Annotated in this window: 104 protein-coding genes and 3 tRNA genes; 31 read left to right on the top strand and 76 right to left on the bottom strand. The window is 70.8% G+C overall.

The genetic code is table 11. The annotated features are described in order from the left end of the window. Nucleotides 1-38 precede the first annotated feature (38 nt). Nucleotides 39-1,472: a calcium-binding protein gene (locus OXG55_11115; GenBank protein MCY4103790.1), complete on the bottom strand. Its 1,434-nt coding sequence runs from the start codon at nucleotides 1,470-1,472 to the stop codon at nucleotides 39-41. A gap of 1 nt (nucleotide 1,473) precedes the next feature. On the opposite strand from OXG55_11115, the gene OXG55_11110 reads away from it, so the two are divergent. Then, nucleotides 1,474-2,751, top strand: coding sequence for a glutamate-5-semialdehyde dehydrogenase (locus OXG55_11110; protein ID MCY4103789.1), 1,278 nt, complete (start codon nucleotides 1,474-1,476; stop codon nucleotides 2,749-2,751). Nucleotides 2,752-2,781: 30 nt separating this feature from the next. Here OXG55_11110 and OXG55_11105 read toward each other — a convergent pair whose 3' ends face one another. The 5 genes from OXG55_11105 to rimO form a co-directional block, all read right to left on the bottom strand. Beyond that, nucleotides 2,782-3,498 carry a Uma2 family endonuclease gene (locus OXG55_11105; GenBank protein ID MCY4103788.1) on the bottom strand — a complete coding sequence of 239 codons (717 nt, stop codon included), beginning with the start codon at nucleotides 3,496-3,498 and terminating at the stop codon, nucleotides 2,782-2,784. A 132-nt stretch (nucleotides 3,499-3,630) separates the two neighbouring features. Then, nucleotides 3,631-5,211: a Ppx/GppA phosphatase family protein gene (locus tag OXG55_11100; GenBank protein ID MCY4103787.1), complete on the bottom strand. Its 1,581-nt coding sequence runs from the start codon at nucleotides 5,209-5,211 to the stop codon at nucleotides 3,631-3,633. A 23-nt stretch (nucleotides 5,212-5,234) separates the two neighbouring features. Further along, on the bottom strand, nucleotides 5,235-6,488 hold the full coding sequence (locus OXG55_11095) for a CinA family nicotinamide mononucleotide deamidase-related protein (GenBank protein ID MCY4103786.1): 1,254 nt from the start codon (nucleotides 6,486-6,488) through the stop codon (nucleotides 5,235-5,237). Continuing rightward, nucleotides 6,485-7,096: a CDP-alcohol phosphatidyltransferase family protein gene (locus tag OXG55_11090; GenBank protein MCY4103785.1), complete on the bottom strand. Its 612-nt coding sequence runs from the start codon at nucleotides 7,094-7,096 to the stop codon at nucleotides 6,485-6,487. The genes OXG55_11095 and OXG55_11090 overlap by 4 nt, the downstream gene beginning before the upstream one ends. Further along, complete coding sequence (gene rimO / locus OXG55_11085; protein ID MCY4103784.1) at nucleotides 7,093-8,397, bottom strand: 30S ribosomal protein S12 methylthiotransferase RimO; 1,305 nt, start codon at nucleotides 8,395-8,397, stop codon at nucleotides 7,093-7,095. The genes OXG55_11090 and rimO overlap by 4 nt, the downstream gene beginning before the upstream one ends. Before the next feature lie 190 nt (nucleotides 8,398-8,587). On the opposite strand from rimO, the gene OXG55_11080 reads away from it, so the two are divergent. Together OXG55_11080 and OXG55_11075 are read left to right on the top strand one after the other, a co-directional pair. Next, a complete protein-coding gene (locus OXG55_11080; GenBank protein MCY4103783.1) occupies nucleotides 8,588-9,145 on the top strand; it encodes a hypothetical protein in 558 nt (185 codons plus the stop codon). A 56-nt stretch (nucleotides 9,146-9,201) separates the two neighbouring features. Next, nucleotides 9,202-10,623 carry an SPFH domain-containing protein gene (locus OXG55_11075; GenBank protein MCY4103782.1) on the top strand — a complete coding sequence of 474 codons (1,422 nt, stop codon included), beginning with the start codon at nucleotides 9,202-9,204 and terminating at the stop codon, nucleotides 10,621-10,623. 63 nt (nucleotides 10,624-10,686) lie between these two features. Here the strand turns inward: OXG55_11075 and OXG55_11070 are convergent, their stop codons facing one another. From OXG55_11070 to lgt, 19 genes are all read right to left on the bottom strand, one after another. Next, the gene (locus tag OXG55_11070) at nucleotides 10,687-11,706 is read right to left on the bottom strand and encodes a sodium:calcium antiporter (protein MCY4103781.1); all 1,020 of its coding nucleotides are present in this window, start codon (nucleotides 11,704-11,706) and stop codon (nucleotides 10,687-10,689) included. Nucleotides 11,707-11,766: 60 nt separating this feature from the next. Further along, nucleotides 11,767-12,855, bottom strand: coding sequence for a glutamate 5-kinase (gene proB / locus OXG55_11065; GenBank protein MCY4103780.1), 1,089 nt, complete (start codon nucleotides 12,853-12,855; stop codon nucleotides 11,767-11,769). Next, on the bottom strand, nucleotides 12,852-14,159 hold the full coding sequence (gene obgE, locus OXG55_11060; protein ID MCY4103779.1) for a GTPase ObgE: 1,308 nt from the start codon (nucleotides 14,157-14,159) through the stop codon (nucleotides 12,852-12,854). Before obgE ends, proB begins: the two co-directional genes overlap by 4 nt. A 54-nt stretch (nucleotides 14,160-14,213) precedes the next feature. Continuing rightward, nucleotides 14,214-14,465: a 50S ribosomal protein L27 gene (rpmA, locus tag OXG55_11055; protein ID MCY4103778.1), complete on the bottom strand. Its 252-nt coding sequence runs from the start codon at nucleotides 14,463-14,465 to the stop codon at nucleotides 14,214-14,216. A 2-nt stretch (nucleotides 14,466-14,467) separates the two neighbouring features. Beyond that, the gene (rplU, locus tag OXG55_11050) at nucleotides 14,468-14,776 is read right to left on the bottom strand and encodes a 50S ribosomal protein L21 (GenBank protein MCY4103777.1); all 309 of its coding nucleotides are present in this window, start codon (nucleotides 14,774-14,776) and stop codon (nucleotides 14,468-14,470) included. 5 nt (nucleotides 14,777-14,781) lie between these two features. Further along, on the bottom strand, nucleotides 14,782-16,494 hold the full coding sequence (locus tag OXG55_11045) for an Rne/Rng family ribonuclease (GenBank protein MCY4103776.1): 1,713 nt from the start codon (nucleotides 16,492-16,494) through the stop codon (nucleotides 14,782-14,784). Between the two features lie 18 nt (nucleotides 16,495-16,512). After that, the gene (locus tag OXG55_11040) at nucleotides 16,513-17,277 is read right to left on the bottom strand and encodes a TIGR03936 family radical SAM-associated protein (GenBank protein MCY4103775.1); all 765 of its coding nucleotides are present in this window, start codon (nucleotides 17,275-17,277) and stop codon (nucleotides 16,513-16,515) included. Further along, nucleotides 17,274-19,229, bottom strand: a complete 1,956-nt coding sequence (locus OXG55_11035; protein MCY4103774.1) for a TIGR03960 family B12-binding radical SAM protein — start codon at nucleotides 19,227-19,229, stop codon at nucleotides 17,274-17,276. Before OXG55_11035 ends, OXG55_11040 begins: the two co-directional genes overlap by 4 nt. Nucleotides 19,230-19,272: 43 nt before the next feature. Next, entirely contained in the window at nucleotides 19,273-20,433 is a 1,161-nt protein-coding gene (locus OXG55_11030; GenBank protein MCY4103773.1) for an FtsW/RodA/SpoVE family cell cycle protein, read from the bottom strand. After that, nucleotides 20,430-22,544 (bottom strand): penicillin-binding protein 2, encoded by a 2,115-nt coding sequence (gene mrdA / locus OXG55_11025; GenBank protein MCY4103772.1) that lies wholly within the window; start codon nucleotides 22,542-22,544, stop codon nucleotides 20,430-20,432. The genes OXG55_11030 and mrdA overlap by 4 nt, the downstream gene beginning before the upstream one ends. Further along, nucleotides 22,541-23,101: a hypothetical protein gene (locus OXG55_11020; GenBank protein MCY4103771.1), complete on the bottom strand. Its 561-nt coding sequence runs from the start codon at nucleotides 23,099-23,101 to the stop codon at nucleotides 22,541-22,543. The genes mrdA and OXG55_11020 overlap by 4 nt, the downstream gene beginning before the upstream one ends. Before the next feature lie 15 nt (nucleotides 23,102-23,116). Further along, nucleotides 23,117-23,941, bottom strand: coding sequence for a rod shape-determining protein MreC (locus tag OXG55_11015; protein MCY4103770.1), 825 nt, complete (start codon nucleotides 23,939-23,941; stop codon nucleotides 23,117-23,119). A 35-nt stretch (nucleotides 23,942-23,976) separates the two neighbouring features. Further along, nucleotides 23,977-25,020, bottom strand: coding sequence for a rod shape-determining protein (locus tag OXG55_11010; GenBank protein ID MCY4103769.1), 1,044 nt, complete (start codon nucleotides 25,018-25,020; stop codon nucleotides 23,977-23,979). Between the two features lie 123 nt (nucleotides 25,021-25,143). Next, a tRNA-Val gene (locus OXG55_11005) sits at nucleotides 25,144-25,217 on the bottom strand. Nucleotides 25,218-25,275: 58 nt separating this feature from the next. Next, nucleotides 25,276-25,350 (bottom strand) — tRNA-Cys (locus OXG55_11000). A 42-nt stretch (nucleotides 25,351-25,392) separates the two neighbouring features. Then, nucleotides 25,393-25,465 (bottom strand) — tRNA-Gly (locus tag OXG55_10995). Between the two features lie 34 nt (nucleotides 25,466-25,499). Further along, nucleotides 25,500-26,711: a homoserine O-acetyltransferase gene (locus tag OXG55_10990; protein ID MCY4103768.1), complete on the bottom strand. Its 1,212-nt coding sequence runs from the start codon at nucleotides 26,709-26,711 to the stop codon at nucleotides 25,500-25,502. Then, nucleotides 26,704-27,252: an adenylate/guanylate cyclase domain-containing protein gene (locus OXG55_10985; protein ID MCY4103767.1), complete on the bottom strand. Its 549-nt coding sequence runs from the start codon at nucleotides 27,250-27,252 to the stop codon at nucleotides 26,704-26,706. The genes OXG55_10990 and OXG55_10985 overlap by 8 nt, the downstream gene beginning before the upstream one ends. Before the next feature lie 4 nt (nucleotides 27,253-27,256). Continuing rightward, nucleotides 27,257-28,228 carry a prolipoprotein diacylglyceryl transferase gene (gene lgt / locus OXG55_10980; protein MCY4103766.1) on the bottom strand — a complete coding sequence of 324 codons (972 nt, stop codon included), beginning with the start codon at nucleotides 28,226-28,228 and terminating at the stop codon, nucleotides 27,257-27,259. A gap of 118 nt (nucleotides 28,229-28,346) precedes the next feature. Here lgt and OXG55_10975 point away from each other — a divergent pair, with 118 nt between their 5' ends. After that, nucleotides 28,347-29,228 (top strand): glucosyl-3-phosphoglycerate synthase, encoded by an 882-nt coding sequence (locus tag OXG55_10975; GenBank protein ID MCY4103765.1) that lies wholly within the window; start codon nucleotides 28,347-28,349, stop codon nucleotides 29,226-29,228. Between the two features lie 15 nt (nucleotides 29,229-29,243). Here the strand turns inward: OXG55_10975 and OXG55_10970 are convergent, their stop codons facing one another. Together OXG55_10970 and OXG55_10965 are read right to left on the bottom strand one after the other, a co-directional pair. Further along, the gene (locus tag OXG55_10970) at nucleotides 29,244-30,335 is read right to left on the bottom strand and encodes a Zn-dependent alcohol dehydrogenase (protein ID MCY4103764.1); all 1,092 of its coding nucleotides are present in this window, start codon (nucleotides 30,333-30,335) and stop codon (nucleotides 29,244-29,246) included. Between the two features lie 79 nt (nucleotides 30,336-30,414). After that, nucleotides 30,415-33,186: a vitamin B12-dependent ribonucleotide reductase gene (locus OXG55_10965; protein MCY4103763.1), complete on the bottom strand. Its 2,772-nt coding sequence runs from the start codon at nucleotides 33,184-33,186 to the stop codon at nucleotides 30,415-30,417. 350 nt (nucleotides 33,187-33,536) lie between these two features. Between OXG55_10965 and OXG55_10960 the strand changes: the two genes are divergently transcribed. Next, entirely contained in the window at nucleotides 33,537-34,301 is a 765-nt protein-coding gene (locus OXG55_10960) for a dihydrofolate reductase family protein (GenBank protein ID MCY4103762.1), read from the top strand. Here the strand turns inward: OXG55_10960 and OXG55_10955 are convergent. Beyond that, a complete protein-coding gene (locus OXG55_10955; protein MCY4103761.1) occupies nucleotides 34,286-34,546 on the bottom strand; it encodes a hypothetical protein in 261 nt (86 codons plus the stop codon). The genes OXG55_10960 and OXG55_10955 overlap by 16 nt on opposite strands. A 269-nt stretch (nucleotides 34,547-34,815) precedes the next feature. Between OXG55_10955 and lexA the strand changes: the two genes are divergently transcribed. Beyond that, on the top strand, nucleotides 34,816-35,499 hold the full coding sequence (gene lexA, locus OXG55_10950; GenBank protein ID MCY4103760.1) for a transcriptional repressor LexA: 684 nt from the start codon (nucleotides 34,816-34,818) through the stop codon (nucleotides 35,497-35,499). Here the strand turns inward: lexA and dapE are convergent. The 8 genes from dapE to recA form a co-directional block, all read right to left on the bottom strand. Further along, nucleotides 35,477-36,568 carry a succinyl-diaminopimelate desuccinylase gene (gene dapE, locus OXG55_10945; protein MCY4103759.1) on the bottom strand — a complete coding sequence of 364 codons (1,092 nt, stop codon included), beginning with the start codon at nucleotides 36,566-36,568 and terminating at the stop codon, nucleotides 35,477-35,479. The genes lexA and dapE overlap by 23 nt on opposite strands. Nucleotides 36,569-36,587: 19 nt before the next feature. Then, complete coding sequence (locus OXG55_10940; GenBank protein MCY4103758.1) at nucleotides 36,588-37,421, bottom strand: 2,3,4,5-tetrahydropyridine-2,6-dicarboxylate N-succinyltransferase; 834 nt, start codon at nucleotides 37,419-37,421, stop codon at nucleotides 36,588-36,590. Nucleotides 37,422-37,430: 9 nt separating this feature from the next. Beyond that, nucleotides 37,431-38,588: an aminotransferase class I/II-fold pyridoxal phosphate-dependent enzyme gene (locus OXG55_10935; GenBank protein MCY4103757.1), complete on the bottom strand. Its 1,158-nt coding sequence runs from the start codon at nucleotides 38,586-38,588 to the stop codon at nucleotides 37,431-37,433. A gap of 55 nt (nucleotides 38,589-38,643) precedes the next feature. Then, entirely contained in the window at nucleotides 38,644-40,017 is a 1,374-nt protein-coding gene (gene hflX, locus OXG55_10930) for a GTPase HflX (protein ID MCY4103756.1), read from the bottom strand. After that, nucleotides 40,014-40,937, bottom strand: coding sequence for a diaminopimelate epimerase (gene dapF, locus OXG55_10925; GenBank protein ID MCY4103755.1), 924 nt, complete (start codon nucleotides 40,935-40,937; stop codon nucleotides 40,014-40,016). The genes hflX and dapF overlap by 4 nt, the downstream gene beginning before the upstream one ends. A 57-nt stretch (nucleotides 40,938-40,994) precedes the next feature. Beyond that, nucleotides 40,995-41,933, bottom strand: coding sequence for a tRNA (adenosine(37)-N6)-dimethylallyltransferase MiaA (miaA, locus tag OXG55_10920; protein ID MCY4103754.1), 939 nt, complete (start codon nucleotides 41,931-41,933; stop codon nucleotides 40,995-40,997). A gap of 16 nt (nucleotides 41,934-41,949) precedes the next feature. Further along, nucleotides 41,950-43,386 carry a tRNA (N6-isopentenyl adenosine(37)-C2)-methylthiotransferase MiaB gene (miaB, locus tag OXG55_10915; GenBank protein MCY4103753.1) on the bottom strand — a complete coding sequence of 479 codons (1,437 nt, stop codon included), beginning with the start codon at nucleotides 43,384-43,386 and terminating at the stop codon, nucleotides 41,950-41,952. A gap of 195 nt (nucleotides 43,387-43,581) precedes the next feature. After that, nucleotides 43,582-44,628 carry a recombinase RecA gene (gene recA, locus OXG55_10910; protein ID MCY4103752.1) on the bottom strand — a complete coding sequence of 349 codons (1,047 nt, stop codon included), beginning with the start codon at nucleotides 44,626-44,628 and terminating at the stop codon, nucleotides 43,582-43,584. A 222-nt stretch (nucleotides 44,629-44,850) separates the two neighbouring features. Between recA and msrB the strand changes: the two genes are divergently transcribed. From msrB to OXG55_10895, 3 genes are all read left to right on the top strand, one after another. Further along, nucleotides 44,851-45,270, top strand: coding sequence for a peptide-methionine (R)-S-oxide reductase MsrB (gene msrB, locus OXG55_10905; protein MCY4103751.1), 420 nt, complete (start codon nucleotides 44,851-44,853; stop codon nucleotides 45,268-45,270). A gap of 39 nt (nucleotides 45,271-45,309) precedes the next feature. After that, nucleotides 45,310-46,380 (top strand): isopenicillin N synthase family oxygenase, encoded by a 1,071-nt coding sequence (locus tag OXG55_10900; GenBank protein MCY4103750.1) that lies wholly within the window; start codon nucleotides 45,310-45,312, stop codon nucleotides 46,378-46,380. A gap of 118 nt (nucleotides 46,381-46,498) precedes the next feature. Next, a complete protein-coding gene (locus OXG55_10895; GenBank protein MCY4103749.1) occupies nucleotides 46,499-47,815 on the top strand; it encodes an aspartate aminotransferase family protein in 1,317 nt (438 codons plus the stop codon). Nucleotides 47,816-47,819: 4 nt separating this feature from the next. Here OXG55_10895 and OXG55_10890 read toward each other — a convergent pair whose 3' ends face one another. The 3 genes from OXG55_10890 to OXG55_10880 are packed head-to-tail and all read right to left on the bottom strand — an operon-like array spanning nucleotide 47,820 to nucleotide 50,833. Beyond that, the gene (locus tag OXG55_10890) at nucleotides 47,820-48,887 is read right to left on the bottom strand and encodes an ABC transporter permease (protein MCY4103748.1); all 1,068 of its coding nucleotides are present in this window, start codon (nucleotides 48,885-48,887) and stop codon (nucleotides 47,820-47,822) included. A 1-nt stretch (nucleotide 48,888) separates the two neighbouring features. Further along, nucleotides 48,889-49,650: an ATP-binding cassette domain-containing protein gene (locus OXG55_10885; GenBank protein MCY4103747.1), complete on the bottom strand. Its 762-nt coding sequence runs from the start codon at nucleotides 49,648-49,650 to the stop codon at nucleotides 48,889-48,891. A gap of 43 nt (nucleotides 49,651-49,693) precedes the next feature. After that, nucleotides 49,694-50,833 carry a substrate-binding domain-containing protein gene (locus OXG55_10880; GenBank protein ID MCY4103746.1) on the bottom strand — a complete coding sequence of 380 codons (1,140 nt, stop codon included), beginning with the start codon at nucleotides 50,831-50,833 and terminating at the stop codon, nucleotides 49,694-49,696. Nucleotides 50,834-51,041: 208 nt separating this feature from the next. On the opposite strand from OXG55_10880, the gene OXG55_10875 reads away from it, so the two are divergent. Together OXG55_10875 and OXG55_10870 are read left to right on the top strand one after the other, a co-directional pair. Further along, entirely contained in the window at nucleotides 51,042-51,905 is an 864-nt protein-coding gene (locus OXG55_10875; GenBank protein MCY4103745.1) for a glucose 1-dehydrogenase, read from the top strand. A 27-nt stretch (nucleotides 51,906-51,932) separates the two neighbouring features. Further along, nucleotides 51,933-52,340 (top strand): nuclear transport factor 2 family protein, encoded by a 408-nt coding sequence (locus OXG55_10870; GenBank protein MCY4103744.1) that lies wholly within the window; start codon nucleotides 51,933-51,935, stop codon nucleotides 52,338-52,340. A 159-nt stretch (nucleotides 52,341-52,499) separates the two neighbouring features. On the opposite strand, the gene OXG55_10865 is transcribed toward OXG55_10870, so the two are convergent. Next, a complete protein-coding gene (locus tag OXG55_10865; GenBank protein MCY4103743.1) occupies nucleotides 52,500-53,345 on the bottom strand; it encodes a CoA ester lyase in 846 nt (281 codons plus the stop codon). Beyond that, complete coding sequence (locus OXG55_10860; protein ID MCY4103742.1) at nucleotides 53,342-55,390, bottom strand: acetoacetate--CoA ligase; 2,049 nt, start codon at nucleotides 55,388-55,390, stop codon at nucleotides 53,342-53,344. Before OXG55_10860 ends, OXG55_10865 begins: the two co-directional genes overlap by 4 nt. A gap of 286 nt (nucleotides 55,391-55,676) precedes the next feature. Here OXG55_10860 and OXG55_10855 point away from each other — a divergent pair, with 286 nt between their 5' ends. Continuing rightward, nucleotides 55,677-57,431 (top strand): hypothetical protein, encoded by a 1,755-nt coding sequence (locus OXG55_10855; protein MCY4103741.1) that lies wholly within the window; start codon nucleotides 55,677-55,679, stop codon nucleotides 57,429-57,431. A 51-nt stretch (nucleotides 57,432-57,482) separates the two neighbouring features. On the opposite strand, the gene OXG55_10850 is transcribed toward OXG55_10855, so the two are convergent. Next, the gene (locus tag OXG55_10850) at nucleotides 57,483-59,033 is read right to left on the bottom strand and encodes an AMP-binding protein (GenBank protein ID MCY4103740.1); all 1,551 of its coding nucleotides are present in this window, start codon (nucleotides 59,031-59,033) and stop codon (nucleotides 57,483-57,485) included. A gap of 158 nt (nucleotides 59,034-59,191) precedes the next feature. On the opposite strand from OXG55_10850, the gene OXG55_10845 reads away from it, so the two are divergent. After that, complete coding sequence (locus OXG55_10845; protein MCY4103739.1) at nucleotides 59,192-59,410, top strand: hypothetical protein; 219 nt, start codon at nucleotides 59,192-59,194, stop codon at nucleotides 59,408-59,410. A gap of 57 nt (nucleotides 59,411-59,467) precedes the next feature. Here the strand turns inward: OXG55_10845 and OXG55_10840 are convergent, their stop codons facing one another. Further along, entirely contained in the window at nucleotides 59,468-60,085 is a 618-nt protein-coding gene (locus OXG55_10840; GenBank protein MCY4103738.1) for a methylated-DNA--[protein]-cysteine S-methyltransferase, read from the bottom strand. Between the two features lie 76 nt (nucleotides 60,086-60,161). Next, a complete protein-coding gene (locus tag OXG55_10835; GenBank protein ID MCY4103737.1) occupies nucleotides 60,162-60,659 on the bottom strand; it encodes a hypothetical protein in 498 nt (165 codons plus the stop codon). A 93-nt stretch (nucleotides 60,660-60,752) separates the two neighbouring features. On the opposite strand from OXG55_10835, the gene OXG55_10830 reads away from it, so the two are divergent. Further along, the gene (locus tag OXG55_10830) at nucleotides 60,753-61,376 is read left to right on the top strand and encodes a histidine phosphatase family protein (protein ID MCY4103736.1); all 624 of its coding nucleotides are present in this window, start codon (nucleotides 60,753-60,755) and stop codon (nucleotides 61,374-61,376) included. Next, nucleotides 61,373-63,214 carry an FAD-binding protein gene (locus OXG55_10825; protein MCY4103735.1) on the top strand — a complete coding sequence of 614 codons (1,842 nt, stop codon included), beginning with the start codon at nucleotides 61,373-61,375 and terminating at the stop codon, nucleotides 63,212-63,214. The genes OXG55_10830 and OXG55_10825 overlap by 4 nt, the downstream gene beginning before the upstream one ends. A 24-nt stretch (nucleotides 63,215-63,238) precedes the next feature. Here the strand turns inward: OXG55_10825 and OXG55_10820 are convergent, their stop codons facing one another. From OXG55_10820 to OXG55_10805, 4 genes are all read right to left on the bottom strand, one after another. Continuing rightward, entirely contained in the window at nucleotides 63,239-63,517 is a 279-nt protein-coding gene (locus OXG55_10820; GenBank protein ID MCY4103734.1) for a DUF3467 domain-containing protein, read from the bottom strand. Between the two features lie 429 nt (nucleotides 63,518-63,946). Continuing rightward, nucleotides 63,947-64,453, bottom strand: a complete 507-nt coding sequence (locus OXG55_10815; protein ID MCY4103733.1) for an ATP-binding protein — start codon at nucleotides 64,451-64,453, stop codon at nucleotides 63,947-63,949. Further along, nucleotides 64,450-64,983 carry a hypothetical protein gene (locus OXG55_10810; protein MCY4103732.1) on the bottom strand — a complete coding sequence of 178 codons (534 nt, stop codon included), beginning with the start codon at nucleotides 64,981-64,983 and terminating at the stop codon, nucleotides 64,450-64,452. The genes OXG55_10815 and OXG55_10810 overlap by 4 nt, the downstream gene beginning before the upstream one ends. Nucleotides 64,984-65,195: 212 nt before the next feature. Further along, on the bottom strand, nucleotides 65,196-65,600 hold the full coding sequence (locus OXG55_10805) for a restriction endonuclease (protein ID MCY4103731.1): 405 nt from the start codon (nucleotides 65,598-65,600) through the stop codon (nucleotides 65,196-65,198). A gap of 15 nt (nucleotides 65,601-65,615) precedes the next feature. On the opposite strand from OXG55_10805, the gene OXG55_10800 reads away from it, so the two are divergent. Continuing rightward, entirely contained in the window at nucleotides 65,616-65,750 is a 135-nt protein-coding gene (locus OXG55_10800) for a hypothetical protein (GenBank protein MCY4103730.1), read from the top strand. A 7-nt stretch (nucleotides 65,751-65,757) separates the two neighbouring features. Here the strand turns inward: OXG55_10800 and OXG55_10795 are convergent, their stop codons facing one another. From OXG55_10795 to OXG55_10770, 6 genes are all read right to left on the bottom strand, one after another. Next, nucleotides 65,758-66,249, bottom strand: a complete 492-nt coding sequence (locus OXG55_10795; protein ID MCY4103729.1) for a hypothetical protein — start codon at nucleotides 66,247-66,249, stop codon at nucleotides 65,758-65,760. 160 nt (nucleotides 66,250-66,409) lie between these two features. Next, on the bottom strand, nucleotides 66,410-67,918 hold the full coding sequence (locus OXG55_10790) for a phospholipase D-like domain-containing protein (protein ID MCY4103728.1): 1,509 nt from the start codon (nucleotides 67,916-67,918) through the stop codon (nucleotides 66,410-66,412). Continuing rightward, nucleotides 67,915-68,325 (bottom strand): PIN domain-containing protein, encoded by a 411-nt coding sequence (locus OXG55_10785; protein ID MCY4103727.1) that lies wholly within the window; start codon nucleotides 68,323-68,325, stop codon nucleotides 67,915-67,917. The genes OXG55_10790 and OXG55_10785 overlap by 4 nt, the downstream gene beginning before the upstream one ends. Then, nucleotides 68,322-68,552, bottom strand: a complete 231-nt coding sequence (locus tag OXG55_10780; GenBank protein MCY4103726.1) for a ribbon-helix-helix protein, CopG family — start codon at nucleotides 68,550-68,552, stop codon at nucleotides 68,322-68,324. The genes OXG55_10785 and OXG55_10780 overlap by 4 nt, the downstream gene beginning before the upstream one ends. 75 nt (nucleotides 68,553-68,627) lie before the next feature. Next, the gene (locus tag OXG55_10775) at nucleotides 68,628-69,653 is read right to left on the bottom strand and encodes a hypothetical protein (GenBank protein ID MCY4103725.1); all 1,026 of its coding nucleotides are present in this window, start codon (nucleotides 69,651-69,653) and stop codon (nucleotides 68,628-68,630) included. A 248-nt stretch (nucleotides 69,654-69,901) separates the two neighbouring features. Then, nucleotides 69,902-71,164 carry an ATP-binding protein gene (locus OXG55_10770; protein ID MCY4103724.1) on the bottom strand — a complete coding sequence of 421 codons (1,263 nt, stop codon included), beginning with the start codon at nucleotides 71,162-71,164 and terminating at the stop codon, nucleotides 69,902-69,904. A gap of 138 nt (nucleotides 71,165-71,302) precedes the next feature. On the opposite strand from OXG55_10770, the gene OXG55_10765 reads away from it, so the two are divergent. After that, nucleotides 71,303-72,208: a restriction endonuclease gene (locus OXG55_10765; GenBank protein ID MCY4103723.1), complete on the top strand. Its 906-nt coding sequence runs from the start codon at nucleotides 71,303-71,305 to the stop codon at nucleotides 72,206-72,208. Between the two features lie 75 nt (nucleotides 72,209-72,283). On the opposite strand, the gene OXG55_10760 is transcribed toward OXG55_10765, so the two are convergent. The 14 genes from OXG55_10760 to OXG55_10695 all read right to left on the bottom strand — a co-directional run bounded on the left by OXG55_10760 (nucleotide 72,284) and on the right by OXG55_10695 (nucleotide 88,265). Continuing rightward, on the bottom strand, nucleotides 72,284-73,072 hold the full coding sequence (locus OXG55_10760) for an enoyl-CoA hydratase-related protein (protein MCY4103722.1): 789 nt from the start codon (nucleotides 73,070-73,072) through the stop codon (nucleotides 72,284-72,286). A gap of 105 nt (nucleotides 73,073-73,177) precedes the next feature. Next, nucleotides 73,178-74,551 (bottom strand): hypothetical protein, encoded by a 1,374-nt coding sequence (locus tag OXG55_10755; GenBank protein ID MCY4103721.1) that lies wholly within the window; start codon nucleotides 74,549-74,551, stop codon nucleotides 73,178-73,180. Next, complete coding sequence (locus tag OXG55_10750; protein ID MCY4103720.1) at nucleotides 74,551-76,224, bottom strand: AMP-binding protein; 1,674 nt, start codon at nucleotides 76,222-76,224, stop codon at nucleotides 74,551-74,553. The genes OXG55_10755 and OXG55_10750 overlap by 1 nt, the downstream gene beginning before the upstream one ends. Nucleotides 76,225-76,387: 163 nt before the next feature. Next, nucleotides 76,388-76,846 carry a (2Fe-2S)-binding protein gene (locus tag OXG55_10745; protein ID MCY4103719.1) on the bottom strand — a complete coding sequence of 153 codons (459 nt, stop codon included), beginning with the start codon at nucleotides 76,844-76,846 and terminating at the stop codon, nucleotides 76,388-76,390. A 157-nt stretch (nucleotides 76,847-77,003) separates the two neighbouring features. After that, on the bottom strand, nucleotides 77,004-77,903 hold the full coding sequence (locus tag OXG55_10740; GenBank protein MCY4103718.1) for an FAD binding domain-containing protein: 900 nt from the start codon (nucleotides 77,901-77,903) through the stop codon (nucleotides 77,004-77,006). A 121-nt stretch (nucleotides 77,904-78,024) separates the two neighbouring features. Then, nucleotides 78,025-80,466 carry a xanthine dehydrogenase family protein molybdopterin-binding subunit gene (locus tag OXG55_10735; GenBank protein ID MCY4103717.1) on the bottom strand — a complete coding sequence of 814 codons (2,442 nt, stop codon included), beginning with the start codon at nucleotides 80,464-80,466 and terminating at the stop codon, nucleotides 78,025-78,027. 10 nt (nucleotides 80,467-80,476) lie between these two features. Further along, nucleotides 80,477-81,658 carry a (Fe-S)-binding protein gene (locus tag OXG55_10730; protein MCY4103716.1) on the bottom strand — a complete coding sequence of 394 codons (1,182 nt, stop codon included), beginning with the start codon at nucleotides 81,656-81,658 and terminating at the stop codon, nucleotides 80,477-80,479. Further along, entirely contained in the window at nucleotides 81,658-82,617 is a 960-nt protein-coding gene (locus OXG55_10725) for an FAD-binding protein (GenBank protein ID MCY4103715.1), read from the bottom strand. Before OXG55_10725 ends, OXG55_10730 begins: the two co-directional genes overlap by 1 nt. Before the next feature lie 127 nt (nucleotides 82,618-82,744). Beyond that, the gene (locus tag OXG55_10720; GenBank protein ID MCY4103714.1) at nucleotides 82,745-84,250 is read right to left on the bottom strand and encodes an FAD-binding protein; all 1,506 of its coding nucleotides are present in this window, start codon (nucleotides 84,248-84,250) and stop codon (nucleotides 82,745-82,747) included. Beyond that, the gene (locus OXG55_10715) at nucleotides 84,250-84,570 is read right to left on the bottom strand and encodes a hypothetical protein (protein MCY4103713.1); all 321 of its coding nucleotides are present in this window, start codon (nucleotides 84,568-84,570) and stop codon (nucleotides 84,250-84,252) included. Before OXG55_10715 ends, OXG55_10720 begins: the two co-directional genes overlap by 1 nt. A 17-nt stretch (nucleotides 84,571-84,587) precedes the next feature. Then, on the bottom strand, nucleotides 84,588-86,003 hold the full coding sequence (locus OXG55_10710) for a lactate racemase domain-containing protein (GenBank protein MCY4103712.1): 1,416 nt from the start codon (nucleotides 86,001-86,003) through the stop codon (nucleotides 84,588-84,590). A gap of 109 nt (nucleotides 86,004-86,112) precedes the next feature. Further along, entirely contained in the window at nucleotides 86,113-87,072 is a 960-nt protein-coding gene (locus OXG55_10705) for an SDR family oxidoreductase (GenBank protein MCY4103711.1), read from the bottom strand. Nucleotides 87,073-87,141: 69 nt separating this feature from the next. After that, on the bottom strand, nucleotides 87,142-87,975 hold the full coding sequence (locus OXG55_10700; GenBank protein MCY4103710.1) for a fumarylacetoacetate hydrolase family protein: 834 nt from the start codon (nucleotides 87,973-87,975) through the stop codon (nucleotides 87,142-87,144). A 2-nt stretch (nucleotides 87,976-87,977) separates the two neighbouring features. Then, complete coding sequence (locus OXG55_10695; protein MCY4103709.1) at nucleotides 87,978-88,265, bottom strand: hypothetical protein; 288 nt, start codon at nucleotides 88,263-88,265, stop codon at nucleotides 87,978-87,980. Between the two features lie 202 nt (nucleotides 88,266-88,467). Here OXG55_10695 and OXG55_10690 point away from each other — a divergent pair, with 202 nt between their 5' ends. Continuing rightward, entirely contained in the window at nucleotides 88,468-88,704 is a 237-nt protein-coding gene (locus OXG55_10690) for a helix-turn-helix domain-containing protein (protein MCY4103708.1), read from the top strand. A gap of 106 nt (nucleotides 88,705-88,810) precedes the next feature. On the opposite strand, the gene gatB is transcribed toward OXG55_10690, so the two are convergent. The 4 genes from gatB to OXG55_10670 are packed head-to-tail and all read right to left on the bottom strand — an operon-like array spanning nucleotide 88,811 to nucleotide 93,834. Further along, nucleotides 88,811-90,301, bottom strand: a complete 1,491-nt coding sequence (gene gatB, locus OXG55_10685; protein ID MCY4103707.1) for an Asp-tRNA(Asn)/Glu-tRNA(Gln) amidotransferase subunit GatB — start codon at nucleotides 90,299-90,301, stop codon at nucleotides 88,811-88,813. Further along, nucleotides 90,298-91,788 carry an Asp-tRNA(Asn)/Glu-tRNA(Gln) amidotransferase subunit GatA gene (gene gatA, locus OXG55_10680; protein ID MCY4103706.1) on the bottom strand — a complete coding sequence of 497 codons (1,491 nt, stop codon included), beginning with the start codon at nucleotides 91,786-91,788 and terminating at the stop codon, nucleotides 90,298-90,300. Before gatA ends, gatB begins: the two co-directional genes overlap by 4 nt. Beyond that, complete coding sequence (gene gatC / locus OXG55_10675) at nucleotides 91,785-92,087, bottom strand: Asp-tRNA(Asn)/Glu-tRNA(Gln) amidotransferase subunit GatC (protein MCY4103705.1); 303 nt, start codon at nucleotides 92,085-92,087, stop codon at nucleotides 91,785-91,787. The genes gatA and gatC overlap by 4 nt, the downstream gene beginning before the upstream one ends. Before the next feature lie 10 nt (nucleotides 92,088-92,097). Further along, the gene (locus OXG55_10670) at nucleotides 92,098-93,834 is read right to left on the bottom strand and encodes a PASTA domain-containing protein (protein MCY4103704.1); all 1,737 of its coding nucleotides are present in this window, start codon (nucleotides 93,832-93,834) and stop codon (nucleotides 92,098-92,100) included. Nucleotides 93,835-93,889: 55 nt separating this feature from the next. Here OXG55_10670 and OXG55_10665 point away from each other — a divergent pair, with 55 nt between their 5' ends. From OXG55_10665 to OXG55_10650, 4 genes are all read left to right on the top strand, one after another. Beyond that, the gene (locus OXG55_10665) at nucleotides 93,890-94,312 is read left to right on the top strand and encodes a hypothetical protein (GenBank protein MCY4103703.1); all 423 of its coding nucleotides are present in this window, start codon (nucleotides 93,890-93,892) and stop codon (nucleotides 94,310-94,312) included. 52 nt (nucleotides 94,313-94,364) lie between these two features. After that, on the top strand, nucleotides 94,365-95,096 hold the full coding sequence (locus OXG55_10660) for a hypothetical protein (GenBank protein ID MCY4103702.1): 732 nt from the start codon (nucleotides 94,365-94,367) through the stop codon (nucleotides 95,094-95,096). After that, entirely contained in the window at nucleotides 95,093-95,788 is a 696-nt protein-coding gene (locus OXG55_10655) for a nucleotidyl transferase AbiEii/AbiGii toxin family protein (GenBank protein MCY4103701.1), read from the top strand. Before OXG55_10660 ends, OXG55_10655 begins: the two co-directional genes overlap by 4 nt. A gap of 149 nt (nucleotides 95,789-95,937) precedes the next feature. Then, complete coding sequence (locus OXG55_10650; protein MCY4103700.1) at nucleotides 95,938-97,746, top strand: DUF262 domain-containing protein; 1,809 nt, start codon at nucleotides 95,938-95,940, stop codon at nucleotides 97,744-97,746. A gap of 137 nt (nucleotides 97,747-97,883) precedes the next feature. Here OXG55_10650 and ligA read toward each other — a convergent pair whose 3' ends face one another. Beyond that, complete coding sequence (gene ligA / locus OXG55_10645; GenBank protein MCY4103699.1) at nucleotides 97,884-100,691, bottom strand: NAD-dependent DNA ligase LigA; 2,808 nt, start codon at nucleotides 100,689-100,691, stop codon at nucleotides 97,884-97,886. A 262-nt stretch (nucleotides 100,692-100,953) separates the two neighbouring features. On the opposite strand from ligA, the gene OXG55_10640 reads away from it, so the two are divergent. The 6 genes from OXG55_10640 (at nucleotide 100,954) to OXG55_10615 (ending at nucleotide 107,714) form a co-directional block, all read left to right on the top strand. Continuing rightward, a complete protein-coding gene (locus OXG55_10640; GenBank protein ID MCY4103698.1) occupies nucleotides 100,954-102,741 on the top strand; it encodes an ABC transporter substrate-binding protein in 1,788 nt (595 codons plus the stop codon). 111 nt (nucleotides 102,742-102,852) lie between these two features. After that, the gene (locus tag OXG55_10635; protein MCY4103697.1) at nucleotides 102,853-103,854 is read left to right on the top strand and encodes an ABC transporter permease; all 1,002 of its coding nucleotides are present in this window, start codon (nucleotides 102,853-102,855) and stop codon (nucleotides 103,852-103,854) included. Between the two features lie 79 nt (nucleotides 103,855-103,933). Continuing rightward, a complete protein-coding gene (locus tag OXG55_10630) occupies nucleotides 103,934-104,779 on the top strand; it encodes an ABC transporter permease (protein MCY4103696.1) in 846 nt (281 codons plus the stop codon). Then, the gene (locus OXG55_10625; GenBank protein MCY4103695.1) at nucleotides 104,776-105,816 is read left to right on the top strand and encodes an ABC transporter ATP-binding protein; all 1,041 of its coding nucleotides are present in this window, start codon (nucleotides 104,776-104,778) and stop codon (nucleotides 105,814-105,816) included. Before OXG55_10630 ends, OXG55_10625 begins: the two co-directional genes overlap by 4 nt. A 56-nt stretch (nucleotides 105,817-105,872) precedes the next feature. Then, a complete protein-coding gene (locus OXG55_10620) occupies nucleotides 105,873-106,832 on the top strand; it encodes an ATP-binding cassette domain-containing protein (protein MCY4103694.1) in 960 nt (319 codons plus the stop codon). Between the two features lie 12 nt (nucleotides 106,833-106,844). Then, nucleotides 106,845-107,714 carry a hypothetical protein gene (locus OXG55_10615; GenBank protein MCY4103693.1) on the top strand — a complete coding sequence of 290 codons (870 nt, stop codon included), beginning with the start codon at nucleotides 106,845-106,847 and terminating at the stop codon, nucleotides 107,712-107,714. 13 nt (nucleotides 107,715-107,727) lie between these two features. Here the strand turns inward: OXG55_10615 and mnmA are convergent, their stop codons facing one another. After that, nucleotides 107,728-108,750: a tRNA 2-thiouridine(34) synthase MnmA gene (gene mnmA / locus OXG55_10610; GenBank protein MCY4103692.1), complete on the bottom strand. Its 1,023-nt coding sequence runs from the start codon at nucleotides 108,748-108,750 to the stop codon at nucleotides 107,728-107,730. A gap of 27 nt (nucleotides 108,751-108,777) precedes the next feature. Next, a complete protein-coding gene (locus OXG55_10605) occupies nucleotides 108,778-109,947 on the bottom strand; it encodes a cysteine desulfurase family protein (GenBank protein ID MCY4103691.1) in 1,170 nt (389 codons plus the stop codon). 101 nt (nucleotides 109,948-110,048) lie between these two features. Here OXG55_10605 and OXG55_10600 point away from each other — a divergent pair, with 101 nt between their 5' ends. Both OXG55_10600 and OXG55_10595 read left to right on the top strand, forming a co-directional pair. Continuing rightward, nucleotides 110,049-110,834: a methyltransferase domain-containing protein gene (locus tag OXG55_10600; protein MCY4103690.1), complete on the top strand. Its 786-nt coding sequence runs from the start codon at nucleotides 110,049-110,051 to the stop codon at nucleotides 110,832-110,834. Between the two features lie 10 nt (nucleotides 110,835-110,844). After that, nucleotides 110,845-111,294 (top strand): SRPBCC family protein, encoded by a 450-nt coding sequence (locus tag OXG55_10595; protein MCY4103689.1) that lies wholly within the window; start codon nucleotides 110,845-110,847, stop codon nucleotides 111,292-111,294. Between the two features lie 15 nt (nucleotides 111,295-111,309). Here OXG55_10595 and OXG55_10590 read toward each other — a convergent pair whose 3' ends face one another. Next, entirely contained in the window at nucleotides 111,310-112,248 is a 939-nt protein-coding gene (locus OXG55_10590) for a rhomboid family intramembrane serine protease (GenBank protein ID MCY4103688.1), read from the bottom strand. A gap of 93 nt (nucleotides 112,249-112,341) precedes the next feature. Here OXG55_10590 and OXG55_10585 point away from each other — a divergent pair, with 93 nt between their 5' ends. Further along, nucleotides 112,342-112,521 (top strand): hypothetical protein, encoded by a 180-nt coding sequence (locus OXG55_10585; GenBank protein ID MCY4103687.1) that lies wholly within the window; start codon nucleotides 112,342-112,344, stop codon nucleotides 112,519-112,521. Nucleotides 112,522-112,555: the final 34 nt, after the last annotated feature.

Below are 112,555 nucleotides of genomic sequence, written 5' to 3'. Positions count from 1 at the left end.
GGTCGCGCCACCGTCGGCCGGCGGCTGCTCCGGTGACATCATTGCTCGCACCCGGCGACGGTCTCGCCCCTCTCGCAAGTGTCCGTGTCGAACCCGCCGTCGAGATAGTCGTCGTCGTTGTTGCCGTTGAGGATGTCATCGCCGAATCCGCCGCGGAGGATGTCGTCGCCCTGATCGCCGCGCAGCACGTCGTTGCCCGTCCACCCCTCGAGGATGTCCGCACCGGGACCGCCGTGGAGGGCGTCGTCGCCGTCTCCGCCGTCGAGCGTGTCGTCGCCGTCGTAACCTCTCAGCCTGTCGTCGCCGCCGTCGCCAAGAACCAGATCGGCACCCGACCTGCCGCCGACGAAGTCGTCGCCGGGGCCGCCCCTCAGCACGTCGGCACCGTCGCCGCCGTCGAACTCGTCGGCGCCCAGTCCCCCGTACATCGTGTCGTCGCCCGCATTGCCCAAAGCCTCATCGCCGCCTGCGCCGCCCCAGAGTACGTCGTCGCCGTCTCCGCCGCGCAGCATGTCCTTGCCGAGACCGCCGTACAGAACGTCTTTGCCGCGGCCGCCGGACAGGCCGTCGTCACCCGGGCCGCCGTACAGGACGTCTTTGCCGACACCACCCTGGATTCGGTCGTTGCCGGGCCCGCCGAAAATGATGTCGTCGCCGTCTCCGCCGTCGATGACGTCATCACCGGCCAGTGCGCAGATCACGTCATCGCCGCTGGTGCCCGTCAGTTCGTCCACCCCGTCGGTGCCGACGATCGAGCACCCGGCGACGCCGACGGTGACGCGCACCTCTGCGGTCGCGCAGCCACCTTCACGATCACACACCTCGTAGGCGAACGTCACCGAACCCTCGTCCGGACTGGCCGAGAACTCCATGTGAGGGCCATGCTCGTCGGACTCGACGAGCCGAGCAGAACCGGTGGCCGGCGACCGCGTGAGCGACAAGGTCGCAATGTCGAGGTCGCCGTCTGGGTCGTAATCGTTGCCCAGCACATCCACGAGCACCGAGCCGCCCGGCGCGACATACACGGCATCCGCGGACACCACCGGGTTGGATCGAGTATTGCGCCGCTGTGATTCCGGAATGAGTTCGAAGCCGTCTCGACCCTCCTTCTCGTCGTGCACCGTGTCGGTGAGATCGTCCGCGTAGATCACGTCGAAACCGTCGCCTCCGTAGATCACGTCGGTGCCCGCACCGCCGTCGATGGCGTCAGCGCCGTCGCGGCCGTAGAGGGGATCATCGCCCGCGCCTTCCTCGATCCAATCGGCACCCTCACCGCCCAGCACGACGTCGTTGCCGCCCTTGGCGACGGGCAGAAGACGTTCACCATTGGCGGAAGCACCCGAGGATGTGGGAGCGCCTTCAGTGATCTTACGATCATAGGCTGCAACGGTCTCGGAATAAATCCACCGGCGGTAGAATCCACACGCTACAAGGGCTCGATCAGCGCTGCTCAGAGCAATCGGGAGGCACACAGTGGCGGCATCCGCGCCCGGCGAGAAAACGACCAAGCGGCAGGCGATGGAGGCCCTGGGCCGGCGCGCCAAGGCGGTTGCGCCGGTGCTGGCCGCCGCGCCGACGGTCGTCAAGAACGAGGCATTGCGGACCGCGGCGGACGAGCTGCAGGCCAGCCTCAACGAGTTGCTGGAGGCCAACGAGAGCGACCTGGCGGCCGCCGAGGAGGCCGGCATCTCGCCGACGCTGCTGGACCGACTGCGCCTCACGCCCGCCCGCATCGAGGGCATGGTCGGCGGGCTGCGCCAAGTGGCGGAACTCCCCGACCCGGTGGGCACCGTCGTCGCCGGCGACGTGCGCCCCAACGGGCTGCGCATCCAGCAGGTGCGGGTGCCGCTCGGCGTCGTGGCGATCGTCTACGAGAGCCGGCCCAACGTCACCAGCGACGCGGCCGGCCTGTGCCTCAAGTCGGGCAACGTGGCCTTCCTGAGAGGTTCGTCCATGGCCATTCGCTCGAACCTGGCCGTCGCCGGGATCCTGCGCGAGGCGTACGTCACCGGCGGCCTGCCCGCGGACGCCCTGATCCTGGTCGAGGACACCAGCCGCGAGGCGGCGGTGGAGTTCATGCGGCTCAGCGGCTACGTGGACTGCCTGATCCCCCGCGGCGGGCCCGCGCTCATCCGCTCCATCATGGAGAACGCCACCGTGCCGTTCATCCTGGACGGCGACGGCAACTGCCATGTGTACGTGGACCGCGGCGCCGACCTGGACATGGCCACCTCGATCGTGGTGAACGGCAAGACCCAGCGCCCGTCGGTGTGCAACGCCACCGAGTCGCTCGTTGTGCACGCCACCGAGGCCGCAGACTTCCTCCCGCGACTGGTGCAGGCCATGCCCACGGTGGAGATGGTCGGCGACGAGACCTCCCGGGCCGTGGCACCGAGCATCGGGGCGGCCAGCGACGCCGACTACGCGACCGAGTTCCTGGATTACAAGCTGTCGGTGCGCGTCGTGGACTCACTCGACGAAGCGATCGATCACGTCAACCGCTACGGCACGGGGCACTCGGAAGTGATCGTGACCGCCGACGAGGCGGCCGCCGGGCGGTTCTGCGCCGAGGTGGACGCCGCCTGCGTGCTCGTCAACGCCTCGAGCCGCTTCGTGGACGGCGAGGAGATGGGCTACGGCGCCGAGATCGGCATCAGCACCCAGAAGCTGCACGTCCGCGGACCGATGGGCCTCGTCCACCTCACCGCGGTGAAGAACGTCATCCGGGGCAACGGCCAGATCCGCAGCTGAGGCGGCCCCCGCCTGTCGCTCGGCGCGCTCCTACCGCTGATCGTCCAGCCGGGCCCGCAGGGCGGCCAACTCTGCCTCGGCAGCGCGGCGGGCGGCGGTCTCGGTACCCAGTGCCCTCTCGGCGGCTTCGGCTCGATCCTCGGCGGCGTCGCGTTGACGGCGTGTCTCATCGGGGTCGGGCAGCCAGGGGCCCCCTCGGGGGTCTCTGAAGCGCAGGCGGTGGGTGTCGGCGCAGAGGTCGAGGCCGAGGACGCGGCTGCGGCCGCCGCCGTCGGGGTCCACGGCTATCGGCACCCACGAGTCGCCGGCGCGGCGGTCCCCCTGGAGGACAGGGGTGTAGAAGTCGCCGCCGGTGGGGTCGAAGCGCCAGTACTCGGTCACGCCCATCTCCAGATACTTCGCAGGCTTGTCCTCCAGGTCGTTCTGGTAGGTGCCCTCGGAGGCGATCTCGAGGACGAACGCCGGCGGCGCTCCCACCTCCCACAGCCGGTAGCTGGCCGCCAGCTCGATAGGGCCGGGGTCCACGCCGAAGCACACGAACACGTCGGGGGCGACGAACGCCGAGTCGGGCAACGGGCGGTAGTAGACGTTGCGGTCCTGGCCCACGTAGCAGCCCGGGCGCCCCGCGAAGTGCTCGCGCAGGGCACCGTAGGCGAGGAAGCGCACCAGCGAGTGCAGCCCGGAGTCAGGCACAGTCGGAGACCCCGGGTACGCCACATTGGGATCCAGGTCGGTCAGCACGCTCACGGTATCCGTCCCTCCCGCGGCACCAGCCTGGGCACCGCTTCAACCCCCAGCCTAACCCGACCGGCCTGCCGCTGCGGATAGCTTCTACCATTGAAATATATGATACTCATTGTAATCTAATATCCACCACTCCTAATGTAGAATAGTCAGAACCGGGCTCTCGGCGGAGACCTGCACGGCCAGCCCCGTGGCGGTGGCTAGCAACTCGCTGCGCTGGTTGGCCGTGTACAACTCCACCGTGGCGTCGGCACCCGGCGCGGTGCTGCAGTTGATCGCGAGGGCCTCGCCCACTCTCGCGGTCAGGCCGCGGACCGCACCGCTGCGGGTCCGGTCGAGGGCGATGGCGATCCGCAGGATCCCCGCCAGCAACTGCACCCGGGCACGGTCGGCCACGTTCAGAGCCGCGAACTCGGCGTGGCCGATCCGCGGCAGCGCCTTGCGCTGGTAGCGCGCCACGAGAGCGATCAGCTCCACCTCCCGCTCGGTGAAACCCAGCAGCCGGTCGCTGCTGCGGATCACGTAGTAGCTGTGCTTGTGGTGCGCCCCGCGGGAGATGAAGCGCCCCACGTTGTGCAGCATCCCGGCGGCCTCCAACAGGTCGCGCTCGTAGAGCCCGAAGCGGTGGAGTCCCTCCAGCCCGTCGAAGAGTTGCAGCGCAAGGTCGGTCACGTGCTGGACGTGCGGCCGTTCCTCCTCGTAGTCCTCGGCGATGCGCAGCACAGACTCCCGCCTGATGTCGCTGAGATGGTGGAAGGCGTCTCCGTTGCCGCCGGTGTGCACCCGGTCGAGCAGCACGCCCTCGCGCAGGGCGTAACCGGACACGGTGATCGACGAAACCTCGAAGCAGTCGAACACACCCTCCAGCAGCAGGACCCCCGCGGCGATCACGTCGCTGCGGCGCTCGTCCAGGCCACCGATGGCGCAGCGCGACTCGGGAGTCGGCGCCGCCAGCACGAGGGCGACGACCTCGTCCAGCTCGGCCCGGCTGAAGGAGACGTTGTTGAGCCAGCGGTTTCCGGCACCGTTGCGCAGGAACTCCGCCATCTGCGCGATCGTGGCGATCGTCCCCGAACTGCCGACGGCCAGCTCGTAGCCGAAGGGCAGCAGATCGTGACCCACGGGTGTCAGGAACGACCGCACGTAGGAACGGCAGTCCGCCACCGCGGTGGCATCGGCGACGCCGCCGGGGAAGAAGCGCTCCGTGAGGCGGACGTGCCCCAGCTTCACGCTGCGCGCCGCCAGAGGCCGCGGCCCCCGGCCGATGAGCAACTCGGTGCTGCCGCCGCCGATGTCGGTGACCAGGATCTGCCGGTCGAACACCGACAGCGCCTGCACCACCCCCAGATGGATCAGCCGGGCCTCCTCGGTGCCGGAGATGACCTCCACCTGGACCCCGGCCTCGACGGCTGCCCGATCCAGGAACTCGTGGCGGTTCTCAGCCTCGCGGACCGCACTCGTCGCCACCGCCCGCACGTCGGCCCCGTAGGAGGCGGCGGTCTTGACCAGCCCGCGCAGGGCTTCGATCCCCCGGTCTATGGCATCCGGCGTGAGGTGTCGCATGTCGCCCGAGCCGGATCCCAGGCGCACCACCTCCTTGTCGCGGAAGAGGATCTCGAGACCCCCGCTGGTGCTGACCCGGGCGACGACCAGGTGGAAGGAGTTGGTCCCGACGTCGATGGCGGCATGCACCTCGCCCGCCGCACCGTTCACCACGGGGTTCGAGCTACCGGTGGGCATCATCCAGCGGTGGCGGCGCGGTCAAGCAGGCGAAGGCGCAGTTCGTTCAGCACGCCGATGGTCGTGAACTGGCGGGTCCGCTCCCGATCGAACGGGAAGTGCTGGCGGCGCGCCACTACCTCGCCGTCGACCGAGGTGGCCATCCAGACCATCCCGGGCTCGGTGCCGTCGGCGGGGGCGGGACCGGCGACCCCGGTCACGGCCAGCGAGCAGTCGGCGCCCAGCTGCCCGCAGGCGCCGGCGGCCATCGCCCGCACAGCCGCCTCGGACACGACGGGACCGGCCGGGACACCCAGCAGGTTGCGCTTGGTCTCGGCGGCGTAGGTCACCAGCGAGCCCCGGAAGACATCGCTGGCGCCGGGGACGGCGCTCAGGCGCGCCGCGATCATTCCCCCCGTCAGCGACTCCGCCGTGGCCAGCGTGAGACCTGCCCTGCGGCACAGCTCGAGCACCGCCGTCTCCATGGTCTCCTCGTCGGTTCCGAACACCAGGTGGTCGTCGATGGCCGCCCGCACGGCCGCCTCCTCGGCGTCCAGCATCGCCGACGCCTCGGCGGCCGTGTCGGCCTTGGCGGTCAGACGCACCTTGAGGCCCTCGATTCCCGAGGCCAGGAAGGCCAGCGTCACCGTCCCCGAGGCGTCGAGCCGGTCGATAACGCCGCCCAGCCGCTCGGCCAGGCCGCCTTCGGACTCGCCCCAGGTGCGCAGCGTGCGGCTCTGGATCACCCCCGAGACGCCCGCCCGGCGTCGCATGTCGGCAGCAATCCACTCGGTCATCATCGTCCTCATCTCCCACGGCACGCCGGGGACCGCGTAGACCACGGTGTCGCCGACCGGGCAGACGAGGCCGGGCGCGGTGCCGGGAAAGACCGGGATGACCGCGGCGCCCTCAGGAACGTCGGCCTGTTGAAGGTTGTTGGCGGGCATTGAGCGGCCGCGCCGCCAGAACTTGGCCGAGATGCGCTCGACGAGTTCAGGGTCGCGGCGAAGCTCCACGCCCATGACCGCGGCCAGCGCGCCGCGGGTGATGTCATCGGGGGTCGGCCCCAGACCGCCGCAGACGACGACGAAGTCGTTGCGCGCCACAGCCGTGCGCAGCACGGCGCAGATCCGGTCGAGGTTGTCGCCGACCTTGGTCTGGTAGTACGAGTCGATCCCCAGCCCGGCCAGATGCTCGCCGATCCACGACGAGTTGGTGTCGACCACCTGCCCGAGCAGCAACTCGGTGCCGACGGCGACGACCTCGCATCTCATCCGGGACCTCCGCCAGCGCCTCCGCCCTCCCCGGCTGCCCTGCGGCCGTCGAGAAGGTAGAGCAGGCCGGTGACGGCGGTGGCCGCCACGGCCAGCCACCAGACGGCCAGCACGAACCCCTCGCGGACCGGGGAGTCCTCCGCAGCAAGGGGTGGGACGAGGGTGAGGATCACCGCCAGTCCCTGGAGGATGACCTTCCACTTGGCCGAGCGCCGGGCGGGCACGGAGACGCCGCGGCGGGCGCAGTGCACCCGGTACCCGCTCATCGCCGCCTCGCGGGCGGCGATGAGCGCGACCGGAACCCAGCTGACCCTGCCGATGGCGGCGAGCGAGGCCATCGAACCCAGGACCACGACCTTGTCCGCCAGTGGATCCAGGAACGCTCCTGTGCGCGTGACGGTGCCGGTGTTCCGCGCCAGATGGCCGTCCCAGGCGTCGGAGGCGGCGAACACCACGGCCACCGCCACGGCCAGCCACGAGGCCCCGCCGTCGTCGCGGGCGCGCAGGATCAGCCAGAACAACAGCGGCGAGGCGCCGATGCGCGCCAGCGTGATGAGGTTCGCGGGCGTGGCCAGGCCGAGACCGATGCCAGGCGCCGGCGCCGTCACCGCGCCCCTCCGGACCCGGCGGCGACCAGCGGCGCCGCCATCAGGTCGACGCCGGCGGCCCCGATGATCTCGACTTCCGCGAAGCTCCCCGGCGCCAGGCCGTCGGGCACCTCCACGAGGCCGTCGATCTCGGGGGCCTCCCGGTGGCTGCGCGCCCGTCCCGGCCGGTCCACCAGCACGGTGGTCGTGCTGCCCACAAGGCTGCGGCGGCGTCGCTCGGTGATCTCGTCGCAGAGTTCGCGCAGCTCCGCCATGCGCTCGGCGACCAGCGGCGCGGACACCCGGCCGCCCACAGAGGCGGAGTGGGTTCCCTCTTCCTCGGAGTAGGCGAACACCCCCACCCAGTCCAGTTCCGCCTCGCCGACGAAGGCCAGCAGGGCGTCGTGGTCCTCCTCGGTCTCGCCGGGGTAGCCCACGATGAAGTTGGAACGGAAGGCGGCGTGTGGCGCGGCGCGGCGGATCTCGGCGATGCGCGCCGCGAAACGCTCCCCGTCGCCCCAGCGGCGCATCCGGCGCAGCAGGGGGCGGGAGGCGTGCTGCAGCGACAGGTCGAAGTAGGCCACGCCGGTGGCCAGGATCGCCGCGATCAGCTCGTCGGTGAGATCGGAGGGGTAGAGGTAGAGCAGCCGCACCCACGGCGCCAGCTCTTGCGCCGCCTCCACCAGCGGCACCAGACGCCGCTCGCCGCGACCGCCGTCGCGGCCGTAGGAGGCCAGGTCCTGGGCCACCAGCACAACCTCGCGGGCGCCCAGGGCCTGGATCTCGGCCAGTATCGACTCGGGGCTGCGCGAGCGCTGCGGTCCCCGGAAGCTGGGAATGGCGCAGTAGCCGCAGCGGCGGTCGCAGCCCTCGGCGATCTTGACGTAGGCCCAGGGCGCCTGCGCCGGCGGTCGGGGCATGTTGAGCAGGTCCAAGCGGGGCACCGCACCGCCACCGGCGACCTGCAGCGCACGACGCCGCCCGCGGCGGGTGGGCCCAAGGGCGATCGGCTCGCCGAAGCCCGCCACGCGGTCGATCACGGGGTGCTCCTGGCGCAGCCGGGAGCCGATCCGCTCGGCAAGGCAGCCGGTCACGACCAACTGGGCGCCGGCGCGCCGCTGCGACGCCAGGCTCTCGACGGTCTCCAGCGACTCCCGCCTGGCCTCATCGATGAAGGCGCAGGTGTTTACCACCACGACATCCGCCTCGGCCACATCGGAGGCCGGCCGGTAGCCGTCGGCGGCGAGCCGCCCGGCGAGCTTGTCGGAGTCGACCTGGTTCTTAGGACAGCCCAGTGTCTCCAGCCAGTACCGCCTCGCCACGACATCTGAGCGTACCGCCGGCACCGGGACCGCCGATGACCCTGCGGCGCCGATGACCCGAGACGACAGCCGCCGCGATCCCCGGTCCTGCGGCTCGGCCTTGGCCGGGGTGCCGCCGTGCCGGTAGCCTGAGCGGTACCGGAGCCCCAGCGGCCGGCTCCGCGCTGAGTTGACGACCCGGGAGGTCCCTATGGGCGACTGGTGGAACGCCCTCACCGGCGACCTGCAGGTCTTCTACCTGATCGGCATCGTCTCCGGCGCCTTCCTGATGCTGCAGTTCCTGCTCATGGCGCTGGGGGTCGGCCTGGACTTCGACTTCGACCTCGAGGGCAGCGACGCCGACGTCGGCTTCCTGTCGCTGCGCAGCCTGACCGCCTTCTTCTTCGCCTTCGGCTGGACCGGCGTGCTCATGAAGGAGGCGGACAACTCGACCACCCTCTCGGTGGTGATCTCGACCATCGTCGGCCTGGCCGTGTTCTTCCTCGTGGCGCTGATCTGGCGGCGGTTCGCCCGCATGACCGAGAGCGGCTCCATCGACTACCGCAGCGCGGTCGGCGTCAACGGCACCGTCTACATCCCGGTGGGCGCCAACCGCGCCAAGCCCGGGAAGGTGGAGGTGATGGTCCAGGGGCGCATGCGCGTGATCGACGCCTACACCACGGCGCCCACCGAACTCCCGGCCAAGACGCGCGTCAAGGTGACCGACGTCGTGGACCCCACGACCGTCCTCGTCGAGCCGCTGCTGTAGCGGCGGCCTGACCGGGACCCGCAAGACACTCTCCAGACCCGCCGAAAGGAAACCACATGGCAGTCATCGGTCTAGTCGTAGGCCTCGTCGTCATCCTGCTGATCGCCATCCTGTGGGTGGCGTCGCGCTACAAGCGCTGCCCCTCGGACCGCATCCTGGTGATCTACGGCCGCGTGGGGGGCGTCGGCGAGTCGGCCCGCTGCCTGCACGGCGGCGGCGCCCTGGTGTGGCCCATCATCCAGGGCTACGCCTTCTTGGATCTCACCCCGATCCCCATCGAGATCAAGCTGCAGGGCGCGCTCTCGCAGCAGAACATCCGGGTGAACACCCCGGCCACGTTCACGGTGGGCGTCTCCACCGAGCCCGGTGTGATGCAGAACGCCGCCGAGCGTCTCCTGGGTCTCAGCCTCGCCGAAGTGGAGAACCTGTCGCGGGACATCATCTTCGGGCAGATGCGCGTGGTCATCGCCACCATGCCCATCGAGGAGATCAACGCCGACCGGGAGAAGTTGATCACCAACATCACCGAGTCGCTGGAGATCGAGTTGCGCAAGGTCGGCCTGCGGCTCATCAACGTCAACATCCAGGACATCACCGACGAGTCGGGCTACATCGACGCGCTGGGCCGCGAGGCGGCGGCGAGGGCCATCAACGAGGCCAAGATCAAGGTCGCCGAGCAGGAACGCGACGGCGACATCGGCGCCGCCGAGGCGAACCGGGAGCAGCGCATCAAAGTCGCTTCGGCCAACGCCACCGCCACCGAGGGCGAGAACGAGGCCAAGGTCACGGTCGCCCGCTCCGACAGCGAACGGCGGCAGAAGGAGGCCGAGGCCGAGCGGTTGGCCACCGCCGCCGAGCGCGTCACCCAGGCACGCGCCGAGGAGGAGTCCTTCGCTGCCGAGGCGGCCGCCGAGGTCGCCCGTGCCGCCCGGGAGAAGGCCTCCCAGCAGGCTGACATCGTCGTCCCCGCCGAGGTGGAGCGCGAGCGGGTGCGCACGCTGGCCGAGGCTGAGGCCGACCGCATCCGCTTCGTCAAGGGCGGAGAGGCCGACGGCCAGCGGCTGCTCATGGAGGCCGAGGCCATGGGTCTGCTGGCCCTGCTGACGCGCCGTGCCGAAGGTCTGGGCGAGCTCGTGGACCGCACCGGGGGCGAGGCACAACTGGCGGCGCTGATGCTCATCGCCGAGCAGCTCCCCGCGCTCGTGGCCGAGCAGGTCAAGGCCATCTCGAACCTGAAGATCGATCAGGTCACCGTGTGGGACTCCGGCGGCGGAAACGGGGGCAACGGCGGCAGCAGCACCGCCAACTTCCTCTCCAGCCTCATCGGGTCACTGCCCCCGCTGCAGGACCTGGCCGGCCAGGTGGGCGTGAAGCTCCCCGCCTACCTCGGCGAGATGGACGGCACCACGCCCGAGAACCTCCGCGACCTCGCCGACGCCATGGAGGCCGAGGACGCCGCCGACGGCGAGGCGGACTAACGCTCGACGGCACCGGACACAGACCGCCGTCCGGGGTCCGGGCCGGGGTCGCAGACCGGTCCGTCAGGACATGAGGATGAAGGGCAGGGCCACGGCGTAGGCCGCCAGCAGCGCGCCGCCCTCCCAGCGTTCGAGGCGCCGCCGCTGCCGGTTGGTCGCCAGGAACAGCACCGCCAGCAGAGTCAGGCCCATCATGGCCCCGGCGGCGACCCAGGGCGTGCCCTCGGCGCCGAGTCCGCCGGGCCGCACCAGCACCACGATCCCGCCGATGGCGAGGCTGTTGAAGATATTGCTGCCGAGCAGGTTGCCCAACGTCAACAGCGGCTGGCGACGGCGGATGCCGACCAGCGCCGTGGCCAACTCGGGCAGCGACGTGCCGATCGCCACGAGGCTCAGTCCCACCAGGCCCGTGGCAATGCCGAGGCGTGCGGCAATGCCGGTGAACCCGTCCACGGCCACCTGCGCTCCCAGAGCGATCGCCGCCACGCCCAGGATCAGCCGCCAGAGCTCGCCCCGGCTGCGCGGCGCCAGGCGAAGCACGCCCGCTTCGATCCAGCGGTCGAGCCCCGAGGAGGCCGACTCGGTGGCGCCCTCCGCCGCCGCTCCGGGGTCGCGTACGGGGGCGTCAGCCGGGGTGGCCGGGTCACGCAGCAGCCACCACGTCGCCACCACCATCGCCGCCAGGAGTACACCCCCCTCCCAGCGCTCGATGACGCCTCCCCCGCTCAGCAGCAGACCCCCGAACAGTCCCACCGCGACCGCCGCGGCAGGAACGCGCCACCACGCCGATCGATCGGCCGCGATCGGCGCGGCAAGGGCCGCCACACCCAGCACCAGGCCCATGTTGGCAGCGTTGGAACCCACGATGCCGCCCAGCCCCAGGGCGGCATCCCCCTGCGCCGCCGAGGTGATCCCCACGACCAGTTCGGGCAGGCTGGTGCCGAAGCCCAGGATCACCGCGCCCACCACGACCGGCGACATTCCCCGGCGTGCCGCCAGACGCGCCCCGCCGGCCACCAGCCAGTGGGACCCGGCGAGCAGCAGCGCCAGCCCCAGCAGCGCGAAGACGACGTCGCCGGCCATCCTCAGCCACTACTCCTCGCCGGATGGCGGGACCCTGCGTGGCTCGTCGACAAGGATCCGCTACGGCGCCAGCAGCACCATGTCGTCGCGGTGGATCAACTCCTCCGGCGTGCCGGCCTCGTGCTCGGTGCTGCGGCGCCCGATGACGGTGTCCAGGCGCGCCGAGGGCAGCCGCACCAGACCCTTGGCGAACACCTCGCCGTCGGGCCCGGCGACTTCCACCGCATCGCCCGCTACGAACTCGCCGCTCACCGAGCGCACACCCACTGCCAGCAGGGACTTGCCTCGCTCCACCAGGGCGCGGCGCGCCCCCTCGTCCACCCCCAGGGTGCCGACGGATCGGACGGCGAAGGCGATCCAGAGCTTGCGTGCGCCGAGGCGCTCGGCACGCGGTTGGGCGAGCGTGCCCACGTTCCCCCCCGCCACCGCGTCGCGCAGCACGCCGGGGCGCCGGGAGGAGGCGATCACCGTCGGCACCCCCGCCCAGCTGGCGATCTTGGCCGCCGACAGCTTCGACGCCATGCCCCCGCGGGCGTCGGCGTTGCCGACGCCGCCGGCCGCCGCCTCCAGTTCCCTGTCGATCTCGCGGATCTCCGCGATCAGCGACGCCTCCGACGAGATGCGAGGGTCGGCGGTGTGCAGTCCCTCGGTGTCGGTCAGTATCACCAGCAGATCGGCATGCACGAGTTGCGCCACCAGGGCGGCGATCCGGTCGTTGTCGCCGAACTGGATCTCGTCATCGGCGACGGCGTCGTTCTCGTTGATGACAGGGACCACGCCCAGGGACAGGAGACGCTGCAGGGTTTCGCGAACACGCAGGTAGCGGCTCCGCTCGAAGAAGTCCAGCGGGGTCAGCAGGACCTGCCCGGCCAATAGGCCCAGACCTCCGAAGGCCTCGTTGTAGACCGCCATGAGATGGCCCTGACCGACTGCGGAGGCGGCCTGCAGCACGACCGGGTCGGTCGGCCGCGTCTCGAACCCGAGCATCCAGCGACCGGCCGTGATGGCCGCCGACGTCACCAGCAGCACTTGGTGCCCGTCGGCGCGCAGCTCGGCCAGCAACCCGCAGAGACGCTGGATCTCGCCCGTGTCGACGTGCCCCGAGTCATCGGTCAGCGAGGACGTCCCGATCTTGACGACGACGATCATCGGCCGCTGCGCCCGGGACGTGAGGCGCTCGCGGCCGGAGCGATCGCCTCGTCGGGCTCGTAGTCGAAGGCCAGGGACCCGATGCGCACCTCGTCGCCGGCGTGCGCACCCGCACGGGCCAGCTCCCGGTCCACGCCGAGCGCTCGCAGTCGCTGCGCCACGTAGTCCTGGGCCTGCGGGTCGGTGAGGTCCGACAGGGCCACCGCCCGCTCCGCCGGACGTCCGAGGACGCGCCAAGCGTCGCCCTCTCGCCGGACACTGACGGCATCGGCAGCGCGGTCGGCGACAGGTCGGTGCACCACCGGCGCCACGTCGGCATCGGGCTGAGGCTCGTCCTGGCGGGCTTGGCGCACGAGGGTCGCCAGGCGGCCGGTCAGCTCGGCGACACCGGTGCCGGTCACGGCGGAGACCGCCATGTCGGCCTCCGGCAGGCTCCCGGTGGCCACGTCGGCCTTCGATCCGACCAGCAGGCGCCGGCGCTGCAGAAGATCGGGCCGGTAGGCGCCGAGTTCGGCCAGCAGGATGCGCAGCTGGGCGTCGGGAGCGATCTCGGCGCCGGGCCCGAGGTCGACCAGCAGCACCAGGGCGCGGGCGCGCTCGATATGGCGCAGGAAGCGATGCCCCAGTCCCCGCCCCTCGCTGGCGCCCTCGATGAGTCCGGGCACGTCGGCAACCACGAATTCCTCCTCCTCGTCGGTCACGACCACACCGAGGTTGGGCACGAGCGTGGTGAAGGGATAGTCGGCGATCTTGGGACGGGCGGCGGAGAGCCGGGAGATGAGCGTGCTCTTGCCCACGTTCGGAAACCCCACCAGCGCCACGTCGGCGAGCAACTTCAACTCGAGTCGCAACCAGCGCTCGGTGGGCTGCTCGCCCTGCTCGGCGAAGCGCGGCGCGCGGCGGCGGTTGCTGAGGAAGCGGGCATTGCCTCGCCCGCCGGAACCCCCCGGCGCGGCCGGCCATCGCTGACCGTGACTCGTCAGATCCGCGAGGCGCTCACCGTCGGCGGAGAGTACGACGGTGCCCTCCGGCACCTTCACCAGCAGGTCGGCCCCGGCGGCTCCGTGCCGTCCCCGCCCCGATCCGTGGCTCCCGGAGGCGGCCCGGCGGTGCGGATGATCACGGAATGCCAGCAGCGACGCCACATTGCGGTCGGCCTCCAACCAGACGTCGCCACCGCGGCCGCCGTCGCCCCCGTCGGGTCCGCCCCGGTCGACGTGCGCCTCCCGGCGGAAGGACACGCAGCCGGCACCGCCGTCACCACCGCGCACGCAGAGCGCGCACTCGTCGACGAAGTCGGACACGGTCCAAGAATACGGGCCGCCCCCGCCGAGGAGCGTCCGGAACGCCGACTGCCGTCAGTCGGTGAGAACGTCGACCAGCCGGCGCCGGCCGCGGTTGCCGAACGACACGCGGCCATCCGCTGTGGCGAACAGGGTGTCGTCGCCGCCGCGCCCCACGTTGTGGCCCGGATGGAACTTCGTGCCTCGCTGGCGCACGATGATGGAACCGGCCGTGACCCAGGTTCCGTCGTAGACCTTCACGCCGAGGCGCTTGGCCTGCGAATCTCTGCCGTTGCGGGTCGAGCCCCCGCCCTTGGTCTTGGACATGCCTACGCCATCCCGATCTCGGTTATCTCCACCAGCGAGTGCCGCTGGCGGTGGCCCCAGCGCCGCCGCTGGTTGCTCTTCGACTTGTAGGTGAAGCCCCTGATCTTGGGCCCCTTGGTCTCCTCGAGGATCCGGCCCTTCACCGCCACCGCCGCCAACTCAGTGGGCGTGGCGAGCACCACCTCGCCGTCCACGTAGAGAACCGGACGCAGGTCGACCTCCGCGCCCGCGGGGCCGAGCAACTCGGTGGTGATCAACTCGCCCTCGCTCACGCGGTACTGCTTCCCGCCGGTTGCCACGACTGCGTACATAGCCCCTACACGCTATCGCTGCCCCCGGAGCGGCCCAACAGCGTCTCGTCGAGTCGGATCCCCCAGCCGTCGCAGTCCTCGCAGGCCCGGGAGAGGGACTCCAGCAGCCCCTCGCCGATCCGCTTGCGGCTCATTTCCACGAGTCCCAGGTTGGAGATGTCACTCACCCGGGTGTGCGTCTTGCTCTGGGCCAGGGCGTCGCGCAGGGCGCTCATGACCTTCTGGCGGTTGGCCTTGCTCTCCATGTCCACGAAGTCGACCACGATGATCCCGCCGATGTCGCGCAGGCGCAGCTGGCGCGGGATCTCCGACGCCGCCTCGAGGTTGTTCTCGAGGATGGTCTGCTCGAGGCTCGTGGAGCCCACGTTGCGGCCGGTGTTGACGTCGATCACGGTCATCGCCTCGGTGTGCTCGATCACGAGTGAGCCGCCCGACGGCAGCCACACGGTGCGGTCCACGGCCTTGCGCAACTGGCCATACACGTGGTAGCGCTCGAACAGGTCCAGGTTCTCCGTCGAGGGGTCGTAGAACGAGACACGCTCGGTCAGCGCCGGGGCGACGCTCTCCACGTACTTGGCCACCGACCCGTAGAGATCGGAATCGTCGATCAGCACGCTGCGGTAGTCGGTCGTGAACTCCTCGCGGATGACCCGCAGCGCCACGTCGGGTTCGCGGTACAGCAGCGACGGTGCCTTCGAGCGATTGGCGAGCGCGTCGATCTGGTCCCACTGCGACACGAGCCGCGTGACGTCCTGGCGGATCTCCTCGGGCGTGACGCCCTCGGCGGCGGTCCGGACGATCACGCCGTGCTCGGCCGGCTTGACACCGTCCAGGATGCGGCGCAGCCGGCGGCGCTCCTTGTCCGGGAGCCGCTTGGAGATGCCGTAGGCATCGCTGTTGGGCACCAGCACCACGTAGCGGCCCGCCAGGGAGACCTGCTGGGTCAGCCGGGCGCCCTTGTGGGCGATGGGGTTCTTGGTGACCTGACAGAGGACCCGCTGGCCCACCTTCAGCGCCTGGCTGATCTGCGGCCGGCCGGAGCGCTCCAGATCCTCGGCGTCGAACTGCACGTCGCCCCGGTACATGATGGCGTTCTTGGGCGTACCGATGTCCACGAACGCCGCCTCCATGCCCGGCAGCACGTTCTGGACGCGGCCGAGGTAGATGTTGCCGTAGATCTCGGTGGTGTCGTTGGCCGGCCGGGAGACGTAGTACTCCACGAGTGCCCGCCCCTCCAGGACGGCCACGTGGGTGGCGTCGGCGGTCACGTGGATGGCCATGAGATAGCGCCCCACCGGGCGGCCCTTGCGGGCGCGGCCCCGCCGGCGGGCGAGCGTCTCGGCATCCAGTTCGACCGGATCGCCGCCGGTCAGCGCTTCGACCGGCTTGTGCTGCTGGCCGCCGCGCGACCCCGACCCGCGGCCGCCGCGCCGCCGGCGCCGGCCGCTGGACCGTGACCCTCCCCTGTTGCCTCCGCCGCCGCCGGACGGCTTGGATCCCTTGGGCGGCGTGGTGGCGGGTGCCGGCGCGGGCCGGCTGTCGCCGATGCGGGGCTTGCGTTGCTCGCCGGCGGCGGCGCCGGGCGCCCCGCCCCGGGTTTGGCCGCCGCCGTCGGAGCCGGCTACCTGGCCGTTGTCCTGGCCGGCGGGCTTGCCACGACTCTTCGAATCAGCGCGGCTCTTGGCGGATTCGGCGTCCGTTTGAGAGGACGAGGACATGGTGCAGTTCCCTTCTCATCACGCGCAGACCTCTTGCTGCGCAGCGGGAACGGCGTCGATCGAGGCCGCGGCGAGTAGGTCGCCGCCCGGCGCCGGCGCGCCGGCTTCGGGAGCAAGCGGCTCGTACCGTTCGCCGTCCCGCGTAATCCATTGGTGCAACCGCCGGACGCGTCCGGCGGCCAGCGGGGGGGCGATGAGGCGCAGGAATTCTGCGGGCCGCACCGCCCGGGGTTTCGTGCCGAGTTCGGCAACGAGGACGCTCCCGACCGAGGCGTCCAGAATGTGCAGGTCCCCGACGGCCGTGCGCACGTCGGAGGTGGTGGTTCGCCCCTTGCGCTCACGTTGCAGGGGGAGGCTCTCCGCCGACCGCACCTGGTCGGCCCAGGCGGCGGCGAGCGAGGTGTCGGTCTCGGTCAGTGCGAACTCCCAGGTGCAGCTCGTGACCGCCTCCTGCAACGACACCGCGCCGGGGCGCAGCGGGCAGGCGTCGCTCACGGCCATGCCGTCGGGCAGCACCGCACTGAGCTGCTCGGGCATACCGGCGGCCCACTCGTAGAGCTCCTCGGCGGACGCCCGCAGGTCCACGTCGAGGTACTCGGCGACCGATTCCTGCCCGGTTGCGAGGGCCAACCCGAAGGAGATCCTCGGCCGCGGGCTGAATCCTTGCGTATAGGCCACGGGCAGTCCCGCCCGTCGCACGGCGCGTTCCCAGATCCGGGCCGCGTCGCGATGCCCGCAGAAGCGGATCTTGCCCTGCTTGGACCAGCGAAGGCGCACCCTCACGACACACCTGCCAGCGGACGGGTCTCCAGCAGCCGCACGGGCACGGGCCCCGGCCCCAGGAGGTCCTGTCCGGTTCCCTGGCTCCCGCCGGCGGGAGGCGTCGCCGAGGCCACGACGTGCTCGATGCCGTAGCCGGTGCACGCCCCGCAGTCGTAGCAGGGCGTCCAGCGGCAGTCCTCCAAGCCGGACTCGGCCAGGGCGTCCTGCCAGTCCTGCCACAGGAAGTCCTTGTGCAGACCTGCCGAGAGGTGATCCCAGGGGAGCGCCTCGCTATCGCTGCGATGCCGGTAGGCGCAGTCCTCGACCGACAGGCCGTGGCGCTCCATGGCGTCGAGCCACAACCGGTAGTCGAAGTGTTCGGACCATTCCTGGAAGGTGCCGCCCGAACGCCAGACGTCCTCGATGACAGCCCCGAGCCGGCGATCTCCCCGGCTGGCCAGCCCTTCCACCAGCGTTGCCTCAGGATCGTGCCACTTCAGCTTGACGCTGCGGTCGGCACGCAGGTCGTCGGCGAGGAGGGCGATCTTGCGGCGCAACTCCTCGACGGTGTTCTGGCCGAACCACTGGAACGGCGTCTGCGGCTTGGGGACGAAACCTCCGACCGAGACCGTCACCGAGGCTCCCCTGACGTGGCGGCGCCCCAACTCCACGCAGCGGCGCGCCAGGGCGGCGATCCCCAACACGTCCTCGTCGGTCTCCGTCGGGAGCCCCACGAGGAAATACAGCTTGACCCGACGCCATCCCTGTGAGTAGGCGCTCTCCACCGCCGCGTCGAGGTCCTCGGCGCTGATCAGCTTGTTGATCACCTGACGGAGCCGCCACGATCCGGCCTCCGGGGCGAAGGTCAGCCCCGTGCGGCGCGCTCGCTGCAACTCCGCGGCGATACCAACCGTGAAGGCGTCCACCCGAAGGCTCGGCAGCGACACGGTCACCGCGGGGCAGCCGGCACCGCCGGCGCCGTCGGCGGGCCCCACGACGTCGGCCACGAGTTCCTCAATGCCACTGAAGTCGGCGGTCGACAGCGACGTGAGCGCAACCTCGTCATAGCCGGTGCGCTGCAAACCCTCGGTGACCATGGTGCGCACCTGCTCCGCGGGGCGTTCGCGCACCGGACGGGTGATCATGCCCGCCTGGCAGAACCGGCAGCCGCGCGTGCAGCCCCGGAACACCTCCACGTTGAGCCGGTCGTGCACGACCTCGGTCAGCGGGACCAACTGCCGCTTCGGGTACGGCCAGTCGCCGAGCGAGGGGATCGTCCGCTTCTCCACGATGTCCGGCGCCTCCGCCCAGCGAGGCGTCACCACCGTCGAGGATCCGCGATGGCTCACCGCGTAGGCGGCCGGCACGTAGACGCCGTCGACTCCCGCGAGAGCTCCGAGCACCTCCCGGGGGCCTCCGGCGCGATGGGCGGCTACGGCGGCGGTGATCTCCCCCACCACCTCCTCCCCGTCGCCCAGTACGAAGAAGTCCACGAAGTCCGCCAGCGGCTCGGGGTTGAACGCGCAGTGCCCACCCGCGCCGACCAGCAGGTCGTCGCCGGAACGGTCGGCGGCGCGCACGGCCACGCCGGCCAGATCGATGAGGTTCAGCACGTTCGTGTAGACCAGCTCCGAGGAGAGGTTGAAGGCCAGGATGTCGAACTCGCCGGCGCCCAGGTGGGTGTCCACCGAGAAGAGCGGGAGCCCCTCCCGGCGCATCAGGGCCTCGAGGTCGCCCCAAGGGGCGTAGGCCCGCTCGGCAACGGCGTCGCTGCGCTCGTTGAGGATCTCGTAGAGGATCTGCAGCCCCTGGTTGGGCAGGCCGACCTCGTAGCTGTCGGGGTAGCAGAGCAGCCAGGCCACCTTGCCGGGGCCGTGAGCCGCCGGGCCTGCACCCTCCTCGCCGCCGATGTAGCGCGCCGGACGCTGAACCTGATCCAGGAGAGGCTCCAAGTCGGACCAAAGCGAACGCACGACGATCAGGCTACCGGTCCGGCCCCCCGGCGGCGGCCACCGGTCAACTGGCGCGCACCACGTGGCGGCGCATCGAGACGTTGAGCACCAGGCCCAACGCCATCATCGTGGTCAGGAGCGAGGAACCGCCGTAGGAAAGCAGCGGCAAGGGAATCCCGATCACCGGCATGATGCCTGCGGCCATACCCACCGTCTGGAACACCTGGAAGAGCACCATGCAGAGCACCCCGGTCGCCAGCAACGAGCCGAACAGGTCGCCGGCAACCCTGGCCGCGCGCCATATCCGCCAGAGCAGCACGGCCAGAAGGCCCAGCGCCACGATGCTTCCCAGGAAGCCCAGTTCCTCGCCCACGACGGTGAAGATGAAGTCGGTTTCCTGCGCGGGCACCAATCCGCTGCGGGTCTGGGTGCCCTGCCCGTAACCGTGGCCGGTCAGACCGCCGTTGCCGATGGCGATCTGCGCCTGCTCGATGTTGAAGGTGTCGCCGGGATCGCCGCCCGGGTTCACGATCGACTCGATGCGCTGCCGCTGGTACTCCTCGACGAGGCCCGAGTTCAGCACCAGCCCCAGCCCGACGAGGCCCAGGGCGGTCGCCACCACGATGTGGCGCGCCTGCGCCCCCGCCACCAGCAGCAAGCCCATGGCGATCACCGCGAACACGACCGCGGTGCCGGCGTCGGGCTCCAGCAGCACCAGCATCATCGGCCCCGCCACCAACCCGAGCGCGCCGAGCAGCTGGATCAGCGTCATGCGCCCCCCGAAGCGCGCCGCGTAGTGGGCCAGCACGACGATCATCGCCAGCTTGCCGAACTCCGAGGGCTGCACCTGGTAGCCGCCGAAGACGAACCAGGCGCGGGCTCCCTGGCGTACCGAACCCAGCGGCGTCAGCACCAGGATCAGCACCAGCACGGTGGCACCGTAGAGGGGCCAGGCCAGCGAGCGGAACCGCCGGTAGTCCACGCCGGCGGCAATCGCGCCCATGAGCCCCCCGACGACGGCGAACAGCGACTGCCGCTGGAGGTGGAATCTGCTGTAGGCGGCCGGATCGATGCCACGGGTGGCGCTGTAGATCATGGCGATCCCGAACAGGATCAGCGCCGTCGCGGCGACCATCAGGATCACGTCGGCGTGCAACCAGGGGGCCAGCGGAGGCACCCGCGGCAGCAGGCGTCGCCTGGGGTGTGCTCCGCCCGGCGCGCTCATGACGGCTCCGCCGACGGCACGAGGGCCATGTCCTGGCGCGTGATCTCCGCCGGCGCCTGCGGGATCCGGTCCAGGGCCACTGCCTCGAGGATCCGGCGTACCACCGGAGCCGCGGCCTCGCCACCGAAGCCGGCCTCCTCGAGCAGGACCGTCACCAGGTAGCGCGGCTGGGGCAGAGGTCCGAACCCCACGAACACGGCTGAGTCGGCCTTGCCCAGCACCTCCGCGGTGCCGGTCTTGCCCGCCACGGGCCACAGGTCGTGGGGGAAGCCGTCGAAGGCCCTCTGGGCGGTGCCGAGGCGTTCGTTGGTGCGCAGCGTGGTGGCGCCGCGCATGCCGTCCAGGATCGGAGCCTGCAGATCCGGCGGCAGGTAGAGGCGGGAGGTGAGACGCGGGCGGATCAGGTTGACCGTCTCGCCGCTGAGGGGGTCGACCATCCCGACGGCGATGTTGGGCAGGTGGATCCTGCCCCCGTTGGCGAACGGCGTGAAGGAGTTCGCCAGCTGCAGCGGGGTCACACCCAGGTCTCCCTGGCCGATGGAGATGTTGATGGTGTCGCCCGTGCGCCAATCCGGGTCGGGGAACGCCTCGGGGTTGGCGTCGTGGCGGGCCTGCTTGATCTCGGCGTCCGGCACGATCCCGGCGTGCTCGAACGGGAGCGCGATGCCGGTGGTGTTGCCGAAGCCGAAGTCCCGGGCGGTCTGCTGGATCTGATCCTCGTCGTAGCCGGTCCGGCGCGAGAACTGCTCCGCCAGTTTGTAGAAGTACACGTCGCTGGACACCGTGATGGCCATGCGCAGGTCCACGTCCCCGTTGGGAGCGCGGTCGGGGTTCTCGAACTCACACTCGCCGATGCAGTCATCCAGCGCGTGATAGCCGGGGTCTTCGGTGGTCTGGGTGATGCCCAGGAAACCGTCGGGCCCGATCAGGCCCGTGGACAGCGCCGCGTAGGACGTGATGGGTTTCATGGTCGAGGCGGGCGAGTACACGCCCTGGATGGCTCGGTTGTTGAGGGGCGCATGACTCGCCGGATGCACGAAGGCGTCGAACTCCTCCTCACTGATGCCACCGATGAAGACCCGCGGGTCGTAGTCCGGGTAGCTGGCCATGGCCAGCACGTTCCCGTTGCGGGGATCCAGCACGACCACGGCGCCCGCCGGGGCGGCGAACGTCACGAAGGAGTCCTCCACGTCCTCGTTCTGGCGATCACGGGCCTCCTCCAGGCCGCGCAGCAACTCCTCCTCGACGAGCAGTTGCAGGTCCGCATCGATCGTGAGCACCAGGTCGGTTCCCGGGTGCGGCGCCCGGTAGCCGCGTTCGCGGATCACGTTGCCGACGTTGTCGACTTCGATCTCCCGCCAACCGGGGGTGCCGCGCAGCACGTCCTCGAAGGCCAGCTCCACACCCGACTTGCCTATCTCGTCCACTGTGCTGTAGCGCTTCGGATGGTTGCGGCGCGCCTCGATCTCCTCGGCGGTGATGGTGTCGATGTACCCGAGCACGTGCGCCGCCAGATCGCCGTAGGGGTAGACCCGTTGGGTGCGCCGGACCACCTCGACGCCGGGGAACTCCTCGTTCCGCTCAGCCAGGAACACCTTGATGGCGTCCGACACGCCGACCGCCAGGGGAATCCGGTCGAACGGCCCGTAGGCGGGGTCGGCCAGTGCCTGGGTCAACTCCACCGACTTTGTCAGGACGCCTGAACGCGAGAGTTGGCGCGCCAACTCCAGGGCGAGACGTTGGCGCTGCGCCGTCCCGATCTGGTCGCGAAGGATGAAGGCGTCCATCGTGACGACGTTGACGATGCGGTTCCCGACCAGTTCCCGGCCGTGCACGTCGAAGATGCGACCGCGGGGCGCCGGCTCGGGCACGGTGCGGATGATGTTGCCGACGGCCCTCTCCACGAACTGCTCCGTCGTCACCACCTGCAGGTACCAGAGGCGCACCACCAGCGTCACGAGGAGCGCCAGCCCGATCACGCCGAGGATGCTGAGGCGCAGCCGGCGCGAGTCGTAACGGCTGAAGCGTCCCCGCGGCGCGGCGCCCGGCTCGCGCTGCCGGCCGCCACCGGCACCGGAGGACCGACCCCCACCCGGCGTCGCCAGGCTCACAGCCCGGACTCCCGGTCCAGCGGCCGGACGCTCGGAGGGACGGCGCGCACGCGGGGAGAGCCCGCTCGCACGCCGGTCGTCTCGTGGAACGCCCAGCGCACGAGGCGCAGTGTCGGCGCCGCCAGGAAGATCGCCCAGATCTCCACCACCCCGAGCGTCACCATGTAGCGGTCGTCGAACAGGTGATCCTGGCCGACCACCTCACCGGCGAACACGTAGACGGACAACCCCAGAGCCACGAACGGGGGCACCAACCACCACATCCGCACCGTGTAGCCCGCCAGCAGACCTGCGGCTGCGGCAACCACGGCGTAGGCGAAGGCGGCCAGCCCCAGCGGGGTGCCGGCGACGAGGTCGTACAGCAGGCCGGCCACGAAGCCGAGCCGCAGACCCCGCCACGGGCCCCCCACCAGACCGCCCGCCGCGGCCAGGACCAGTAGCGGTTCGGGGGCGCGGCCGAATATCCGCAGTCCGTCGAGGAGACCCACCTGCAGAACGAAGACGGAGAGCAGCACGAGTGCCGACCGGAGCACCGTCTTGACCGTCTCAGCACCCACGGCCGTCCCCGACCCTCACAGGCCGCTGTCGTAGAGCAGGATGGTCACGAAGTTCAGCGAATCCAGCGACGCCGCCGGCTGCACGAACAGGACCTGGTTGAGCCCCGGATCCACCGCCACCTCCGCCACCAGGCCGACCGGGACGTCCGGTGGGTACACACTGCGGTCGATCCCACTGGTCGTGACCAGCATGCCCACGTGCACAGGGACGGAGACGCCGATCCCCTCACTCACCACCAGCGGCTGATCACGGCCCGTTCCCCGGGCGACGGCGACCGCATCGGTGCCCACGAGGCGGACGCCGAGCTCGAACTCCGGGTCGCTGATGAGCCGGACGCGCGACCGACCGGGCGAGACGTCCACCACCCTCCCCACCAGCCCGGCACTGGTCACCGCCGGCATCCCCGTCCTCACCCCGGCCGACGAACCCTTGTCCACGTCCACGGTGAAGTCCGGGAAGTTGCCGAGGTTCCGGACCACTCGCCCCGTGGTCGAGGGAATGTCGGTCACGTACTGGATCCCAGCCTCGGCGAGGTAGTCCTGGAGCACCTCGGCGGCGCTGGCGTTCGCCAGGTCACGGCCCCGCTCGACGTCGAGTTCGGCGCGCAGGCGCTCGTTCTCCGCCTTCAGGTCGTCGTAGTCCGTGACGGCCTCCCAGGCGTCGACCACCGGGCGCCCAGCTCGCTGCGCGCCCGACACCACGGGCCCGAGAGCGCCCTCGGCGGCGTTCTTCGCCTGCTCGAAGGGTTCGACGTTACGCACGTCGAGGGTGACGAGCGTGACGGTTACGAGGACCAGAAGGACGAGCGTGAGGCGGGAACGGCCCTGGAGGATGGCCACGACTGCGGGGACCGCTCCCCTATGCGATCGCCCGGCTACTCAGCGACCGGCGAATGCAGCACGCCTCTCAGTGATTCGAACTCCTCGAGCGAGTGTCCCGACCCGTACGCCACGACGTACTGGGGGTTCTTCACACGGTTGACCTTGATCCCGGTCTCAGTCGCCAGGCGCTCCGCCAGGCCGATGAGCCGGGAACCCCCGCCGGCGAGGTGGATCCCGCTCTCCATGATGTCGGCGGTGAGTTCGGGGGGCGCGGCGTCCAGAGTCGCCTGCACGCCGCCGATGATCTCGTTGAGCGGCTCCTCGATCGCCTCCCGCAACTCGACGGTGTTGACGCCGACGCTCTTCGGCAGTCCCGTGACCAGATCACGGCCGGGGATACTCAGGTGAAGCTCCTCGTTCAGGGGCCAGGCCGAGGTGTACTTGACTTTCACGTGCTCGGTGGTCTGCTCGCCCAGACCGAGGCTGTATTCCTTGCGGATGTAGTCGCTGATCGTCTGATCGAAATCGTCGCCCGCCACGCGGACCGAACGGCTCACCACGATGCCGCCGAGCGAGATGACGGCGATCTCCGTGGTACCGCCGCCAACGTCCACGATCATGCTCCCGGAGGGTTGCTGCACGGCGATGCCGGCCCCGATGGCGGCCGCCATCGGCTCCTCGATGATGAAGACGGGGCGACGGGCGCCGGCGAACTCGGCCACCTCCTGGACCGCCCGCTGCTCCACCGGGGTGATGCCCGACGGCACGCAGATGACCATGCGCGGCTTGGTGAACCGATTGCTGTGGACCTGCTGGATGAAGTAGCGCAGCATCTTCTCGCACACGCCGAAATCGGCGATGACACCCTCTTTCAGGGGGCGCACCGTGCGGATGTTGGCCGGCGTGCGACCGATCATCTCCTTGGCGTTGCGGCCGACCGCCAGGAGGCGATCCGAGCGGGCGTCGAGTGCCGCCACGCTGGGTTCCTCGAGCACGATGCCCTCGCCGCGCACGTACACGATGGTCGTGGCGGTTCCCAGGTCCACGGCGATGCCCCGGCCGACGGAACTGCTGATGTTGTTGGGCACTCGTGGCATGGTCGCTGGTCAGAATCCGTTCGGAGCTTGTTGGAGTGTACTGGAGCAGGCTCGCGGTTTCCGGCAGGATATTCCCCCGCCGGGGGACAACCAAATTGCACCGGCTCCCTGGGCTTTTTCGGGTGGGCCGTGAGGGACTTGAACCCCCGACCCCTTGCGCGTCATGCAAGTGCTCTTGCCAGCTGAGCTAACGGCCCCGCCGGCAGGCTATCGCGCCCGAGGCGCCGCAGGCTCGGCGTCCACGGTGCGCTCCGGAGCATCGGGCGGGATTCGAACCCGCGATAAGACGGCTTTGCAGGCCGCTCCCTTCGTCCGCTCGGGCACCGATGCAGTTTGTGTGGCCCCCGGGGACTCGCCCCCGGCGAGCCTGCGAGCGGGCGACCGGGCTCGAACCGGCGACCTTCACCTTGGCAAGGTGGCGCTCTACCAACTGAGCTACGCCCGCAAGTCGGCGACAGTGTAGCCCGGCGCCCTCTCGATCAGCCCGTCCCCGGCGCGGTGTGATCCTTCTCCACCGACTCGAGGAACTCAGCCAGAGCGGCCGAAACGGCCCTCGTCTCCACCAGGAAGCCGTCATGACCGTGAGGGCTCTCCAGGAACACGTAGCGGCAGTCCCCGTCGGCCGCCACGAGGAGGTCGCGCATCTCGGTCTGCTGCCGCGGCGGGTACAGCGTGTCGGAACTTATCGAGACGGTCAGCACCGGCACACCGATCCGCGCCACCGCCCGCTGCAGACCGCCGCGGCCGCGCCCGATGTCGTGGGTGTCCATCGCCTTGTTCAACAGCAGGTACGTGTTGGCGTCGAAGCGCCGCACCAGCTTCTCGCCGTGGTAGTCCAGGTAGCCCTCCACGCCGAAGCGGTCCCACAGACCGAACTGCTCGTTGGGCCGCACGAGCGACCGGCCGAAGCGCTGGGCGAAGAGCTCGTCGCTTCGGTAGGTGATCTGCGCCACGGCCCGGGCGAGCGCCAAACCCTCGTGGGGTCCGTCGCCGGGCTCGGCGTCGTAGTACTCGCCGCCGCGCCAGCGGGGATCCAAGGCGATGGCGGCCCGCCCGACGGCGCTCCAGCCGATCTGCCACGGACTCGCCGAGCAACCGACCGCCAGCGGGGCGATGGATCGCACCCTCGCGGGATACATCGCACCCCACTCGAGGGCCTGCATCCCGCCCATGGAGCCCCCGACGACGCAGAGCCACCGCTTCACGCCGAGGTGGTCGGCCAGGCGCGCCTGCGTGCGCACCATGTCGCGGATCGTGACCGGCGGAAACGATGCCGCCCAGCGCCGACCCGTCGCCGGGTTCAGCGAGGCGGGACCGATCGAACCCTGGCAGCCGCCCAGCACATTGGCGCACACCACGAAGTACCGGTTCACGTCGATGGCCTCGCCGGGACCGATGACCCCCTGCCACCAGCCGCGCTTGGAGAGGTGCGGGTCGTAGGCGTGAGCGTCGCCGGTGAGGGCGTGGCAGATCAGCACCGCGTTGGAGCCGTCGCTGTCCAGGGTCCCCCACGTCTCATACGCGATCGTCACGCTGTCCAGGGAGTCGCCGCTCTCCAGGACGAAGGGACGCTTGGTGTCCAGGGTGAAGAACCGCCGGTCCCCCGCGGGATCACCCTCCTGCCAAGCGCCGGAGACCGGCAACCCGGCGGCCAGGCGCGGGGGGCGGGCGGCGCCGGAGTCCTCAGACATCGGCCCACGGCTCCGGGTCGGCCTCGCGCAGCAACACCACGTCCACCCTTTCAGTAAACCCGGGAATCTCCAGGAACCCGATGGAGTCGGCCTCGGTGTTCACCATCAGGTCCGAGACCATGGCCGCCGGAGCCAGCAGTTGACCGGGTTGCGCCAGATCGCAGAGGTGTGCGGCGAGGTTCACCGCGTTCCCGATGTAGTCGTCGCCCTCGAAGAGGATGACCGGCCCGGCGGCGATACCGGCGCGCAGCGGCAGCACGTCCTGTGTGGCCACGACGTTCTGGAGATGCACGACCGCCTCCACCAGCGGCTCGTTCTCGACGCCGACCAGCATGGCGCCGTCGCCGAGCCATTTGGCGATACGGACGCCGTGGCTGGCGACCACGGCGCGGACGACGGCGCGGAACTCCGCCAGGAGAGCCACCGCCATGCGATCCCCGTGGTCGTCGGTGTAACGCGTGAAATTGCAGAGATCCACGAAGGCGAATCCCCGCTCGACGCGTGCCGGGCTGATCCCCGTGACCAGCGCCGACTCGTCCATGTGTTCAGGCCGGCGCGCTTCCGGCGGTCGAGCGGTCCGCGGCGAGCGGGGTCTGCTCGTCGTTGCCGGCATCCCCTTCGGAGTCGTCGGCCGACGGTTCCGGCGCCTCGCCTCGCTCCGGATCCTGGTCCTCGCCCGGCTCGGCTCCCTCCCCGCCGACCGGCGCCGCCGGCTCCGGCGAGGCTTCGGCCCGCCGCCGGCGCGGCGTCACCAGCAGCAGGAACAGGCCGCTCAACACCAGGACGCCGCCCATGACCCAGATGTTCACCCGGACGCCCAGCAGCAGGCTCGCAGGATCCACGCGCAGCGCCTCGATCCACAGGCGCCCGGCCGCGTAGGAGAACAGGTACAGCACGATCAGGTGGCCTCTCGGCAGCCTGCCGCGCGTGCCGACACGCCACAGCAGCCCGAAGACCAGCATGTTCCAGACCATCTCGTAGGCGAATGTGGGGTGGAACGTCTCGGCGTCCAGATACTCCGGCGGGCGGTGCTCCCGATCGATCTCCAGACCCCACGGCAGATCGGTCGGCCGCCCGAAGAGTTCCTGGTTGAACCAGTTCCCGAGCCGGCCGACGAACTGCCCGACGGGGAATCCCACGGCGCCCGCGTCCAGCAGTGAGCGCAGCGGCAGGCGCCGCAGCCGGATGACGATGAGGCCGCCGAGAACCGCCCCCAGGATCCCTCCCGGGATGCCGAGTCCGCCCTCCCAGATCTTCACCACGTCCACCCAGCGGCCCTGGTAGCTCTTCCAGTCGGTCAGCACGTGGTAGGCGCGGGCGCCGATGAGCCCCAGGGGGACGCCCACGGTGGACACCTGAACCGCCCATTCCGGGTTGAGACCGCGGTGCTGCAGGAAGCGTGCCGCCGCGTACACGCCGGCGACAACGCCCAGCGCCACCATGAGCCCGTAGAGGCGGAGATTGAGGGGTCCCAGGGAAAGCGTGCCCACGTCGGGGCTCGGGATGGAAGCGATCAAGTGGACTCTCCGATGCGGGATTCGCCGACCGGCGGCTGCTCCCGCCCGCACTGCGCACCGCCGCCAGCGAGTTTAGCGGGGTGCCGCCGGGCGACCGGGCACGGTTATCGTTCCTGCAGTGTCCCCCGCATCGACCGCCGGCCGGCTCGCCGAGCGCAAGGGGAACCGCACCATCGCCGTCTGCCTGCCGGCCCTGAACGAGGAATGCACCGTTGGGGCGATCTGCGCCGAGGTGCGCCGCACGCTGATGCCTCCCGCCGCCGGGCTCGTGGACGACCTGCTGGTCGTGGACGGTGACTCGGGGGACCGCACCCGCGAGGTGGCCGCCGCCGCCGGTGCCCGGGTCGTGCGCTCAGACGAGGTGCTCCCGGAGGAGGGTCCGGGTTTCGGCAAGGGGAACGCCCTCTGGAAGAGCGTGGCCACCACGACCGCCGACCTGATCGTCTGGTGCGACGCCGACCTGGCAAGCTTCGAGGCCCGCTACGTGACCGCCCTGGTGGAGCCCCTGCTGGCCGACGAGAGGATCGTCCTCGTGAAGGGCTATTACGAGCGACTACTCGATGGCGGACCGGGCGGCGGCCGGACCACCGAGTTGATGGCGCGCCCGCTGCTGGCGCAGTTCTTCCCCGAGTTGGCGCACCTGCGCCAACCCCTCGGGGGCGAGTACGCGGTCCGGCGCCGGGCCGTCGAGCAGGTGCCGTTCGTGCAGGGTTGGGGCGTGGAGGTGGGGCTCCTGATCGACCTGTCGCGCCGCTTCGGAGCCGATCGCATCGCGGAGGCCGACCTCGGGGTACGCCGCCACCGCAACAGGCCGCTGGAGGAGTTGGGTCCGCAGGCGCTGGCCATCCTGCAGACCGTGATGCAGCGCTCCGGCGTCAGCCCGCCGTCGGCCGGCGACGGCTGGAGCGCCCGGCTCCGCATTCCCGGCGCCGAGGCTCAGGAGGTCTCGCTGCGGGAACGGCCGCCGCTCAGCGACCTCCGCGGCCCGCGGCCGGGCTAGCGATCCGGGCGCCGTTCAGGAGAACTCCACGACCGCCCGCAAGACCTCGCCGGCGAGCATCGCCGCGTAGCCCTCGTTGATGCGATCCAGGTCGAGCCGATGCGAGACCATCTCGTCGAGGCGGAGCCTGCCGTCCAGGTAGAGGTCCACCAGCTGCGGGAGGTCGCGCCGGAACACGTTGGAGCCCATCAACGACCCCTGCAGGCGCTTCTCGTGCAGAAACAACTCAGCACCGTCGATCTCCACCCGGGCACCCTGTGGCAGCATGCCGATCACTGTGGCCGTGCCGCCGCGCGCCGCCATGTTCAGGCACTGCTCGACGGTACGCGGCAAGCCGATCGCCTCGAAGGTGAACTCGGCGCCGCCGCCGGTGAGCGCACGCACCTGCTCGACAGGATCGCCGTCGGCCGGGTCCACGGAGTGCGTGGCGCCGAGGTCGGTCGCCCAGGCGAGCTTGCGGGGTTCGGTGTCCACGGCGACCACGACGGTCGCGCCGGCGATGCGGGCCGCCTGCACCGCCGCCATGCCGATGCCGCCGCAGCCCACCACGGCCACAGAGGAGCCCGGCCGGACCGCGGCCGTGCGGAAGACCGCCCCGGTTCCGGTGAGCACCCCGCAGCCGAGCAGCGCAGCACGGTCCAGCGGCATGTCGCGGCGGATGCGCACCAGCGCCCTCCGGTGCACCAGCATGCGCTCGGCGAAGGTCGCCAGACCGACGAACTGGTGGAGTTCCTGGCCGCCGAGGCTGAGGCGCGGCGCCTGCCCGGCGGGACGGGTGCGCACCGAGCGCCCCTCCATGCAGAGATAGGAACGCCCCCCGAGACAGGTGTTGCACTCCCCGCAGCCCACCGAGAGGCAGGTCACAACGTGATCGCCCACCTCGAAGTCCCCGACACCGGGGCCGACGGCCTCCACGACACCGGCTCCCTCGTGGCCGAGCACGCAAGGTCTCGGGATCGGCCACGAGCCGTCGACGAAGTGGAAGTCGCTGTGACACAGCCCCGTGGCGGCGGTGCGCACCAGCACCTCCTCCGCAGCGGGCGCGGCCACGTCGACGGCTTGGACGCGCAGGCCGGCGGTCTCGGGGTGGAGGACGGCGGCCCTCATGCCGGCGGTCACCGTGTGCCGTCCTGCCTGCGCTGCTCGCCCGGCCGCGAAGGGATCTTCCGGGTCCCCTGTGGCGGGCTCAGCTGCAGCCGCTCGTGGCCCCGCAGGTGGCGCAGGCGTAGCACGAGCCGGCCCGCACCATCCGGGTGCCGCAGGACATGCACAGCGGCGAGGCGGAGTCCGTCAGGCCGCCGTGGGATCCGCCTACGGCGGACCCGCCCGCCGTCGCCGGATCCGAGCGATGCAGCAACGATGGCGGGTCGGGAGCGACGTCGATCCATTGCACCGAATCGGCCACCGCCTCGGCGACGCCCGGAAGCGTGGGCTCGAGCCGCTCGGAGGTGGCGAAGATGCTCATCTCGGCCCGTTCCTCCGGCGACAGGTACGTCAGCGCCAGGCGCCGGAACAGGTAGTCCACGAGGCTGGTGGCGATCCGTATGTCGGGATCGTCGGTCACACCGGCGGGCTCGAAGCGCATCCCGCAGAAGGCGTCCACGTAGGCGCGCAGCGGGACGCCGTACTGGAGCCCGTACGAGACCGCGATCGCGAAGGCGTCCATGATCCCGGCCAGGGTCGAACCCTGCTTGGACACCCGCACGAAGAGCTCGCCGGGCTGGCCGTCGTCGTACTCGCCGACGGTCACGAACCCCTTGCAATCGGCCACCCGGAACTCCATCGTGCGCGAGGTACGGTGGTGCGGCAGCCGGCGGCGCACCGGCTCGGGTGCGGCGGGCGCGGCGTCCGAAGCGCCCTCGGCCGGCGTCGTTGCGGTGCCCGCCGCCGCCAGCGGCTGCTGCCACTTCGAGTTGTCCCGGTAGACGGCAATGGCCTTCACACCGCTGCGCCAGGCCGACACGAACAGCTCGCGCACGTCGCTGACGGTCGCATCGGCTCGCAGGTTGACGGTCTTGGAGATTCCCCCGCTCAGGAAGGGCTGCACCGCCGCCACCATCTGCACGTGGCCCTCGGGACTCACGGTGTTGTCGCCGATCGAGCAGGCGAACACCGGGTAGTGCTCGCGGGCCAACCCCGGGGCACCCAGGACGGAGCCGGTGCTCTCCACGTGCGCCAAGATCCCCGCGGTCTCGGCGGTCCCGTAACCGAGCCGCTCCAGCGCCGGTGCCAGCGAGCGGTTCACGATCGTGAGCGAACCCCCGCCGACGAGCGACTTGGCCTTGCGCAGCGCCAGATCGGGCTCGATACCGGTGGTGTCACAATCCATCATGAAGCTGATGGTGCCGGTGGGAGCGAGCACCGTCGCCTGGGCGTTGCGCACGCCGGTGGCCTCTGCCTGCTCGCAGGCCTCGTCCCAGACCTCGACGGCGGCCGCCGCCAGTTCCTCCGAGACGTGGCCGGCGTCGATGCCAGCGGTGGCGCCGCGGTGCATGTTCAGGACTCGCAGCACGTCGGCACGATTGGCGTCGTACTGATCGAACGGTCCCATCCGTGCGGCGATCTGCGCTGAGGTCCGGTACGCCTCGCCGCACATCAGCGCAGTGACCGCAGCGGCGGTCGCCCGCCCGGCGGGCGAGTCGTAAGGCAGGCCCATGGTCATGAGCAGGGCGCCGAGGTTGGCGTAGCCCAAGCCGAGCTGGCGGAAGGCGACGGCGTTGCGGGCGATCGCCTCGGTTGGATAGTGCGAGCGCCCCACCAAGATCTCCTGGGCACAGAGCACCACCCGGACCGCCGCCCGGAACGCCGTCACGTCGAAGCGTCCATCGGCGCCCAGGAACGACAGCAGGTTCAGGCTGGCCAGGTTGCACGCCGAGTCGTCGAGGTGCAGGTACTCCGAGCAGGGGTTGGAGGCGTTGATGCGTCCGGCGGCCGGCGTGGTGTGCCAGCGGTTGATGGTGGTGTCGAACTGCAGGCCCGGATCGGCGCACTGCCAAGCCGCCTCGGCGATCTGATCCAGCAGCTCCGCCGCATCCACCGTCCCGAGGACCGCACCGTTGGTGCGCGCGGTCAGGTCCCACTTGCCGCCCGCCAGGGCAGCCTCCATGAACTCGTCGCTGACGCGCACGGAGTTGTTGGCGTTCTGGTACAGGAGCGACGTGCTGTCGACCCCGTCGAAGCTCAGGTCGAAGCCGGCCTCGCTCAGCGCCTGCGCCTTGCGCTCCTCGCGGGCCTTGCACCACACGAACTCGCCGATGTCGGGATGGTCGGCGTCCAGGACCACCATCTTGGCGGCGCGCCGGGTGGTCCCGCCCGAGCGGATCGCCCCGGCGGAGGCGTCGGCGCCACGCATGAAGCTCACCGGACCGCTGGGTCGGCCGCCCCCGGAGAGATGCTCCGAGGCCGAGCGCAGCCGGCTGAGGTTCACGCCCGCCCCCGAGCCGCGCTTGAAGATCAGCCCTTCCTCGGTGTACCAGTTGAGGATCGACTCCATGGAGTCGTCCACCGACAGGATGAAACAGGCCGAGGATTGCGGCTGAGCTCCCGGAACACCGATGTTGAACCACACCGGCGAGTTGAACGACGCCTTCTGACTCACCAGCAGGTAGATCAACTCGTCGGCGAACGCGGCCGCCTCGGCCCCGTCGGCGAAGTAGCCGTCCTCGGCGCCCCAATGGCTGATCGTGCCGGAAACCCTGTCGATGACCTGGCGCAGCGACCACTCCCGGTCCTCCGCGCCGAGCCGGCCGCGGAAGTACTTCTGGGACACGATGTTGACGGCGTTCTGCGACCAGGAGGTCGGGAACTCCACGCCGTCCTGCTCGAAGACGACGTCGCCGCCCGCTCCGGTGATGAGCGCGCGCCGGCTGCGCCATTCCAGTGCGTCGTAGGGATGCACACCCTCGACGGTGAACCGGCGCTGGATGCCGATGCGGGTCTGCTCGGACAGAACGGTCACGTGTTCACCTCGCCTTCCGGCGCCTCGCAAGGGCGCGCTCAAAAGGCCTCGTCACCTGCACTGTAGAGGGAGGGCGTCCGAGGCCGGATATCGGGATCTCGACGCCGGACATCGGAGGTTCGAGGCCGGACATCGGGCGGACGCTAGTCACCGCCAGTCTGCTGCTCAGAGGGCTGCGCCGAGCGGTCCGGGCAATTCGGGAGATATCCCCGCGGCAACGGAGATTCCCCCACCGCGGCGAGGACGTTTCCACGGCGGGCGCAGAGATTTCCCCCAGAGCCATCCGCAGACGATCTGTGGATACCTTGTGGAGAGACGACGTAAGTACTGCCGGCACCGCTGGAGGACCGATGGTCGCGATGCAACAGGTCTGGCCCCGATTCATCCCGGCGGTGGATCACCTCGAGGTCTACGAGCAGGCGCCACGCCCGCACTCCTCCGATCGGCCGTGGGCGATGCTCTGCATGATCACCAGCGTGGACGGCTCGGTGAGCGTGCAGGGTCGCTCGGCCCCGCTCGGAGGTCCGGTGGACTGGGCGGTGCTGACCGCCCTGCGCGGCTGCGCCGACGCCATCGTGGTGGGCGCCGGCACCGCCCGCAGCGAGGATTACGGGTCGCCGTCGGTGGCACCCGAGGTTCGCGAGCGCAGGCGTGCGCGGGGCCAGGAGGCCATGCCGCTGCTGGCGGTCGTGAGCGCCCGGGGCGAACTGGATCCAGCGGCGCGGCTGTTCGGTGGTCCCGAGCGCGTGAGGCTCTACCTGGCCGGGACCGCTCCTGCCGGTCGGCGCGAGGCGCTCGCCGGGGTGGCCGACGTACGGCCGGCCGGCGACCGGACGGCCGACGCGGCGGCGGTCATCGCCGATCTCGCCGCCGAGGGCCGTTCGCTCATCCTGCTGGAGGGGGGACCGCGCCTGAACGCCGCCTTCGCCGCCGCCGACCTGATCGACGAGTTCTGCATCACCCGGTCGCCGCTGCTGGCACCCGGCGGAGGCGGCATGATCGAAGGTGCCGCGCCCCAAGCCGGTCTCGCCCTGCAACTGGACCGCCTGCTGGTGGCCGACGGCATGACGTTCGCCCGCTACCTGCGACGGCGCGATCCTCACGAGTCGGCCTGAGCCCCGTCCACGACGGGTACCGGTGCCGTTCCGAGCGCCGGGGCCACGAGGCGCGCGCCGACGAGGCCGCCGAGTTGGAAGACCCCCCACAGAGCGCCCCAGAGGAGGCAGACCAGCGCGGCGAGCACGATGGCGCGGCGCCACAGGTAGACCCGCCCCGGGCGGCGCGTGCCGAGGCCGACGGGAGCCGGCGGCATCGCTGCGGGCGAGTGGGTCGCCTGTGCGAGAACTGCGGAGTAGTCCATACCCGAGAGCCTGACCGGGGGGTGTGACACAGCAAGGTGAGGAGACGACAGCCGGCGACGCCGGGGAGATCCTTGACATGGGGACTTCCAGCTGACAACATGCGTTTTGTCTATGTATGAACGTGCAGCAGAACTACGAGAATATGTTCCGGTGCGCGGTCCTGGTGTGCTTCCGGCGGCTGCTCCACGGGGCATGACAACATTGTAACTCGAAACACTTGTACATATCAAGTCCGGATCAGACGACCGGGTCGGGCAAGGAAGGCAGCATGAACAGCGAGACATCGACCTACTCAGCCGAGGAAGCCGAGCCGCAGCCCGCCGCGGTTGCCAAGCTCTCCGAACGGCGCCAGGCCATCATCCACTTCGTGGCCGAGTACACCCGTGAGCGCGGCTACCCGCCTTCGGTGCGCGAGATCTGCAAGGCCGTCGGCCTCATCTCGCCGGCGTCGGTTCAGCGCCACCTCGTCATCCTCGAACAGCAGGGGTTCCTGCGACGCGACCCCACCAAGCCGCGGGCACTCGAAGTGCACTACGACCCGGTCTCGGGACACGCCGTGGACCGCCACCCGGTCAGCTATATACCCCTCGTGGGCGACGTGGCGGCCGGCTCCGGCGTCCTGGCGCACGAGAACATCGAGGAGACGCTGCCGTTGCCGACGGAGTTCGTCGGCCACCAGGACGCCTTCGTGGTCCGGGTGCGCGGCGACTCCATGACCGGTGACGGCATCCTGGACGGCGACCTGCTGGTGGTGCGCATGCAGCATCTGGCCGGCGAGGGCGACATCGTCGTGGCCGGCCTGCCGGGCGACGAGGCGGCCGTGAAGCGGTTCCGGCGCGAGGGCGACGATGTGGTGCTGGTGTCCTCGAACCCTGACTACCCGCCCCAGCGCTACCCGGCCAGGGACCTGCAGATCTACGGCCGGGTCGTCAGCGTGCTGCGCCGGATATAGCCGCCGCCAGCACCCCGTAGACCGTCTCGAGGGAATCGCGGGTCACGTACTCCCCCGCCGTGTGGGCCAGTGTGGCGTCGCCGGGCCCGAAGTTCAGCGCAGGCACGCCGCGCTCGGCGAAGAACGCCGCGTCGGTCCATCCCAACTTGGCACGCACCGCCGCCGCCCCGCCACCTGCCGCCGCGAGGGCCGCCAGCAGCGGATGGTCCAGGTGCGGCGCCGCCGCCGGCGCCATCTCCACCAGATCCAGCCCGTCGCCCTCGGCGACGTGAGGGCCGAGCACTTCCCGCAGGTGCTCCTCGGCCTGGCCCGCCGTGCGGTCGGGGGCGAAGCGGTGGTTCACGATCAGGACCGCCTCGTCGGGCACCACGTTGCCCGCCACGCCACCGGAGACCGACGTGGCCTGCAGCGCCTCGGCGAACTGGCAGCCGTCGATCACCGGCCGCCGCGGTTGATAGCCCCGCAGCGCCGCCAGCAGATCCGCCAGCCGGTGGATGGCGTTGCGCCCCATCCAGGGCCGAGCGGTGTGCGCCCGCTCGCCGCGCAGGGTGACCCGCAGGTGCATCGTGCCCTGGCAGCCCGCCTCGGGCGTCGCTCCCGTGGGCTCGCCGAGCACCGCCGCGTCGGCTTCCAGCAGGTCGGGTCGCGCCGCCTCCACCTGGAGCAGGCCGCTGTGCTCCCGGGAGATCTCCTCGGCGGCGTACCACACGTAGGTCACGTCGATGGCCGGGTCGGGGTGTCCCGCGGCGAGGGCCAGCATGACCGCCAGGCCGCCCTTCATGTCGGAGGCCCCCAGGCCGGTAACCCGGTCGCCCTCCAGGATCGGCTCGCTGTTGCCGTTGGGGGGCACGGTGTCGAGGTGCCCTGCCACGAGCAGCCGCAGGTCACGGCCGCCGGCGGTGCGCGCCACCACGTTGTCGCCGATGCGGGTGACCTCGAGCCATGGGTGCTCACTGCACCAGGCCTCCACCCGGTCGGCCATCCGGCGCTCGGCGAGGCTGACCGACGGGATGCCGATCAACTCCGCGGTCAGCGCCAGCAGATCCACCGGCGGCGCGGCAGCGTTCACAGCGCGTCCTCTCGCTCGCTCAGGTGGCCGCCCCGTGGTCGCGCAGCACGTCGTTCAGGACCGACTTGTCGTGGCGCTCACCCGGGTTGAGACGCTTGACCACCAGCACGCAGGGCAGGCCGAACTCCCCGCCGGTGAAGGTGCGCGGCCGGGTTCCCGAAACCGCCACGCACCACGGCGGCACGGTGCCGCGGCCCAGCTCCTCGCCGGTGGCGGCGTCGATAACCGGGATGGATCCGGTGAGGATGCAGCCGGCGCCCAGCACGGTGCCCTCGCCGACCCGCGCCCCGTCGGCCACGATGCAGCGGCTGCCGATGAGGCACTCGTCGCCCACGAAGACCGGCACGGCCTGCGGGGGCTCCAGCACGCCGCCGATTCCGACCCCGCCGGACAGGTGCACGTTGCGGCCGATCTGGGCGCACGACCCCACCGTCGCCCAGGTGTCCACCATCGTGTTGGCACCCACCCAGGCTCCGATGTTCACGTAGCTGGGCATCATCACCACGCCGGGGGCCTGGTAGCTGCCCCAGCGGGCCGAGGCGCCCGGCACCACCCGCACGCCCCGCTCCTGGTAGCGGGTCTTGAGCGGGATCTTGTCGGCGAACTCGAACGGACCCAGTTCGGTGGTCTCCATCTCCGACAGCTTGAATAGCAGCAGGATGGCCTGCTTCAGCCACTCGTGGACCACGACATCGCCATTGGAGGCCATCTCGGCCACCCGCACCTCGCCTACATCCAGCAGGTCGATGGCCTCGTGCACCGTCCGGCGCGCCGCGGCGTCGCCGGCCGACAGCGTGGCGCGGCCCGCCCACAATTCACCGATCCGGGCCTTGAGGTCAGCGCGGTAGATCATGGGCGCAGGCTAGCGGCGCCCGCGCGGCCTCCCCGGAGCGGCAAGCCGCCTCTCCAGCAGCGCCAACCGCTCGTCGGGCACCGTGGCCGACACCCGCACGTGATCGGCACCGGCTTCTCCGTAGAACTCGCCGGGGCTGACCAGCATCCCCGCCGTGACCGCCAGCCGCTCCGCCAGGGCCCAGGCGTCGCCGCCCGGCGCGGGCACCCACAGGTAGAAGGCGCCCTCGGGCAGCGGGACCTGCAGGTCTAGCCGCTCCAGCAGGTCCGCCAGCAACGCCAGACGTCGGCGATAGCGGCCCCGCTGCGCCTCCACGTGCTCGTCGTCGCGCAGCGCCGCCGCCGCGGCGGCCTGCACGGGGCCGGGGACCATGAACCCCAGATGCCGGCGCGCCTGGGTCAGGAAGTCCATCAGCCCGGCGTCGCCGGCGTAGATGCCGGCGCGCATGCCGGCCAGGTTGGAGCGCTTGGAGAGCGAGTGGAGGGCCAGCGTGCCCTCGGTGCCGTGCGCCAGGATCGTACGGTCCGCCAGCGGAGCTCCCCCCGTGCCCGGCCGGTCCCAGACGTACTCCACGTAGCACTCGTCGCTGCAGACCACGACGCCCCGTTCCCGCCCCCAGGCGGCGACGGCGCCCAGGTCCTCGACGGCACCCGTGGGGTTGGCCGGCGAGTTCACCCAGAGGCAGAGCGCCCGATCGGCGTCGGCGGCGTCGACGCCGCCGAGGTCGAGCCGCCCATGCGCGTCCCGCGGCACCCCCACGGCCCGCAGCCCGGCCAGTTTGGCGCCCATGGCATAGGTGGGATAACCAACCGCCGGGTACAGCACGGTGTCGCCCACATCGCCGCGCAGTTGCAGCAGGCGGGGCAGCGAGGCCACCAGTTCCTTGGTGCCCACACACGCCGCCAGATCCTCCGGGGCCAGCTCCACGCCGAAGCGCCGTGCCAGCCAGCCCGCTGCGGCCGTCCGAAGTTCCGCTGAGCCGATCGAGGGGGGATACGACCGCTCGGCACCTGATCCTCCCAGCGCCTGCACCGCTGCCGGCGGCGGCGGATCGCACGGATCCCCGACCGAGAGGTCCACACAGCCCCCATCGTGCTCCCCGGCCATGGCCCGCAAGCCGCCCAGGCGATCGTACGGGTAGGGCTCGAGGGCGGCTGGGGCGCTCACCGGCAGCCCTCGATCGTCCTCCGGGAGATACCGGCCACCGCCGGCCGCGCCGGTCTCAACCGCCCGCTCCAGAGTTCCGGTCACCGGCGCCGTCGGGCGCCGGACACCTGTAGTCGGCGAATCGGGCAGCCGAGGCGTCATCGATGCGGACGAGGTAGCGCATCCCCTCGCCGGTGGCGGTCTCGGAGAGCACCTGAGAGGAGCGGTGCAAGCCGGCCATCACCTCGCCCCGGGAGAACGGCACCACGAACTCCGCTGTGGCGGCCGCCGCCCGCAGCCGGTCGCCGATCACCGCGCTGAGGTGCTCCAACCCGACGCCGCGGAGCGCCGAGACCGCCACGCTGCCCGGGTGGGCGGCCAGCAGGTGCTCGACCCCGTCGGCGGCGTCGAGCTTGTTGAAGACCAGCAGCTCGGGCACCTTCGCCGCGCCGATGACCTCGAGAACCTCCCGCACGGCCTCCAGCTGGCTGTCGCAATCGGCGGCCGAGGCGTCGACGACGTGCACCAGCAGGTCGGCATCGACGGCCACCTCGAGCGTGCTCATGAACGCCTCCACGAACTCGTGCGGCAGCTTGCGTACGAACCCCACCGTGTCCACCAGCAAGACGGTCTCGCCGCCGGGCAGATCCAGGCGCCGGGTGAGCGCGTCCAGCGTGGCGAAGAGCCGATCCTCGACGTGGGCCTCGGAGTCGCAGAGGGCGTTCAGCAGGCTGGACTTGCCGGCGTTGGTGTACCCCACGATGGCCACGGTGGACTGCGCCGAGCGCTGGCGGCGCCGGGCCTGCACGCCGCGATGGCGGCGGATGCCCCGCAGCTTGCTCTCGAGGGTGTTGATGCGGCGCAGCAGCCGGCGCCGGTCCACTTCGAGCTGGGTCTCGCCGGGACCGCGGGTGCCGATCCCGCCGGCCTGCTGGCTGAGCCGGTAACCCGAGCCGCGCAGGCGGGGCAGCCGGTAGCGCAACTGCGCCAGCTCCACCTGGACCTTGCCCTCGGTGCTGGAGGCGTTCTGGGCGAAGATGTCCAGGATGACCGTGGTGCGGTCGATGGCCGTGCGCCCGAGGATCCCCTCCAGGTTGTACTGCTGAGCTGCACTCAGCTCGTCGTCGAACACCACGGTGTCGGCGTCGTATTGCTCGGCGATGTCGCGGATCTGCTGCGCCTTGCCGCGCCCCACGTAGGTGGCGGGGTCGATGCGGTCGCGGCGCTGGATGACGCGATGCACCGGATCGGCCCCGGCGGTGTCGACGAGCCGGGCCAGCTCTTCCAGCGACTCCTCCACGGCACGCACCGACAGGGCCGGTACAGCCACGCCGACCAGCACGATCTGCTCGCGGAACGCCCGGTCGATGAATCCGCCGGCCTCGCCGCCGAACTCGCCGAAGGCCCCCCTGTGGCCCTCGGCGCGCCGGTCGCGAGCCGGATCGGTCACGATGAACCGCCGCCGGTGGGCGCTGCGGGTTCGGGAGCCTCGACGTCGGCCACGTAAATCACGGGGACCCGCAACTCGACGCCGCTGCCGATGCGCACCTCGGCCGTCCCACCGGGCATCTCCACTTCCACCGTCTCGTTGACGAGTCCCCAGCGGTACAGGCGCCATGCCACCGCCGCCGCACCACTGCCGCAAGCGGACGTGATTCCCACGCCGCGCTCGAAGACCCGCATGCGCACGTGCGAGCTGTCGGCGACGGCGACCGCCTCGAAGTTCACCGGCTCGAACCGCTCCTGCAGCGCAGCGCCCGCGGCCTCCAGCGGCAGCGCGTCGAGGGCCGCGGCGTCCTCCAGCAGCGCCACCACGTGCGGGTTGCCGACCGACACCCAGCCGGCGCGCCGGTACTCCGGCGCCAGCTCCGCCAGCTCCGCCAGCGCCGCCTCGGCGCGGCGGGTCTGGTCGGCGTCCTGCTTCGCCTGCCCCAGATCGATGCCGGCGCGGCTGCGGATGCGGCCGAAACCATCCCCGGAGTCGTCGGCGTCGGCGAAGCGCGTGTTCCCGATGGCGACCGTGCGAGCACCCGCCGCGGTGGCGATGACGGCTTCGGCCTCGTCGCGCCCGGCGCGCAGCGTCATGGCCTGGGCCAGGCAGGCCAGGCCGTTGCCGCTCACTTCGGCCTCGCCGCCGTCGGCGTTGTAGAGCCGCATCTCGGCGCGCAGCGGGTCCCACCGTGAGCCGGGACCCAGGTTTCCCGCCTCGCCGGCGCCGCCGGGAACCCGTGACCACATGATCCCGTCGGCACCGATCCCGCCGGTGCGGTCGCAGACTCCCCGCACCCAGCCGGGCGGGCAGGGGGCCTCGTCCGGCTCGAGGCGCACGAGGAAGTCGTTGCCGAAAACGTGGTGCTTGGTCAGGTGCATCGGTCAGGTGTCTCCGAGGTGCCCGGAACACTCCCACTCGTGCTCATCGGGCCGGTCTCAGATCCGGGATCGCTCGAAAATCTCCATGAGGTCACCGAAGACCTCCCACGGATCCTCCTGGACATCCAGCCACGTTATGCGAGGATCACGGCGGAACCAGCGTTCCTGGCGCCGGGCGAAGCGGCGGGTGCGCTGTACCGCCACCTCTGTCGCCTCGGCCAGGCTGCAGCGGCCGTCGAGGTGGTCGAGCAGCTCCCGGTAGCCGAGCGCACAGCGGGCGGTACGCGACAGGGGCATCGGGGCATCCCGCAGCCGGCGCACCTCGTCGAGGAAGCCGGCGTCGAGCTGCTCGCGGAAGCGCTCGGCGATGCGCGCATCCAGCAGCGGGCGGGGCAGCCGCAACCCGACCTGCGTGAAGAGCGTGGGCCCGTAGCGCCTGAGCCCCTGCCCGTAGGACGAGAACGGCCGGCCGCTGCCGACCGCGACCTCGAGAGCGCGGATGATGCGGCGGCGATTCACCGGACCGGTTCGCTCGGCGGCAAGAGGATCGCAGCCCCTCAGCCCCTCGTAGAGAGACGTCGTGTCGGGCTCCGCCTCCAGTTCAGCTCGAACCTCGGGATACGCGCCGGGCATCTCCAGATCGTCCACGACGGCGCGGGCGTAGAGTCCCGTCCCACCGACCGCCACCAGTGAGGTGCCGCGGCCCACGTGCGTGTTCACAACCGGGCGCACGGCCGCCAGATACGCCCCCACGGAATACTCGCTCGCGGCGTCCACCAAATCGATGCCGTGATGACGCAGCTCGGCCATCTCCTCGGCGGTGGGGCTGCCAGTGCCGATGTCCATGTGCCGGTACACGGCCATGGCGTCCATCGACAGCAGTTCGGCGGGTGGCCGCCTGCGGGCCAACTCCGCCGCCAGCATCGACTTGCCCGAGGCTGTCGGACCGACGATGGCGAGCCGGGCCCAGAAGCCGTCGTTCTTCCCGTTGGCCATCCCCTGCGCTCGCCGTTCAGGCGGCGACCACCGGGATGCGCTCGCGGCGCGCCGGGGTGGCGCGCACGGCCACGAACTCGCCGAGCAGGTAGTGCGCCCCGGCGCCGGTCACGTCCACGTCCACGAAGGAGCCCGGGCGCAGCGCAGTGCCCGCCGAGAAGTGCACGAGCTTGTTCTGGCGGGTGCGCCCGCTGAGCAACTCGGGGCGGGTCTTGCTGGGTCCCTCCACCAGCACCTCCTCCCGGAGGCCGGCGCGAGCCTCGTGGCGGCGCCGGGCGGAGCGCTCCACGACGGCGCGCAGCCGCTCGTAGCGCTCGGTCACGGTGCCGGGGTCCACGAACCTGTCCACCAACCCGGCCGCCTCGGTCCCCGGGCGCGGCGAGAACACGAACGTGAAGGCGCTGTCGAACCCCGCCTCGGCCACCACCCCGAGCGTGGCGGCGAAGTCCTCCTCGGTCTCGCCGGGGAAGCCCACGATGATGTCGGTGCTGACGGCCAGGTCGGGGATCTCCCGCCGGGCCGCTGCCAACCGCTCGAGGTAGCGCTCGGCGGTGTAGCCCCGATGCATGGCGGCCAGCACAGCGTCGCTGCCCGACTGCAGCGGCAGGTGCAGGTGCTCGCACACGGCCGGCGACTCGGCCATCGCCGCGATCGTCTCGGCCCGCAGATCCTTCGGGTGCGGGCTGGTGTAGCGGACACGGCGGATGCCCTCGACAGTGCCGACGGCGCGCAGAAGCTCGGCGAACATGGGGCGGGCCGGCACCTGCTCCCCCGCCCGGCGGCGGGCCAGCGCGAGGTCGCGCCCGTAGGAGTTGACGTTCTGGCCCAGCAGCGTGATCTCCACCACGCCGTTGCGGGCCAACTCGGCGACCTCCTCCCGCAGCGTCTCGAAGGGGCGGCTGATCTCAGGGCCGCGCACCGCCGGCACGATGCAGAAGGCGCAGGAGTTGTCGCAACCCACCTGGATCGTCACCCACGCCGAGTGCGGCAGGTCCCGCCGCACCCCGAGCGCGGAGGGAAACGCCTCGGCGTCGGCGCGCACGGCCTCGCTGAGAATCTCGACGATCGGCCCGTCCTGCGCCGCCCGGGCCAGCAGTTCGGCGGCGCGGTGCACGTTGTGGGTGCCGAACACCACGTCCACGTGCGGCGCCCGGACGCGTACCACGTCCCGGTCCTTCTGCGCCAGGCATCCGCCGACGGCGATCTGCATGCCCGGCCGGGCGCGCTTGAGGGCCTTCAGCCCGCCCAGGTAGGCGTAGAGCTTCTGGTCGGCCTTCTCGCGGATACAGCACGTGTTCACCACCACCACGTCGGCATCGCGGGGCTCGGCGGCGGGCAGCATGCCGTCGGCCTCCAGCAGCCCGGCGACGCGCGCCGAGTCGTGCTCGTTCATCTGGCAGCCGAACGTGCGGATGAAGTACCGCCCCTCGCCGCTGACGCCGTCGCCGCTCACCTGTCCAAGCGTAGAGGCAGCCGCCCCGTCCGCTGCCGCGTGGATTCCGGCCTTCGCCGGAATGACGAATGGGGGCCGGAACGGTGAAGGGGCGAGGGAGGGGACGCCGGGGGCCGGCCGGCGGAGCGATTTCGCCAGACGCTCCCGACGACGGCCACCGGCGGCCCCGCCCGGACCGATGCAGTGGACGGGGGTTCAGGTGGCGACGGCGGCGGGCTCCGCCTCGGGCGTCTCGGCGACCTGGGGCAGCAACTGCCCGGTGACCTTCTCGGCCATCTCCAGCACCAGGGCGGGGTTCTCCCGCAGGAAGGTCTTGACGTTCTCGCGCCCCTGGCCGATCTGGTCGCCCTCGTAGGTGTACCAGGCCCCCGACTTCTTCACGATGTCGAGGTTCACCGCCAGGTCCAGCACCGAGCCCTCCCGGCTGATGCCCTGGGAGTACATGATGTCGAACTCGGCGGTGCGGAACGGCGGCGCCACCTTGTTCTTCACCACCCGGACGCGGGTGCGGTTGCCGACCACCTCGGCGCCGTTCTTGATGGACTCGATGCGGCGGATGTCGAGGCGCACCGACGAGTAGAACTTCAGCGCCCGGCCCCCCGTGGTGGTCTCCGGCGAGCCGAACATCACCCCGATCTTCTCGCGCAGCTGGTTGATGAAGATGCACACTGCGTGGCTCTTGTGCAGGTTGGCGGTGAGCTTGCGCAGGGCCTGGGACATGAGCCGGGCCTGCAGGCCCACGTGGTGGTCGCCCATCTCGCCCTCGATCTCGGCCCGGGGCGTCAACGCCGCCACCGAGTCGACCACCACCGCGTCGATGGCGCCCGAGCGGATCAGCACGTCGGCGATCTCCAGCGCCTGCTCGCCGGTGTCGGGCTGGGAGATCAGCATCTCGTCCACGTCCACCCCGATGGCCCGGGCGTAGATCGGGTCGAGGGCGTGCTCGGCGTCGATGTAGGCACATACGCCGCCGGTGCGCTGCGCCTCGGCCACGACGTGCAGCGCCAGCGTGGTCTTGCCCGAGGACTCGGGCCCGAAGATCTCCGTGACCCTGCCGCGGGGCAGGCCGCCGATCCCGAGCGCCACGTCGAGGGCCAGCGCCCCGGTGGACACGGACTCGATCTGCATGGCACCTTTCTCGCCCATCCGCATGATGGCGCCCTTGCCGAAGTTCTTCTCGATCTGGCGAAGGGCCAAGTCGAGCGCCTGCTCGCGCACCCTGCCGTTGCTTTCGGTCGTCATCTGTTCATGACCTCCTGGTCGTCCCGGTCACCGCCGGTGTCGGTTGGATCGATCGTTCGGGGGAAGCTGTCTGCGCATATCCTGCCGAGAGGGTGTGACACAGCCCTGTGAGACACTCTGTGAGACACTAGGTGCGGCACCCTCGGCAGCCTGGGATTGCACAGCTTGAGATTACAGAAGTGTAATCCATACGCCTGTTCGCTGCGCGGCATTGGAGGCACCATGACCACCGACAAGCAAGACCGGCGGGAACTCCGCCAGAGGCTCTCCCCACTCCAGTACCACGTGACCCAGGAGGCCGGCACGGAGCGGGCCTTCACCGGCGAGTATTGGGACTGCAAGGACGACGGCGTCTATCACTGCGTGGTCTGCGACATAGCGCTGTTCTCCAGCGAAACCAAGTACGACTCCGGCACCGGCTGGCCCAGCTTCCACTCCGAGTTGGGCACCGAGCGGGTGGGGCGCCGCACCGACCGCAGCCACGGCTGGGTCCGCACCGAGGCGGTCTGCAACGAGTGCGGGGCGCACCTGGGGCACATCTTCGACGACGGCCCCGCCCCAACCGGCGAGCGCTACTGCATGAACTCCGCATCACTGAATCTGCACCGCGACGACGTGTCCACCGACGCTGCGTCCGAATAAGACTCAAAGTAGATATCAGTATATGAAGTATCGCTGTCAATGCCGCCCCCGGGCCGAGAACTCGCCCACTCCGGCACCGTCACGGCGATGAGCGCGGCGTCCGGCGGGCTGTCGGCGCCGGCACCGGCGACCGCGCCATCCCCCGTCCCGATCATCGACATCTCCCCCGCCGCCGAGGGTGCCGGGGGCCTGGCCGAAGTCGGCAGGGCCGTGGACGAGGCCTGCCGCGCCATCGGTTTCTTCGTCATCGTCGGCCACGGCGTGCCGCAACCGACCATCGACGCCGTTTGGAGCGCGGCACGGGAGTTCTTCGACCTGCCGCTGGAGGTCAAGCGGCAGAGCCCGGCGCCGTCGGAGGACTACGCCTACGGCTACTCCCCCATCCGGGGCGAGATGCTGGCCCGCTCGCTCGGCGACACCACGCCGCCGGATCTGAAGGAGACCCTCAACATGGGCCCCCTGGACCTGCCGGCGGTGATCCCCCCGGGCGGCGGGGCGATCCTGGCCGAACCCCGCTGGCCCGACGAGCCGGCGTCACTGCGGCCGGCCTGGGAGGCGTACTTCCGGACCATGGCCGACCTTGCGGGCAGGCTGTTGTCGATCATGGCCGTGGGGCTGGACCTGCCGGCGGACTACTTCGAGGAGTTGCTGGACCACCACTCCAGCGCCATGCGGGCGATCAACTATCCGGAACTGGAGAGCCGCCCGCTGCCCGGACAGCTGCGCGCCGGCGCCCACACCGACTACGGCACCCTGTCGATCCTGCGCTTCGACGATGCCCCCGGCGGCCTGGAGGTCATGGGGCCGGACGGCTGGGCGGCCGTGCCGATGATTCCGGACGGCTTCGTGGTGAACCTCGGCGACATGATGGCCCGCTGGACCAATGACCGCTGGGTCTCCACCCTGCACCGGGCCGCGCTACCGCCGGCTGACGCCGGCCGCTCCGCCCGGCGTCAGAGCATCGTGTTCTTCCACAACGTGCGCTGGGACGCCGAGGTGCGCTGCCTGCCAACCTGCCTGGCGCCCGGCGAATCGCCCCGCTACGAGCCGGTCCTGGCCGGCCCCCACCTGCTCAGCAAGTTCGCCAGCACCGTGGTGGGCGACTACTAGGACAGCGCGACCGGCGCATGCAACGATGACCACTCGGGGACCACTCGGGCAGGCACCGCTCCCCGCAATCGAGTGAAGGAACCTGGCGATGGATGCTCACGGGCCAAGGGATCTCCGATTGACCGGGGAGGTCGCCCGGCGCGACGACGCCGTCATCACGAAGTCGCTGAAGTACCGGCTCTACCCCTTCGTCGTGGGCAGGGCGGAGGGCGTGCGCCTCTGGGACCCTGACGGCAACGAGTACCTGGACTGGATGGGCTGTGGTGGGGCGGTCCCCGCCGGGTACGGCCATCCCGAGGTGCGCGACGCCGCGATCTCGGCGATCGACAAGGAGTACGCACACCCGCTGGTGTGCTACATCCACGAGCCCGCGGTCGAACTTGCCGAGAAGCTCGTGGACCTCTTCCCGGGCGATTTCGACAAGAAGGTCTGGTTCGGCGTCTCCGGATCGGACGCCATGGACTACCTCGCCAAGGTGGTCCCGGTGGCCTCGGGCCGTCCCCGCATCGTCTCCTTCATCGGCGCCTTCCACGGCATGACGATCGGTTCCGGGGCCATCTCCGGACACGGCGCCCTGAGCACGCCGATCCCCGGCGGTCACATCACCAAGGCGCCCTACCCCAACCCCTACCGCTGCACCTGGGGACCGTGCGACCCCCAGGAGTGCTCCCTGCGGTGCCTGGACTATCTCCGCACCGAGCTGTTGACGAACGTCTCGCCTGCGGACCAGACGGCGGCCGTGTTCGCGGAGAGCATCCAGTCCGACAGCGGGGAGATCGTGCCCCCGGACAACTACTTCCCCGCGCTGCGGGAGTTGTGCGACGAGCACGGCATCTGGCTGATCTTCGACGAGATCAAGACGGCGTTCGGCCGGACCGGGCGGATGTTCGGGTTCGAGCACTTCGGCATAGAGGCCGACGCGGTCGGCCTGGCCAAGCCCCTCGGCGGGGGCTTCCCCCTTTCGGCCGTGGTGGGGCGCTCGGAGATCCTCGAGGTCGACATCTACACGGCGTACACGCTCGGAGGCCACCCGGTCTCGTGCACCACGTCGCTCGCCTTCATGGAGGTGATGCAGCGCGAGGACCTCGCCACCAATGCGGCCGACATGGGCGGCTACCTCAAGGAGAAACTGCTCGAGATGAAGGGCGGGCACCCCCTCATCGGCGACGTCCGGGGCAAGGGTCTGCTGCTCGGCGTGGAGCTGGTGACCGATCAGCAGACCCGGGAACCGGCCACCACCGACGCCCACCGGCTCGCCTACCGGTGCTTCGAGTTGGGACTGATCCTGCTGGCCTTCGGGAACGTCATGGAGATCACGCCTCCGCTGACGATCACCCGCAGCGACGCCGACGAGGCATTGGCCATCTTCGAGCGCGCCCTTGCGGACATCGAGGCGGGGCGCTTCGACGACGCCAAACTGGCCGGGCTCCACTAGCCGGTCAGTCCACGACCTCCTCACCGGCCCGCAGGCGGGCGCGTTGCCGGGCCGTCCGCAGCAACGACCTGATGGTGTCGGCCTGGGTGGTCATTGCCACCAGGATGGCGATCCCGAGCGCCAACTCCCTGGCGAAGGACGTGTAGCCGGCGAAGACGAGCGCGCTGTTGATCTCGGATATGAGCACCATCCCGAGGAAGGCCCCGAAGAGCGTGCCGGCGCCGCCGGTCACCGCCACACCGCCGATGATCGGACCGGCAAGGGTCGACAGGAGCCACGTCTGGCCGCCGCTCGGCTGACCCGAGCCGAGCTCCACCGTCAGCAGGATCCCCCCGACCGCCGCCAGCAGCCCGCTGATCACGTAGGTCAGCATCACCGTCTGGGTGGTGGGAACGCCCGAGGTGCGCGCCGCCTCCACGTTGGCGCCCAGCAGGTAGGTCCGCACCCCCCAGACGGTCATGTGCAGGAACACCCCGAACAGCAACAGCACGCCGATGTAGACGAACACCGAGGGGTGGATGCCCAACCGCTTGGTCACCAGGAACAGCAGGCCCTCGCGCGGGTAGACCTGCGGGACGCCCTTTGTGGCGAGCACCGCCGCCCCGTAGAAGACGCTCCCCGTGCCCAGTGTGCCGATGATGGGGTTGATGCGGATGATCCCCACGACGAAGGCGTTCACCAGCCCGAGACCCATACCGACGAGCAGCACCAGCACGATGGTCTCGGCTGCGCCCAGGCCGTTGTGCAGGAACACCGCCGTCAGGAGCCCGGTGAGCCCCGCCATCGAACCGATCGAGAGGTCGAAGTTCCCGCCGATCAGCACGATCGTCTGGCCGACGGCGGCGACGCCGACGGGTGCGGCGGCACGCAGGACGTTGGTGACGTTCAACCACGAGGCGAATCGAGTATCGATGATCACGGTGATCACGCCGACGACGATGACAGCGGCGAGGATGATCTTCGGGTACCGCTGCGCGCCGAAGAGCAGGTTGCGGTACTCGCGGTAGCGCCCCGTTCCCCAGCCGCCCCGCGCGGTCATGGCGAGGCCCTCGCGCCCCTCGGAGGCGCCCACGTCAGGAGTCCCCCGCGGCCGCGTTGCCCGAGGCGCCGGTGATCATGGCGACGAGATCGCCAGCGTCGACGTCGGTGGCCGGCACCGTGCCCACCCGCTCGCCTCGGCGCAGCACCGTGATCCGATCGGCGACCTCGAACACGTCGGGCAGGTTGTGGCTGATGATGAGGATGCCGATGCCGGCGTCGCGCAGGCTCTTGATGAGTTCGAGCACGTTCCTGCGCTCGGCGACCCCGAGCGCAGCCGTGGGCTCGTCCAGCAGCAGCACCCGGCTGCCCCCGCTGACCGCCCGCGAGATTGCACATCCCTGGCGCTGACCGCCCGAGAGCGAGGAGATCTGGGCGAAGACGCTCGGGATCTTGACGCGGAACTCCTCCAGGAGGCTCTCCGTCTGCTTCGTCATCTCGACGCGCTGCAGGAAGCCGTAGCGGGTCAGCTCCCTCCCCGAGAACACGTTCTGCACCACCTCGAGCGTGTCCGCGAGGGCCAGGTCCTGGTACACGGTCTCGATCCCGAGTGCCCGAGCCGTCCGCGGGCTGGCCAGCCGGACGTGCTCGCCCTCGAGCGTGATGGAGCCTGCGTCGGGCCGGAGCGACCCCGCCAGCATCTTCAGCGTCGTGGACTTGCCGGCGCCGTTGTCACCCACGAGCGCCAGAACCTGCCCGGCGAACAACTCCACGGAGAGGTCGTGGACGGCACGCAGCCCGCCGAACCACTTCGTCAGGCCGTAGCCGGCGTAGAGCGGATCGCCGTTGGCGCTCACGGGCGCGGCGCGGGAACCTGACGTCCGGCGGGTGGGCTTGGGGCTACGACCAGAGAGCTTCGAATTCCTCCCGCAGACGTGCGTTCAGGTCCGCCACGTCGTCGGCGTAGGTGTCCACGTTCTCCGGTGTGATGATCACGCCGCCCGTCCCGAAGAAGTCCGTCGACGGGGTGAGCCCCTGGCGGAGCTTGTCGAGGGCGACGAGCGCCAGCTCCCCTTGGGCTCCCGGGTTCAGCGCCACGGTGCTCACGATGTTGCCCTTGCGCACCCACTCGAGGATGTCCTCGAAGTCGTTGATGCCGACGACCGGGATGTGATCGAAGCCCTCGTCGACCAGGGTCTGCGCGATGACCGCTGCACTCCCCGTCTGCGTCATGAAGATGTCGACCTCGTCCCCTTGGGTCGTCAGGACGTCCCTGATGATCTGGCCGGTCTTGGTCAGGTCGTTCTGGTCCTCGAAGTTCTCGATCTCGATGTTGGGGTTGATGCCCTCCGCGAGCGCGTCCAGGCGAGTCCGCACGTTCTCCATCGCCAGCGATCCGATGATGTTGACGACCTTCCCGCCGTCGGGCAGGAGGTCGTTGAGCGCCACGGCGTGCAACTCGCCGATCTGCCAATCGCTGTTGGAGACCGCGATCGTCCGGATGTCGGCGCAGCAGTCGGCGTCGAATGTCACGATCGGGATGCCGGTGGCGGCGGCCTCCTCCACCACGGGCAGGACGCCGGCCGCGTCGCACGCCGAGACCCCGAGCCCGTCGATCCCTGCCGCCAGCACATCGCGGATGAGCTGGCTCTCCTCGGCGGCATCGCACGAGGAGGGCTGCAGGAAGATGACCTCGCAGCCCAATCGCTCGCAGGTAGGACCGACCGCTGCCTCGGTCGGCGCGTAGTAGGGGTGCTGCACGGCCGTGACCATGCCGTAGACGGGCTTCTCGGCAGGCACCTCGGCGGGTGGTGGTGGCGGCGGCTCGGGCGGCGGCTCCGGCGGCGGAGCCTCCGGGGGCGCCGGCGGTGGCTCAGGCGGCGGCTCAGGCGGTGGGGCGGGCGCCTCGGTCGGCGCCGGGGCGGGCGGAGGCGGCTGCGCCTGCTCCGCCTCATCGTCGCCGCAGGCGGTGGCAAGCAACACCACTGCCAGGGATGCGACGAGTACACGTACAACGGACGACCTAACGAGGGCACTCATGTGCATGTCCTCCCCCCGGAAGCTGCGACTCCCCCTTCAGAAGCTCCGAGCAGCTTCTCGACACGAGCCTAGACGATCACGTGGGGCGACTGTGACGGCGACTCAGCGCGCCCTGACGTCACAGTCCGACGGCTCCGCCAGCCACGGGCGCATTCTTGAGAGCCCGCAGGCCGATGCCTAGACTCGGGCGCCGCTAGGACAGCCGCGGGTGAGGGGGTACGCGATGGACACCGGTGCCAGAGGGATCGCCGAACTGGTCGACCTGTCCGGCCGGTGCGCCGTCATCACCGGCGGTTCTCAGGGGTTCGGCGCCGCCATAGCCCGCCGGCTGGGCGAAGCCGGCGCGACGGTGGTTGCCGCCGCCCGCAGTCTGGACAAGGCGCGGAACGTCGCGGCCTCGATTCCCGACGGGAGGGGCTTCGCCATCCGGGTGGACGTGACCGACGGTGACTCGATCCTGAACCTCGTGGCCGAGGCACGGGAGTTGACGGGCCGCATCGACGTGTTCGTGAACAACGCCGGCGCGTTCTCGAACTACCTGCTCGACGAGATGCCGCCGGAGGAGTTCCAGCGCGTCATCGACACGAACATCACCGGCAGCTTCCTGTGCGCGCAGGCGGCGGCACGGGCGATGCGCGCCGACGGCGAGGGCGGGGTCATCATCAACATGGCGTCGGTGGACTCGTTCCAGCCGTCCTCGCCGGGCTTGATCCACTACATCACCTCGAAGCACGCGCTCATCGGCCTCACGCGCGCCCTTGCGATGGAGTTGGCGCCGTGGGGCATCCGCGTCAACGCCATCTGCCCCGGGGCGTCGCTCACCGAGGGCGTCGTGGACTTCATCAAGGCGGTCGCCCCGCACGGCATCGACGTCGAGGCGGAGTTCGCCGGCATCATCGACCACGTCCCCCTGGGTCGGCTCTGCAGCCCGGACGACGTGGCGATCGCCACGCTCTTCCTGGCCTCGGGGCTGTCCTCGTTCGTGACGGGCACCTCACTCACCGTCGACGGCGGGATCCTGGCCCAGCCGATGGAGGGCTATCCCGAGGATTACGGGCCCGGCGGCGACTGACCGACCCACCGCGAAGCGAGCCACATCATGCGAGAAACCAACCAACGGCTCATGGACACCTTCTTCGAGGGCGTCAACAGCCACGACCCGGACCTCTTGGTCTCGGTACTGGCCGAGAACTGCGAGATCAACGACGAGGGTGCCCCCTACCCCTACGACCGCGCCGGCCTCCACGAGATGCACAGCGCCTTCTACGAGCACTTCCCCGACGCCCGCTTCGAGATCCTCCACCGCATCGTGGAGGAGAACGGGGCGTGCTACGTGTACCGGGCGACCGGTACGGGCAGGGGAGAATGGCCCGAGGGCAACGACATCGAGGGTGCGCGGCTCGACCTCATCGAGGTCCTGATCTCCCGTGTCGCCGGCGGCGCCATCGTCGGCCTCGACTTCCACATGGACACCGAGATCCTGAGGCAGCAGGTCTGGCGAAGCTGACCCGCGGCGCGGCACCGGACCGCCACCACCTGGATTCCGGCTTTCGCCGGAATGACATTCGAGAACGCGAGGGAGGGGACGCCGGGGGCCGGCCGGCGGAGCGATTTCGCCAGACGCTCCCGACGACGGCCACCGGCGGCCCCGACCGGACCGGTGCGGTCAGTCGGCGGCGGCGAGCAGGGCCCTGGCCTGGCGCGCCAGGGGTTCGTCGACCATCTGGCCCTCGAAAGACACGGCGCCGGCGCCGGTCCGCTGCGTCTCCTCGTAGAGCGCCAGCATGCGCCTCGCCCGGTCGACCTCCTCGGACGATGGCGTGAAGACACGGTTCGCCCAGGGCACCTGGGCGGGATGGATGCAGAGCTTGCCCTTGTAGCCGAGTGCGCGCCCCTGCGAGGCATCGGCGGTGAACACCTCCTCGTCACGCAGCTTCACGACGACCTGATCGAGCGCCACCACGCCCGCCAGCCGGCACGCCACCGCCACGCGGGACCGGGCGTACAGCACCTCGGTGTTCTCCGGCGTGCGCACACCGCCCATGTCGGCGATGTAGTCCTCGGCGCCGAAGTAGGCCGCCACCACCGGCGGGCGCAGCACCTCGGCGGCGCGTTCCACCCCGGCCACTGTCTCCAGGCCCGCCATCACGCCGAGCGGGCCCACCGCGTCGAGACGCTCGGCCACCGCTTCGACCGCGGCGATCGACTCCAGCATCGGCACCACCACACCGGTCAGCTCGGGCACCAACGCCTCGGCCATGTCACCCTCGAACCACTCCGTGTCCACCCCGTTGACGCGCACGAAGATCGCCAGGTCGGGGTGCGCCTGCCGCAGCTCGCGGGCCGCGGCGGCGGCCGCGGGACGGGCCTGGGGCTTGCCACTGGGCGCAACCGCGTCCTCGAGGTCGATGATGACGCCGTCGGGGCCGCTGCGCGGCAGCTTCGGCAGCAGATCGGGCCGGCTCGCCGGGGCGTACAGGGCGCTGCGCAGCCGCAGCCGGGGACCGTTCACGACGCCAGCTCGGGGCGGTCGCGGAACTGCTCCAGCGCCTCGGGGTTGGCGATGGCCTCGGTGTTGCTCACGGGCCGCCCGCACACCACGTCGCGCACGGCCAACTCGGTGAGCTTGCCGCTGCGGGTGCGGGGGATGTCGTCCACCGCCAGGACGCGGGCGGGGACGTGGCGCGGCGAGGCGCCGCCGCGGATGCGGTCGCGGATCCGCCCCATCAGTTCTTCGGTCAAGGGGCCCCCCGAATCGGCACTCAGGCGCACGAACAGCACGATACGGGTGTCGCCCCGGTACGGCTGACCGATCACGATGGCCTCCAGCACTTCGGGGACGGCCTCCAGGCAGCGGTAGATCTCGGCGGTGCCGATGCGCACGCCCCCGGGGTTGAGGGTGGCGTCGGAGCGTCCGGCGATGACCATCCCGCCGTTGGGCGTCCAGCGGGCGTAGTCGCCCTGGTGCCAGATTCCGGGGAATCTCTCGTAGTACGCCCGCCGGTAGCGGGGGCCGGGCGAGACGCCGAGAGCGGGATCCGCAGGCTCACCGCTCTCGCCTTCGTCTCGGTCACCCCAGAAGCCCAGCGGCATCGAGGGGAAGGAGTTGGTGCACACCAACTCGCCCTGCGTGCCCGGTGGGCACGGGCGACCGTCGTCGTCGAACACGTCGATGGCCAACCCCAGGGCGGGCCGCTGGATCTCCCCGGCGTGGACCGGCGCGGTCGGATCGCCGTTCACCAGGCACCCGCACAGGTCGGTGCCACCGGAGATGGACGCCAGGTGCAGGTCGGGCTTGACCTCGCTGTACACGTACTCGAAGCCCTCCGGCGAGAGCGGCGAGCCGGTGGAGGTGATGGTGCGCAGCGTGTCCAGACGGTGCGTTCGCCGCGGCGACAGGCCCCGCTTGGAGGTCGCCTCGATGAAGCCCGCGGCCGTGCCGAACAGCGTGATCCCCTCGGCGTCGGTGAGGTCGAACAACCGCACCGGGTCGGGGGCACCGTCGTACAGCACCAGCGTCGCCTCGCTGGCCAGGGCCGACATCAGCCAGTTCCACATCATCCAGCCCGCGGTCGTGAAGTAGAACACGCGGTCGCCGGGGCGGACGTCGCAGTTCAGGCGGTGCTCGACGAGGTGCTTGAGGAGCACGCCGCCCGCCCGGTGGACGATCGACTTGGGCGCCCCGGTGGTGCCGGAGGAGTAGAGCACGTACAGCGGGTGGTCGAACGGCAGCGGAGCGAAGAGCGACGGTGCACCGCCGGCTGCCGAGGATCCGGCGGCCAGGAAGTCCTCCCACAGCACCGCGCCGGGCACGCCGCCGAGGTCCGGGCGAGGATCGAGGAACGGGATGACGACGAGGTGCTCCAGGCTGGGCAGTCGCGAGGCGACGTCGGCGAGGCGCTCGAGGCAGTCGAAGTCCTTGCCCCCGTAGCGGTAGCCGTCGACGGCCACCAGCACGCGGGGGCGGATCTGCCCGAACCGGTCGACCACGCCGTTGGCGCCGAAGTCGGGCGAGCAGGAGGAGAACACGCCGCCGAGCGCGGCCACCGCAAGCATCAGCTCGCAGGTCTCGGGGATGTTCGGCAGCCAGGCCGCCACACGGTCGCCGGGTCCGATGCCCGCGCCCCCGCCGAGCGTTCCGGCGATCCGCCGCACGTCGGACTGCAACTGCGCCCAACTCAACTCGCGCCGCCCGCCCGCCTCGCCGTCGAAGATGATGGCGGGCGCGTCGTCGTGGCGCCGCAGCAGGTTGGCGGCGAAGTTGAGCCGGGCGTCGGGGAAGAACCGGCCGTCGGGGATCTCCGCTCCCGGCTCGAAGACGCGCTCACCGCGGGTCTCGGCGATCACCTCGCAGAAGTCCCAGGCGACCGACCAGAACGCCTCGGGGTCGGCCACGGAGAAGCCGTGGAGTTCGGTGTAGTCGCCGAACGATCCGTGACCCGCGCGTTCCAGTGCCGCGCAGAACGCCCCGAGGTTGGTCTCCTCCGGCGCCCGCGGCACCCAGAGCGGCCCGTTGCGCCCACCGCCGACGGCGTTCTCCGGAAGTCCCGATCCCATGACGGGCGCGAGCTTTGCACACGGCCCCCGACTGGCAGAACCCACGGCGGCAGCAGTCACGGCCGGGCCTGCGGCATCACCGGCGGGGGCGCCCTGAGGAGCGGCACGCGGCCCCGCTCGTGGGGCGGCACTCACCTGGCGGGACCGAGGGATGCGCATCAGGTGTCCCGAGGAGCGGTACGCGGGTTTCGTTCGTGGGCGCCCTGCCGACGAGCGCTGCAGCCGTCGGCTGTACGCTCATCGATGCCGGCGACCGGCCGTCGCCGACGCGCAGAGAGGAGCCGACGTGACCGACCCGCTTGCGCATCTCTTCGGGCCGCAGCGACGCACCGCAGGGGCCGCTCGGCGTGGCCGCGCATCGATCGTGTCGGCCGCGCTGGTGGCAGGCGGCGCACTGCTGATCGCCGCCTGCGGGCAGTCGGATGCGGCGCCCGCCACGGCACCCGAGCCGGCGCCGGTACTCGCTCCCGAACCGGCCCCCGCGCCGGAATCCCCAGAGCCGCCGCCAGAACCCGAACCCCTCGCACCGGAATCCCCGCCCGCACCGGAACCCGAACCGCGGCCGGCACCCGAACCGCCACCGGAACCGCCGCCAGAACCCGAACCGCCGCCGGAACCCGAACCGCCGCCGGAACCGGCGCGAGAACCCGAACCGCCCGCACCGGAACCACCGACGGAACCCGAACCGGCGCCGGAGTCGGAACCCGAGCCGCCGTCAGATCCGTACGCCCCGCCGCAGCCCGAAACGCCGCCGGAACCCGAACCGGCACCGGAGCCGGAGCCGTCCGAACCCGGGTTCGAGACACACCCCTCCGATTACACGAGCCGACCGATCTGCGAGGCGGCCGGCTTCGTCTGGTCGGGCGACGACGGTCCCTGCGTGGCAGGCGAATCCGAGCCCAGGGACGAGGACGTTGCCGTCATTACGTCCATCTACGACGCCCCGGGAGCATTGAGGGTTCCCCTGCCCCTTCCCGCCGGCGAACCCGGCGAGATCATCGACATCGAGGAGTTGGAGCTCGGCGACGACTACATCGGCTACCGCATCCTCTACCGCTCCCGCTCGCTGCGGGGCGACGACATCGCCGTCTCGGGGTTCGTGGCCACCCCCGCCGGCGAGCCGCCGCCCGGCGGCTGGCCGCTCGTGGCCTACGCCCACGGCACCACCGGCACGGCCGACATCTGCGCCCCGTCGCACGACGCGGAGGCGGAGATCCTCTCCAACGGCCCGTACCTGGAGGGCTACGCCGTCGTGGCCACCGACTATGAGGGTCTCGGCACGCCCGGTCTGCACCCCTACATCGTCGGCAGGAGCGAGGCCCGGAGCGTGCTCGACAGCGTCCGCGCCGCCCACAACCTCGGGAGCCTGCCGGGCACCGACGGGATGCCGCTCGTCTCGGTCACCGACGGGTTCGTGGTCTGGGGCCACAGCCAGGGAGGCCACGCGTCCATACACACCGGCCAGCACTGGCAGGAGTACGCGCCCGAGCTGCAACTCCTCGGCGTGGCGTCCGGCGCTCCACCCTCGCAGTTCGCGCTGCTCTACGGCGTCCTGCTGGGCGGCCCGTTCCAGGGATACCTCGCCATGGCCTCGGCCGCTTTCGCCGAGGCCTACGACGAGGTCGAGCTCGATCAGGTCTACACCGACGGGGCCATCGCCCTGATGGACGTGCTTGAGACGGGCTGCACGCAAGACGTCTTCGACGTGTTCAACCCGCTGAGCGCCGAGCAGATGCTGAAGGTGGCGAGCCCCCTCGGCGTGTCGCCGTGGGATCGGGTGATCGTCGAGAACGACACGAACCAGGCGCCGGTGCCGGTGCCGCTGCTCATCCTCCACGGCAGCGTCGACGAGCAGATCCCCGCCCTCAGCAGCCAGATCCTGCTGGGACAGCTCTGCGTGCTGGACGGCCAGGGCCCGACCGATCGCATCCTCTACGAGGGCCACGACCACAGCAGCGTGATCGCCGCCCAGCGGGACGACCTCCTCGGCTGGATCGCGGATCGGTTCGCCGGCGAGGCGGCGCCGAACACCTGCGCCTGAGCGCGGGCCCGCACCATGACCGACGACACCGCGCCCGCCGGCGGCGGGCGGTCAGATGCGCCGGGCGAGCCCCTCCCAGTACGGATCCTGCAGCCGTCGCTTGTAGAGCTTGCCGTTGGGGTCCCGGGGCAGTTCTGCAATGAAGTCCAATGAGTGCGGCCTGCGCTGCTTCGCCAACCGCCCCGGCAGGAAGTCCAGGATGGCCCGCCGGGTTCCCTCGCCAGGTTCGACTCCCGGCGCCGGTTCCACCACCGCCTTGATGCTCTCGCCGAGGTCCTCGTCGGGTACACCGAACACGGCGACATCGCCCACCAGCGGGCACTGCTGCAGCACGCCCTCGATCTCCGCCGGGTAGATGTTCACGCCGCCCACGATGATCATGTCGCGGGCCCGGTCGTTGAGGAACAGGTAGCCCTCCTCGTTGAAGTACCCCACGTCGCCGACGGTGAAGAACTCACCCAGCTGGGCGTCGGCGGTCTTCTGTGCGTCGTTGTGGTACCTGAAGCGAAGGCGTTCGGGCATCTTCATGTAGACGGTGCCGCTGCGGCCCGGCGGCAGTTCCCGGCCCTCCGAGTCGACGACGATGACCTCGGTCTCGGGCCAGGGCCTGCCCACCGTGCCGGGGAAGCGCCGCCAGTCGGCAGGAGTGGCGAGCGTCCCGCCACCCTCGGTGGCGGCGTAGTACTCGTAGAGGCAGTCGCCCCACCAGTCCAGCATCCGTTGCTTGGTCTCGACCGGGCAGGGGGCCGCCGCATGGATCACGTGCCGCAGCGACGACACGTCGTACCGGTCCCGCTCCTCCGCCGTCAGCCGCAGCAGGCGGTGGAACATGGTCGGAACCAGGTGGGTGTGCGTGACGTGGTGGCGTTCGATCAGCTCGAGCGTCCCGAGTGGGCTCCAGCGGTCCATGAGCACGACGCTGTGTCCGAGGTGCAGCGACATCGTGGTCCACAGACTTCCGGCGGAGTGGTAGATGGGGGTTGCGCAGAGGAACACGTTGCCGGCATGCGGCTTGATGCCGAACAGCAACAGGAGGAAACCCGCGAAGGCCGCCGACTCGTCGGGATGGCGGATACTCAAGGACCGGCGCACGCCCTTGGGCCGCCCCGTCGTCCCGGAGGTGTACCCCATGATGGAGCCGGTCGTGAGGTCGTCCGGCCGCGTCGCCGGCCAGCCCGCCGTCAACTCCTCGATCGTTCTGAAGCCGCCGACCGTGCCCACTGAGAACGCATGGGGCACGTCGGCGCCGTCCGGCACGCCCGCTGCCTCGACGGCGAAACGCTCGTGGCCGATCAGCACCTTGGCGTCGCTGTCGGTGACGATGTAGGCGATCTCCGCGGCGCTGAGGTGCCAGTTGACCGGTGTGACGTACAGGCCGCTCTGGTAGGCCGCGAGCAGCGAGGCGATCTGCTCCAGCCCGTTGGGCAGCACCGTGACCATCGAGTCGCCCGGGCCGAGACCGAGGGCGCGAAGCCCGTGCGCGTACCGGTTGGTCAGGTCCGCCAACTCCCCGAACGAGGTGCTCCGCCCCTCCGGATCCACCACGGCGAGGCGCTGCGGGTCGGCCTGCGCGATGCTCCAGAAGCCCAGGATGTCGCTCATCACACCTCCTCCGGCAGGCGGCGACCCTACCGCGCCGTCTCGGGGACCGCCGGTCCGCCACCGGCGTTCCGCCGCGGCCGCCTGGCCGTCACTTGGGGGCGACCTGGCTGAGCCTTCGGTTGGACAATGCCGTCGGGCGTGGTTAAGGTTCGCGTCCTGTGGAATTGCTGGTTCCGCTCGCGGCATTCTTGGGCTCGTGCTTGCTTATCGCGCTCCTGGCCTGGTGGTCAGGCGCTTGGCGGTCGGTGCTCAGCGGGGTCAGCGAGGACGCCGACCCGCGCCACGACCCCGAGTTGTTGCTGCGATCCGCCAACGCGGACTGGATCGAGAACCACGAGTTCTGGGAGACCTCGGAGATCGAGGAGATCGCCCTCTGACCGACCCGGTCGTGGCCCGGACGAGGGCCTCGCGAAGCCGGTCGAGATCTCCGCGCCTCAGTTGCCGCTGACAGACGCCTCGAGGTCCAGCAGCAGATCCTTGGCCGCAGTACCGCCCCCGTAGGGTCCGCGACGGCCGTCGGCTCGGACGACCCGGTGGCAGGGAACAACCAGCGCAACAGGGTTGGTCGCCATGGCCGTGCCGACCGCCCGGGCGGCTCTGGGGCTGCCGGCGCTCGCCGCCACGTCTGCGTAGCTGCGTGTGCCTCCGTAGGGGATGGCGGCCGTCACCTCCAGCGCCCGGCGGTAGAAGCCCGCGCTGTCGCGCCAGTCCACCTCCACGTCGAAGCCCCGCAGCCTGCCGGCGAAGTAGTCGTCGAGTTGCCGCCGCATGCCGTCCAGGGGCGCGGCGGCCACCGTCACACGGGGTGACACCGTGACGGCCATGGTGGCGGCCAACTCCTCGACGTCGCCGTCGGCGCGACCGGCGACGCCGGGCGGCAGGAACGTGAGCCGCCGCAGTCCCGCCTCGGTGAGGGCCAGACCCAGGCGGCCGACGGGACTGTCGGTGTCCCACACCCAGACCGCCTCGGCGCCCGCCGCCGGGACCCCGCTCCCTGGATCGACTCCGCCGATTGCTCGACGGGCTGCTCTTCCGTTCGCAATTTCGGCCATGCGCCGACCATAGCCGGGGAGCGGCGACGGTCCTGACGCGAACGGATGCCGCAGCGCGAGGCGGCCCTCGGCGCGGTCAGCCCCGCCGGGAGCCGCGCTGGACCGCGATGTCGGCAACCCAGCGGCCGTCGGTCTCGACACCGCTGAGCACCTCCGTCGCCGCCATCAGGAACCGCAGCACCTCGGCAACGCCGACGCCGTCGGGCAACTCGAACACGAGCCCCCGCCGGACGTGGTCCTGGCGCACCGTCCAGGCCTGTGGCACGTCCACGCCGTTCTCGGCCAGGCGGCGCACCGCGAAGCGGCCGGTGGGGTGCGATATGCCGATCGTGGCCCGCACGGTGCTCCGGCCGCGCCGGTGCTGCGGCACCCAGGTGGCCTGCGGGATCTCGGGACCGCGGGCGGAGAACATCCGCCCCAGCGGGGAGGTGGGCGGCCGCTCCTCGTCCTCCACCCAGGGCAGCAGGTTGAGCCAACCCCTGCCGTCGCCCCGCACGGCCAGGTCCTCCATGCACGAGAGAATCTCGGCAGTGTCCTCGAAGGTGAACATGACGCCGGTGTGGTCCACGGCCATGGCGCGATGTTGTCACACCCGACCGCCACCACCTGCGCCACACCGCTCCTGCTCGGGCCTGTCGGGGCGGACCGGCCGGTACCGTACGGTCACGTGGAGCTGCTTCTGATCCGTCACGCCCTGCCCCAGCGGGTGGAGAACACCGACGGACCCGCCGATCCGGGCCTCACCGACGTGGGCCGCGAGCAGGCACGACGCCTGGCGGCCTGGCTGGCGGGCGAAGAGATCGATCACGTCGCCGCCAGCCCCAAGCTTCGGGCGGTCGAGACGGCTGAACCCTTGGCCGCCGAGCGGGGCCTCGAGATCGAGACGGTGGAGGGCTTCTCGGAAATCGACAGCGGCAGCACCACCTACATCCCCTACGAGCAGATGCGGCGGGAACGCCACGAGATCTGGCGCCACCTGCGCAGCGGGCGCTGGCGGGAGGCCGGATTCACCGATCCGGAGCTCTTCCGCGACGACGTGGCGAAGACCTTCGCGGCCTGGGAGGCCGAACACAGCGACCAGACCGTCGCGGTGGTGGCCCACAGCGGGACCGTCAACGCCCTCGTGAGCCACCTCCTGGGCATCGAGAACGTGTTCTTCTTCAGCTTGGAGTACACGGGCCTGTGCCGGCTGCGGCGCAACTTGCTGGGCGGCATGCACGTGTCGTCGCTGAACGAGACCGCCCACCTGCACACGGCTCGCGACACCCTCGACCCACTTCCGGCGCCGTGAGCACGCCGGAGCTGCGACCGGCCCGCCCGCTGCGGGTGCTGGCGCTGGCCAAGCAGATCCCTGTTTTCGAGGACATGCGGCTCGGACCCGACAACCGGCTCGTGCGCGACGGGCAGGTGCTGCACATGAACGACTACTGCCGGCGCGGGGTGGCCCAGGGCCTGCAGATCGCCCGCGCCGGCGGCGGCACGCTCAGCGTGCTGACCCTGGGACCGCCCTCGGCGGACACGGTTTGCCGGGAGGCCATCGCCTTCGGCGCCGACGCCGGCTTCCACGTGACCGATCCGGCGTTCGCCGGATCCGACACCCTGGCCACCGCACGGGCGCTGGCCGCCGCGGTGGAACATCTCGGACCCTTCGACCTGATCTTCGCGGGGCGGAACAGCGTCGATGCCGACACCGGCCAGGTGCCGCCGCAGCTCGCCGAGTTGCTGGGGCTGCCCTTCGCCTGCGGGGTTCGCCGGCTGCGCCTCACCGGCGAGCGGCTGTCGCTGCTCCTCGAGCACAACGACGAGTGGTTGGACGCCGAGTTGGATCTCCCGGCGCTGCTTTCGTGCGCCGAGCGGCTGATCGATCCCTGCAAGATCAAGGATCCCGCAGTCTGGGCGGGGGTCGACGGCTCGCGCATAACGACGATCGACGCAGCCGAGTTGGGGCCCGGGCCGTGGGGCGCCGCCGCCAGCCCCACCTCCGTCGGGCCGATCTGGACCCTGAAGATCGACCGGCGACGCGAGGTCCTGTCCGGCGGCCTTGCCGAGGCGGCCGACCGGGCTATCGCGGTCTTGGAGGATCGGGGGGCGTTGGTGCCCACCGGCGCCCCGGAGGTCGCCCGCGGCTCCGGGTTGGTCGTCGAGTTGCCGGCGGCCCAGAACGGCGGCCTCGCCGTCGGCGTTCTCATCGAGCCGGCTCGTGACCGGCACTCCCGGGAGTTGCTGGGAGCCGCGGCGCGGCTGGCCACCGCCGTCGGCGGCCACGTCGTGGCTCTGGGTCCCGACGCGGGTACCGAGCTCGGCGGCTTCGGAGCCGACGCGGTCCGCCGGGTCAGCGCCGCCGGTGCTGTGCCCGCTGACGGCCACGGGGGGCTCACCGAGGAGGACGTCGCCGGCGCGGTCGGCGACTGGGCCGAAGGCGTGCAGCCCTGGGCGATCCTGGCGCCGAGCACGGCCTGGGGCCGCGAAGTGGCGTCGCGGGTGGCGGCCCGCTTGGCCGCCGGCCTGACGGGCGACGCCGTGGGTCTCTCCTGCGACAATGGTCGCCTGATCGCCGAGAAGCCGGCCTTCGGTGGCTATGTGATCGCCGACATCGCCTGCTCCTCCGCGGTGCAGATGGCGACGGTGCGCGCCGGCGTCCTTGGACTGCCCGAGCCGCGCCGGACGCCGGAGGTGCCCGTGACCGAGATCACCGTGACGCCGCGGGAGCGCTTGCGGGTGCTGGGGCGCAGGCGGGACGACGACGGCGACCTGCTCGCCCACGCCGCGGTCGTGATCGGAGTCGGCGTGGGCGTGGACGTGGACGACTACGAGCGCCTCCGGGCCGACGCCCGCAAGATCGGCGCCGAACTGTGCGCCACCCGCAAGGTGACCGACGTCGGCGCCATGCCTCGGGCCCGCCAGGTGGGGATCACCGGCCACAGCATCTCGCCCCGGCTGTACATCGCCATCGGCCTGTCGGGGAAGTTCAATCACACCTCCGGCGTGCGCTCGGCAGGCAGCATCGTGGCCATCAATCCCGACCCCGAGGCGCTCATCTTCGACTGGTGCGATGTGGGGTTCGTGGCCGACTGGCGCGACGTGTTCGACGAGCTGATCCCGCGCCTGGAGGCCGCCCTGACGGTCTGAGCGGGACGGCGGGGCGCTCCGGACCTAGCCCTCGACCTCCTTCGGCATGGCCTTGGCGGCGTACTTCCGCCAGTTGTCCTGCAGGGCGTCGATGAGTTGCTGCACGAACAGCGGCGACATGTGGATCCGCTGGACCACGACGCCGTTGCGGGGCTCGACGCCGTCGAAGTTCATGCGCACGAAGTCCAGAGTGAACTCGTAAGGACTGTGGGTGACGGCGGCGAAATTGGCCCAGCAGCCCCCTTCCAACTCCGGCGGCAGCCGGATCGGCACCTCGCGCTTCTTCTCACCCTCCGTCGACATGTCGACCTCCCCTCCTCGCGCTCGATAGCGGCCGAGCCATAGCATCGCAGACTCGGCGACGGTGCCTGGACCGGCGCCTCCGCCTCGGAGCACCGTACCGGTCCCACCCGAGGCGTTCGGCAGCCACCATGCGGACGCCTTGCTGAGCATGGGGCGCCACAGAGCCTCGTCCAGGGTCTCGAAGCCCGTGCCGGGCACGGTCGCCTCGTCGTAGGACCGGAACCGCGCCTGCCCTCGCCGCTGCGACAGACGCAACCGTTCGTCACTTGACGTGCTCGCGAAGCGCGAAGCCCTCAAGAATGCCGGCCGCATACGATGGAGCGACCTCGACCACATCACACCTCGCTCCAAAGTGCGCCGGAAGATGGCCAGGTTGCGTCTATGCCACCGCAGTACGCCGGCGACGGGTGATCGTGACGGCGGCTCTCCTCACAACTCCGCCTGCCCCAGCGCGATCCGGACCACGGTCCCCACGCTCGTGCTGCTGCTCTTGGAGCACGAGTCCGCCCCGCCCTGCCGGAACAGCACCGCCACACCGCCGCTCTCCACTGCGACCTCCGCGCCGTAGTTCGACACCTGCACCGCCGACCACAGTCCGAAACCGCGGAACTGCTCGCCTGTCGACGTGACGCCCGGCTGAACGGCGTGCAGGAGCAGCTGCGTACCGCTCAAATCGGGGAACGACTCACGCATCGTGCCGTGAATTCCGGGACCGCTGTCCGCGATGACCACTGATCTGCCGCTGCGGTCCTCCTCAATCGAAACCTCTCCCGACCCGGCCCAGTCCGACACGTTGTCGGCGCTCTCACAAACGGCTCTGCGCAGCGCGTCCCGCAGACCGCCCGGCTTGAGACGCAGGCGGCTCATGGCCGCGTCGGCGGCCCGGTCGGCGGACGACCTGCTGTCCACCCGGTAGGCCGCTATGCGGGCGCTCATGCAGTGGGTGCCCGGATCGAGCTGCGCGCGATCGGCAGGAGCCCCTCGATGACCCATTCGGCGCCCTCGATGGCGTCGGCCCCGAGTTGGGGGGTCTTCCGCTCGCCGCAGGAGGCCCACTGCCAGTAGCGGTCGGTCTCGCGCTTGCCCGCCATCAGGAACAGCGTCGGCACCCACACGCCCTCGTGCTCGCGGGCGCCCGAGAACACCACGCACGGCAACTCCGGGTGCGGCTCGGCGACGACGGTCCCCGGACCCCCTTCGATCCAGGTCAACTGACCCGCTCCGGCGATCATGTCCCCCAGCCAGCCGGCCGCCTCCTGCTCGGCCTCCTCCCGGCTCGACATCCCCGCAGCCAAGAACACCTCCGGCTCAACCGGCACGAACGGAGGCTTCGTCAACATCTCGGCACCGGCGCCGAGGTCGTGTACGGCCGGCAGGGCGTCGGGCGCGCCTCTGACGTCGCCCGGACCGGCATCCCGCCCCCCGGCGTCGCTATGAGCCGCGTGGGCCTCGTCAAAGACGCGCACGGAACCGAGTGTGACAGCACCCCGACCCAGCGTCAACGCCCGCCGCGCCATGCCCGGCCAGCGCCCGGCGCGGCCGAATCAACGACAGCGGCGCGAACGAGCCGATCGGTATTCCAGCAGCGCCGACCGGACCACGGGATCGACTATGCGGACTATCGCCTCGGCGCCAGCGGCGCACGGTCGAACTCAACCGCCTACGCGCCCCGACCCGACTACTCGGCCGGCTCCGACGCCAGCGCCCAGATCCGCTTCAGCGGTAGTTCAGCGCGCCACTCCTCGTCCAAGCGCTCGTAGTTGCGCAGGATCGCGTCGAGCAGATTTTCGGCATCCCAAACCCTGACCCGGAAGAACTGGCTCCGCAACTCCCGTCGCGCGACCCGATTCACGCCTCCCCAAGCGACGAGTAGCGCCTGTTCCGCACCGTGCGTGGTGAGAACACCGTGGAGTTCGCGAACAACTGTCGCAGGGACCGGTGCCGGACTCGACTTCACCTGCACGATCAGCTTCGGAGGATCAAGACCAAGTGGACCCCGACCGGCGAAGATGTCGATCCCGCCGTCCGGGCCGGGGAGCGAGACCTCGGTGAAGAAGCCCTCGGCGTCGAGGACCGCCGCCACGAGGTCGGAGAGGCGATGACCACCGAACTGCTCGGCGATGCGCGCTTGGATCTGATCGCGCCCCAGACGCTCAATGTCAATACTCGACTCGGAGGAGTCAGTCGCGTCAACATCGTCGCCGTCGACCGACTCGAGACCGACGAGTCGTGAACCAGGGTCAGCGCCAGTCTCGAGAACTTGTTGCAGGCGCCGCGCGGCGTCGTTTTCTGGACCCGATAGACGGTTCCGCCAGCATTGAGCGAGGCAGAAGATCCTCTCCAATCGCCGTTCGGGGCACATCGGTCCGCTTCCAGTCAACTGCGATCCAGTGCCGCATGTGGGAATCCAAGTCGCGCCGATACTCGTAGCCCCTCGTCGCAATGCCCAGTGCGACCTGCGGCCTCCCCTTCAACGGAAGAATCACCAGATCTCCCGGCTTGACCTCAGAACGGAAGGCCCAAAGCTGACCCGTTACCTTCCATCGTTTCGCGTCGGGATCATCCGGATACGCCTCACGGACGATCTGCCTCAATCGATCCTGATCGGTGGCCTCGGTGAGATCCGGGACCGGACGGAAATCAATGCCAGCAAGTCCGTTCTCGAGAACGAACTCCTCATGCTCTCCGTGCTTGCCCGCTCGTATGAGCCACGCGGTCGGGGCATCATCCATCTGTCCCTCCTCCTTCCGTCAGCCCGGTCAGACGTCCGGGTCCTACCCGACATCCGGCAACGAGGCAACCCGCTCGGCCTCTCACCGATCGCCCCGAAGACGGGTGCGGGGAGCCACAGTCACGCGGCCGGCGAAGTAGCATGGACACCACTCGACGGTTTCACGAATAGTGGTCGCAGTGATCCAGGTTGGCCTGAACCGGCGTGGACAGGAACCCGGCCACGGTGAAGGTGGCTTCGCGACGCTCTGCGGTGACGATCCGCAACTCCTGCGCATCTTCTAGTAGGGCAAGGAACGGCCCGGGTTCTGGCACCATGAGACGGGCGTCGCCACCGTCAGCGAGCCACCACGAACCCGTCGGCACCCGTTCGCCGTCGATCCAGAGCGAGGCGACGTGGTCGCCACCGATGTCGTGTTGCCACTGAATCAGTGGACCCGACCGCTCGCGGTGGAAGCAGGATGACAGCAGTTTGGCACGCAGATGATGATTCTCCGAGTCCGCGAAATCGTTGAATGGGTAGGCGTATGAGCCCACCCAACTCATTGTGACGCCGGGCTCGCACGAGGGACAGGTCGGCTGCCAGGCCACCCATTGGAGATCGTCTCGGTCGGGCTCGCCGTAGGTTGAAGCGTTGCCGCCCACGTATGGGGTCCATCCCTCCGGGGGTGCGCTCAACTCGATCTCGGGCCGATGGGCCAGCGTGTCCGGCACCGTCGTCGCCGGAGCGCTCCCCGCAGCCGATCCCGGCACAGGATCCGCTGCCGGCGGCGGCGGAACCTCGACCGGAGCAACGGTCTGCACCCCGGCGGCCGGCGGTGACGGGGCGGCGACAGGCGGATTCGACCCGCCAGGAGAGTCGGCGGAGTCTCCGTCGCGCCCGATGTTTGAGAGCAGCACGAATAGGAGGACGACTCCGGCCGCGATCATCAGCGCGGCGCTGCGCAACTCTCGGCCCTTCGGACTCGCCGATCGCCGGTGCGCGTGCCGGGAACCGGCCCGAGCGGGACGCTGCCGTGGACGGCGCGGCCCGTCGTAATCACGTCGCGTAGGACTCGCCGACTTCTGGGGCGGGTACCGGGAACCCCTCCGAGCGGAACCCTTCTCTGGACGGCGCGGCCCGTCGTAATCGCGTCGCATCGGCGCAGTACCCGTCCAGACGCGGGGTGACCCTGCCTTCGTCGCCCCGAGAAGTCCGAGGAGCCGGTCCTCGATCGCCCAGCTCTCGTCCATCACCTCATGGATCTCGGCGCGGAGCCGCCGATGCTCCGAGGGATCGGCCAGCGTCAGCATCTCGACGTTTTGCAGGAGTCCCTGGCGGGTCAGGTTGGCCGAACCGACTAGGATTCCGCCCGCGATCCCCGCGTTCGGGTCGGGCTCCACCATCCACGTCTTGGCATGCGCCGTTCGGTGGCCGCCATGCTTCCTGTACCAATTGCGGACTGACACATCGGGGCGCTGGACGAACCTGATCGCCGCCCGGCGGTCGTCCTCGGAGTACTTGGCGAACCCCGTTCTGGTGTCGCCGATCAGCAATGTGACCGGACGCCCGCGGGTTCGCTCGTTCAGCCAGGCGAGCCCGAACGCCGAGGCGAACCCTACGGTCACCCAGAGCGGCCCCGACGGGTTCTCGCGAAGGAATCGCTCGATCCGGTCCGCTGGCGCGCTCATGGGCGCATCTCGGTGAAGCCCGCGGCTGTGAAGTCGTTGTCGAACGCGAGGGCCTCGCGGAGGCGGCGAGTGCGCATCACCTCGAAGCTCGTGGCGTCGACGAAGGAGTACTCCCGCTCGTCGTGACGGCGGAGCCAGTCCCACGCCCTGGATTCCTGCTCTGCGGTGACCGCGTGCAGCTTCAGCCTGCGGGCCGACTGAAGGACCGCCAGGCGATCCAGGAACCCGACGGCCGTCCGATGACCGTCCTTGCGGCGCAGGAACGCCCAAGTCTCACCGACGACGAGATTGGTCGTCAGGACCTGCTCACCGGCACCGATACGAGCGAGCACCGCCAACGCCTCACGATGACGGGCGTCGCCGGGAAGCGCCCAGGCGACCCACCAACTCGTGTCGGCGAATTTCACGACCCGTAGACGACCTCGTCGATCTCGCCCGGTCGGGCACTGATTCCCCTGCTCCCGAATCCGGCCAAGTCGCTCCAGGCGTCGCCACGCGCATCGATCCGTCCGGCAGGCAGGACGGCGGAAAGGCCGCGCCGGATCAACTCGGACTTGGAAATCCCCAGCCGGCGCGCCTCAGCGGCCGCCTCGGCGTCGAGTTCCTCGGGAATCGTGATCGTCACAGCCTTCACGCACACAGCATACATAGCCATCGTGACCTCGACTACATATGAACCTGCACCGGCACGTCACCGATCATCGCCGACTCACGGCCCGCCGATCACGCTCCGGGCCGGGTCACGTCCATGACGATCACGGTGAATCACTCGCTGATTCTCCCGAGCCGGATCGAGACGGCTGTGCCAACTCGCGAGCCGGGTGTCCTCTATCAGGTCGCTCAGGACCTGTTGCGCCTCGCTGCCAGGAAGCGAACCGAGTTGGTCGATCACGCTTGTGAGGAACGCAGAGATCCCCTGCGCGGTCGAGATGTAGCCACCCCACTCGGTCGGGACGAAGAGCGGCCCCAGCATCTCGATCAGGACTCGCAACGTTGCCGGCTCACGGCTCTGCGACAGGATCAACCAGACGCTGCGAGCGCGATCACGTCCACTCCCCTGCGCAAACTCGGCCTGATTGCGCAGTAACTCGGCAAGGTGTCGCGCCCGAGCCTCGTCGGTGCTCACGAAGTCCATCAGCCTTGGCAGACCCGGCACGGGCGACAAGGCCGCATCGACCGCCAGCCAACGCACCCGCTGTCCGACGCTCATGCTCTGACTTGAGAGCTTCTCCCCGATCAATCGTTCGAGCGCGGCCGTGTCCGAGTGCTCCAGTGAGTAGTTCAGTGCCGAGTTGAGGAGTCCCTCGAGCTGAGGTAGCCGGTCGCTCGAACCACGAACGGAGAACGACCGCAGCAAACTGAGCCGAACGTCGTGCACCAAGTCGTCGTGGCCGGTGATGGCGGAGAGATCGGTCAGACCCGGCGGGGAATCCTCGCCCCGACGGATCCCTGCGACCGCACACCGCTGCAGGACGTCGAGCACCAGCGCGGGATCCTGAGCGAGCCAGCGATCGTGCCAGGAGGGCCGGTCTGGATTCGGAACGCCCGGCAGGGTGCAGTAGTGGATCGCCAATGCCCTGCGCTTCGCCGATTCGGGCAGAGAGTCGAGCGATGTCGGACTCTCCTCGTCAAGTATGTGCAGACTCGCCAGCACCGGGTACGCCAGCCATGACTGCTTCGACTCCGAGTGCAGCTTGATGGTCTCATCAACTTCCGGAACGTCGTCGCGCCACACAGCGCTTCGCAGGGCCGTGAGCGCGGCGTCGACGGCAACCTCGTCGTCGCCGATGAAGTCTGCAACTCGTTGCTGAGGGTGCGCCTCGGCGTCGGATTCGGAGAACCGGCCGAGATACTCAGCCGCCAAAGTGTGCAGATCCGGTGCCCGGAGGCGGTTCTGGCGGGTGCCTGCTTCGTGTGAGCGAAGGTATTGCGACCATTCGTCCCGGCGCTGAGCAGCAGCATCGGCGAGAAGGTCCGGCACGTTCATGCCGACTCCGCCTCGAACCAGTGATCGGCGGGCACAGACAGGAACTCGTGCAGCGGCACGCCGGCGTCGCCCACGATCACTGTTCCGCGGGGATGGAAGCGCCGCTCGAACTCTGCGACGCCCGCCGTCGCGGGCGAGTCACTTCCGCTCTTCACCTCAATCCCGACGACGTGGGGACCCCTGACGAGAACGAAGTCCACCTCGTTGTGGCGCTCGCGCCAGTACCTCACGGCGGTGCTCGGCGACGCTGTGTTGGCCAGGTGCGCCCCGACCGCGCTCTCGGCCAAGCGACCCCGGAAGGTGCGGTCGAGTTGGGCCTCCTCGAACGTGTAGCCGGACACGACGGCCATGAGGGCAGTGTTCAGCACGTTCAGCTTCGGCGTCGACGCCTTGGCCGACACCAGCCGCTCCGTGTGCTTGGAGAATCCCGTCAGCAGCCCGGCCTGCGAGAGGAGTTCGAGGTATCGGGTCAGAGTGGTGGTGTTGCCGGCGTCCTGCAGCTGTCCGACCAGTTTGTTGTACGAGACCACCTCCCCGGAGTAGGCCGCACCCAGGTAGAACAGCCTCCTGAGCAGCGACGGCTTGTCGACCCTTGTCATTGCGAGCACGTCGCGCTCGATGTTGGGCTCGATCAGCGCGCCGCGGACGTAGTCGGCCCACCGTTGGAAGTCACCGATCCTGGACGCCGCTCCCGGATAGCCGCCGAAGAAGACGTAGCGTTCGAGGTCGAAGCCGAACGCCTCGGCCATCTCCGCGTACGACCAGTGCGCGAACCGGATCGGCTCGAACCGTCCTGCGAGGCTCTCCGTCAGCCCGGCCTGCATCAGCAGCGGCGCCGAACCGAGGATCACGACATGGAGCGGGCAGCCGCTCGCCCGGTCGGCGTCCCAGAGACCCTTCACCACCTCCGACCAGCCCCCGATCTTCTGGATCTCGTCCAACACGAGCACAAAACCCTGAGACGACTGCCAAGCGCGGCGCCGGCTGTCCTCCCAGACGGCGGCGAGCCATCGGCTGTCGCGCGGCCCCGGCAAGCGGACCGAGTCGCCAGCTGCATACTCCAGCGGGCGCGGCGCCGCGTGGGTGCCCGGATCGTCGACTGCCTCGAAACGGTCGGGCCGCCAGCTGATCTCAAGCGCTTGGCGGACCGCGGTCGTCTTGCCCGTCTGGCGCGGCCCGAACACCGCCACGAGCCGCTCCGGCGGCTCCGCCAGCCGCTCTACGATCGTCGCCACCTGAGGTCGCCGGAACTCGCTCACGACCACATAATACAGGACCTGATTACTCGTCTGAGTAATCCTACTCAAGATAGTAATCAAGAGCGGAGACACTCGCGCAAGGGGCTTAGCGGCGAGGACGGGCGAGGTGCCCGCTGAGGCCGCTGTAGCTTGGCACACATGGCCACCAAGGACGACCTTCCCACGTCGTTCGACTTGCTGCTCCCAACCCTTCAGGCAATCGAGCGGTTGGGAGGGTCGGCGCAGACACGGCAGTTGCGGGAGGCGGTTCTCGAGACGCTCAACCCATCCGAGGAGATGCTCGCGCTCAGGTATCCGAGGAGCGGAGACTTCATCCTCCTGGACCGGACCAGTTGGGCCCGCTCCGAGTGCAAGACGTTCGGAACTTTGGAGCAGCCCCGGCGAGGTCTGTACCTGCTCACGGCTCTGGGACGCGAGATCCTCGTCCTGCCGGAAGACCGAGCCGTTGAGAGACTCAGGGATCTGCAACGCGCGGCCGAGGCCGCCTACAGGCGTTCGGCCGCGTCCAAGCCTCAACAAGACGACACGACCGAGGATGACGACGCTCCGCTACCCGAGGAGCCGGAGGAGCCGACGGAATGGCGCGATGCGCTGCTGGATCGGCTTCATCGGATGTCGCCGACGGCGTTCGAGCACTTCGTGCTCTACCTGTTGCGCTCGTTCGATCTGGAGTTGGAACACACAGGCGGTTCCGGCGACGAGGGGATCGACGGCATCGGTGTGGCCCCGATCTCACCTGTGCTTTCAGCGAAGGTCGCCGTTCAGGTGAAGCGGTACAACCCTGCCTCGCCAGCGGGAATCGGGCGGCAGGAGGTGGCGCTGTTCCAGCGGGACGCCGAGGTGACCGGGGCGGAGCGGGCCATCATGGTGACCCTCGGGCGCTACACGCCGGCGGCGCGCAAAGCATCACAGGCCACGACGCCGATGGTCGATCTGATCGATGGCGAGAAACTCTGTGATCTCGTCCGTGAGCAAGAGGTGGGCATCCGGACCGTTCCGCAGGTCGTGCCGGAGTTCTTCGACCGATTCGAGTCCGCCGGCTGAGTCCCGGCAATCCCCCATTCGGCCGCTGCCAGACCGGCTGCGTCAACCCTGCCACGATCGCGGGCTGCGGCGGGGCTATTCGCCGGTGTATTTGGGCTTTCGCTTTTCGACGAAGGCCTCGACGCCTTCGCGGAAGTCGGCGGTGGTGCGCAGGAAGCCGTAGGCGAGGCCCTCCAACTCCAAGCCGACCGGCAGCGGGCCGTCGTAGGCCTGGTTGAGGACCCGCTTGGCCATGCGGAGCGCCAGGGCGGGCAGGGCGGTGAGTTCGGCCACGAGGCCGTCGGTGGCCGCTTCGAGTTCGGCTCGGGGCACGACCTCGGACACCAGTCCGACCGCTCGGGCCTCCTCGGCGCCCATGCGCCGGCCGCGCATCACCATGTCCTTGGCGCGGCCGAGGCCGATCATGCGGGCGAGCCGCTGGGACCCTCCGCTGCCGGGGATCATGCCGATGGAGACCTCGGGCTGGCCGAGCTGCAGGTCATCGGCGGCGATGCGGAAGTCGCAGGCCAGGGCGAGTTCCAGACCCACGCCGAAGGTGAAGCCGTGCAGCTGGGCGACAACCGGTTTCGGGCAGCGCTCGGGGGCGGCCACGTTGTGGTGCAGGCGGGTCAGCACCTCCGGGGAGGCCTCCAGGAAGCCGGCGATGTCTCCCCCGGCGGTGAAGGCCCGCTCCCCCGCCCCGGTGAGAACGACCACCCGCACGTCGGGGTCGCGACCGCAGGCCTCGAACAGCGCCGAGAGGTGCTCGCGCGCCAGCATCGAGACGCGGTTCAGCTTCCCCGGCACATCCAGCGTGATGGTGGCGGTGCCGCGGTCGGCGTCGCGCTCGAAGCGCAGGCCGTCGAGTTCCTCGGGATAGGTCATCTGGTCAGGTTCATTCCTTGCCACGCCGTCGACCTCCTTCAGCGACCTCTCAGCCTGAATCCACCGACGGGGTGGGGTGTTCGGGCCGAACAAATCAGCAGTCTCCTAGCCTCCCGATCCGTCCTCGGAATGGGTGTCGTCGTCTCCGGAGTGGGCGTCGTCGGCTCCGGGGCCGCGGACGGCGTCGATCTCGGGACGGAGGGCGTCCGCGGGCACGAGTCCGAGATCCCGGAGCCGGCTGAACGCGTAGTTGTGCGTCTCGGTCTCCTGGTCGGTGATATAGACCGACGGCACGATCCAGTCGTGCGCCTCGACGTAGTCGGTCAACCAAGCGATCTCGGCATCGGTCTCCACGGAGAAGTGGTGGGGGTAGTCCGCCACGATCTGCGACTTGTGTTCCTGCCAGGCGGCGAGGCCCTCCTCCCACAGGCCCAGAAGAGCGTCGACCGCCTCGTCGTTGACGTCGTGCCATGCCTTGTCAGTCATGAAGACGTCGGCGATGGTCCCCACGTCCCCGGCGGATCCGGCACCGCCGTAGACGGTGGCCAGGATGTACTCGGTGACGATCTCTGCGGCCGACCTGCCGTCGTATAGCGCCCGTAGTCGCCCGCTGCTGAGAAGCGGCACGCTGACGTCGGGGGCGCAGATGCAGGCATCCACGTCGCCTCGCATCGCGAGGTCGGCAATGCCGGCGGCATCGACGACCACGAGGTCGAAGTCGCCGCCACCGGGGCGGAACTCGAGGCCGTAGCGGAGGTCAGCGATCAGCCCCCACAGCAGCGTCGAGCCGAGGGAGCTCTCCACGGCGATGCGGCGCTCCACGAGATCATCGAGGTTCTCGGCACGCGACGTGCGCCGCACGACCAAGAGACTGCGGTCGGTCGTGTACTTGCCGATGATCACCGGGACGCGTTCGGCCTGCTCCACGAACTGCGGCACGTCGAGGACGTTGATGAGGACCACGTCCGCGTGGCCGCCGACGAAGGCGGCGAACTGGTCGAACGGATGGCTGACCTCGAAGCGCACGTTGCGGTCCCGCTCCCAGGCGGCGCGGGTGCCGGAGTCCTCGAGCCACTGCCAGATCGGATCGGGCGCCAGGGCCAGGCGCATGACGGCGGGCTCAGCGGTGGGCGCCGCCGGCTCGGCGCCCACCCCGGACGCCGTCGTGGCGGTGGCGAGGTTGGAGGCTCCCCCTCCGCCGCTCCCGGCGCAGCCCGTGGAGGCGAGCGCCACCGCCAGGACGGCGGCGGATGCGGTCCTCCGCACGGGCCTGCGAGCCCTCACGTCCTGCTCGGGCACGGTCACGGCGATGCCCCCTTCGGTCGGCTGGGGGCTGCCGTCACCTCCGCAGGCGACCGCCAGTATGCCGGTCTCCCCGACGGCGGCAACCACCGGTCGGGCGCGCCCCCGGCGCGATCCGCGCCCGGGGGCCGGCGTCGACCCCCGCTGGACCGGCGGGCTCGGGGAATCGGGCGTCATCAGAACCTCGACGTGGTGTGCGGGGCGTCGGCGGCCTCGCGCAGCAGGTAGGCTAACTCGGGCCTCGTCGCCTGTCCGACGGGCGGCTTCGCTGCCTCCTCCCGCAGGACGCGACGAAGGATCTTGCCCGAGGGGCTCTTCGGAAGCGAATCGGTGAACCGGTAGCGGCGGGGACGCTTGAAGCGGGCCAGGCCGGCGGACTCCAGGCAGTGGGCGTCCAGCCGGGCCGCGGCGGCGTCATCGCCGGCTCGGGCGGCTTCGTCGTCGAGCACCACGAAGGCGGTCACCGCCTGGCCCCAGCGGTCGTCGGGCAGGCCCACCACCGCCACCTCCCGCACACCCGGCGCCCGCTCCAGCACGTCCTCCACCTCGAGGGGGTGGACGTTCTCGCCGCCGCTGATGATCATGTCGTCGATCCGGCCGACCACCCAGAGGTTGCCGTCGTCGTCGAGGCGGCCCAGGTCACCGGTGAAGTACCAGTCGCCGCGGATCGCCTTGGCGTCGGCGTCGGGGCGGTTCCAGTAGCCGGCGAAGGCCTCGTCGGAGCCGAGATGGCAGATGATCTCGCCGGTCTCGCCCGGTTCTGCCTCGTCGTCGGGGCCGGCGGCGGGCTCGGGCCGGACCAGCCGCAGCCGGGCGTTGGTGGCGGGGCGGCCCGCGCAGCCGGGGGCCGCACGCTGGTCGAAGTGGACCGAGTAGGTGTACACCTCGGTGGAGCCGTAGTGGTTGACGAACACCTCGGGGGCGAACACCTCCACGCAGCGCTCCACCAGGGCGCTGGTCATGGCAGCCCCGGCGTAGGCCAGCGAGTGCACGTTGGACATGTCGGCGCCAGCGAGGTCCGGCGAGTGGACCAGGTCGTGGAACAGCGTCGGTGCGAGATACAGCGAGCCGATGCGCTCCGACTCGATGAGATCCAGGGCTGCGCCCGCGTGCCAGTCAGGCTGGCAGACGTAGCAGCCGCCCGTGATCTGTGCCGCCAGCAGCGTGTGGATTCCCATGGTGTGGTACAGCGGCATCACCCCGAGGGTGCGCTCGCCGGGCCGGTAGCTCTGGTGCAGCGCCTGGGAGAGCCCGCTGGCCCGTTCGGCGGCGTGACTGCGGGGCACCCCTTTGGGCCGGCCGGTGGTGCCGGAGGTGTACAGGAAGATGGAGGTCTCCCGGTCGTCGAGGTCCTCGGGCGCACCGACGGCCTCGCCGGCTGCCAGCAGGCTCTCGTACGGCTCGCAGGGTTGCGCGTCGCCCCCGGAGCAGAACCGGGCCGCCAGTTCGGCCGAGGAACCGCCGCCGCGTGTCCCGACTGCCACGAATCGATCGGACGCGTCCGAGCACGCCCGGGCGTGCTCGAGGCCGACCTCCTCGAACGCCACGACGGTGGCGCCGGAGTCGGCGACGCAGTAGGCCACGTCGGCGGCCGCAACCCGCCACGACAGCGGCACCACGACGGCCCCGAGCCACTGGCAGGCCCAATACAACTCGACAGCCTCCCGGCGATTCTTCAACACGAGGGCCACCCGGTCACCCCGGTCGACGGCCAACGATGCGAGCCCGGAGGCCAGCGCGGCGGCGACCCGCTGCAGGTCCCGATAGTCCAGACGGGCGTGGCCGTCGACCACGGCGTCGGCCTCGGGCGTGCGCTCGGCGGCGTACAGCAGCGAGAGACCCAGGTTCACGCCTGCGCTCCGGTCATCGAGGCGGCACGAGCGGGCTGGTCGCCGAGCACTGGATTCCGGCCTTCGCCGGAATGACGCCGGCCGGAAAGACAGAGAGGTGGGCCGCAAAGATGGAGACGGAGGCCGCAATGACGGGGGGCGGTCGGTCCGCGTGGCATCGGCATCACTCGGCTCCGACCTCCGCGGCGGCGGCGATGGCATCGATGATGGGGGCGTAGCCGGTGCAGCGGCAGAGGTGCCCGGAGAGCATCTCGGCTACCTCGCGGCGGGTCGGGGTGGGGTTGTGGGCCAGGAAGTCCACCGCCGCCATCAGGATGCCGGGAGTGCAGAAGCCGCACTGCAGGGCGAAGTGCTCCCGGAACGCCTCCTGCAGCGGGTGCAACCGGTCGCCGTCGGCCAAGCCCTCCACGGTGCGCAGCTCGGTCCCGTCGGCCTGGGCGGCCAGCAGCAGGCACGAGCGCACGGCCGCGCCGTCCAGGTGCACGGTGCAGGAGCCGCACACCCCGTGCTCACAGCCCACGTGCGTGCCGGTGAGACCCAGCCGGTGGCGCAGGAAGTCCGACAGCAGCAGCCGGTCGGGCGCGGGCTCTCGATAGCGGCGGCCGTTCACGGTGACGGCGATCTCGCGGAGCCCGGTCACGGCACACCCGCCGCCGGAGCCACACATCGGCCCGCTGGCCGGTGGTTGCCGTCGGGACGTGACAAATCCCCGACCCGCGCATACCCGCCGCCCGGTGGATCCGCCGGCGTACTGAGCCAGGAGCCGGTACCTGGGCCGGTCACCCGACGGCCTCCCCTGCCGCTGCCGCCGCGGACTCCCACGCCTGGCGGATCACCTGCTCGCTCAGCAGGCCCACCAGGTGCCGCCGGTAGGCCACCGAGGCGTGCAGATCCTCGAACGGCTCCGCCGCGGCGGCGGCCAGCCGGGCGGCCTCGGTCACCGCAGCGTCGCCGGCCGGGCCGTCCAGGCTCTGACCCACGAGGGCGCCGCCGGCCTCGCCGGCCAGCAGGGGCCGATCGGCGACCGCCCCCAGCCCCAGACGCACCTCGGCGACAGCGCCGTCGCGGCGGCGCAGCGCGCAGGCCGCCATGGCGAGCGCGTAGTCGCCGTGCCGCTGGGCCATCTCGGCGAAGCCGTAACCCCAGCCCGGCGCCGCGGCCGGCCAGCGGACCTTGCTCAGCAACTCGTCGGGCTCCAGCGCGGAGGTGAAGTGGTAGAGGAACAGATCCTCGGCGGCGATGCTGCGCGGGCCGCGCTGCGACTGCGCCAGCACCGACCCGCCGAGGGTGAGCAGCACCAGCGGCAGCTCGCCGCGGGCGTCGGCATGCGCCAGCGAGCCGCCGACCGTGCCCCGGTTGCGGGTCACGAAGTGCCCGATGTAGGGCGCGCAGGCGGCCGCCAGCGGCAGCGCCCGGCGAAGTTGCGGCGAACGCTCGAACGCCGACTGCCGCAGCATGGCCCCGGTGGAGACGGTGCCGTTCCCGGCGTGGACGTCGGCGAGCCCCCCGGTCCGGTTCACGTCCACCAGCACCTCGGGGCGTGCCAAGCGCATGTTCAGCATGGGGACGAGGCTGCAGCCGCCGGCCAGCACATTGGCCTCATCGCCGTGTGTGGCCAGAATCGCCAGCGCCTCTTCCAGGCTCTCCGGGCACCGGTAGTGGAACGGCGGCGGCTTCATCCGCGGTCCCCGGGCACTGGGGCGGAGTCCGACAGCGGGCAAGATCCGCGGGTGCCGCTGGGCACTGGATCCCGGCCTTCGCCGGAATGACATTCAGGCGACGGCATCGCGGCTGAACTCGTCATGGCCGGTCGGCTCCGTCCTCGGACGTGGTGAGCGCCTCCCAGATGCGGGGCGCGGTGAGCGGGAGTTCCAGGTCGTCGATCCCCAGCGCGTCGCAGACGGCGTTCGCCAGCGCCGCCGGGGCGCTCATGGTGTTGCCCTCGCCGAGCCCCTTGGCCCCGAGGGCCGTGAACGGGGACGGGGTGCAGCGATGCAAGATCCGCGGCTCGGGGATCTCCGTTGCGGTGGCGCAGAGGTAGTCCATGAAGCTGCCGGTCAGCAGGTTCCCGTCGGGGTCGTGGACGGTGCGCTCCAGCAGTGCGGGCCCGAGGCCGTGGGCCAAGCTGCCGAGGATCTGCCCGTCGACGAGGCGGGGATGCAGCAGCGTGCCGGCGTCGTGCACGGTGACGTAGTCGAGGACGCGGATCTCGCCGCTGGCGGTGTCCACCTCCACGACCGCCACGTCGACGACGAACCCGTGGGCTGCCGAACCGACGACCCGGTCCGCCTCGTCGGGGGGATCCAGATTGGGAGCCGAGGCGAAGGCGGTGACGGCGAGGCCCGGTTCCAGACCCTCCGGCAGCGACGCGGGGTTCCAGTGCGCCGCACCGGCGAGGCGCCGCAGCGAGACGCCGCTGTCGGGCTGGCCGACCACGCGGGCCTGCCCGTCGCGCAGCTCGACGTCGGCGGGCGCGCATTCCAGCACGTCGGCGGCGATCTGGCGCAGCTTGCCAGCGAGCTGCGCGGCCGAGGTCGCCACGGCGGCGGCTCCGATCCCCGCGAAGCGGGAGGAGTAGTTGCCCGAGGACACCGTCCAGGCGTTGACGTGGGTGTCCATCTCGCTCTGGACCTCCACGTCGGCGGGTTGGAGCCCGAGGATGTCGGCGACCACCTGGGCGGCGACGGTTCGATGTCCCTGTCCCTGCGGCACCGTGGACAGGCGCACCGTGACCCCGCCGAGCGGGTTCATCGCCACCGTGGCGCCCTCCGCGTTGCCCGACTTCGGCAGGCCGCGGCTGCGCTCGGCGGCGGTCTCGGCCAGGGAGATGTACCCCATGTTCGAGATCGACGGCTCCACCACGCACGCCAGGCCGACGCCCAGGCGCACCCCGCCGGTGCTCGTGGCCGGGTCGCGGCGCTCAGTGGCCTGACGGCGGCGGTGGCCGTCGTAGTCCACCGCCGCGAGCGCGTCGTCCAGACACGCCTTGTAGTCGCCGGAGTCGTACAGCCCGCCCGTTGGCGTGCGGTAGGGAAACGCCTCGGGCCGCACGAGGTTCCGGCGGGCCACCGCGACCGGGTCGAGGCCCAAGCGGGTCGCTCCGCGCGCCATGATGCGCTCCAGGGCGAGGTACAGCTGCGGGCCGCCGAAACCCCGGTTCAGACCGGTCGGGCTGCGGTTGGTGTGCACCACGCGATTGCGCACCGCCACGTTCCGTACCCCGTAGGCCCCGGTCAGCGAGCCGTGCATCCGGTAAAGGGTCGCCGGTTCGGGCGCCCGCAGGTAGGCCCCCACGTCCTCGATCACGTCGTAGCGCAACGCCAGCAGCTCGCCGTCGGCGGCGAAGCCGGCCTCCACGTCGGTGATGCGGTGCGTGGCCGACCCTGCCGCCGCGAGATGCTCGACACGGTCCTCGATCCAGCGCACCGGCACGTCGCAGAGCTTGGAGACCAGGCCCGCCAGCACCACGTAGCCGAACACGCCGGCCTTCACCCCGAAGCTGCCGCCGCTGTCGGGCGGCGTGTGCAGGCGCAGCCGGGCGGCCGGCAACCCCAGGGCCCCGGCGGCCACGGTGTGCAGCGTGAACGGCCCCTGGAAGTTGGCCCACACCGTCAGGGAGTCGGCGGCACAGTCCCAGTCGGCGACCACGCCGAAACACTCCACCGGCGTGGCGGTCCAGCGCCCGAAGGGGAACCGGCCCCGCACCACCGCGTCGGCGGCGGCGAGGGCCGTCTCGGGATCGCCGTAGCGGAAGGACCGGTCCGAGACCACGTGACCCGCCTCGGCGGCCGCCTGCGGATCCACGATCGCGTCGAGCGGCTCGTAGTCCACGTCGACCAGTTCGGCGGCGTCCTCGGCCAGGTAGCGGTCCTGCGCCACCACGACCGCAACGGGCTCGCCGGCGTAGCGGGCGACGTCGACGGCCACCACATGGTGCTCGGTGGCACCGCGGATCACCGAACCCAGCGGTCGGCCGACCGCAGCCAGGTCGGCGCCGGTGAGCACCGCCAGGGTTCCCGGCGAGGCGAGGGCGGCCGCCGTGTCGATGCCGCGGATGCCGGCGTGGGCGAACGGCGACCGCACCAGCGCCAGATGCATCGCCCCCGGCACGGGCGACAAGTCGTCGATGAAGCGCCCCCTGCCCCGCAGCAGCGCCTCATCCTCGACCCGCAGGGGGGTCGCGCCGATCCAGCCCCCACCGGCGGTGGCGCCGCTCACGTCGCCGTGCGCGCCCGGGGGCACGTCGCCGGCCTCACGACGAGACGCTCTGCCGGGCGCCCAGGGCCTGCGCCACGAGTTCCAGCGGGTGGCGGACGTCGAGACCGGCGGCCGCCAGATGCAGCGAGCAACCGGGGTTGGCGCTGGCCACCACCGAGGCGCCCGAGCGTTCCACCGCCGCCGTCTTGCGGGCGCGGATGGCGGTCGCAAGCTCCGGCTCGAGCATCGAATACGCCCCGCCCGCCCCGCAACACAGCCCGTCGTCGTCGAGCATCACCAGCTCCCGCACGAACGGGCGCAGCACCACCGGCACCGACTCGTGACTGCGCTGCGCGTGCCGCAGGTGGCACGGGTCCTGCAGCGCCACGGTCAACGCCAGCGGCTCGGCGGGCCGGCCGTCCAGCAGCACGTCGAGCCGGTCCGCCAGCCACTCGTGCACGTCGAACACCCGGGCGGCGAAGGCCTCCGCCTCGGGCGTGCCGAGCAGGCGTCCGTAGTGCTTCATCGCCGCCCCGCAGCCGGCCGAGTCCGCCAGCACGGGCCGGTCGTCTCCCGACAGCCCGGCGATGACCTGGCGGGCGATGGCGGCGGCATCGGCCTCCAGCCCGGCGTGGGTGTGCAGCGCGCCACAGCAGGGTGCAGCGCCGGCCGTGGGGGTCACCCCGACCCCGGCGGCCTCCAGCACCCGCTGCACGGCGCGGTGGGTGTGGCGCTGCCAGGCGTCCATGACACAGCCGGTGAAGAGCCAGACGTCGGGCCCGGAGGCGCGGTGCCGGCCCCTGCGCAGCGGCAGGCGGGCCGGGAGGCCGAGGCGCCGCATGGGCAGGAGCCGCAGCCGGCCGGCGACCGCCAGCAGGCTGGAGCCGGCCAGCAGCAGGCGGCGATGGCGCAGCAGCCTCAGGCCCAGGCGCTGCCACCACGGCGTGATCCGGCCTGCGGCGGCCAGCGTCGCCCGGGTGCCCTCCATGAGGTGACCGAACGGCACACCGCTGGGGCAGGCGGTCTCGCAGCCGAGGCACTGCACGCAGGTCTCCATCGACCGCAGAACCTCGTGCGTGATCGGCGCCCCCTCGATCTGCACGGCCCGCATGAGGGCGATGCGCCCGCGTGGCGATTCGGTGTCGCGACCGGTGATCACGAACGTCGGGCAGTGCGGCAGGCAGAGGCCGCAGGCCACGCACGAGGCGAGTTCATCGTCGTCGAGGCGGAGATCCATCAGTTCCGCCGCAGCGGGTCGCGGCCGGGGTTGAGGCGGCCGGTCGGATCGAAACACTCCTTCATCCGCCGGTTCAGCTCGACGACGCCGGGCTCGGCGGGGCGAGGCGGCTGCGGCACCGAGGCGTGCACCACACCGACACCGATCTCGGCCACGAAGTCGACGTCACCGGCGGAGGGGGCGGGCGCCGCACCGTTTCCGCTGCCGAAGGCGGCGGCCTCCACCGGCGTGCACGACCAGCGGTGCGGTGGCAGCGGCGGCGGTCCGGCGACATCGGACAGCTCGCCGAGGCCGCTGAGCATCGCTCGGTCGGCGGCCGTGTCCGGGGCGTAGCCGCTCAGCAGCACCCAGGTCGCGGCGCCGTCCCAGAGGATGGCGGCGGCGCTCCGGCAGCGCTGCCACACCTGGCGGGGATCCGCCGCCTCGAGGTGGAACCAAGCCTCGGACTCGGGGATCGGCACCGTGCGCAACAGCGCCTCGCCGAGCAGACCGAGGGTGCCGAGCGAGCCCACGAGCAGCCGGCACAGGTCGAACCCGCTGACGTTCTTCACCGTGCCGGCGCCGCCGCTGGCCACCCGCCCGTCGGCGCACACATAGCGGGCCTGCAGCAGGGCGTCGCGCACGGGCCCGAGCCCCAGCCGGGTGATCGCCGACTCGCCGACCATCAGCGCCCCGCCCACGGTGCCGCCGGGCCGCTCCGGCAGTGCGGTGCGCTGACCCGAGGCGGCCAGAGCCTCGTGGAACGCAGCCACGGTGGTGCCGGCGCGCACCCGCACCGTCATCTCGGCCGGCTCGAACGCCACGATGCCCGCCGGCGCCCGCAACTCCCGCGTGCCGGACACCGGGTCACCGCCGACGTGGTGGCGGGTGCCGCCGCCGCGCACGCAGACCGGCCCCTCGGGACCCACCTCCGCGGCGAAAGCGGCCAGGGGCGCGTCGATGGCGCCTGCCGGTGTCATGGCACGACGACGCAGGCGCAGCGCAGGGCACGACATGGCCCGCCGGAGCCGGAGACTGGATTCCGGCGTTCGCCGGAATGACGGAGGGGGTCGGGCCTGGGGAGTCGGGGCGACATGCCGGCTTCCCTCAGCCCCAGATCTTGCCGTCGGCGGCGCGCAGCGAGGCGATGTCGGCGCAGCTGTGGGCGCTGGGCAGCACCTTGCCGGGGTTCAGACGGCAGTGCGGGTCGAAGGCGGCCCGCAGCCGGCTCTGCTGGTCCAGGTCGGCGTCACTGAACATGCGCTCCATGTAGTCGCGCTTCTCCACGCCGATGCCGTGCTCGCCCGAGAGCGCCCCGCCCACCGCCAGCGACGCCTCGATGATCTCCCGGCCGGCGGCGTGCACCCGCTCGATGGTTCCCTCGACGCGGGCGTCGAAGGCCAGGATGGGGTGCAGGTTGCCGTCGCCGGCGTGGAAGACGTTCAGGACAGTGAGGTCGTGACGATCGGCGATCTCGTAGACCTGCTCGAGCACCTCCACCAGCCGGCTGCGCGGCACGACGGTGTCGTGCAGGTAGTAGTCGGGAAGGATGTTGGCGACCGCCCCGAAAGCGCTCTTGCGGCCCTTCCAGAGCCGTGCCCGCTCGTCGTCGTCGGCTGCGACACGCACGCTCACCGCTCCGTTGGCGGTGGCGATCTCGGCCACCATCTCGCCGGAGGCGGCGACCCCCCCGGCCGCCCCGTCCACTTCCACGAGCAGCACGGCGGCGGCATCGCGCGGGTAGCCCGCCTTGGCGAAGTCCTCGATGGCGCCGATGCAGCGGCGGTCCAGCATCTCGATGGCGGCCGGCACGATGCCGGCGGCGATGATGGCGCTGACCGTGGCCGCTCCCGCCGACACGTCGTCGTAGGCCATCAGCATGGTGCGCACCGCGGCGGGGTTGGGGGTGAGGCGCACGGCCGCGGCCGTGTTGATCCCGCACATGCCCTCGGAGCCGACGAACGCCCCGCGCAGGTCGTAGCCGGCTGGTTCGGCGCCCAGGTCGCCGAGGGTGACCACCGAGGCGTCGGAGAGCACCACCTCCAGCGCCACCACGTGGGCGCTCGTCACGCCGTAGGCCAGGCAGTGCGGCCCGCCGGAGTTGGTGGCCACGTTGCCGCCGATGGTGCAGGCCTGCTGACTCGACGGGTCCGGGGCGTAGTGCATCCCGTAAGGGGCCAGCCGGCGCGACAAATCGAGGTTCACCATGCCGGGCTGCACCCACGCCACGCCGTTCTCCAGGTCCACCTCCAGCAGCTCGTTCATGCGCGTGAGCGACAGCACCACCGGCCGGCCCAACGGCGCCGCGCCTCCCGCCAGTCCCGTGCCCGCCCCCCGGGGCACCACGGCGCGGCCGTGCTCCGCGGCGATGCGCACGCAGGCGACCACCTGCTCGGTGGTGGTGGGAAAGCACAGCGGTCCGGCGGTGCCCTCGCTGTAGATGGAGGCGTCGCGGGAAGCCAGGTAGCGGGCGGCGGCGTCGGCCCGCACCCGCTCGGCGCCGATGGCCGCACAGAGTTCGGCGACGAGAGAGGCGTCGGGATCTGCGGCGGGCTCAGGCTGTGGCGCCCGGCGCCCCAGGCGACGCGCCGCGGCGGCCAGCGGGGGCGACATCAGCGGTCCGTGGACTTGACCGCAGCCGCGCGGATCAGGTCCTCGCTGGGACCCTCAGCCGTGCACAGCGCCCGGAACGCCTCCAGAACAAGTTGCGGCGAGTTGCGATGACGCTTGGCGGCCACGGCCAGTGGCTCGTGGAACGCCCCGCTGCAGTGGGCGCAGGGCCAACTCAGGAGCGACATCAGCTGGGCGGCCTCGCCGCCGGGGAACATGCGCAGCACCTCCACGACGGTGGTCCTGCCCTTGATCCCCCGGGCGTCGCTGGGCGGCTCCGTGGGCCCTGCCGTCCCGCGCCCGTTTACGCCGCGCACCGTCACCGATGCGCCCGAAGGGCTCAGAGGCGCACCTGCTCGAGCACCCGCACGTCCTCGGAGTGCATGCGGATGGCGTTGCGCGGCAACTGGTAGCGGGCGAACGGCAGCACGATCACCTTGGCGTCGGCACCGTGGCGCTCCATGGCCGCACCGAAGGCCTCGTCGAGGCTCCCGGTGGCGTCCAGGCCGATGTCGGCGGCCATCTCCAGGTTCTCCTCCAGGGTGACCATCGTGAGGTGCTTGCGGGTCATGACCTCGTAGATGGGCACCCAGATGCAGCCTGCCCACATCTGGATGTTGCGGCCGTGGATGTCCCGCAGCACCTTCTGGTAGTTCTCCGGGGAGGCCGGCATGTAGGGCTTCATGAGGTCCATGAGCGCCAGGCCGGGGAAGTCCCCGATCGCCGTGGAGACGCCGGGCGAGGGCGAGCAGTAGATGATCGTGCCACCCTCCCGCACCACCAGGTCCGAGGACATGCAGCCCCACCCGGTGTGGAAGAAGAGGTGGTCGGTGGGGGCGAACACGCCGCAGACGGCGATGTCGGCCGGACCGGCGTCAGCGACGGGGTTGTCGTACGCGTAGATGTCGTTGAACCGGTTGATCGCCTCGACGTGGGCGTCGGGGTGGGCACCGTAGATGCAGTCGATGACCCGGCCGCGGGTGTCCAGCAGCACGTTCATGGTGGCCGACAACCCGCACATGGTGGCGGTCTCGTCGATGTCGGCGCGCATCGGCCCGGCGTAGGCCCCGTAGTGGGTCTGCGGCGAGGGCACGAAGGCGCAGTGGTTGGACTCGACGGTCTCGTCGGACACCACGCCCGGCAGGATCAGCTTGCCGCCCCCGCCGGCGCCCCAGTGGTTGGCCTGCGCGTGGCCGATGGTGAAGATGATCTCCGAGCGGGCCACCTCGTTGTGCAGCCACACGGGCGTGCCCCGGGAGGTGACGCCCACGAAGCTGTAGTTGTCGGTGTTACGGGGCTCGTTCTGGAAGAAGCCGATGCCCATGCGCTCCATGCGGGCCAGGTTCTCGTCGCCGAGCTTCTGGGAGATGTCGCTGTCGGACATGGGGAAGACCTTGCCGTTGGCGCACACCACCCGGGCGTCGGTGATGCCGGCGGCCTCGATGGCATCCAGCACCGGCGGGAGCAGCTTGGAGGCCGGCGTGGGGCGGAACTGATTGTCGATGACCACCGCCACGCTGGAGGCGCCGGCTAGCAACTCGCTGAAGCGCGGCCCGCTGTGCGGGTTCTCCAGGGCCGCCCGGGCGGCCTCGGTGGCGTTGGGCACCGGATCCGGCTCGTCCGGGTAGATGGCCGCCAGCAGGTTCTCGTCGGGGATCTCCAGCTCGAGGGTCTCCCGGTACACCTTGGTCTCGTCGTCGGCCGCACCGATCGTGAGCGGATCGAGGGACTCGTAGGGAATCGAGTATCTGGCCATCGTTCCTCCCGGTCGTCGAGGACTTCGCGTTGAATCCGGCCCCGATCATAGTTCGCCGACCAGCCCTGCTTCCGCTGCCCGACGGCCCGCCGGCCCCGCGATGGTGCGACTACGGGGGCGGCAGGGGGCGGCCGTCGGCCATCGCCGCCCGGAACCACTCGGCGGTCTCTGCCACGCCCTCGGCGAGGGGCGTGCGCGGCACCGGGCCCAGGCGCGCCTCCAGGGCGCTGTCGTCGAGCCCGCGGGGGAAGGGCAGCTGGTCGGTGCCGTGGGTGATCCCCGCGAAGTCGGTGGTGCCGATGATGGCCTCGGTGAAGGAGGCGACCGTCGCCACGCTGCCGTGGAGGTTGTAGACGTCGCAGCCGCCGGGCTCGGCCCGCGCCGCGCCGATCACGATGCGGGCCACGTCGGAGGCGTACTGGAAGTCCATCCAGCCCCCGTACTCGATGTGGTACGGCAGACCCCGCACCGCTGCCAGCAGCGCCTGGCAGGGGTACGACGTGACGCCCTGGTCGCGGCCCGGTCCGTACACGGTGTGCGGCCGCAGGCCCACGCTGGGCGTGCCGTTCTCCTCCCAGTACACCCGGGCGGTTTCCTCGTTGGCCACCTTGTAGACGCCGTAATGCGTGGCCGGGGCGCGGGGGGCGTCGTTGGGCAGGATGTCAGTGTCGTAGCGGTCGGGATGACCGAAGACCGCCACGCTGCTGGTGTAGACGAGGTTGCGGACCCCGTGCGCCTGCGCGGCCTCGAAGACGTTGGCGGTGCCGGCCACGTTGATGGCGGCGCCCAGCGGCGGGTCGGCGCGGCACGTGGGCACCTGCAACGCGCCCAGGTGGACGATGTGGGTTGCGCCCTCGGCGGCGGCGAGCACCTGCTCGGTCACCGTGAGGTCGCCCTGGATGCGCCGGGGCTTGCCCAAGTCGGCCTCATCCACGATGAGCCGCAGCCGCTTGTCGTCGGTGCTGACGTCGAAGAGCGTCATCGCGACGCCCTCGCTCGACAGGTGACGCACCACCCAGGAGCCGATGCATCCCATAGCGCCCGTGATGAGGAAGTGTTCGTCACTCACGGCAGACCTCCGTGTTGGAATGATCCGTCCCGGCATCTGCTGTGGCGCGGCCCGCCCGCGCCGCCGCGACTAGACGCACCGGTTGGTGATCCGGCCGAGGCCCTCGATGGTCGAGACGATCACGTCGCCGCGTGCCAGGTACTGCGGCGGATCCATGCCGAATCCAACGCCCGACGGCGTCCCGGTGAAGATGATGTCGCCGGGAAGCAATTCGCAGATCGACGACAGGTAGGTGATCAGGCGCGGGACGTCGTTGATGAAGTACGTGGTGCGGGCGTCCTGCATCATCGTGCCGTTGACCGAGCAGGTCAGGCGCAGATCCCACGGGTTCTCCAGCTCGTCCAGGGTCACGACCGCCGGGCCGACCGGCGAGAAGTTGCGGTGCGACTTGCCCAGGTTGAACTGCGGGTATCCGCCGGCGAACTGGCCGATCCGCTCGCTGACGTCCTGACCCACCGTGAACCCGGCGATGTGGTCGGCGATGTCGTCGGCGGCGATGTCCCGCCCGGCGCGCCCGATCACGACCACCAACTCCACTTCCCAGTCGCAGTTGCCGGGTACGAGCGGGACCTCGGCGTTCGGTGCGGCCATGCAGGACGGGAACTTGGTGAACACCAGCGGATCGTCGGGGACCGCCATCCCCGACTCGCCGGCATGGTCGGCGTAGTTGAGACCGATGCCGAACACCTGCGGCGGGCGCGGCACCGGGCAGGTCAGGTCGTCGGCGCTGTAGGCGTCGCCGCCGTCGGGGGCATTGTCGGCGGCCCACGCCAGGAATGCCTCCCAGTTGCCCAGGACCTGCATCGGATCGGGCCCGAAGGCACCCCCGGAGGCCTCGGCGATGTCCCAGGCCCGGTCGCCGGCCAGACCCACTGCACGATGATTGATTGCTGCCATTCGCATGGCTACAGGTCTACCAGATCAGCCCCTACTTCCACTCCGACCTGCGGCTCCGGCGGCCGAAGCGGGGACCAACGCCAGGGCGGCGGCGGCAGGGCGGGAGCCGGCGCCGGCTCGCCCGGAATCCCGCCGGCGCGGGACGCTGCCGGGGCGTCCCCGCCGCGCAGTGCTGCGATCTTGCGCCAGGCGGCGTCCTCCATCCACTGGCTGATGCGGCGAGGTCCCGCCAACTCGCAGAGTTGCTCGTAGAGGGGCATCGTGACGGTGATCGTGAGCCGATGGCGCTCGGGCACGAGGGCACCCTACGGGCCGGGGCCGCGGGCGGCGCGATTTTCTTCGGACTTCTCGGATATTCACAGCTCCTCTGGGGAGACCGGGAGGACCCCGAGAGGACGCAATGAGCAGGCTGCGGGCACATCGTCGCCCGACCGACCTCGCGGGTGCAGCGGCGGACATTCGTTGATTCGAGAGAACGAAACCAACAAGGAGCGTTGAATGACCATGATTCAGATGACCGTCGATGAGCGGCCACAGAACCGCGGGACGTCCCCCGACATCGACCTCGTGGGACCGCTGGAGGCGTGCGAGATGCTCGTCGTCGACGAGTCCGAACTGCTCGAGTTGGTGAACGGCGACCAGCTCTCCGCCTACCGCCTGGGCGGCCACATCAGGTTCCGCGCCGCCGACGTGGCGCGCCTCGCCAGGACCTGTCTCCAGCACGAAGCCGGCTAGGCCACGAACAGAACGCCGGCCAGGGTCGGTCCGGCGCGGGGGTCCGGCGGCCGGACCGGGGTCACGAGCCCCGGCGGGCCGCCGGCGCCGCCGCAGCCCCTCGGCCTCAGGCCTCGGCCCGGTCCGTCAGCAGTGCCGCCACCTCGCGCCCGTTGGCCTGGCCCTTGGTGGCGCGCATCACCTGGCCGGTGAAGAACCCCTGCATCTTCTTGCGCTCCCTGCCGTCGCCGGCGCACAGGCGCTGCCACTCGGCGGGATGCTCGGCGATGATCCGGTCCACCACACCGGCCAACTCCCCCGCGCCGACGGCCTCGAACCCCGCTCGCCGGGCGACCGCGGCGGGGCTCTCACCGCTGGTCACCATCTCCGCGAGCACCTCCTTCACCTGGTTGGAGGTCAACTCGCCGCTCGCCTCCATGGTGATCAACCCGGCCAGGCCCGCCGCGGTCAGCCGACCGGTGCCGTCGGCGAGATTCTGCTCCAGGTGCTTCAGCACAGCCTCGGGATCCGCCCCGGCCTCGGTGGCCTCCAGCGCCAGCTCGTCCTGGTCGCGCTCGACCACCAGGCCCAGCCGAGCCGGCGGCTGCCCGGTGGCGGCCGCCAGCCGGCGGCGGCGCCGGCCCGGCAGCGGCGGCAAGCCGGCGCGGATCTGCTCGATCCAGGCCGGGTCCAGAACCAGCGGCACCAGGTCCGGCTCGGGGAAGTAGCGGTAGTCGGTCGCCTCCTCCTTGCTGCGCAGCGCCGAGGTGCGCCCGGTCCCCTCGTTCCAGTGGCGGGTCTGCTGGGTGACCCGCTCGCCCGAGCTCAGCAGGTCGATCTGCCTGCGAGCCTCGTACTCCACTGCCCGGCCCAGCGAGCGCAGCGAGTTGACGTTCTTGATCTCGCATCGGGTTCCCAACTCGGCGGATCCCAGCGGTCGCACCGAGACGTTGGCGTCCACCCGCAGCGAGCCCTCCTCCATCTTGCCGTCGGAGGCGCCCACGGCCAGCAGCGTGGCCCGCAGTTCGGTCACGTACTCCCTGGCCTCGGCGGCCGAGCGCAGGTCGGGTTGGCTGACGATCTCCAGCAGCGGCACGCCGGCCCGGTTGTAGTCCACGAGGGACCAGGCGGCATCGTCGATCCGGCCCGCGCCGCCCACGTGGGTGGACTTGCCGGTGTCCTCCTCCAGGTGCGCCCGCACGATGCCCACCACCTTGCCCGACGGAAGCTCCAGGCTGCCGCCCACGTTGATGGGGCGGTCGTACTGGCTGATCTGGTAGTTCTTCGGCATGTCGGGGTAGTAGTAGTTCTTGCGGGCGAAGATCGACGGCCGCACCTCGGCGCCCAGGGCCAGCCCCACCCGGATGGCCAACTCCACGGCGTGGCGGTTCAGGACCGGCAGCGTGCCCGGCAACCCCAGGCACACGGGGTCGATGTGGCTGTTGGGCTCGCCGCCGAAGGAGTTGAGGCTGGCGCTGAACAGCTTGGTGCGGGTCAGCAACTCGGCGTGGACCTCCAGACCGATGACCGTCTCCCAGGTGGTTCCTGCCGGGGCGCCCAACCCGGGCGACCCCGCCTCCCAGACGATGTCGGCACCGCTGCCCGGTCGATCGCTCACGGCGCTGCCCCCTCCGTCGCCGCGCCGGCGCGGCCGGCACGCCCGGGCGCCGATGGCGTCCCCGGCAGGAGGCGCTCCAAGGCGGCGGCTGCCCGGAACATCACGGCCTCGCCCAGGGCCGGCGCCATCACCTGCACGCCCACGGGCAGCCCGTCGGCACCGCTGCCGAACGGCACCGAGACGGCCGGGTGCCCGGCCAGGTTCGAGGCCACGGTGCAGACGTCGGAGAGGTACATGGCCAGCGGGTTGGCGGTGCGCTCGCCGAAACGGAACGCCACGGTGGGCGAGGTGGGCGCCAGCAGCACGTCGAACCGTTCGTAGGCGGCGGCGAAGTCCCGCATCACCAGGGTCCGCACCTTCAACGCCTTGCCGTAGTAGGCGTCGTAGTACCCCGCGGAGAGGGCGAAGGTGCCGAGCATGATCCGCCGCTTCACCTCGTCGCCGAATCCGGCCGTGCGGGTGACCACGTTCATGTCGGTGGCCCCCGGAGCCGGAACCCGCAGCCCGTAGCGGACGCCGTCGTAGCGGGCGAGGTTGCTGGAGGCCTCCGCCGGTGCGATGAGGAAGTAGGCCGACAGGCCGAAGACCGCTGCCGGCACGCTCACCTCCCCCACCACCGCACCGGCGGACGCCAGCGCCCTCGCCGCCGCCTCGAGCCGCGCCAGCACGTCGCCGTCGATCCCCTCCCCGCAGAGTTCGCTCACGACGCCCACCCGCAGACCGTCCACGCCGCCGGCGAGAGCGCCGTTCAGGTCGCCGACCGGTTCGGGGATCGACGTGGAGTCCAGCGGATCGTGGCCGGCGATGACCGAGTAGAGCAGGGCGGCATCCCCAACGGTGCAGGCCATCGGACCGATCTGGTCCAGCGACGAGGCGAAGGCCACCAGGCCGTAGCGCGACACCCTCCCGTAGGTGGGCTTCATCCCCACGATCCCGCAGAGCGCGGCGGGCTGGCGGATGGATCCGCCGGTGTCGCTGGCCAGCGCCAGGGGCGTCAGGCCCCCGGCGACCGCCGCGGCGCTGCCACCGGAGGACCCGCCCGGCACCCGTTCGGGGTCGCACGGGTTGCGGGTGGGCCCGAATGCCGAGTTCTCCGTGGAGGAGCCCATAGCGAACTCGTCCATGTTGGTCTTGCCGACGACGACGGCCCCCGCGGCGCTCATGAGATCCACGACGGTTGCGTCGTAGGGGGGCACCCAGCCTTCGAGGATGCGGGAGGAGCAGGTGGTCGGAACCCCGCGGGTGCAGATGTTGTCCTTCAACGCCACCGGCACGCCGGCCAGCGGACCGGGATCCTCCCCTGCCGCCACGGCCCTGTCGATGTCCCGGGCCCGGGCCAGCGCCGCTTCGGCGGTCACCGCGTTGAAGGCTCCGAGCTCACCGCCGGCGGCGATGGCGGCGAGGGATTCCTCCACCGCACCGGCGGCGGAGCGCTCGCCAGCGCGCACAGCCGCGGCGATGTCCGCCGCCGGCCCGCCGCCGCTCACGGCGACTCGCCCCGCACCGGCGGCACGCGGAACTGCCCGGCCTCGGTCTCCGGGGCCTGCGCCAGCACCTCGGCCCGATCCAGGCCCGGCTCGGGCACGTCGTCTCGCAGCACATTGCCGACCGGGTAGGGATGCGAAGCGGCGGGCACGCCGTCGAGGTTCAGGGCCTCCACGTCAGCGGCGTGATCGAGCACGCCGGCCAGTTGCGAGGTGAACCGCTCGAGTTCCTCGTCGCTGAGCTCCAGGCGGGCCAGCCACGCAACGTGCGCCACATCGTGGCGGGAGATCCGTTCGGCCATGGCTCGGAAGCTACCCCCCGACGGCGACCACCAGATCCACAGCCGAACCGCGCGGCAATTCCGGAAGCATCTCGTTGACCGCAACCACCGAGCCTTCGGGTACGGCCGGATCCAGAGTGGTCTGCACGGCGCCGATCCTGAGACCGATCTCGGAGAGCCGCAACCCGGCATCCTCGACGGTCATCCCCACGATGTCGGCGGGGATGACGACCAGCGGCTCCCCCAGGCTCACCTGCACCTTGACCGCTTGGCCCTCGTCGAGCAGCTCGCCCTCGGAGGGCAGTTGCCCGACGACCTCGCCGGGCGTTGCGCCCGGGACCCGCACGTCCAGGCGGCGCACCTCCCAGCCCGAGGCCGTGAGCGTCTCCGAGGCCTCGGACCAATCCGTGCCGACCACCCCGGGCACGGCGCGAGCAGGTGTGTCGTCACCGGGAGTGCTGAAGATCACCAGCAGGGCGGCGGCGACCACGACCGCCGCCGCGACCGCCGAGTGCAGCGCGAGGCGCCGGATGCGCCCGGGCTGCGTCGCCGGGCCGACCTCCGCCGGCTCCGGCGAGGCGGGCCTCGCTTCATGCTCTTCGGCGCGCCGGAACGCCTCGTCGAGTCGAGTGGGCGGCGGGAACATCTCGGCGGTGGCGCGCAGCGCCAGCGCCAGCTCGTCGGCCTCGAGGCGGTTCTCGGGTCTGGTTGCCGACGCCTGCGCCAGCAGCGGGGCCAGGCGCGCCACGTTCCTGGCGGTGGCGGTCCCCCCGCCCGCCGGAGCCGTCAGGCGCCCGAGTTGGCTCATCTCCCCGGGCGCCACGGGTCGGCCGGCGGCGGCCTCGGTCAGCACCACCGCAAGGCTGTACACGTCGGCCGCGGCGGCCCCGGCAACTGGGTCGCCGACCGGGGCCGGAGCATCTCCCGGGTCGGCGGTCCCGGCGGCGGGCGCAGGCGTGCCGGCCCCGACGTCGACGGCGGGATACTCGCCTGTCCCGTCCTCTGCCGCGCCGGCCGCTGCTTCGACCGCTTCGTCCCCGGCGGGCGGCATCCCGAGATCGACGACCCGGATCGTCTCGGGGGCGTCGTAGCGGGTCGCTTCGGAGGGATGCAGTGGGCGGCGCAGGAAGTCCACTCCCATGTCGGCCAGCCGCAGCCGGCCGCGCACGTCGACGCAGCAGTTCGCCGGTGTGATAGCCCCGTGGGTGACCCCGCTCCGGCGCAGGTTGTAAAGCGTCTCGGCCCCCTGCAGACCGATGAGCAGCGTCTGGGAGGGCGTGAGGGCCGCCCCCGACTCGATGAGTCGTTGCAGGCGCATCGCCGGAGCCGGATGGACCAGGTACGGCACCGGGTCGAGTTGCCAGTCCAGAAGCGGCAGGACGTGCAGGTGCCGGAGGTTGCGCAACTCCTCCAGGCGGGCCGCGGCGTCCGCCGCGTCGGCCACGGCCTCGGCGTCCAGGAACGTCACCTCCACGTCTTGGCCGCTGTCGCCGTCGGTGGCCCGGTAGGTCCTCCCGAGCCGGCTCTCGGCCACGTATTCGCCGATCCGGTAGCGCCCGGCGATCGGCACGGGCTCCCAGGCGGTCTCGCCGCGTTCGGCGGCGGGGAGTTCGGCCGCCTCCGCAGGGCCGCCGGTGGACACGTCTCCGGCGAGTTCCGGCTCCACCTCGGCTTGACCGGTGTCGTCGCCTTCGAGGGGCTCGAGCACCTCCCCGGGGACGCCGTCGCCTGCGTTCTCGTCAGGAGGCTCGGAGGCTCCGGTGTCCACGATGGTCGAGATTACCGCCGCGGCTGGCGATCAGACCGGCTCTAGCCTGACGGTCGTGGCTCTGAGTAAGCGCCGCCAGGCACTCATCGCCGCCCTCATCGCCACTGCAGGGATCGCCTCCATCACCGCCGCCGTCCTGGTGCGCGACGGCGACAGCGGCCCCCCGGTGGATTCGCGGGTGGAGGAGCTGATCCCCGAGCCGGGCAGCGAGGTGCTCGTGCAGCAGGCGTTCGGGCTCGACCTCACCGACACGCCCCGCTACGTCATCGAGCTGTACCTGAACGGCCGTCGACTGCCCGAGAACGAGTCGGTGCAGGCCACCTCGGTGAACCGGTCCGTGTACCAGCCGGGCCGGTCGCAGACCGTCACGAAGCTGCGCGCCGGGGAGAACTGCGCCCGGGCGGTCTTCTACCCGTTCGCCGAGGGCCCCAACTCGCCCCGCCGGGGCGAGGTCCGCTGGTGCTTCAGGGCCGCCTGAGCGACACGGCCGGACCGAGCGACCGCGGAGTCGTCCGCCAGTCCGCTCCACCGTGAACGGTTACCTCGAGATCCTCTCCAACACGCTGCTCACCACCCATCTCCCCGCCTTCGAGGCGCGGCTGCGGGTGCGGGAGCGACGCCGCCCCAAGCTGTACTGGCCCGCCGCCCCGTCCTCCGCGGCAACTACTCTCGACGCTGTGGCCGGCCCCACCGCCATGACGGCGATCACCGCCCCCGCTGCTACTCCGGCTGAGGTCCTGGAGCCCTGCGAGAGGGCGATCCTCTCGGTGCTGCGCTTGTGGCCGCGCGGCGCCGCCGAAGCAGCGGTCGCGCACCGGGCGGGCTTCGACGTCGCGACCGCTTCTGCGGCGCTGCGGCGGCTCCGCGATGCCGGGCTCGTCGTGGCCAGCGAGGAGACCCCGCCGGTGCGGCGCCAACATGAGCGCATCGTGTTCTGGCGCCTCGCCGGTGCATCTGCCACCGCGGCGCTCATGGCCGACGTGCCCCGACCCGACCCCACCCAGCGTCGAGGCCCCAAGGGGCCGGTCCCCGATGAGTTCTGGCATCACTTCTGTTCGGGATCGGACCCCGCCGATCTGCGCCTGCCCCGTGACGCCGCCCTCGTGGGCTGCCGCCTCATCGAATCGTTCGACTCCGAGGCCCGATCCTGGGTGTTGTCGAGCTTCACGGTCGAGCAGCTCGCCGCCTGCCACAGCCGCTACCCCGACGCCGGCTCGGAAGCCCCCAAGCTGATCGCCGCGGCCATCGAGGCGCTGACTTGACCGCCATCGGGGACTACAGCGATGTCCTCAGCGACAACATGATCGCGGCGTGGCCCCGCGTCGCCGCCGCCCTCGAGGGCCTCGACTGCGCTCTGATGGGCGGCACCGCCATCGCCATGCTCCTGCGCCACCGCCACAGCCACGACCTCGACTTCATGACCCTGGAACCCTTCGACTCACCCGCCGTCGCCGCCAAGCTGCTGTCAGCCGCTGCCCGCGCCGCCTACAGAGACGACGACCGGCCGCACATCGCCAAAGTCGCCTTCGACGGCGTGCCCGTCACCGTCATGAGAGACCTCCGAGGCTTCGTCGCCGGCCACGCCACCCAGCTCGCCGCCCCAAGCGTCGTCGACGGCATCGCCGTCGGGTCGGTCCCGGACCTCATGGCCACCAAACTCGAAGTCATCCAGCACCGTCGGCAGGGCCGCGACTACATCGACATCGCCGCCATGGATCGCACCGGCGCCTGCACCATCGAAGACGGACTTCGCTACCACCGACAGCGCTACGCCCCCACCGTCACCTACGAGGAAACACTGCACATCGCCCAGCTCGCCACCAGCCCGCCCCCCACAGACCCAGACCCCGCCTTCGACCGCCACCTCACTGAAGCCGCCGGCCACCTCGCCGCACGCCGGCGCGCCGTCCTCGACTGGGCGCTGCAGTCCGGCCTGCGACCACGCCCGTCGTAGCCCAAACCCCCGCGCACAAACTCAGACCGTCACTGCGGGCGAACGGTGCCGCCTATTCTCTGTCGGCAGACGAAGGCTCCGCAGACTGAAAGAGGGCTCCTGAGGCGGACATCCAACACATAGTCGGCTCAGCCCGATCGGTCAGCCAGTTGCTGTCGAACACGCGCTATGGCTTGGACTTCTATCAGCGCGAGTACCGGTGGGCGGAAGCCCAAGTGGCAGATCTCCTCGATGATCTCACCGACCGCTTCCTCGATGAGTACGAGAGCTCACATGAGCGGCCAGCCGTCGCATCCTATCGACCGTACTTCCTCGGTCCGATCGTCACCGCCCAACGTGACGGCGTTCGCTATCTCGTCGACGGTCAGCAGCGGATCACGACCTTGACTCTTCTGCTCATCTGTCTACGGAGGTGGCTCAAGGATACGCACCCCGAGGACGCCACCGCGCTCAACCTGCTGATCTACTCGTATTCCATGGGCCGGAAGACTTTCAATCTCGATGTCCCAGAACGTGCGGATTGTCTCCAGGCCATTCTTGACGATCTGGACTTCGACACTCGCAACGAGCGTGAGTCCGTGCGAAATCTCTGGGACAGATACAGAACCATTCTTGAGCGATTCTCCGATGATCTACGTGGTGAAGATGCGCAGATACTTCCGTACTTCACTGACTGGTTGCAGCACCGAGTAACTCTGGTGGAGATCACTATCCCCGATCAGGATATGGCACTCGAGATCTTCGAGACGATGAACGACCGAGGTTTGCGCCTAACGAGCATCGACATGCTAAAGAGCTACCTCATTGCCCGTGTTGGCGACGAGGATGCCATTCATACGCTTAACGAAGATTGGCGAACGCGCATAACAGCGTTGACTGATGTGGAAGAAAATGCCGATGCAGAGTTCGTAAAGGCTTGGTTACGAGGCAACTATGCTGACACTATACGCCAGGGTAAGGCGAAGGCCTCACCCGGTGACTTTGACGTCATCGGAACTGCATTTCACAAATGGGTACGCGACAAGTCCGAGGACCTCGGCCTACGCAGCGACGATGACTTTCGTCGACTGGTCGTTGACGAGTTCTTTCCGCTAAGCGGACGATACATCGAACTGATCGACGCCTCGTCGAACCTCCGAGATGGACTGCAATCCGTCCGCTACAACACTCGGAGCGGCTTGACACTTCAACTGGCTGTAATTCTTGCTGCGATCACTCCCGAGGACGATGACGAGACCTTCCGACAAAAGGCTGCCCTAGTCGCAGGAGCGCTGGACATCTATGTCGTTCGGCGAATGGTCAACTACCGCAACTTCGGGTATTCCACGATCGTATACACGATGTTCAATCTGATGAAGAAGTTGCGAAACCAATCGACTGAGATGATCAGAAGTGTCTTGTCTGAATGGCTAGAAGAGGAAGACAAGCGCCTCGATGGAATGCTCTGGCTTGGACTCCATAGGCGCAAGAAATCACATATCCGGTATCTTCTCGCACGAATGACATCCTGGCTGGACACTGAGCTTGTGACTGGTGTGCCCTTCGATGAGTACTTGAGCCGGAAGCGTAACCCACCATTTGAAGTAGAACACATCTGGGCCAACCATTTCGAGAGTCACGCTCATGAGTTCGACTTCGAACACGAGTTCGCCGAGTATCGCAACAAGATCGGCGGACAATTGCTCCTTCCCAAAGACTTCAACGCCAGCTATAGCGACATGCCATACGAGGAGAAGCTACCCCACTATTTCTCCCAGAATCCACTCGAACAATCGCTGCACCCAAAGATGTACGAACACAACCCGGCCCTCCGAAGACTGCGCGAAGAACACGATCTGCCATTTAAGTCGTACGAGTCATTCACGAGAGCGGCCATCGACGAGCGTCAAGAACTCTTCCGAGACTTGGCAAAGATCATCTGGAACCCTGCGAGATTCGGACTAGACGCATCTGTCTGAGCGCGCGGCGGTGAACGAATACGTCGTGGATCGTGCCAACGGCGCGGCGACCAACGGTCTTGCCGACCGGGGATCTTCGCCCTCATGCTACTAGTCAAGGAGTTCGCCCCCTGAAGTGTTGATCCGGGCGACGGGGACTACTGATCGAATTCGCCGGTGTCCAAGAGGTGCTTGAATGCCTGCTCGTCGAGGATCGGGACGCCCAACTTCCCAGCCTTGGTGAGCTTCGAGGCGCCGGGCGACGCCCCCGCCACGACGGCCGTCGTACTGCCCGACACACTGCCCGGCGACCGACCACCCCGCGCGGTGATCACTGCCGCCGCCTCCTCCCGGCTGTAGTTCTCGAGGGTGCCGGTTACGACGATGGCCATGCCCTCGAGGGTCGTCGGCAAGACCTCGCCCTCGTCGGTAGGTGACGGGCGAGCGAAGTTCACCTCGGCGGCGCGCAGCTTCTCGACAACGGCCCGGTTGTCCTTGTCATCGAAGAAGGCCCGCACGCTGGTGGCGATGGTGGGACCGACGCCGGGAACTTCCGCCAGCCGCTCCGCGTCCGCCGCGATTATGTCGTCCAGGTGTCTGAACTCGTCCGCGAGAAACTCGCCCACGGCCCCGCCCAGGTGGCGGATGTTCAGTCCGAACAGCAGGCGCGCCAGCGGCCGCTGCTTGGAGGCCTCGATGCCGGCCACGAGGTTGGCGGCGTTCTGCTTGCCGAAGGTGCGCACGGTGGGCAGTTCCGCCACTCTGGCCACCCGCAGCCGGTAGAGGTCGGCGACAGAGGCGACCAGCCCGGCGGCAACCAACTCGGCCGCCAGCTTCTCCCCCAGCCCGGTGATGCCCAGGGCGCCCGCGTACGTCCTGATGCGCCGGACGAGTGAGGCTTCGACCGGCCTCGCTGCGTCGCCGACGGTCGGCGCCCCGGCCCGCGCGGCCTCGGGTTGGATGCCGGCCGCCGGTTCCGTCGGCGCGCCCGCGACCGTCCCGCCTGCGCCGGTGGTGGCTGCCGCCTCCACAGCAGGGGTGACCTGACGAACCTCCGTTGCCTTCGTATCGCCATCCGGCGTGCTAACAACTGTCGCCCTCTTAGCGGCCTCGGTGAAGCCTGCGGCGGCATCTACGCCGGCGCTAGCCAGTGCGGCCAAGACAACCTGCTCGTCCGGGTCCGCGAAGAAGCGCCGGATTTCTCGAGCAACCCTCTCCGAGACCCCATCGGCCCCCCTCAGTTCTTGCTCATCCGCCTCTGCCAACGCTTCGAGACTCCCGCAGTGCCTCACGAGTGCTTGCGCCGTCTTCTCACCCACCCCCTTGATGCCCAATCCATGCAGCAATGCGGCTGACAGCCGCCTGCGGCGGGTCTGGAGGCCTGTCAACCGTCGATAGTCGTATTGTCCACCGAGACAGGCGCCGACCGGTGGTCGGGTCTTGGAGGCCTCGACGGACTTCAGCAGCCTGGCGGCCGCGTCCTCGCCGTAGGTGCTCTCCATCTCCAGCCTGGCGATCTGCTCGGCCTTGGCCGGCAGGACGTAGATATCGCCTACGTCCGATAGCAGCTTCTTGTCGATCAGCAGCCGGACGTTCTTCTCGCCGAGACCTTCGATGTCCATGGCGCCGCGGGAGGCGAAGTGCTCGATGGCGCCGGCCTGCTGGGCGGGGCATTGCGGGTGGCGGCAGTGGTGGGCGGCGTCGTCGCCCTCGCGTACGAGCGGCGAGCGGTTGGCGCAGGGGCAGAACTCCGGGAACACCCACTCCGGCAGCCCCTCGGCGCGCTCGGACTTCACCGGGCGCAGCACCTCGGGGATCACATCGCCGGCCTTGCGCACGACGACGATGTCGCCGGGGCGTACGTCCTTCGCCCGTACCTGATCCTCGTTGTGGAGCGTGGCCATCTGCACCGTGGAGCCGCCCACGAAGACCGGCTCCAGCACGGCGAACGGCGTGGCCTTGCCCTTTCCGCCGATGGAGACCTGGATCTCCCGCAGCCTGGTGCTGCGCTCCTCGGGCGGGAACTTGTAGGCCACCGCCCAGCGGGGATGGTGGCTGGTAACACCCAGTGCCCGCTGGCGCTCGAAGTCGTCGACCTTGATCACCACGCCGTCGGTTTCGTAGTCGTGGGCGTGGCGCTGCTCCTCGGCCCTCAACACATAGGTCTCGACAGCAGCTAGATCCTCGATACGACGCCAGGCGTCGTTGACGGGGAGCCCCAGGTCGGCGAGGAACTCCAGCGTCTCGCTGTGGCGCTCGAGGGTCGGGCCGCCGACGGTGGTGCCGAGCTGGTAGCACCACCAGCTCAACTCCCGCTCGGCGGTGACGGACGGATCCTTCTGGCGCAGCGACCCCGCCGCGGTGTTGCGGGGGTTGGCGTAGCGGGCCTCGCCCGCTGCCTCCCGCGCCTCGTTGAGCCGCTCGAAGGCGGGGATCGCCATGTAGACCTCGCCCCGCACCTCCAGCACCTCGGGTGCGCCGGGACCCAGCGAGCGGGGCACGTCGTCGATGGTGGCGACGTTGTGCGTGACGTCCTCGCCCACCCTGCCGTCGCCGCGGGTGGCGGCGCGCACCAGCCAGCCCCGCTCGTAGCGCACAGAGATCGCCAGACCGTCGAACTTCAACTCGCAGACGTAGGGACCGGCGGGCCCGTCGAGACGGGAGGCGGCCCGCGTGTCCCAAGCCTGAAGCTCCGCGATGTCGAAGGCGTTGTCCAGCGACATCATCGGCACATCGTGGGTGACCGGGGCGAACAGCACCGACGGCGGGGCACCGACGGTCTGCGTCGGCGAGTCGGGATCGGCCAACTCGGGGTAGCGCTCCTCGAGGGCGCGCAGCTCCGCGACCAAGGCGTCGTAGTCGGCGTCGGGGATCTCCGAACCGCCCCGCCCGTAGTAGAGCTCGGCGTGACGGCGCACCAGCCGGCGCAACTCCTCCGCCCTGGCCCGATCGGCCTCGGACGGCACGGCTGCCGCACTCCCGGTCGAGCGAGGCTCACTCACCACGCCCGAACTGTACCGACGCCCTGCGACACAGTCCCGCACTTCATTCCCGAACCGCCCACCGACGGCCACGTCCGAATCCCCGGACCGCCGCGAACTGCGCCCGGCCGGCGAGTTCGAGCAATTGGGCATGCAGCATCGGGGCCGGCCTCCCCGGCACCCGCGCCGGGATGACGCATGCACAGGATCGCTCGGGAAACCCCTGCCGGCGAATAGCTTTGTGCACATGACGCGTAGACGGATGGCGGCGCTGCCGGCGGTTCTGGTTCTCGTTGTGACCGCGTGCGGCGGCGGAGCCGGCGACGGCGAGACACCGGCAGCCGGCACACCCACCACGACGTCGGCCGCACCGGACACGGCCGGCGACGAGACGACCGCCACGCCGCCAACCCCCGCGGACCCGCAGCCCGCCGCCGGCGACGAGCCCACCGAGGCGCGCGGCGGCGAGTTGATCCTGGCCGTGGAGCAGTGGCCCGAGTGCCTCAACCCAGTGACCTCCTGCGCCAACTCCACCTGGATGATCTGGTCGGTGGCGACGCACCTGCTGCCGTCGCTCATGGAACTGGACCCCGGCAACGCCTACCGGCCCTCCCCCACCCTCCTCGAGGAGCCGACCATCGAGAACGACGGTCTCGCGGTGGCCGACGACGGCACCTTCACGGTCACCTACCGCCTGAACCCCGAGGCCGTCTGGAGCGACGGCACGCCGTTCACCAGCGCCGACGTGCGGTTCACCTGGCGGGCCCGCCTCGACACCGACGGCACCCTCGGCACCATCGGCTACGAACTCATCACCGACGTCGACACCAGCGACCCGCACACCGCGGTGGTCACCTTCAGTGAGATCTACGCCCCTTGGCGGGACCTGTTCGGATTCGTGCTCCCCGCCCACGCCCTCGGCCCCGACACCAACATCGCCGGCGCCTGGAACGATCACATCCCCGTCTCGGCCGGCCCCTGGCTGCAGCAGTCCTGGAGCCAGGACCAGCACGTGCTGGTCCCCAACGAGCTCTACTGGGTGCCCGAGCGCCGGCCCCTGGTGGACCGGGTCGTCATGGTGCCCCGCGAGGACACCGACTCCGAGATCGTGGCCCTGCAGACCGGCGAGGTCATGGCGGCGTTCCCGCAGCCGTTCCCCGGCGCCGTGCAGCGCCTCACCGGCGATCTGACCTTCGTGGGCGGCGGCGGCACGTACCTGGAGGGGCTCTGGATCAACCAGAACGCCCCCGACCGCCGCTTCGAGATCACCGGGAACATTCGCCGGGCCGTGGCCTACTCGCTGGACCGCCAACTCATCGCCGAGGTGGCGCTGGGCTCCATCATCGACGATCCCCAGGTGTTGCAGTGCGCCGGCTGGAACCCCACCTTCGGGGAATGGTGCAACGACGACTTCGCCCGCTACACCCAGGACCTGGACGAGGTGACAGAGCTACTGACCGCCGAGGGCTGGAGCCGGCCCGACCCCGACGGCCTCTGGGTGAACCCCGAGGGCGAGGAGTTGATCCTGCAGTGGAACACCGTGGCGGGCAACAAGCGGCGCGAGGACGTGCAGGCCCTCGTCAGCGAGATGACCGCGCCGTTCGGCATCGGCTGGGAGATCATCAACTACGACGCCGGCGAGCTGTTCCAGAACCGGCTGCCGGTCATGAACTTCGGGCCGGTGGCGCTCTACGCGAGCAGCACATCACCCGATCCGTCCGTGCAGACGCTGTACGACATCGACGGCATCCCCACCGAGGCCAACGGGTACACCGGCCAGAACTTCACCGCCTACGCAAGCCAGGAGGCCAGCGACCTGGCCGCTGCCATCGACCGGGAGGTGGACGCCGGGGCCCGGCTGGCGCTGGTGCACGAACTCGGGGCGATCCTGGCCGACGACGTGCCCTGGATCCCGCTGTACCTGCTGCCCTACCTGCTGGTCTGGAACAGCTCGCTCGTCGAGGGTCCCGGCGCCTACGCCTTCAGCGTCTACGGCGGCTTCAAGGACATCTACGACTGGCGCGTCATCGGCTGAGAGGCGGACGGGAGCGCCGCCCCGCGGACCCTCACACGGGCGCCGGCCGGGGCACAGGAGGCGAGGCCGAGGCGACGTGAGCGGAGTCCGAAGGTCACGGCGGGTGCACCCGTGATCGCCTACGCCCTGCGGCGCCTGGCCGTCACCGTCCCGGTGCTGGTGGTCATCTCCTTCGGCACGTTCTGGGCGGCCGGGCAGATCTCCAGCCCCGCCGCCCAACTCACGCTCAACCCGCGGATCAGCCCCGAGGCCAAGCAGGCCTACATCGAGCTGTTGGGCCTGGACCGCCCGCTGCACGTGCAGTACGGCAAGTGGCTCGGCAACTTCGTGACCGGCGACTTCGGCACGTCGCTGGTCAAGAACGGCCAGGACGTGTGGCCCTTCGTGGAGCGGGCCCTGGCCAACACGCTGCTGCTTGTGGCCGCGGCCGTCAGCCTCTCCCTGCTGATCGGCCTGGCCGTCGGAACGATCTCGGCCATCCGCCGCGGCTCGCTGTGGGACTACACCTCGGTGGGCGTGTCGTTCCTGGGCATCTCCATCCCGGTGTTCTGGCTGGGCCTGATGCTGCAGTTGTTCTTCGGCCTCTACCTGGCGAACTGGCTGGGAGTGGGTCCGCCCCTGCTGCCGACCGCGGGCATCTACTCACCGGGCCAACAGGGCTTCGACCTCCTGGATCGGGTCCGCCACCTGATCCTTCCCACGATGGCGCTGTCGCTGCAGCTGGTGGCCGTCTACAGCCGCTACATGCGGTCCTCGATGCTGGAGGTGATGGGCGCCGACTACATCCGCACCGCCCGCGCCAAGGGGCTGCGCGAGAGCCGGGTGGTGGTGCGCCACGGCATGCGCTCGGCGCTGGTGCCGGTCACGACGCTGGTCGCCATCGACATCGGCCAACTCGTCGGCGGCCTGATCGTCACCGAGCGGGTGTTCCAGTACCCGGGCATGGGGCTGTTGTTCCTCGACGCCCTCAACGGCGGCGACTACACGATCCTGCTGCCGGTGGTGATGATCACGGCGGTGGCGGTGTTCGCGCTGAACCTGGTCGCCGACCTTCTCTACGGGGTGCTGGATCCCCGTGTGCGCCTGGGGCGCGGGGCGGTCCGCCATGTCTGACGGGCCCGCAGCCTCCGGCGGGCGCGGCGCTCTGCCCGCGGGTAGCGGCGAGGCCGAGTCCCTCGCCACGGAGAGGCCGATGAGCCCGTGGCGGCTGGCGCTGCGCCGCTTCCTCCGGCGGCGACCGGCGGTCATCTCGGCCGTGGTGCTGGTGGTGATCGTGGCCGGCGCGGTGTTCGCCGACCGGGTCGCACCGTTCGGCCCGGTGGAGCAGAACCTCGACGACATCCTGGCGAGCCCCGACGGCACCTACCTGCTGGGAACCGACACCCTCGGGCGCGACAACCTCAGCCGCATCCTCCACGGCGGGCGCGTCTCGCTGCTCGTCGGCGTCATGGTGGCGCTCATCGCAGGTGGCGTCGGCACCGTGGTCGGCATCGTGGCCGGTTACTTCGGCGGGCTGCTCGACGCGGTGCTGATGCGCCTCACCGACACGTTGCTGGCACTGCCGGGGCTGATGGTCGTCATCGTCGCCGCCAGGCTCCTCGGCGACGGTGTGTGGGACGTGGTGATCGTCCTCTCGGGCATCGCCTGGATGGCGCTCGCCCGCATCGTGCGGGGCAAGGTGCTGGCACTCAAGGAGCTGGAGTTCGTGGAGGCGGCACGGGCGCTGGGTGTGCCGAGGTGGCAGATCATGCGCCGCCACCTGCTGCCCAACCTGGTCGGCGAGATCACCGTCACTGCCTCGCTCACGGTGGCGGCGGCAATCCTGGCCGAGTCGACCCTCAGCTTCCTGGGCCTGGGCGTCAGCCCCACGCACACCGCCACCTGGGGGAACATGCTGGGCGGGAACGAGGGGTTCGTGATCACGGCGCCCTGGTTGGTCTGGGCACCGGGCCTGGCGATCGTCATCACGGCTCTGTGCGTCAACTTCATCGGCGACGGCTTGCGCGACTCGCTCGACCCGACGCAGGAGGAGCTGTGAGTACCTCGGCCGGGCCGGCGCGATCGGGCCCTCGGATACTCTCCCCGACCGAGCCGTTGCTGTCGGTGCGGGACCTGCGTACCGAGATCGACACCGAGAACGGGACGGTGACCGCCACCGACGGCATCAGCCTCGACCTGTACGAGGACGAGGTGCTGGCCGTCGTCGGCGAGTCCGGTTGCGGCAAGACGGTGCTGGCGCTGTCGATACTGGGGCTGCTGCCGCGGCGCACCGGACGCATCGTCGGCGGGCAGGTGCTGTTGCGCGGCGAGGACCTCGCGCAGGCCACCCCCGAGCGCCTGCGGGAGATCAGGGGGGCGGAGATCGCCATGATCTTCCAGGACGCCCTCACCGGGCTGCACCCGCTGCGGCGCGTCGGCGACCAGATCGTCGAGATGATCCGCGCCCACGAGCGCGTGCCCCGCGCCGTCGCGAAGCGCCGGGCCATCGAGCTGCTGGACCTCGTGGGCATCCCGGCGCCCGCCCGGCGCGCCGACTCCTTCCCTCACGAACTCTCCGGCGGGATGCGCCAGCGGGTCATGATCGCCATGGCCGTGGCTCTCGATCCGAAGGTGCTGATCGCCGATGAGCCGACCACGGCGCTGGACGTCACGGTGCAGGCTCAGATTCTGGAGACCCTGGCCCGGATCGCGCGTGACCTGAACGGGTCGATCCTGCTCATCACCCACGACTTCGGCGTCGTGGCCTCCGCCGCCGACCGGGTCATGGTCATGTACGCCGGCAAGTCGGTGGAGCAGGGTCAGGTGCGCAAGGTCTACCGGCGCCCCCGACACCCCTACACGGCCGGCCTGCTGGCGGCGATGCCCCGCATCGACGACACCCCGGGCGACCTGGCGCGCATCGCCGGCACGCCGCCCAGCCTCATCCATCCGCCGCCCGGGTGCCGGTTCGCTCCCCGCTGCGGCTTCGCCACCGACGTCTGCGGTGTCGAGGCTCCGGAGATGCGGGTCTGGCCGCCGGGAAGCGACGTGTCCGTGGCCTGCCACCACAGCGAGAGCATCGGGCCGGCGCCGTGAGTGCCGCGCCCGCCGCCGCCGCCGAGGGCCGGGACCCGGATCCCGCCGACAGACCACTGCTGGTCGTCGAGGGGCTCGAGAAGCACTTCGGCACGCGCCGCAGCGTGCTGAAGGCGGTGGACGGCGTGTCCTTCGATCTCGAGGCCGGCCGGACGCTCGGCCTCGTCGGCGAGTCGGGCTGCGGCAAGTCCACGACGGCGCGGCTGATCCTGCGCCTCCTGGAGCCGACGGCCGGCTCGATCCGCTATCGCGGCCAGGACCTGACGGCCCTGCCGGCCGCCGAGATGCGCACCGTGCGGCGCGAGCTGGGCATCGTCTTCCAGGATCCCTACGCCGGCCTGAACCCGCGCCTGACCGTGCGCAACATCGTCGGCGAGGGCCTGCGGGTCTGGGAGCCAGGCGCCGACATCGGCCGGCGGGTGGCCGAGCTGCTCGAACGGGTCGGCCTGGATCCGGCGTTCGCCCGGCGCTACCCCCACGAGCTCTCCGGCGGGCAGCGCCAGCGGGTCGCCATCGCCCGTGCCCTGGCGCCCGGGCCCTCGCTGCTGATCTGCGACGAGCCGGTCTCGGCGCTCGACGTGTCGGTCCAGGCCCAGATCCTGAACCTGCTGTCCGAACTGCAGCGGGATCTGGAGCTGGCGATCCTGTTCATCTCCCACGACCTGGCGGTGGTGCGCCACATCTGTGACCGGGTGGCTGTGATGCACGTCGGGCGGATCACCGAGATCGGGAGCCGCTCGCAGGTCTACGGGAACCCCCGACACCCCTACACGCAGGCGCTGCTGTCTGCGGTGCCGCTGCCGGATCCCGATCTCCAGCGGCGACGGCAGCGGGTGCGACTGGAGGGCGACGTGCCCAACCCCCTGGACCTGCCATCGGGGTGCGCCTTCCGGACTCGCTGCAACCGGGCCGCACCACGCTGCGCCGACGAGGACCCCGAGCTGACCCTGCGGGGCCTGGACCACCCCGTGGCCTGCCATTTCGCCGCCGATCTGCCACAGTCGCCCGCGCCGTAGCAGGCTGGAGGGGTGATCGGGAAGCTCTGGATCGCCGGGCTGCGGGCTCTCTGGGCGTCACTGCCCTGGAGTGCCGGCCGGCTGCTGGGCGAGGCGCTGCAGGACGTCTCGGGGGCGTTCGCCACCACGGCCGGCGCCGGTGCCTGGGCGCTGTGGGCCGTGGGGCTCACCGCCCTGCTCGTGCCGCACACCACCTCGCTGACGGTGCTGCGGATCCTGGCGCCGGGGGTGCTGGCCGCGGCCTGCTGGGCGGCGGCGGTCACCGGAGCCGGGACGGCCGCGGCGCTGGGCCTGGCCTGTGGCGCGATGGTGGCCGTCGGCGCCCTGTCGCCGCTGGTGGGTGACCGGTTCATCGACGCCACCAGCTACGGCCACGAGCGGCGCCTGGCGCTGCGGGCGCCGGCGGCGGTGCTGGTCGGCGTGCTGGTGCCGACCTGGGCGCTGACGCTGGGGGGAATGGCGGCGGGCCCGCTGCTATGGGCGGCGGGCCACTGGGTGCTGGGGCCGCTGGTCACGGTGGCGGGCTGGCTGATCGCTGTGGCCGGGATGCGGGCCCTGCACGGCCTGGCCCGGCGCTGGCTGGTGTACGTGCCGGCGGGACTGGTGCTGCACGATCGCCTGGCCCTGGCCGAGCCGACGCTGTTCCGCCGGCCGGTCATCGCCGCCTTCGGGCCGGCGCCGGCGGGCAGCGACGCCCGCGATCTCACCGCGGGCGCCGGCGGGCTGCTGTTCGAGCTGCGTCTCGCCGAGCCGGTGAGCCTCACCCCCGCCCGCTCCGGCGGCGCCCACGAGAAGGTCGCCGCCCTGCTCGTGGCGCCCACTCGACCGGCCGCCGTCGTGGCCGAGGCCCGCAAGCGCCGCATCCCCACGCCGGCCGCCTGAGGGCGGCACGACTTCAGGTGGCTATCCCGCCGCCCAGCACCTCGTCGCCGTCGTAGAACACCACGCTCTGGCCCGGCGCCACCCGTTGCTGCGGCGCCTGCCAGCACACCCGGGTGCCGTCGAGGGTCGCCGGGCGGGGTGCGCCGTGGGCACTGGTCTGCACCAGCATCGGCCCCTGCACGGGCCCGGCCGCCCACGCCACGTCGCGCACCTGCTGGTGGTCGCGGAGCAGATCCGCCCGGTCGCCGAGGGTCACCACGCCCCCGGCCACGTCGCGCTCGACCACGTACAGCGGACGTTCCTGTCCGCCCACGCCGAGGCCCTTGCGCTGGCCGAGGGTCACCAGCTGTGCAGACGGGATCTCGCCGAGCTGCCGGCCCGAGGTGTCGACGACCCTGGCGGGAGTCGCCTCCAGTCGCGCCGACAGGAACGAGTCCCGCTCGCCGCGCCGGATGAAGCAGACGTCGGTGCTGTCGGGCTTGGCGGCGGTGCGCAGGCCCAGCTCGGCGGCCTTGGCGCGCACCCGGTCCTTGGTCATGTCGCCCACCGGCAGCAGCACCCGGGAAAGGGTTTCCTGGCCCAGCATGTACAGCACGTAGGACTGGTCCTTGGCGGCATCGGCGCCCCTCGCCAGGCGGCGGGTGCCGTCGGGACGGCGCACCACCCGGGCGTGATGGCCCGTGGCGACGGCGTCGAACCCCAGCGCGTCGGCCCGCCGCAGGAGCCTGTCGAACTTGATGTGGCGGTTGCACTCGACGCACGGGTTGGGCGTGCGGCCGGCGACGTGATCGTCCACGTACGGCTCCACGACGCGGGCGGAGAAGTCCTCGCCGAAGTTGAAGACGTGATGGTCGACGCCGAGGGCGTCGGCCACCCGCCGGGCGTCGATCACGTCGGCCACGGAGCAGCAGCCGGTGTCCGACGGCCCGCCCCACAGCTTCATCGTGACACCGACCACCTCGTGGCCGTCCTGAGCAAGAAGGGCCGCCGCCACCGAGGAGTCCACGCCCCCCGACATCGCCACCAGGACCTGCACCGGCCGATCCCCGTTCCCGGACCCTGCCTAGGCCGCCGCCCGGCGCAGTTGGGCGACCGCCGGGGGCAGCACCGCCAGAGCGGTCTCCACGTCTGCCTCGCTGCTGGCGGCGCCGAGCGACAGGCGCAGCGAGCCCCGCGCCAGCGACCGGGGATAGCCCATGGCGGCGAGCACGTGGGACGGGTGCTCGGCACCGCTGGCGCACGCCGAGGCGGCCGAGGCGTACACGCCGCCCCGCTCGGCGAGGAAGAGCAGCGCCTCACTCTCGATGCCCTCGAAGCACAGGTGGCAGGAACCGGCCACCTTCGCCGACCGGTCGACCGGCGTGGCGGCACCGGTCGTGGGACGGACACCGGACTCGGTGACGCCCTCGACGGACGCCCGCAGGCCGTCGGCGAGACGGTCGCGCAGCCGGCCGGCGCGGGCCACCACATCGGCCCGGCGGGCAACAGTGAGCCCCGCCGCCACGCCCATGCCGACGATCCCGCTGACGTTGGGGGTGCCGCTGCGGCGCTCGGACTCCTGGCCGCCGCCCACCAACTGGGCCTGCAGCGCCACGCCGTCGCGCACCACCAGAGCGCCCACCCCCTTGGGGCCACCGAACTTGTGGGCACTGATCGAGATGAGATCGGCGGGGGCGGCCAGGGCGGCCACGTCGAGCCACGGGAAGGCCTGCACCGCATCGGTGTGCAGCAGCGCGCCGGGCGCGTGACGGGCGATCACCTCGGCCACCTCGGTCAGGGAGCAGATGACGCCCGTCTCGTTGTTGGCCAGCATCACCGAGACCAGCCGCACGTCGCCGTCGAGGGCGTCGGCCAGGGCGTCGAGGTCCAGAGCACCTTCGTGGTCGACACCGACGACGCGCCCGCCCAGCTGCTCGGTGGGTCGCAGCACGGCGGGATGCTCGGTGGCGCTGCAGACGACCGTCCCCCCCGGGCCGCCCGAGCCGGCACCGAAGACCGCCAGGTTGTCGGCCTCGGTCCCGCTGCCGCAGAACACGATCTCGCCGGGCCGGGCGCCGAGCGCCTCGGCCAGGACGTCCCGGGCGTCGTCGCCGGCCCGCCGGGCCTCGCGGGCCATGCGGTGCGCCCCGGTGGGGTTGGCGTAACAGCCGTCGTAGAACTCCCCCATCGCCTCGACGACCTCGGGGTGCATCGGGGTGGAGGCGGCATGATCCAGGTAGGCGACGGCAGCCATGTCCCCAGGCTAGGGCCCGTTTCCAGGCGGCCAGCGCCGTCGGCGGGCTCGTGTTGCGGCGACGGCGTTGAATTCGGCGCGGGCAGCGACAGGCTGGAGTCGTGGAGGACTACCACCCCCGGACCTACGGCGAGGCGTTCGCCGACGTCTACGACGAGTGGTACGCCGACGTCACCGACACGACGGCGTGCGTGGCCGCGGTCGCCCGGCTGGCGGGTGGTGGGCCGGTGCTGGAGATGGGAGCGGGCACGGGACGCCTGGCGCTGCCCCTGGCCGCCGCCGGCGCGGACGTGTGTGCCCTGGACGCCTCCCGGGCGATGCTGGCCGCCCTGGCCGCCAAGCCCGGCGGCGAGCGGGTGCTCCCGGTGCTCGGCGACATGGCCCGCCCGCCGTTGCGTCCCGGGGCCGGCTTCGCGGTGGTGCTGTGCGCCTTCAACTCGCTGTTCAACCTGCCCGCCGCGACGGAGCAGCGGCTCTGCCTCCAGGCGGCGGCCACGCTGCTGGCACCCGCCGGCCACCTGATCGTGGAGACCTCGCTGCCGGGCGCCGGCCACGAACCCGGCGAGACCGGGGGGATCGCCACCGAAGCCGGGGAATTCCAGGTGGACAGCGTGGACGTGCGAGCCGTCGAGTCCGACCGGGTGGTGCTCAGCGCCTGGCAGCACGATCCGGTGAACCAGAACATCCGCGGTCAGATGATCGACATCGCCACCGGGGAGATCCGGCTGCGCCCGTGGCGGCTGCACTACCGCACCGCGGCCCAGCTCGACGCCGCCGCCCGCGACGCCGGGCTGGCATTGGTCGAGCGCTGGGCGGACTGGCGGGGCGGGACGTTCGACCCGATCCTCTCGACGGAGCAGATCGCCGTCTACCGGCCGCGCCGGTGAGTGCCCAGCGATGAGGCTGCGCGTCGAGACCACCATCGCCGCCCCGCCCGAGGCGGTCTGGGCGCACCTGGAGGACATCGCCACCCACACCGAGTGGATGGCCGACGCCATCTCGATCGAGTTCCTGACCGATCAGCGCCGGGGTGCCGGGGTGCGCTTCGCCTGCCGGACTCGCGTGGGGCCGCTGCGCACGACCGACCTCATGGAGATCACCGAGTGGTCGCCGCCGAGCCGCATGGGCGTCCGCCACACTGGTGCGGTCTCCGGGGAGGGTCGCTTCGAGCTGGCGTCGGAGCCCGCGGGCCCCTCCACCCGGATGGTGTGGCGTGAGGGCCTGCGATTCCCGTGGTGGCTGGGCGGGCCGCTCGGCGCCCTCGGGGCTCGACCGGTGCTGCGGCGCATCTGGCGGGGCAATCTCGAACGCCTCAAGGCCCGAGTGGAGTCGTCCCCGGAGCGCTAGCAGGCCCCGGCGCCCTCAGATGAGCGGGTCGATCCAGGTGGTGGCCGCCAGCAGACCGGTGAAGAAGAAGAGCCCGGCGAGGCCGGCCCCCGCCATCGAGGCCAACCAGCTCGGCACCCTGCCGCGACGATCGGGCGCCAGCAGGATCCAGCTTGCCAGCAGACCGCCGGCGAGGCCGCCGATGTGGCCGCCGATGGAGATGTTCGGGATCAGGAACGTGGTCACGAGGTTCAGCACCAAGAGCCCCATCACCCCGGAGTCCCGCGCCCGCCGGCCCCCGGCGCGGGAGGCCATGAGGTGCGCCCCCATCAGGCCGAAGACGGCCCCCGAGGCGCCGATCGTGAGCGCCCGCGGCGAGGCCAGCAGGGCACCCAGCGAGCCCGCCAGCAACGCCGCCAGGTACAGCACGGCGAACCGCACGACACCCAGCCGCCGCTCGAGCGGCGCCCCCAGCAGTCCCAGGAGCAGCACGTTGAAACCCACATGGAGGATGTTGGCGTGCAGGAACCCGCTGGTGAACAGCCGCCACCACTCCCCATCCACGGCGACGGCCGGACCCCACAGGGCGCCGTTCTCCATGATGTCGCCGAGACCACCGAGATCGCGCCACACCGACCGGCTGGTGGCCGCGGAGACGACGAACAGCACCAGGTTGGCCGCCACCAGGGCGCCGGTGAGCGCGGCGCGGCGCTTGGCGAGATCGAAGGCCGCCGGGCCGGACACCACCACCGGCTGCACGCGGCGGCGGGGGGCGGCTGCGGGCCGGGACGCCGCCGCGGCTCCGAGCGCCCGCCCCCGGCGGGCGGCGGCCACGCAGTCGGGACACTGGAACCCGACGGGGGCGATGATCTGGCAATCGGGACAGATCGGCCGCTCGCAACGCTGGCAGCGCACACCGGCGGGACGGCTCGTGTGCCGGTAGCAGACCGGCTCCGATCCTGCCCGGTCACTCACCCCGTCACCCTACCGGGGCCCTGCGGTGCCTCCGGCGCTGCGCCGACCCGCCGCGGGCGCCGGTTACAGTGAGCGCCGAGCTGCGGAGGCCCCATGATCGCCAACTCGATTCTCGCCCACCAGGGTGGCTGGGACGAGATCCTCATCATCATCGGCCCGATCGCCGCCATCGTCGGGATCGTGGCGCTGGTCCGCCGCCGGCTGCACCGTGAGGCCGAGGAGGCCGAGACCGACGTCGCCTCGCCGACCGGCGGCGACGCCCTGCCCTCCTAGCCCGCCGGTACCCAGGCGACGTCGGCGCCGAGAG

This window comes from bacterium, assembly GCA_026708055.1.
Classification (GTDB): Bacteria; Actinomycetota; Acidimicrobiia; order Acidimicrobiales; family CATQHL01; genus VXNF01.
This window is presented reverse-complemented; position numbering and strand designations above follow the sequence as displayed.

Coding starts and splice junctions, on each gene's coding strand:
- OXG55_10740 (MCY4103718.1), bottom strand. CDS start 77,903: ATGAAGCCGCCGCCGTTCCACTACCGGTGCCCGGAGAGCCTGGAAGAG.
- OXG55_10760 (MCY4103722.1), bottom strand. CDS start 73,072: ATGACCTATCCCGAGGAACTCGACGGCCTGCGCTTCGAGCGCGACGCC.
- msrB (MCY4103751.1), top strand. CDS start 44,851: ATGACCACCGACAAGCAAGACCGGCGGGAACTCCGCCAGAGGCTCTCC.
- OXG55_10605 (MCY4103691.1), bottom strand. CDS start 109,947: ATGGCTGCCGTCGCCTACCTGGATCATGCCGCCTCCACCCCGATGCAC.
- proB (MCY4103780.1), bottom strand. CDS start 12,855: ATGATCGTCGTCGTCAAGATCGGGACGTCCTCGCTGACCGATGACTCG.
- OXG55_10970 (MCY4103764.1), bottom strand. CDS start 30,335: ATGAGGGCCGCCGTCCTCCACCCCGAGACCGCCGGCCTGCGCGTCCAA.
- OXG55_10720 (MCY4103714.1), bottom strand. CDS start 84,250: ATGTCGCCCCCGCTGGCCGCCGCGGCGCGTCGCCTGGGGCGCCGGGCG.
- OXG55_10880 (MCY4103746.1), bottom strand. CDS start 50,833: ATGAGTGCCCTCGTTAGGTCGTCCGTTGTACGTGTACTCGTCGCATCC.
- OXG55_10860 (MCY4103742.1), bottom strand. CDS start 55,390: ATGGGATCGGGACTTCCGGAGAACGCCGTCGGCGGTGGGCGCAACGGG.
- OXG55_11080 (MCY4103783.1), top strand. CDS start 8,588: ATGGGCGACTGGTGGAACGCCCTCACCGGCGACCTGCAGGTCTTCTAC.
- OXG55_10700 (MCY4103710.1), bottom strand. CDS start 87,975: ATGCGAATGGCAGCAATCAATCATCGTGCAGTGGGTCTGGCCGGCGAC.
- OXG55_10595 (MCY4103689.1), top strand. CDS start 110,845: ATGAGGCTGCGCGTCGAGACCACCATCGCCGCCCCGCCCGAGGCGGTC.
- OXG55_10790 (MCY4103728.1), bottom strand. CDS start 67,918: ATGAGCGCGCCAGCGGACCGGATCGAGCGATTCCTTCGCGAGAACCCG.
- OXG55_11045 (MCY4103776.1), bottom strand. CDS start 16,494: ATGTCCTCGTCCTCTCAAACGGACGCCGAATCCGCCAAGAGCCGCGCT.
- OXG55_10630 (MCY4103696.1), top strand. CDS start 103,934: ATGAGCCCGTGGCGGCTGGCGCTGCGCCGCTTCCTCCGGCGGCGACCG.
- OXG55_10835 (MCY4103737.1), bottom strand. CDS start 60,659: ATGGCCGTGGACCACACCGGCGTCATGTTCACCTTCGAGGACACTGCC.
- OXG55_10985 (MCY4103767.1), bottom strand. CDS start 27,252: ATGGACGAGTCGGCGCTGGTCACGGGGATCAGCCCGGCACGCGTCGAG.
- OXG55_10990 (MCY4103768.1), bottom strand. CDS start 26,711: ATGTCTGAGGACTCCGGCGCCGCCCGCCCCCCGCGCCTGGCCGCCGGG.
- OXG55_10840 (MCY4103738.1), bottom strand. CDS start 60,085: ATGGCCGAAATTGCGAACGGAAGAGCAGCCCGTCGAGCAATCGGCGGA.
- OXG55_10900 (MCY4103750.1), top strand. CDS start 45,310: ATGCCGCCCCCGGGCCGAGAACTCGCCCACTCCGGCACCGTCACGGCG.
- OXG55_11010 (MCY4103769.1), bottom strand. CDS start 25,020: ATGCCACGAGTGCCCAACAACATCAGCAGTTCCGTCGGCCGGGGCATC.
- OXG55_10800 (MCY4103730.1), top strand. CDS start 65,616: ATGACCACCGAACTGCTCGGCGATGCGCGCTTGGATCTGATCGCGCCC.
- OXG55_10725 (MCY4103715.1), bottom strand. CDS start 82,617: ATGACACCGGCAGGCGCCATCGACGCGCCCCTGGCCGCTTTCGCCGCG.
- recA (MCY4103752.1), bottom strand. CDS start 44,628: ATGACGACCGAAAGCAACGGCAGGGTGCGCGAGCAGGCGCTCGACTTG.
- OXG55_10820 (MCY4103734.1), bottom strand. CDS start 63,517: ATGTCGACGGAGGGTGAGAAGAAGCGCGAGGTGCCGATCCGGCTGCCG.
- OXG55_10850 (MCY4103740.1), bottom strand. CDS start 59,033: ATGAGCGACATCCTGGGCTTCTGGAGCATCGCGCAGGCCGACCCGCAG.
- OXG55_11095 (MCY4103786.1), bottom strand. CDS start 6,488: ATGAGATGCGAGGTCGTCGCCGTCGGCACCGAGTTGCTGCTCGGGCAG.
- OXG55_11030 (MCY4103773.1), bottom strand. CDS start 20,433: ATGAGCGCGCCGGGCGGAGCACACCCCAGGCGACGCCTGCTGCCGCGG.
- OXG55_10640 (MCY4103698.1), top strand. CDS start 100,954: ATGACGCGTAGACGGATGGCGGCGCTGCCGGCGGTTCTGGTTCTCGTT.
- OXG55_10755 (MCY4103721.1), bottom strand. CDS start 74,551: ATGACGCCCGATTCCCCGAGCCCGCCGGTCCAGCGGGGGTCGACGCCG.
- gatC (MCY4103705.1), bottom strand. CDS start 92,087: ATGGCCGAACGGATCTCCCGCCACGATGTGGCGCACGTTGCGTGGCTG.
- OXG55_10690 (MCY4103708.1), top strand. CDS start 88,468: ATGACCATGATTCAGATGACCGTCGATGAGCGGCCACAGAACCGCGGG.
- OXG55_10815 (MCY4103733.1), bottom strand. CDS start 64,453: ATGAGCGCCCGCATAGCGGCCTACCGGGTGGACAGCAGGTCGTCCGCC.
- OXG55_10960 (MCY4103762.1), top strand. CDS start 33,537: ATGGTCGCGATGCAACAGGTCTGGCCCCGATTCATCCCGGCGGTGGAT.
- miaA (MCY4103754.1), bottom strand. CDS start 41,933: ATGGCCAACGGGAAGAACGACGGCTTCTGGGCCCGGCTCGCCATCGTC.
- OXG55_11070 (MCY4103781.1), bottom strand. CDS start 11,706: ATGGCCGGCGACGTCGTCTTCGCGCTGCTGGGGCTGGCGCTGCTGCTC.
- OXG55_11075 (MCY4103782.1), top strand. CDS start 9,202: ATGGCAGTCATCGGTCTAGTCGTAGGCCTCGTCGTCATCCTGCTGATC.
- lexA (MCY4103760.1), top strand. CDS start 34,816: ATGAACAGCGAGACATCGACCTACTCAGCCGAGGAAGCCGAGCCGCAG.
- rplU (MCY4103777.1), bottom strand. CDS start 14,776: ATGTACGCAGTCGTGGCAACCGGCGGGAAGCAGTACCGCGTGAGCGAG.
- OXG55_10940 (MCY4103758.1), bottom strand. CDS start 37,421: ATGATCTACCGCGCTGACCTCAAGGCCCGGATCGGTGAATTGTGGGCG.
- OXG55_10730 (MCY4103716.1), bottom strand. CDS start 81,658: ATGGATCTCCGCCTCGACGACGATGAACTCGCCTCGTGCGTGGCCTGC.
- OXG55_10710 (MCY4103712.1), bottom strand. CDS start 86,003: ATGGCCAGATACTCGATTCCCTACGAGTCCCTCGATCCGCTCACGATC.
- rpmA (MCY4103778.1), bottom strand. CDS start 14,465: ATGTCCAAGACCAAGGGCGGGGGCTCGACCCGCAACGGCAGAGATTCG.
- OXG55_10955 (MCY4103761.1), bottom strand. CDS start 34,546: ATGGACTACTCCGCAGTTCTCGCACAGGCGACCCACTCGCCCGCAGCG.
- dapF (MCY4103755.1), bottom strand. CDS start 40,937: ATGCACCTGACCAAGCACCACGTTTTCGGCAACGACTTCCTCGTGCGC.
- OXG55_10795 (MCY4103729.1), bottom strand. CDS start 66,249: ATGGATGATGCCCCGACCGCGTGGCTCATACGAGCGGGCAAGCACGGA.
- OXG55_10765 (MCY4103723.1), top strand. CDS start 71,303: ATGGCCACCAAGGACGACCTTCCCACGTCGTTCGACTTGCTGCTCCCA.
- OXG55_10870 (MCY4103744.1), top strand. CDS start 51,933: ATGCGAGAAACCAACCAACGGCTCATGGACACCTTCTTCGAGGGCGTC.
- OXG55_10585 (MCY4103687.1), top strand. CDS start 112,342: ATGATCGCCAACTCGATTCTCGCCCACCAGGGTGGCTGGGACGAGATC.